The following is a 101173-nucleotide window of genomic DNA, read 5'->3' on the forward strand; positions in this document are numbered from 1 at the left end:
GTCGGGATGCGATGGCGCAGCAACACCTCGTCGCCGTCCAGCACCACACACTCGCACTTGGTCCCGCCAAGGTCGATGCCCCAATCCCACGCACTCTTGCCCATCCTGCCTCCTGCCCTGTTCAGCGACGCCATCATCCGGTGGGCAGGCGCGCTCGCCCAGCCCGTCCGTGACGGTGTTCCATGGTGGTGCAGTGTAACCCGAGCGATGGCCGGGATGCAGCCCCGCCAGCAACGAAACGGGGCCCGAAGGCCCCGTTCATTGCACTGTTAGCCGCGCTCAGCGACCGTGATACTGCACCGACAGCTCGTGCACCGCATTGACGAAGACGCCGGCGTGCTCCGGGTTCACATCCTGATGGATGCCGTGACCCAGGTTGAAGACGTGACCGTTGCCATGACCGAACCCGGCCAGGATGGAGGCGACCTCCTCCCGGATACGCTCGGGGGCGGCGTAGAGCATGGAAGGATCCATGTTGCCCTGCAGCGCCACCTTGTCGCCGACCCGGCGCTTGGCGTCCGCGATGTCGGTGGTCCAGTCCAGACCCAGGGCGTCGCAGCCGGTGGCGGCGATCTGTTCGAGCCACTGGCCGCCGTTCTTGGTGAACAGGGTGACCGGCACGCGGCGACCGTCATGCTCGCGGATGAGTCCGTCGACGATCTTGTGCATGTACTGCAGGGAGAAGTCGCGGTAGTCACGCGGGGTGAGCACGCCGCCCCAGGTGTCGAACACCATGACGGCCTGGGCACCCGCCTTGATCTGGGCGTTGAGATAGGCGATGACGCTGTCCGCCAGCTTGTCGAGCAGCAGGTGCAGGGTCATGGGCTCGGCGTACATCATCTGCTTGATCTTGGTGAACGCCTTGGAGCTGCCCCCCTCCACCATGTAGGTGGCCAGGGTCCAGGGACTGCCTGAGAAACCGATGAGCGGCACTTCCCCCTTGAGCTCGCGGCGGATGGTGCGCACCGCGTTCATCACGTAGCCGAGCTCGTCTTCCGGATCCGGCACAGGCAGGGCCTGCACGTCGGCCATGGACTGGATGGGGCGCTCGAAGCGCGGGCCTTCCCCGTGCTCGAAGTAGAGGCCCAGGCCCATGGCATCGGGCACGGTGAGGATGTCGGAGAAGAGAATGGCGGCATCGAGCGGGTAGCGGCGCAGGGGCTGCAGGGTGACTTCACAGGCCAGCTCGGCGTTGCGGCACAGGGACATGAAGTCCCCCGCGACGGCACGGGTCGCCTTGTATTCCGGCAGGTAGCGGCCAGCCTGACGCATCATCCACACCGGGGTCATGTCCACATCCTGGCGCAGCAGGGCGCGCAGGTATCGATCGTTCTTCAGCTCTTTCATCCCAGTTCCTGACTCATCTCACGCATAAAATGGCGGACATGATACCACTTTGTGCAAGGCTGAGGGCGGCCCAAACGCACCGTGGGGCTGTCTGAGTGCAAAGATGTGAGGGGGCGCAAACAAGCGCCCCGCTTTTCCTGCAGGACCAGGGGCCGTCAGCCCACGTCAGCGAGACACTGCTCGATAAGCCGGCGCGCTATGGTGCCGTGGGGGGGCAACCGCGGCAGCGCATCGGCCTCGAAGAAGCCTGCGGCCACCAGCTCCTCGTCCTGCACGCGGATCTCGCCGCTCTCGTAGTCGGCGGTGAAGCCCATCATCAGGCTGTGGGGGAAGGGCCAGGGCTGGCTCGCCACGTAACGCACGTTGTGCACCCGGATGCCGCTCTCCTCGAACACCTCCCGCACCACGCACTGCTCCAGGTTTTCCCCCGCCTCCACGAAGCCGGCCAGCACGGTATACATGGGATCCTCGGCCTGATAGTGACGGCGATGGGCGGCCAGCAGGATGGCCGGCCCCTTGCGCACCGCGACTATGATGCAGGGGGAGATGCGCGGATAGACCAGGTGGCCATGGCGGCACCCTTGCGCCCACTCCCCCGCCTTCGGGGTCATGGGGGCCCCGCACTCGCCGCAGAAGCGATGGGTGCGACGGAAGGTGGCGAGCTGCCAGGCGCGGCCGGCGAGGCGAAAGCCCTCTTCATCCCCCGCCACCATCAGCTGGCGCAGGGGCGACGTGGCCACGGTGTCGGCGCCCTCCCCCAGATCCAGCAGGTAGCAGGGCAGATCGCCCCACTGGTCGAAATGTTCGAATGCAGTGGCGTGAAGCTGGGCTGGCAGGCAGGCCTTGGGGCCCTGTGGAATGCGCCCCTGTTCATCCAGCAGGACGAGGTGATCGCCCCCCAGCACGAACCAGCAGGCCTGTTCGGTCGATGACATAAGATGAGAGCTCTTGTTGAGAAGACGTGCCAGGCACGGACAAGTGAGCCCATCTTACACCGATGAGGCGCCATGGCGACCCCCGACATGGTCGAGCCGGGTTCATGAAAAAAGGCCGCCATTGGCGACCCTTTTCGTTGTGACCGCCGGGGCGATCAGTTCATCCAGCGCTCGCTGCTCTTGCGGCGACGGGGCAGCATCGGCAACAGGATACCGAGCAGGATGCCGCCACCCACCATGGCACCACCACGGATGAACCAGTCCATCTGCATGTCGTGCTCCCGGTTGTCGTAGCTCTGGGTCAGGGCGTCGTTCTGCTCTTTCAGGTTGCCCATCTCCTCGCTCTGGCTGGCCAGCTGAGCCTTCAGGTTGGTAATCTCCTGGCTCTGTTCGGCGATCTTGCCATCCTTCTCGGCGAAACGGCGCTCGTTGTCACCGTTGAGGTTCAGCAACCTGGCCTTGGCCTCCTCCAGCTCCTTCTCGATCTGGGGCAGGCGCTCGCGCAGGCTGATATCCCCCTGCAGCTCGCTGTTCTTGATCCAGCCTTCACGGCCACGACCGTCCACCACCTGGGTGAAGCCGGCCTCCTGGTTCACCGCCTTGACCTCCAGCGGCTCGCCGGCCTTGACGCTGCCGAGGATCCGGTACTGGGTGCCAGGACCGTTGTGGATATAGGTAAAGATGTTGTCTGAGACATAACGGGTATCGGCCAGTGCCTGTTGGGCACACAGACAGATGAGGATCCCGAGAAGGGCGCGCATGGTCGGTCGATTCTCTTCGTTGGATGAGGTTGCAGGCCGAATGTTAAGCCGCCAGCGGGTCAAAGGACAAGCAAAGAAAAACGCCATCCCCCCGAGTGAGAGCCCGCTCGCAGCATCGCCCGTCAGCCACGCGACCATTCCAGACGCCGCAGGCTACTTCTGTTGCAGCGCCTTCACCTCGGCCCGCAGGGCCTTCAGCTCCGCCAGCAGCTGGGCCTGCTGTTCGCTCTGCTGGCGTCGCCACATGGCGGTGTCGTCGTTGGTCTTGCCGGGATGCACGAACAGGCTGGCCATGAAACCGCTGAGGGCGCCGAACAACCCCACCCCGAACAGGATCAGCAGGCTGGCCACGAAGCGCCCCTCCTCGGTCTTGGGGACCAGGTCCCCGTAACCCACGGTGGAGAGGGTCACGAGTGTCCACCAGAACGCATCGTAGGGGGTCTGGATCTGGCTGCCGGGCTGGCCGGTCTCGAGCCAGTACATGACACCCGAACCCACCCCCAGCAACAGGAAGAACAGGAAGAGGATGCCGGAGAGGGTCGTCTCGTTGCGTTCCCGACGGAACATGCCGAGCAGATCCGGCCGATCCCGCAGCAGCTGGTAGACCCGCCACAGCTGGATGAGCCGCGCCCATCGCAGGGGCTCCACCATGGGCAGGCTGCCCGGCAGATAAAACCAGTTCGATTTGAGGAAGGCCATCTTGTTGGTGGCCCGCACCCAGCCGTAGGCGAAATGGGCCAGGAAGAAGTAGCAGATCAGACTGTCGACGTCATAGAAGAGTTGCAGGGTCTGCGGGCTCAGCTCACCGTGCCCCAGCCAGCGGGCTGCCACCAGGCCGACGGAGATGACCGACAGGAAGGCCATCAGCAGATCCATGGTACGCAAATGCGTTAAGTGATGTCGCATACATTTTCCAACTTTGAACACGGTTCCAATTAATAAAAGGGAAGATAATGCCGATAGCCATGACGACAAAGGAAAAATGGACGTTGAAAGGAGAGAGATTATGCAGTTGAACTCGCTGGAACGGCATATGAGCAACATCCGGCTGGTGCCCAAGGTGGTGCTGCTCATGGTGTTCAGCACCCTGCTGTTGCTGGCCAAACTCTGGTTCGATGCGAGCAATCTGGAGGCCACCCTGCTCAGCGAGGGCATAGACGCCACCATGGCCAACGCCATCGCCGATCGCCTGCTCTGGACCGGCCTGATGGAGACGGCCCTGATGGGGGTCATCTTCGTGGTGCTGCTGCTCACCGGCTCCCGTCTCATGGTCAAGCAGGTGCACTACCTGGTGGGGCTGCTTGAGCGCTTCGCCCGCAAGGATCTCAGCCACAGCGTGCTGCTCAAGTCCCGGGACGAATTCGGCGACATCGCCAAGGCGGTCGCCCACTCCCAGGAGAACCTCAAGGAGGTGTTCGGCACCCAGCGCGTCGCCTGCAAGGAGCTCAACGACATCGCCTCTCAGGTGACCCTCTGCATGGAGGAGGCGAACGAGGCGATCAACGAGGAGTTCACCCAGATTGAACAGCTCGCCAGCGCCATGAGCCAGATGGTGGGCGCCATTCGCGAGGTAGCCGCCCACGCGGAGCAGGCCTCCCACGCCACCGCCGACGCCAGCGCCCTGGCCGAGGAGGGGAGCCGCTGCGTCGCCGCCACCGTCAACACCATCGATACCCTCTCCGGCAACATCCAGCGCTCCTCCACCGTGGTCAACGAGGTGGAGCACGGGGTCGATCGCATCGGCTCCGTGGTGGACACCATCCGCAGCATCTCCGAGCAGACCAACCTGCTGGCCCTGAACGCCGCCATCGAGGCCGCCCGCGCCGGCGAGGCGGGCCGCGGCTTCGCCGTGGTGGCCTCCGAGGTGCGCGAACTCGCGAACCGCGCCCAGGCCGCCACCGTCGAGATCCAGAAGATGATCGAGCAGCTGCAGGGCAACGCCCGCCAGGCCGTCGGCCTGATGGCCGAAAGTGTGCAGCAGGCGGACAAGGGGGTGGAGCAGGTGACCCAGGCCGGGGATCAGCTCGCCACCATAGTCCAGCGCGTCCAGGGGGTGGCCGACATGAACCGCCAGATCGCCGCCGCCTCCGAGCAGCAGAGCTCGGTCGCCGAGGAGATGAACGCCAACCTGGAGCAGGTCAAGCAGGTGGTGGAAGGCTCAGTGGTGGTGCTGCGCGAGCTCAAGGATGCTTCCGAACTGGTGGAGCGCCACAGCCAGACCCTGGACGAGCATATCCAGGCTTTCAAGCTGGCCTGACTTTCACCTGGCAATCCGATTAGACTGGAAGGCCCCGCAAGGGGCCTTTCTCATTTTCATGCCACGGCAAGGAGCCAGGATGCAGCGCACAGAACCCGGGCTGGACATCAGCGACGACAAGGGACGCCTCGACGTCCCCCTCATTCACAATTTCCTCAGCAAAGAGGCTTACTGGTGCCTCGGCATCCCCCTCTCTACGGTGCAGAGGGCCATCAACCATTCCCTCTGCTTCGGCGGCTACCTCGACGGCCAGCAGGTGGCCTTCGCCCGGGTCATCACCGACAAGGCCACTTTCGGCTATCTCGCCGACGTCTTCGTGCTGCCCGAACATCGCGGCCAGGGATACAGCAAGGCCCTGGTGGCGGCCATCCTGGCCCATCCCGAGCTGCAGGGGCTGCGCCGCCTCTCCCTCGCCACCTCGGATGCCCATGGCCTCTATGCCGGCTTAGGCTTCGTGCCGCCCCGCAGCCCCGCCAGCCTGATGGAGATCTACGACCCCGAGATCTACCTGCGCCCCTGATCCCGACCCGGATCTCGAATCCGGATCACCTCCCGGACACCCGTGCTGTGACGCCGGTGCCCGGGAGTGCTAGATTGGCAACCGGCTTTTTATTCACTCTGCAGACCGTCAACCACAAGGATGGCAATCGTGGCCCAGCACTCTCCCTCTTTCTCCGCCCTTTCCCCCTTGCTGCAGGAGCAGGCCCAACGTCACTGGCAGCGACTGCTCGACCTGGCCCCCGACTATGGGGAGCTGCCGGAGGCGACCAGACAGACCCTGATGACCCTGCTCGCCCTCTCCGACTTCGTTGCCGATTCCCTTATCAAGCAGCCCGAGTTGCTGGGACCGTTGCTCGCCTCCGGCGATCTGGATCAACCCGAGCGCTGGCCCGCCTACGAGCCGGATCTGGCAGCCCTGCTCGCCGGGGTGGCGGATGAAGAGGCGCTCAAGCGCCACCTGCGCCAGTTCAGGCGCAGTCGCATGCTGGTGATCGCCTGGCGCGAGCTGCTGGGTCATGCGGACGTGGAAGAGAGCTTTATCCATCTCACCAGGCTGGCAGATGCCCTGATCTGCGGTGCCCGCGACTGGCTCTACGCCAGACAGTGCAACGAGCTCGGCACCCCGGTGGATGGCGACGGCAACCCCCAGCCTCTGCTCATCCTCGGCATGGGCAAGCTCGGCGGCGGCGAGCTCAACTTCTCATCGGACATCGACCTCATCTTCACCTTCCCCGAGAACGGCTACACGGTCGGGGGGCGGCGGGAGCTTGCGAACCAGCAGTTCTTCATCAAGCTGGGGCAGCGCCTCATCAACGCCCTGCACCAGAGCACGGTCGACGGCCAGGTGTTCCGGGTCGACATGCGGCTGCGCCCCTTCGGCGACGCCGGGCCGCTCGCCATCTCCTTCGCCGCCATGGAGGATTACTACCAGCACCACGGCCGCAACTGGGAGCGCTACGCCATGGTCAAGGCCCGGGTGCTGGGGCCCCAGTGCGAGCATGCCCAGGCCCTCACCGAACTGCTGCGCCCCTTCGTATTTCGCCGCTACATCGACTTCGGGGTCATCGACGGTCTGCGCCAGATGAAGGCGATGATCGCCGCCGAGGTACGGCGCAAGGGGCTGGAGGGCAACATCAAGCTGGGGGCGGGCGGCATTCGCGAGGTGGAGTTCATCGCCCAGGCGCTGCAGCTCATCCGCGGCGGCCGCGAGCCCGCCCTGCGGGTGCGCCACCTGCCCGAGGCACTCGGCGCCATCACCCAGAGCGGCGACCTCGACACCGAGCGCAGTGCCCGCCTGCTGGCGGCCTACCGTTTCCTGCGCCGGGTCGAGAATATCCTGCAGGAGATAGGCGATCAGCAGACCCAGACCCTGCCCACCGAGGAGCGGGATCGTCAGCGGCTGATCGCGTCCCTCGGCTTCGATGACTGGGCCGCCTTCATGGCCCACCTGGACGAGGAGATGGCCGCCGTCCACCGGGAGTTTGTCGCCGTGGTGGGGGAGGAAAAAGAGGCCCCCGCCCATCTGGAGCAGCTCTGGCTCGATCTCTGGCGCACCGAGCTCGACGCCGCCGAACTGGCGCAACTGCTGACCGCGCAGGGGGTGGCCGAGCCCGTTCCGCTCTGCGGTGCCCTGCTGCGCTTCAAGGAGGAGTACAAGCGCCGTCAGGTGGGCCCCCAGGGGCGGATCGCCCTGGACTGGCTGATGCCGGAACTGCTGCGCCTGGTGGTGGCGAGCCGCGAGCCCGCCCGTCTGTTCGAGCGGGTCTGCACCCTGCTGACCCGCATCTTCACCCGCAGCGCCTACCTGCAACTGCTGGCGGAAAACCCCGCCGCCCTGCGCCAGCTGGTGCTATTGTGTGACGAGAGCAACCTGGTGAGTGAGCAGCTCGCCCGCTACCCCATCTTGCTGGACGAGCTGCTGGATCCCCAGCACCTCTACCACCCCACCCCGCTGGATCAGTACAAGCCCCAGTTGCGCCAGTTCCTGCTGCGCATCCCCGAGGAGGATGTGGAGCAGCAGATGGAGGCGCTGCGCCAGTTCAAGCAGGTGCAGCTCTTGCGCATCGTCGCCGCCGACATCGCCGGCGCCCTGCCGCTGATGAAGGTGAGCGACCACCTCACCTGGCTGGCGGAGGCGATCACCGAAGAGGTGGTCAACCAGGCCTGGGCCCAGATGAGCGAGCGCTACGGCGTTCCCCCCGAGGTGGCAACGAGCGGCCAGCGCGGCTTTGCGGTGGTGGCCTATGGCAAGCTCGGCGGCATCGAGCTCGGCTACGGCTCGGATCTCGACCTCGTCTTCCTGCACGGCGGCGATCCCAACGGGGTCACCGATGGGCGCAAGCCCATCGACAGCCGCCAGTTCTACCTGCGCCTGGCCCAGCGGATCCTGCACCTGTTCAGCACCCGCACCCCGTCCGGGATCCTCTACGAAATCGACATGCGGCTGCGCCCCTCCGGCGATTCGGGGCTCCTGGTCTCGTCCCTGTCGGCCTACGAGCAGTACCAGCAAAACGAGGCCTGGACCTGGGAGCATCAGGCCCTGGTGCGGGCGCGCCCCATCTACGGGGACGAGGCGGTCATCGCCGACTTTGCCCGCATCCGCCGCGACGTGCTGGCCAAGGAGCGGGATCTGCCGACCCTGGCCCGGGAGGTGCGCGAGATGCGCCAGAAGATGCGGGATCACCTGCTCAAAGCTGGCGAAGGGGAGTTCGATCTCAAGCAGTCCCCCGGCGGCATGGTGGACATCGAGTTCATCGCCCAGTACCTGGTGCTGGCCCATGCCTGCGGCGAGCCGGATGCCCTCACCCGCTGGTCCGATAACGTGCGCATCTTCGACGAGTGCGTGCTGGCGGGGGTGCTGACCCTGGAGCAGGCGGAGGGGCTCAAGCACGCCTATCTGGAGATCCGCAACCTCGGCCATCGCCTCAACCTCTCGGAGGTCTCCCGCAAGGTGGGAGACGACCAGCTGCCGCGCGAGCGGGGCCATGTGCAGGCAGTCTGGCAGCAGTTGCTGGGGGAATAAACGAAAGGGGCGCCATGGCGCCCCTTGTCATTGAAAGGAAAGGGAACTGTTTCTCTAGCGCCCGCCGGCCACGTCGATAAAGGTGCCGGTGACGTAAGAAGCCTCGTCAGACAGCAGCCAGGCGATAGCCGCCGCCACCTCATAGGGTTCTCCGCCCCGTTGCAACGGGATCTGCCCCTTCACCCGGTCAACCCGGCCGGGCTCGCCGCCATCGGCGTGCATCTCGGTGTAGATAAAACCGGGGCGCACCCCGTTGACCCGGATCCCCTGGGCCGCCACTTCCAGCGACAGTCCCCTGGTCAGCACGTCGACGGCCCCCTTGGCGGCGGCGTAGTCCACGTACTCCCCGGGGGAGCCCAGGCGCGCCGCAGCGGAAGAGACGTTGACGATGGCCCCGCCGTCCGTCATGCGCCGTACCGCCTCCCGGCAGCAGAGAAAACAGCCGGTGACATTGGTGATCAGGGTTTTGTTGATGCGCTCGGCGCCCATCTCCAGCACCCGCATCTGCGGCTGCAGCCTGCCGGCGTTGTTCACCAGGTGGGTGACGGGCCCGAGCCGGGCGTCCATCTCCTCGAACAGGCGCACCACCTCGGCCTCCTCGCCGACATCCGCCTGCACCGCGATACACTCGACCGGATACCCCGCCCGGATCTCGGCCACCAGCGCCTCGGCCGCCGCCCTGTCCTGACGATAGTTGAGACAGAGATGGTACCCCTGCGCCGCCAGATGGCGGGCGGTGGCGGCCCCTATGCCCCGGCTGCCACCGGTGATCAGCACCCGTTTGTTCGTGAACCCTCCTGGTTCCCGCTTATGATGACTGCCCCGGATAGTATCCCATGTGCCTGGGCAAACCTGACGCCATGGCGCCATGTTCCACAACAAAGAGCCCGCACTGGGCGGGCTCTTGTGGCAATACAGAGGAGGCAGACTACTTGAACAGCCCCTTGAGCAGCTGATCCGCCGCCCCCTTGATCCCCTCGTCATCGGCCTTGTCGCCCAGCAATTTCTTGAGGCCGCGCTCGGCCTCCTTGCGGGCCTTCTCCTCCAGCACCTTGTTGTTGCTGAGCAGCGCCTTCACGTCGAGGCGGTAGCTCGGTGCCTGCCAGTGACCGCCGATGCGCACCGGTATGGTGATGTCCTTGAGCTCGTCCACCGTCTTGCCCCCCTGCCCCTTGCTGCTCTCCACCACGGAGGTGAGGAACAGGAAGTCCAGGGTCTCCGGCACCAGGGCGGTCTGGCCCTGCCCCTTAACCCGCAGGGCGGGGGCGAACAGCTGGATGTCGTCGCTTCGGGCCACGCCGTCGGCGACCTGGAAGCTGGCGGTGAGGGCGCTGAAGTCGGTCTTGCGCACCTCCTTCACCTGGTCCGCCCCCTTGCCGGTCAGGGTGGCCCGCGCCTCGCGGATCATCTCCGCCAGGTTGATGCCGTGCAGGGCGCCGTCATGCACGGCCAGGCTGATCTTGCCCTGCATCCGGCTGAGCAGGGCCTGCTCGGAGAGACCGGTACCCTGCACCTGCACCTCCAGATCCCCCTTGCCCTCCAGCAGATCGGTCTGGGCCAGGGTCTGCAGCAGCGGCCGCACATCCACCCCCTGCACCCGCTTGTGGACCTGATAGCGAGCCGGCTGCTGGCGGGCATCGAGCACGCCGTTTGCCGTCACCTTGCCCCCTAGCACCCCGGCGCTGAACTGCTTGAGGGTGAGCTGGCCATCCGCCAGCGCCAGTTGCAGATCGACGGCGCGAAGATCCATCCCCTTCGCCTTCAGGTTGCCCAGTTGCAGCCGGCCGGCCAGATCCATCCGTTTGAGGGCGGCCAGATCCGGCTCGACCGTGGAGGGTGCCTGGGTGGCGGGAACTTGGGCCTTGGTTCCGGCCGGTGCAGCAGCCCCCGAGGCCGCAGCAGCCGGGGCGTCCTTGGCCGGTTGACCAAGCCAGGCATCGAGATCCAGCGCCTCCCCCTTGAGGTCGAACTCCACCCTGGGCACAGCCCCCAGCCGCACCGTCCCGTTGCCGCTCAGCAGGGCGTCGTCAGCCCCCATCACCAGATTGCTCAGGGTGACGGTCTGCTTGTCCAGCTCGGCGCGGGCAAAGCCAGCGAGCTTGAGCTGCATCTGCGGGCGCGGCAGGGCATCACCGCTGAGCTTGGCGGCCAGCACGGCGTCAGACACCTCCAGCAGCTGTTGCTCCCGATCGAAACGCGCCTTGAGGGTCCCCTCCAGGGTACCGGCCAGGGTCGGCTTGGCCGCCGCCCCCTGCGCCCCCTGCAGACTCAGGGTCAGGCTGCTCCACTCCCCGAGCGCCAGCCGATCGGCCTTGAGGGAGAAGGCGTCGAGCCGCTGGGCCGGATCACTCAGACTGCCGCTGAGGCCGAGATCCTTGAGCTCGCTCTTGATGGCCTCCCGGGCCAGCTTGAGCTGGGCATGACCCTTGAGATCAAAGGCCAGATCCCCCTGGGCCCCCTTGGCGGCCAGGGTCACGGGCACCCACTCCCCCGGGGTCAGCTGCCCCAGATCGAGGTCCAACCGGTCGAGCCGGGAGACGGCACCGCTGCGGTCATCCCGCACCAGGGCGCTGGCTTCCACCAGCGCAATGCCTTGCAGGCTGATCTGCCAGGGCTTTTCGTCACGGGCGGTTGTGGCTGGCTGGCCCTCGCCGGAGGGCTGGGCATCAGCACCCTTGGGCTCGGCAGAGGCGGTGAGCAGGTCGCTCAGGTTGGAGCTGCCATCGGCTCTGGTCTGGACAAACAGGTGGGCGCCGTTCAGGGTCACCTTGCCTATCTCAAGCCGGTGGGAGAGCAGCGGCAGCAGGCCCACCGAGGCCTCACCCTGCTCGAAGCGCACCAGATCGGGTTCGGCAAAACCGGCGGGGTTGCGTAGCGCCACCTTCTCGAGGGAGAGACCGAGGCTTGGCCAGAAGCGCCAGCCGATCGCCCCCTCCATCACCAGCTCGCGGCCGGTGCTCTTGCGCACCTGTTCCGCCAGCTGGGGTTTGAACTGATTGGGATCGATGAGGGATACCAGGGCGGCGATGGCCACCACGGCGGCCAGCGCCAACCCCAGCAGGATATAGATGATCTTCTTCACGACGGACTCCTTGAATGCGGATCTTGTGGCTGACTATACCACCGGGGGGATAACAGATGGGGCCCTTCTCCCAAAACAGGCATCCGGCGAGACAGGGATGGTCGCGGTCGGCCATGAAAAAGGGCCCCGAAGGGCCCTGATGTCACTGGACGGTCGGCAGTTGCCGATAGCCCATCTCGTACAGGGTGAAGGCATAGATGTCCGCACTCTGCTCGATCAGCTTGGCCACCGGCGTACCCGCACCGTGCCCGGCATTGGTCTCGATGCGGATGAGCTGGGGGTGGGGGCCGGCATCGTCGGCCTGCAGGGTGGCGGCGAACTTGAAGGAGTGGGCCGGCACCACCCGATCGTCGTGATCCGCCGTGGTCACCATAGTCGAAGGGTAGCTGACCCCGGGCCGGACGTTGTGCAGGGGGGAATAGCCCTTCAGGTAGTCGAACATGGCCTCGCTGTCGGCGCTGGTGCCGTAGTCATAGGCCCAGCCCGCCCCGGCGGTGAAAGTGTGGTAGCGCAGCATGTCGAGCACCCCCACCGCCGGCAGGGCGACCCGCATCAGGTCCGGACGCTGGGTCATCACGGCCCCCACCAGCAGACCGCCGTTGGAGCCACCGCGGATCGCCAGCCGGTCGGTGCGGGTGTAGCCCTCGGCCTTGAGGTACTCGGCCGCCGCGATGAAGTCGTCGAACACGTTCTGCTTGTTCTGCTGGGTACCCGCCAGGTGCCAGGCCTGGCCGTACTCGCCGCCCCCGCGCAGGTTGGCCACCGCATAGACGCCCCCCAGATCCAGCCAGTTGGCCACCGACACGCTGAAGCTCGGGGTCAGGCTCACGTCGAAACCGCCGTAGCCGTAGAGGATGGTCGGGTTGCTGCCATCGCGTTTCAGCCCCTTGCGGTAGCTGATGATGAGCGGCACCCGGGTGCCGTCCTTGCTCTGGTAGAAGCGCTTCTCGGAGACGTAATCCTCAGGCTTGAACGGCGCCGCCGAGGCGCGATAGAGGCTGATGGCGCCGCTCTTTGGCTCGAACCGGTAGAGAGTGGGCGGCTGGGCATAGTTCTCGAAACCGAAGTAGAGGGCGGGATCGTCGTGCTTGCCGTTGAAGCCGCTGACGCTGCCAAGGCCGGGCAGCGTCACCTCGCGCACCCGCTTGCCCTCGTAGTCGAACTGCTCGACCCGGGCGGTGGCATCCACCATGTACTCGGCGAACAGATAGCCGCTGCCGCTGTGCACCGTCAGCACCTGCTGACGCTCGGGGATAAGGTCGCGCCAGTGGCTCGGCCCCGGGTTGGCGGCATCCACCGTCACCAGCCGGCGGTTGGGGGCGTCCCGGTTGGTCAGCAGGTAAAGGGTGCTGCCCTTGTTGTCCACCAGGCTCACGTCCGCATCCAGATCCCCCTGCACCGTCAACAGCGGCGCGTTCTCCTGGCTCAGATCCTTCACATAGAGGCGGTTGCCGGAGGTGGAGTTCGCCGCCGAGATAAGCAGGAAGCGGTCATCCTCGGTGACGGTCGCCCCCACGTAGCGATGGTGCTGGGCAGGGATGGCGCCAAACACCAGCCGGTCATCCTCCTGCGCCGTGCCGAGCCGGTGGAAATAGACCTTGTGCTGATCGGTCCTGGCCGACAGCTCGCTGCCATCGGGCTTGTCGTAGCTCGAGTAGAAGAAGCCCTCGTTGCCAAGCCAGCTGATGCCGCTGAATTTCACGTCCTTGAGGGGCGCCTCCAGCGGCTGCTTGCTCTGTACGTCCATCAGGTGGATCTCGCGCCAGTCGCTACCCGCCAGCGACAAGGAGTAGGCCAGGATGCGGCCATCGCGGGAGAAGCTCAGCTGATCCAGCGCCGTGGTGCCGTCGGGGCTGAGGGTATTGGGATCGAGGAACACCTCGGCCGGCTTGCCCTCCTGCTGGCGCCACAGCACGTTCTGGTTCTGCAGGCCGTCGTTCTTGAAGAAGTAGTGGTAGCGCCCCTCGCGAAACGGCGCTCCCTCCTTGGCGTAGTTCCAGGAAGCGGCCAGCTTCTCCTTGATGGCGGCGCGATACGGGATCTGCGCCAGATAACCCTGAGTCACCCGGTTCTGGGCCTTGACCCAGGCCTCCGTCTCGGGGCTGCGATCATCCTCCAGCCAGCGATAGGGGTCGGCCACGGCCTGACCGAAGTAGTGATCCACCTGCTCACCCTGGCGGGTGACGGGGTAGTGAAGGCGCGTATTCCCTGACATGGCATCCTCTTGAGTTGACTGGCCACTGCACGCACAGAGCAGTGACAGGGCCAGCAGGCTGACAATGGCTCGCATCGAGGCGGCTCCCTGCGGTTTCGGTGAAGCGGGCAGGGTAACAAAGAGTGCCGTATGGCCCAACCCCCCGACCGGTGGCAGAGGGCAGTGCCACGCCGGAGCAGATGGGGATTCATATGAATTTTTTCGCTTAAGTTTGCCGCTTTATTTTGTTTGTTATCCGGCCCTTGGGTCACAGGATGGAATAAGACACCAGCCAACGTGAGCCATTCAGGATAACGCATGCCGTACAGCTATCTATCACATCTGCGTTGCAGCAAGACCGGCGAGGTTGTGGATGCCGACCAGCCCCAGCAGCTGAGCCCGGTCGGCGCCCCCTTGCTGGCCAGCTACGACCTCGAGGCCTTGAAGAAGGCCTGGCATCCGGCCGCCCTGCTGGGCCGCCCCGCCAGCCTGTGGCGCTACCACGAGCTGCTGCCGGTGCGCGACCCCGCCCAGGTGGTCACCCTGGGGGAAGGCTTCAGCCCGCTGTTGCCGCTGCCACGCCTCGGCAAGCAAATAGGCATTCCGGATCTCTGGATGAAGGATGAGAGCGTCATCCCCACCGGCTCCTTCAAGGCCCGCGGTGCCGCGGTTGGCGTCTCCCGCGCCCGGGAGCTCGGCATTTCCCACTTCGCCATGCCCACCAACGGCAACGCCGGGGCAGCCTGGGCACTCTACGGCGCCCGCGCCGGCATGCGCAGCACCATAGTCATGCCCCAGGCGGCCCCCGCCATCACGAGGCTGGAGACCTCGCTGGCCGGCGCCCGCCTCTATCTGGTGGACGGTCTCATCAGCGACGCCGGTCGTCAGGTGGCCGAGGCGGTGGCCGAGCAGGGGCTGTTCGATGCCTCCACTCTCAAGGAGCCCTATCGCATCGAGGGCAAGAAGACCATGGGGCTGGAGATCGCCGAGCAGCTCGGCTGGACCCTGCCGGACGTGATCCTCTACCCCACCGGCGGCGGAGTCGGCCTCATCGGCATCTACAAGGCGCTGCGGGAATTGCAGGAGCTGGGCTGGGTCCAGGGCCCGCTGCCGCGACTGGTGGCGGTGCAGGCGAGCGGCTGCGCGCCCATCGTCCAGGCCTGGCAGCAGGGGGAGCGCGAGTCGCGCTTCTGGCCCGACTCCCAGACCCTGGCCTTCGGCATCAACGTGCCCAAGGCGCTGGGGGACTTTCTGGTGCTGGACGCCCTCTATCGCACCGAGGGCTGCGCCGTTGCGGTGGACGATAGCGCCATCCAGCGCGAGATCCGCCAGCTCGCCTCCCTGGAGGGCTGCTTCGTCTGTCCCGAAGGGGCGGCCGCCTTCGCCGCTGCCCGTCAGCTGCGGGAAGCGGGCTGGATCCAGGGAGGCGAGCGGGTGGTGGTGCTCAACACCGGCGCCGGCATCAAGTACCCGGATGCCATCACGGTCGTACCCCAGCGGCTGCGCCGCGACGGGAGGATCCCGGCATGAGCTTCGACTGGTCTTTTGTTCTCAGCACCCTGCCGGCGTTCGGCCAATCGGTCTGGGTCACCTTGCAGCTCGGCGCCATCGTGATCCTCACCTCGCTCGTCGTGGCGCTGCTCAATGTGACCCTGCAAAGCCTGCACACGCCCTGGCTGAACGGAGTGATCCGCGCCTATGTGGAGCTGGCCCGTAACACGCCGCTCTTGATCCAGCTGTTCTTTCTCTACTTCGGGCTGCCGGCACTCGGCCTGTCGCTCTCCGGTTTTGCCACGGCGGTGATCGCCATGACCTTCCTCGGCGGCGGCTACCTGACCGAGGCGCTGCGAGCGGGCATTCAGGCTGTCCCCAACAGCCAGCTGGAAGCGGGCCGGGCCATCGGCCTCTCCCGCTGGCAGTTGCTGCGCCACGTCCAGCTGCCCCAGGCCTGGCTCGCCAGCCTGCCGGCGCTGTTTGCCAACTTCATCTTTCTGCTCAAAGAGACCACGGTGGCCTCGGCGGTGGCGGTGCCCGAGCTGCTCTACACCACCAAGAACTACATCGCCCTCTACTACAAGACCTACGAGATGCTGGCGGTGCTGACCTTGATGTGCGTGCTGATCTTTCTGCCGCTGTCCCTTGCCCTGCGCGTCATTGAAAGGAGGCTGCAACATGGTCAGTTCGGTCACTGAATCGCTGATGCAGGCGAGGATCTCGATATGGGCACTTATCTTACTGTTGCCACCAATCGCCACCCATGCAGAAGACAGGAGGGATCAATATGGTCAGTTCGGTCACTGAATCGCTGATGCAGGCGAGGATCCCGATGTGGGCACTTATCTTCCTGCTGCCACCGTCACTCGCCAGCTATGCAGAAGAAGGAGGGGTCGCTATGGCCAGTCTGGTCACTGAGCAGCTGACACAGGCGCTGCCGCTGCTGGCGGTGGGCGCGGGTCAGACCCTCGCCATCTCGCTGCTCGCCATCCTATTCGCCACCCTGGGCGGGGTCGGTTACGGCGTGCTGGCCCAGCAGGGGGGAAAACTGACCCGGGGAGTGCTGCGGGTATATCTGGAGCTGTTTCGGGTGGTACCCGTGCTGGTCTGGCTCTACCTCTTCTTCTTCGGGCTGCCGATCTTCTTTGGCGTAGACATCCCGGCCTTCTGGTGCGCCGTGCTGGTGCTGGCCCTGTGGGGTGCCAGCGAGGTGGGGGAAGTGGTACGCGGCGGGCTCACATCCCTCGCTCGCGGCCAACAGGAGGCCGGCCTGGCGCTCGGGCTCTCCCGCTGGCAGCTCTATCGCCACGTGCTGCTGCCCCAGGCGCTGCAACGGCTGACGCCGCCGACCATCAACATCTACACCCGCATCATCAAGACCAGCTCGCTGGCGGTGCTGATCGGGGTGGTGGAGGTGATCAAGGTGGGCCAGCAGATCATCGAGCGCACCTATGGCTCGCTGCTTATCTACGGCCTGCTGTTCCTGTTCTTTTTTCTGGTCTGTTATCCGCTCTCGCTCGCCTCGCGCCGGCTGGAGCAACAATGGGGTAATGCGGTATGACACCTCTGCTTGAGCTCAATGCTGTCAGCAAACAATTCGGCCAACACCGGGTACTGGACGAGGTCAGCCTCACGGTGAACGCCGGGGAAGTGATCGTCATCCTGGGGCCGAGCGGCTGCGGCAAGAGCACATTGCTGCGCACCCTCAACGGGCTCGAACCCATTCAGGGGGGCGACATTCGCTTCGATGGGGAGCCGCTGGATGCCAGCACCGACTGGCAGCGGCTGCGCCAGCGCATCGGCATGGTATTCCAGAGCTATCACCTCTTCCCCAACCTGACGGTGCTGGAGAACGTGCTGCTCGGCCCTTTGCAAGTCCAGAAGCGGGAGCGGGCCGAGGCCCTGCTGCAGGCGGAACAGCTGCTGACCCGCATCGGCCTGTGGGAGCGGCGCCACGACTATCCGCGCCAGCTCTCCGGCGGCCAGCAGCAGCGCATCGCCATCGTGCGGGCCCTGTGCATGAACCCCCAGGTAATGCTGTTTGACGAGGTGACCGCAGCCCTCGACCCCGAGATGGTGCAGGAGGTGCTGGAGGTGATCCGCGATCTCGCTGGCAGCGGCATGACCCTGCTCATCGTCACCCACGAGCTGGCCTTCGCCCAGGCGGTGGCCGATCGCATCGTCTTCATGGAGGGCGGCCACATCCTGGAGCAGGCCGCGCCCCGGCCATTTTTCGAGCACCCGCGCAGCCAGCGTGCCCGCCAGTTCCTCGCCAAGTTTTCTTATACAACTGTCATCAAACGAAAGGAGTCAGCATGAAAAAAATCACCTCGGTTCTGTTTAGCGCCCTGATCGGCCTGGGCCTCGCCAGCGGCGCCGCCCAGGCGGCGGACGGTTCCCTCGCCAAGATCAAGGAACGTGACAAGCTCATCGTCGGCGTCTTCACCGACAAGCCCCCCTTCGGCTATGTGGACGAGAAGGGCAACTACGTCGGTTTTGACACCGACCTCGGTCGCCGTTTCGCCAAGGATCTGCTGGGGGACGAGAACAAGGTCGAGTTCGTGGCGGTCGAGCCCGCCAGCCGCATCCCCTTCCTGCAGAGCGACAAGGTGGATCTCATCCTCGCCAACATGACGGTGACGCCGGAGCGGCGCCAGGTGGTGGACTTCACCAACCCCAACCTCAAGGTCGCGGTGCAGGTGCTGGTGCCGGAGAAGAGCGCCGCCAAGGGGCTGGACGATCTCGCGGACAAGACCCTGATCGTCACTACCGGCACCACGGCCGACATCTGGCTGACCCGCAACCACCCGGACTGGAAGGTACTCAAGTTCGAGAAGAACTCCGAATCCCTGCAGGCCCTGGCCCAGGGCCGTGGCGATGCCTATGCCCAGGACAACCTGGTCCTGTTCAGTTGGGCCAAGGAGAATCCGGGCTACCGGGTGCTGCCCGAGAAGCTGGGCTCGGAAGACCCCATCGCGCCGGCGGTGAAGAAAGGCAATATCGAGCTGCGTGACTGGGTCAACGACCGTCTCGCCAAGCTGGGGGAAGAGCAGTACCTGCTGAAACTCTACGACCAATATGTGCGCGATCGCTTAAGCGCCGACACAAATCCCAACGACGTGATAGTGGAAGGAGGCAAGTGGCAGGGTTGATCCCTGCCGTCCCGAAGAAGTGCTGAGTGTGAGTGATCTTTGGTTCCGTTGGTCCGTAAACCGCAAAGTTTGACCTTTCAGGCGTCCCCTCCGGGTGGCGCCTTTTTTTGTTTGCCAGACGAGGGGCCGACGGGTCGCCCGCTCTGTGAGCCAGCTCCCCCTGCCCAGGGTCTGTCTGTGCCATCCTCACAGAAACGGCAATGGGAGGAGAAACCCATGTGGATAGAGGCGGAGCCCGTCTACGGCGCCCTGGTGTCCCTGGCCATCGGTCTCATCATCGGGCTGGAGCGGGGCTGGCAGGTGCGCCAGCTGGGGGACAACCAGCGCATCGCCGGGATGCGGACCTACGGTCTTATCGGCCTGCTCGGCGGGGTCTGCGCCCTGCTGCTCCCGACCCTGGGCTCCTGGCTGCCTCTGCTTGGCCTGCTGGCGGTGGTGGCAGGCTGCGGCCTCTCGGTCTGGCTGGCCCAGCGCTGGCAGGGGGAGTTCGGCCTCACCAGCTCGGTGGCCATGGTGCTCACCTATTTGCTGGGGTTGATGTCGGTGTTGCAGAGCCCGAGCGAGGCAGTGGCCTGCGCCGTGCTGGCGGCGCTCTTGATGGGGCTCAAGGGCAAGATCCAGCAGGGCATGCTGTTTCTGAGCGAGACGGAATTTCACGCCACCCTGCGTTTTCTGCTCATCTCCCTGGTGCTGCTCCCCGTGCTGCCCGATGCGGAGATGGGCCCCCTCGACGCCTTCAACCCCTTCAAGATCTGGCTCATGGTGGTGATCATCGCGGGGATCTCGTTCTGTGGCCACTTCGCGGTGAGGCTGCTCGGCACCCGTGCCGGACTGGTGCTCACCAGCATGCTGGCGGGGCTCGCCTCCTCCACCGCTCTCACCCTGCAGTTTGCCCGCCTCAACAAGGAGCAGGGCGGGCTGGAGCGGCTGCTCGCCACCGGCATCCTGCTGGCGGGAGCCACCATGTGGCTGCGGCTGCTGATGCTGGTGCTGCTGATCCATAGCGAGCTGGCGATGCGCCTAGCCGTCCCCCTGCTGCTGCTGGCGGCCATCGTCTATGGCTTCGCCTTCTGGTTCTGGCGCCAGCGGGAAGAGCTCGCCGACAACCCGGTGCAGCCAGAAACCCGCAACCCGCTCGATCTCGCCACCGCCATCAAGTTCGGCCTGCTGCTGGCCCTCATCGGCTTCATGGCTACCCTGCTGCAGAGCAAGGTGGGCAACTCCGGGGTCTATCTGCTGGCACTGGTCTCCGGCATCACGGACGTGGACGCCATCACCCTCTCCCTCTCCCAGCTCGCCCAGAAGGAGCTGGCTCTGGAGGTGGCGGCCAGGGGCATACTGCTCGCCGGCCTGGTCAACTCCCTGGTCAAGGGGATGCTGGCACTGGTGATCGGTGGACGCAGGCTGGGGCTGCGGGTGCTGCTGCCCTACCTCCTCTCCGTCCTGCTGATCCTGCCCCTGGTCTGGCCAACGGGATGACGAGGATCACCTCCCCGGGATGGCGGACTGACGCCCCTCCCCCTTGTCACGTATACTGCCTCCTCTTGCAGCATGAGGAGGTAGCAATGGCAAGCGATTGGGACAAGATTCTGGCGGGTGGCCCCCTCACCCAGACCGAGGAGATCGCGAACGACAGGATCCGCGGCCAGGCGCTGCTGGCCGAGCTCAATGCCTCCCCGTCCGGCGATCACCCCCTGCGCCAGCGCCTCTGCGCCGAGCTGTTCGGCCACTGCCCGGACTCGTGCTGGATCAGCACCCCCTTCACCTGCGAATTTGGCCGCAACATCCACCTCGGCGAGAAGACCTTCTTCAACTTCAACGTCACCATTCTCGACGTGGGCGAAGTGCACATCGGCAGCCATGTGCTGCTGGCCCCCAACGTGCAGATCTACACCGCCACCCACAGCCTGGATCACCGGGAGCGCCGCAACTGGACCGCCTACAACAAGCCGGTACGCATCTGCGATGACTGCTGGATCGGCGGCGGCGCCATCATCTGCCCCGGCGTCACCATAGGGCCGCGCACCATCATAGGCGCCGGGGCCGTGGTGACCCGCGACATACCGGCAGACTCCGTCGCTGTCGGCAACCCGGCTCGCGTGATCCGCACGTTAAATTCGGACGAGCCCCGGGATCCGGAGTGGCTGTCATGATGGTGCTGGCCCTGCTGCCCCTGGGGTGGGCCGGCTGGCTCGGAGTGCACGATGCGAACTGGTGGCCGCTGGCCCTGATCCTGCTGATGAGCCTGCTGACCCTGGCCGCCTACTCCTGGGACAAGCGCCAGGCCATCCGTGGCGGCTGGCGCGTGCCCGAGGCGCGTCTGCACCTGCTGGAGCTGTGCGGCGGCTGGCCCGGCGCCCTGGTGGCCCGTCAGTGGCTGCGCCACAAGACCCAGAAAGGGAGCTACCGCCTGCGGTTCTGGGCCATCGTCTGGGGGCAATTACTGCTGCTCGGGCTCTGGCTCGGCCGCCCGCTCTGGCAGGGGTTCTGAACCACCAAGGCGGGCATTGCCGCCCATGGCCGGGTATGAGACAACGGAAGTTAGGGAGCTGATCTCTCCCGTTCAGGCACAGACAAGGAGTCACCCATGACCATGTGGACAGGTATCGTCCTGATCGTCTTTATCAGCGTGTTTTTCGGCTATCTCGGCAAGCGTGCCCGCTACCAGATGGGGGATGCCCGCATCACGGACCGTCTCGGCAAGCAGGATATGATCATCAAGGAGTTGCAGGAGCGGGTCACCAATCTGGAGGCCATCATGATCGAGGAAGAGAAGCGCAAACCCTTCCGGGATCTGTGAGACAGAGCCCGGCGGTGCGGCAAACGAGACGGCAACCCGGGTTGCCGTTTCTGTTGGGCTGCCCCTGCGCCGCTCCCGGGATTCATGTCGTCGGAGGCAGCCCGGCTCCCGCCATGGCGCTCGCCAGCGCCTCCCCACCCCGCCCACGCACCCCGTCGATGGCCCCCTGCCGGTCGGCCTCCTCCTTGTTCTGGCTCAGCTTGAACTTGCCCACCAGACGGTCGATCTCGATTTCGATGCCCACCACGGCCGCCACCATGGCCTCCAGATAGTCTCGCGGCGCGTCCGCCATCTTCCAGGGTGTCGGCTCGGCAGCCTCCTGGGTGCGGGTCAGGGTGGCGAGCAGGCGGCGCACGAAGCGTGCATCGTCCCGCACCCGGATACGGCCGTGGGCGTGCACCACCGCATAGTTCCAGGTCGGCACCTGCTTGTGGTGCGCCTGCTTGCTCGGGTACCAGTTCGGTGAGACATAGCCGTCGGCGGCCCTGAAGATCACCAGCACCTCGTCGCCGTCTTTCACCTCCTGCCAGAGCGGGTTGTTGCGGGCCACGTGGGCGCGCAGAACCCCGTGGGCCCCCTCCCCGGCATCGAACTCAAATGGCAGATGGTTGGCATCGAGCCCCGACTTGCCATGGGTGATCAGGGCCCCCAGGGGATGGGCCCGGATCAGCTGATGCTGCGCCTCGGGGTCGGTGACGGCGAAATGGGGTGGCAGGTACATGCGAACTCCTTGTCCTGAGGACGACGTGAGGGGGCGTCCAGGCGCCCCGTGATAGGCCCATTTTCACCCGTTACGGGGAGACTGACGAGCAGACAACACAAAATAAAAGAGAGGGCCTGGGCCCTCTCTTGTCATCCATGCCGACCTCAGCCGCGCTTGGCCAGCCAGGCCTCGGCGGCGGTGAGGGCTGCCTCTATCTGCTCGCGGGCGACGCCGCCCTTGGCGACCCGCTTGGCCAGGGTCGCTTCCAGCTCCAGATTCGGGTAGACATCCTCCCCCACCACGGGGCTGAAGCGCTGGAACTCGGGGAGGGAGAGCTCCTCCAGGGGTTTCTTCACGCCGATCGCGTAGACCACGGTCTCGCCGACGATGTGGTGCGCCTCGCGGAACGGAATGCCCTTGGCCACCAGGTAGTCCGCCAGCTCGGTGGCGTTGGCATAGCCGCCCTGGGCGGCGGTCTTGGTGCGCTCGCCATTGACCTTCAGATCGATCAGCACCAGGGCCGCCATGTCGAGACAATCGTGCCAGGTATCCAGGGCGTCAAACAGCCCCTCCTTGTCTTCCTGCATGTCCTTGTTGTAGGCCAGGGGCAGCGCCTTGAGGCTCATCAGCATGCCCATCTGGGCGCCGACCACCCGGCCGGTCTTGCCGCGAATGAGCTCCAGCGCGTCCGGGTTTTTCTTCTGGGGCATCAGGGAGGAACCTGAGGTCACCGCGTCGGAGAGCTCCACAAAGCCCGCCTCCCCGGTGTTGTAGAAGATAAGATCTTCGGCAAACCGCGACAGGTGCGCCATGGACAGCGACGCCACGTGCATCAGCTCCACCACGTGATCCCGATCGGAGACCGAATCCAGGCTGTTGCGGGTGGCGCCGGCAAAGCCCATGTCCAGCGCCAAGGCTTCGCGGTCGATGGCGTAGGCGGTGCCCGCCAGGGCGCCGCAGCCGAGCGGGCTGGTGTCGAGGCGCTTGAGGGCATCCTGCAGCCGGGAGTGATCCCGCTCCAGCATCTCCACATAGGCCAGCGCCCAGTGGGCGTAGGTGACCGGCTGGGCCCGCTGCAAATGGGTGTAGCCCGGCAGTACCGCGGCCTGATTGGCGCGGGCGGAGGCGACCAGCCCCTGTTGCAGGGCGGTGATGGAGGTGGCCAGCAGCTCACCCTGGGCCTTGCACCAGAGTTTGAGGTCGGTGGCGACCTGATCGTTGCGCGAACGGCCGGTGTGCAGCTTCTTGCCGAGCGCGCCGACGGCGTCGATAAGCTTCCCTTCGACCCAGGAGTGGATGTCTTCGGCGTCCGAGCTCAGGATCTGCTGGGGATCCTGCTGCACGGAGGCGAGCAGCACCTCCATCGCCTGTTGCAGCTGCGCCTGTTCGCCGGCGGTCAACACACCCACCTTGACCAGGGCGCGGGCCCAGGCCATGGAGCCCTGTATATCCTGCTCCGCCAGACGGTAATCGAACCGCAGGGAATCGTTGAACTGCTTGAACCGGCTATCGGCTCCCTGACTGAAGCGTCCACCCCAAAGTGCCATACTGCTCTCCTTGAATGCGTTGTCGGCGGCGTCTTGCGCCGTCGAGCTTGAAATCTTGCCTTGTTTTCCTGCGAGCCTGTTATCTCACAGAAGCGGCCGAGGCGCAGCCGCTCTTGTCACACCCGATGAGGATGGCAGAGGGGCTCTCTGCCTGTAAAAGAGGGGGCCATGCCCCCTCGAATCAACGGGTGATCGCGCTTGCTTAACCGTGGGTATGATCGCCACCGATGGCCTGGTGCTGCTCCTTCATGGCGCGGATCCGGCTGGCCAGGGTGTAGAGACGGATGAAGCCTTCAGCGTGGCTCTGGTCGTACACCTCGTCGGCGCCGAAGGTGGCGAAGTCTTCGGAATAGAGGCTGTTCGGCGACTTCTTCTGCACCGCGGTGACCTGACCCTTGTACATCTTCAGGATCACTTCGCCGTCCAGGTCCTCGGCAATGGCGTTGGCGGAGGCGACGATGGCCTTGCACAGCGGGGTAAACCAGCGACCGTCATAGACCAGGTGGGAGAACTCGGCACCCAGCTTCTCGCGCCAGGCGCGGGTCGGTCTGTCCAGCACCAGCTCTTCCACGGCGCGCAGTGCGGCGACCATCACGGTACCACCCGGGGTCTCGTAGCAGCCACGGGACTTCATGCCCACCATCCGGTTCTCGGTGATGTCGACCCGACCCACGCCGTGCTTGCCGGCACGCTCGTTCAGGGTGGTCAGGATCTGGTGCGGGCTGAGCGGCTGGTCATCCACGGCGACCACTTCGCCCTGGGCCACGGTCAGCTTAACGTATTCCGGCTCGTTCGGTGCCTGCTCCGCGGAAACGGTCCACTGCCACACGGCTTCGGACGGTTCGTTCCAGGTGCTCTCCAGCTCGCCACCCTCGGTGGAAATGTGCCAGGCGTTGGCGTCGCGGCTGTAGATCTTCTTCAGGGTCGCCTTGCAGGGGATGTTGCGGGCTTCCAGATAGGCCAGCAGATCTTCCCGGGAACGCATGTCCCAGATCCGCCAGGGAGCGATGACTTTCAGCTGGGGAGCCAGGGCGGCCACCGCGCCTTCGAACCGCACCTGGTCGTTGCCCTTGCCGGTGCAACCGTGGGAGATGGCATCAGCCCCTTCCGCCAGCGCCGCCTCGACCATCGCCTTGGCGATCACCGGACGGGCCATGGAGGTCCCCAGCAGGTAGGTGCCTTCATAGACGGCGCCGGTCTTCAGGGTCGGGTAGACGTACTCCTTGACGAACTCTTCCCGCAGATCCTTGACGATGCACTTGACCGCGCCGGAGGCGATGGCCTTCTGCTCGATCCCTTCCAGATCGTCACGCTCCTGGCCCACATCGGCGACGAAGGCGATGATCTCTGCGTCATAGTGCTCCTTCAGCCAGGGAATGATGGCCGAGGTATCCAGTCCGCCCGAGTAAGCCAGTACGATCTTGTTGATTCCGCTCATTTACTTCTCTCCGTGATGATTCGATAAAAGGTTGTGATTCTGGGTCGGTTGCCGCGTTACTTGTGCCCGAGCAGGGTCAGCAGCACGGCATTCTGGATATGCATCCGGTTTTCTGCCTCATCCATGATGAGGGAGGCTGGGCCGTCCATGACCTCCGAGGTGATCTCCAGTTCCCGGTGCGCCGGCTGGCAATGCAGCACGTGCTGGATGCCGGTGCGGTCGAGCAGGGCCTGGTTGATCTGGTAAGGCATAAAGATATCTTTTACCTGCTCCATTGGTGTGTTGTCACCCATGGAAACCCAGGTATCGGTATACACCACGTCAAACCCTTCGATGTCCGCCACGTCGTCGCTGATGTGGATGGTGGCGCCGGATTGAGCCGCCAGCGCCTGGGCCTGCAGGAAGATCTGGGTGTCCGGGCCGTGGCCTTTCGGGCAGATCAGAGTCACGTCTGTGCCAAGCGTCGCCCCCAAGAGCAGCAATGAGTGGCTGACGTTGTTGCCATCACCCAGATACGCCAGCTTCACCTTGGACAGATCCGCGTAGTGCTCGCTGATGGTCATGAAGTCCGCCAGCCCCTGGCAGGGGTGGTAGAGGTTGCACAGGCTGTTCACCACCGGCACGGTGCCGTGTTCGGCCAGCTCGACCAGGGTCTGGTGGTCGAACACCCGGGCGACGATGGCGTCGCACCAGCGGGACAGGTTGCTGGCGAAGTCCTTCACCGATTCCCGCTTGCCGAGCGCCCCGTTCTGCTGATCCAGATAGACGCTGTGGCCGCCCAGTTTGGCGATGCCGATGTCGAAGGTGACCCGGGTGCGCAGGGAGGGTTTCTCGAACAGGGTGACCACACTCTTGCCCGCCAGGGCCTGGCTGTATTTCTTCGGATCGGCCTTGACCGATTTGCCCAGGGCGATCAGCGCCTCGATCTGGGCCTTGCTCAAGTCGCTGTCTTTCAGAAGATGTTGCATCGGATGTTCCTTGTTCCGGTGGAGATCAGAGAGAGACCTGGGTGCCAACCGCACCGCCGGCCAGCAGTTTGAGCAGCTGATCCGGGTAGCGCCAGCTGGCGACACACACCGGCTTGCCCAGGGTCTCGGCGGCATGCAGGGCCGCCTTCACCTTGACCGCCATGCCATCGCTAATCACACCCTTCTCCATCAGATCCAGGGCGGTCTGCTTGTCCAGCTGCGGTACCAGCTTGCCCTTGCCATCCAGGATGCCGCTCACATCGGACAGCATCACCAGATCCGCGCCCAGCGCCTCGGCGATGGCGGTGGCCGCCTGATCCGCGTTGACGTTCATCAGCTGACCTTCGGCAGTGATACCGATGGAGCTCACCACAGGCAGCAGGCCCTGGCCCAGGATGCCGGCCACCAGCGCCGGGTTGCCCGGCTTGCAGTCACCGACCGCGCCGAGCTCCGGATCGAGCTGGGTCACCTGACACAGACCGCCGTCGGCGAGGCAGAGCCCCACCGCCGGAATGCCGGTGGCGATGGCCTTGGCCATCATCATCTTGTTCGCGGTCCCCGCCAGGGCACCGGCAATCACGGGGATCTGCTCGAACGGGGTCACCCGCAGGCCGTGCTTCTTGGTGGAGGTCATCCCCAGCCCCTTGAGCAGGTCATCCACCAGGCAGCCACCGCCGTGCACCAGCACCAGGGGACGGTGTTGTTCGTCCAGGAAGGTTTTCAGGGTGGCGAACAGGGCGGTCAGGGCCTCGTCGTTCTCGATCAGGGCACCACCCAACTTGATTACCAGCGTCTGCTTGTCCATCTTCTCGATCCTTTCCTAAAGCGTTAAATCAGGCCGGTGGCCGGTTCAAAACCAAATTTGATATTTATGCACTGCATCGCCTGGGAGGCCGCGCCCTTGAGCAGGTTGTCGATGGCGGAGACCACCACCAGCATGTTGCCCTGCTGCTGCCAGGCAAGGTCGCAGTAAGGGGTGTTCGCCACGCCGCGGATGGAGGGCATCTGGCCGGTGAGGCGCACCAGGGGCTTGCCTTCGTAGGCCTTGAGATAGGCCTGGTCTACCTGGGTCTGCGTCACGCCGTCCGCCAGCTGCACATAGATGGTGGCCAGGATGCCCCGCACATAGTTGCCAAGGTGGGGCTGGAACAGCACCTGCTTGCCGAGGTGGTGGCTGATCTCCGGCTGGTGTCTGTGATTGAAGGTGCCGTAGGGGTTCAGGCTCACCTCGCAGAAGCTGGTATTGATGGCCGCCTTGCGGCCGGCCCCGGAGACGCCGGAGACCGCGTTGATGATGGGCTGCCACCCTTCGGCAATCAGGCCTGCCTGCTGCAGCGGCTTGAGGGCGCACAGGGAGGCGGTCGGGTAGCATCCCGGCACCGCGATCAGCTGGGCGGCCTGGATGGCCTCGGCGTTCCATTCGGCCAGGCCGTAGGCGGCCTGCTCCAGCCACTGCTCGCTGTCGTGGGTGAAGCCGTAGAAGGAGGAGTAGAACCCTTGATCCTTGACCCGGAAGGCTCCGGAGAGATCGAACACCGGCAACCCCTTGGCCAGGAACTTGGGTGCGAGCTCGGCACTCACCTCGTGGGCGGTGGCCAGCAGCACTAGATCGGCCTGGGTCAGGATCCGGGTCATGCCGTCTTCGTCCAGGGGCAGCAGCGGCTGATCCAGCTCACCAACCCACTGGGGATGCAGGGAAGAGAAACGCTTGTGGGCGTCCTGGCTGCCGGCGGAGACATAGAGGCCGAACAGCTTGAGTTGTGGATGGTTCTGGACCAGTGCGGCCAGTTCGGCCCCCGCGTAGCCACTGGCACCGACGATAACGGTATTGAGCATGTTTGAGTATTCCAAGTCTGGGTTCGAAATTCGCAGCATGGTGCCGCGGTGCAAGGGGTCGGCTATCGCCCCTTCGATGCAACGAGTGCGGAGGGGCAATTCAGGCGGATATGCGTCGTCGGTTACAGATCAGGTGACAGAACATTAACTTTCCCTTACAACTAGAGGCCTTGTCGATGAGCACCTGAACAGAATATTCATGCACTCACTTTGCATTTGTATTTTCTAACAGAAAGATTCCGGGGACGCAAGGAGGAGCTGATGGCCAATCTGGATTTTTTTTCACTTTATAAGAATATTATTGCGATTCCCTCGATCAGCAGCACGGATCCCCGCTGGGATCAGAGCAACGAGGCGGTGATCCGGCTGCTGGCTGACTGGTTCGGCCAGCTGGGCTTCCACTGCGAGGTGACGGCGCTGCCGGATCTGCCGGGCAAGTTCAACCTGGTGGCGACCTATGGTCAGGGCGAGGGGGGGCTGCTGCTGGCGGGCCACACCGATACGGTGCCATTCGATGAGGGCGCCTGGAACAAGGATCCCTTCAAGGTGACCGAGGAGGGGGATCGCCTCTACGGCCTCGGCACCATCGACATGAAGGGCTTCTTCGCCTTCATCGTGGAGGCGCTCAAGGAGATAGACCTCAAGACCCTCCACAAGCCGCTGCGCATCCTGGCGACCGCCGACGAGGAGACCACCATGGCCGGGGCCCGCGCCATCGCGGCTGCCGCCGAGCTCAAGCCCGACTACGCGGTGATCGGCGAGCCCACCGGGCTGGTGCCCGTGGTGGCCCACAAGGGGCACATGTCGGAGGCCATCCGCATCACGGGCCGAAGCGGCCACAGCTCGGATCCCGCCAACGGCGTCAACGCCATGGAGATCATGCACAAGGCCATGGGTCAGGTGCTCAGGCTCCAGCAGGATCTGAAGGAGAAGTACGCGGATCACCGCTTCGCGGTGCCCCAGCCCACCCTGAACCTCGGCTACATCCAGGGGGGTGACAGCCCGAACCGCATCTGCGGCTGCTGCGAGCTGCACATCGACATGAGACCCACCCCGCAAGTCGGCCCCGACGAGCTGATGGGCATGCTCAAAGAAGCGCTCTCCCCCATCGAGATCCACCAGCCCGGCTGCCTGCACCTGCAGCACCTGCACGAGCCCATCCCGGCCTATGCCTGTGCGGACGACTCGGATCTGGTGCGCGAGGCCGAGCAGGCGAGCGGCCAGGCCGCACAATCCGTGAACTATTGCACCGAGGCCCCCTTTATCCAGCAGTTGGGATGCCAGACAATAGTGCTGGGCCCTGGCCACATCGCCCAGGCCCACCAGCCCGATGAATACCTGGATCTGTCGTTTGTCAAACCGACCACGGCGGTGCTGCAGCACCTGATCCGGCGCTTCTGCCTCTGACCAGGGGGAATGTAAGTAAGTTACATAACAAGCCGTCCCCGGAGAGGTGAGGGAAATACATGTTCTGAATCGGCTTGTTATTTGACCTTGCGCAGACAATCTGGGTAGATTGTCCCCCTAAGATGACGGAGCATATGTTGTAATCGCACAACAATAAGTGAGGTCGCCTCCCGTCCCCGGAAGGTCAGGAGGCACCAACAAAATAAGGATGTGGAATGAACGAAAAGTACGCCGCACTACGGGCCAACGTAGGCATGTTGGGCCAACTGCTGGGTAAATCCATCAAGGACCATCAGGGGCAACCCTTCCTCGACAAGATTGAGACCATTCGTCAACTGGCCAAGTCCTCCCGCAAGGGGAACGAGGCGGACAGAGAGCGCCTGCTCGAGACCCTGCGCACCCTCTCCGACGACGAGTTGCTGCCCGTGGCCCGCGCCTTCAGCCAGTTCCTCAACCTTGCCAACGTGGCGGAGCAGTTCCACACCATCTCCCGCCGCTGCGAAGAGCAGGTCTGCACCCCGGATCCGCTGGAGCAGATGTTCGCCAAGCTGAAGTCTTCGAACCTCTCCCAGGAAGCCATCATCCAGGCCGTGCGCGAGCTGGACATCGATCTGGTGCTGACCGCCCACCCCACCGAGGTGACCCGTCGCACCCTGATCCACAAACACGTTCAGCTCAACGACTGCCTCGAGGCGCTGGAACTCTCCGATCTTCTGCCTCGCGAGCGGGACAAGATCCTCAATCGCATCGAGCAACTGGTCAACCAGGCCTGGCACACCAACGAGATCCGCGAACAGCGCCCGACCCCGGTGGACGAGGCCAAGTGGGGCTTCGCCGTGGTGGAAAACAGCCTGTGGCCGGCCATCCCCGAATTCATGCGCAACCTGGACGAGCGTCTGCAACACCACCTGGGTGTGCGTCTGCCCCTGGACGCCGCGCCGGTCAAGTTCACCTCCTGGATGGGCGGTGACCGCGACGGCAACCCCTTCGTCACCGCCAAGGTGACCGCCGAGGTGCTGGAGCTGGGCCGCTGGATGGCGGTGAGCCTGTTCTACAAGGACATCAAGGAGCTCACCTCCGAGCTCTCCATGGCCGACTGTACCGAGGCCGTGCGCGCCCGTGTCGGCGACAATCCCGAGCCCTACCGTGCCCTGGTGCGCGAGCTGCGCGAACAGCTGCGCGAGACCCAGGAATTCCTGACTGCCAAGGTGCAGGGCCAGGCGAGCGAGAGCCGGGATCTGGTCAAGAGCACCGCCCAGCTGCGCGAGCCGCTGGAGCTCTGCTACCACTCCCTGCACGCCTGCGGCATGGGCAACATCGCCGACGGCATGCTGCTGGACGTGCTGCGCAAGCTGGCCTGCTTCGGCATCCACCTGGTCAAGCTGGACATCCGTCAGGATGGCGAGCGCCACGGCCAGGTCTTCTCCGAGCTGACCCGCTACCTCGGCGTGGGCGACTACGCCGAGTGGAGCGAGGAGGACAAGCAGGCCTTCCTGCTGCGCGAGCTGAACTCCCGCCGCCCGCTGATCCCGACCGACTGGGAGCCAAGCGACGAGACCCGCGAGACCATCGACACCTGCCGGGTGATCGCCGGTCACGACCCGGATGCGTTCGGCATCTACATCATCTCCATGGCCGGCGCGCCGTCCGACGTGCTGGCGGTACAGCTGTTGCTGAAGGAAGCCGGCTGCAAGTTCCGCATGCCGGTCGCCCCGCTGTTCGAGACCCAGGAAGACCTGATGGCGGGCACCGCCGTGATGGAGCGCCTGCTGTCGGTGGACTGGTATCGCGGCTACATCCAGGGCCGTCAGTACGTGATGATCGGCTACTCCGACTCCGCCAAGGATGCGGGCATGATGGCCGCCGGCTGGGCCCAGTATGCCGCCATGGAGTCTCTGGTGGCGCTGGCTGAGGCCAATAATATCCGCCTCACCCTGTTCCATGGCCGTGGCGGTACCGTGGGTCGTGGTGGCGCCCCTGCCCATCAGGCGATCCTGTCCCAACCGCCGGGATCCCTGCGCGGCGGTCTGCGGGTCACCGAACAAGGGGAGATGATCCGCTTCAAGTTCGGCCTGCCGAAAGTGGCCATCCAGAGCCTGAACCTCTACACCAGCGCCGTGCTGGAGGGGAACCTGCTGCCGCCACCCAAGCCGAAGGAGAGCTGGCGCGCCGTGATGGAGCAGCTGGCCGCCGTCTCCTGCGATCACTATCGCAGCATAGTGCGCGGTCACCCGGACTTCGTGCCCTACTTCCGCGCCGCCACCCCGGAGATGGAGCTGGGCAAGCTGCCGCTCGGCTCCCGTCCCGCCAAGCGCAAGCCCAACGGCGGCGTCGAGAGCCTGCGCGCCATCCCGTGGATCTTCGCCTGGACCCAGAACCGGCTGATGCTGCCGGCCTGGCTCGGCGCCCACAAGGGGCTGCAGCAGGCCATCGATGACGGCCAGAAGGCGGTGCTGGACGAGATGAGCCGCCAGTGGCCCTTCTTCCGCACCCGTCTGGAGATGCTGGAGATGGTGTTCCTCAAGGCCGACCTCTGGCTCGCCGAGTACTACGACACCCGTCTGGTACCGGAAGAGCTGTGGGGCCTGGGCAAGCAGCTGCGTCAGGAGCTTTCCGACTCCATCCAGGTGGTGCTGAAACTGCGCCCTCAGGGCGACCTGCTGGACGATCAGCCTTGGATCAAGGAGTCCATCAAGCTGCGCAACCCCTACACAGACCCGCTCAACGTGCTGCAGGCCGAGCTGCTCAACCGCTCGCGCAACCACCCGGAGACCCTGCACCCCGAGCTGGATCAGGCCCTGATGGTCACCATCGCAGGCATCGCGGCAGGCATGCGCAACACCGGCTGACAGGCTGGCTATCCAGCCTCCTTCCAGCCAAAGGGCGCCAGCAAGGCGCCCTTTTTATATCTGCCATGCTGTGCCCCTGCCCGCCTGGGGCGCGACCAGGGTGCGATACATTCCCCCTCATATCCCCCGAGGGAGTAACCACCAGGGCGTAAAAAGAACTCAATTGAAAACCAAAATAATATCGCCATGTCACAGTGATATTCAGTCTCGAATTAAGCCTTGTCAGCCTTCTTCGGGCTGGGATACTCTCGTCACTTGGCAGGGGCGATGATGAGAACTTTGCATGTTGAAGTCTGTTGCTGGCAATCAACGCATTTATTTGGGCAGTTTTATTTCATTGCTTTTATTTTTGCTTGCCGGCCATTATTCCACCATGGCGTTTCAGAAAAACAAGCAACTCGCTTTCTCAAAAAGCATATTAATAAAATCGGATGAGGTCACGTTACAACTTGCAACCTCATTGCGTGACGTCAACCAGGCCGGCCTCATTGAATGCGACAAACCCTCCATAGATAAAATCAGAATCATCGCCTCCAATTATCCTTACGTTGATGATATCGGCCTCGCTGAGGGTGACAAGCTGATATGTACTGCCAACTGGGGGATCCTGGAGAAACAATCTCGGCTTCCCCGCCATGACTTCATCACGGCCTCCGGATTCGAAGTTTATCTCAAGCCTCGCGATCTCTTCCCCTCCCGGCTCATCAGAAATATGACTCGCCTCGGCAACGTCGTGGCGTTTTCTTCCCGTCTGAGAGCGGAGCAGATATACAAGGACACCACTGACTTTTCATATGAGCTCGTCACCAGGAACGGGGAGCACAAGTTCATCTCGTCGGCAGGCTCCCCCACTGCAAGCACTCCTCTTTCAACCTTGTCGACCCGGCTGTGCAGCGACGCCTTCGACTACTGCATCGTGACCTACAATGACAGGGCAGGCATCCTCGCCTATCACCCGCTGCTGATCACCTTGTATTGCATCATCGCAATCTGTTTCGGCGGCCTCATCGCCTTCTCGGTTACCAGCTATCAAGAGGAGAAGCGATCTCTCGAGTTTCGTTTGATACGTGCGATAAAAAGAGAAGAGCTCTACCTTGAATATCAACCCGTGGTGCATGCCGTGCAGCATCATATTGTCGGAGTGGAAGCGCTGCTGCGCTGGAAGGATGAGTTATATGGACAGGTCTCCCCCGAGCTTTTCATTCCCATCGCCACCAAACTCGCACTATATAAAAACATCTCCTTCTTTATTGCACATCGTGCCCTGGATGATTTGCAGCACCTGCTCAAGCAAGATAACAGCCTGATGATTTCATTGAATGTCAGCAACTATGAAATCAACAAACCGGAATATCTAGACTACCTGCACAAGCAAGTCATCCTGCACGATATAAAGCCTCATCAGATCAAGCTTGAAATAACAGAGAGGATCAACGAGTACCATCAAAAAATATCGGCGTTCGCCGCCGACGCACGCAAGAAGGGATTCAAGGTATCACTGGATGACTTTGGTACGGGCGCATCCAACATTGTCTGGCTGACATCCATCGATTTCGACGAGATAAAACTGGACAAGATATTTATCCATGGCCTGCATGAAGAGCTGAAGAGGGATCTCTTCATCTCCATGCTCAACGGCATCGCCAAGCTGAACAAGCAGCTCGTCTTCGAGGGGGTGGAGAGCCCGCACGAACTGAGATTGATCGAGTCGTTCGACAAGCACGCCTTCATCCAGGGCTGGTTGTTCTACAAGGCCCTGCCGGCCGCGAGGCTGACCCACATCATCACAGAGAAAAGAGCGTCCTCCCCGACCGCCCTTGCTGCCACATCGGATAGCACGCACCACGGGGCTGCAACAGGTTAGGGCTCGAGCTCATCGAGCTAGCCGCCCCTCAAACCAAGGGCGCCTTGATGGCGCCCTTCTTGTATCCAGTGTCCCAACCGCCTAGGCAACCCGGTTGCGCCCCCGGCGCTTGGCCTCGTAGAGGCGCTGATCCACGCACTGCAGCCAGTCATCCATGCGACGATAGCCCATCTGATAGGAGGTGAGTCCCACGCTGATGGTGACGGTGATCGCCTGCTGCTGATAGACGAAGTGGTGACGCTCCACCAGCTGGCGGGTGCGTTCCATGATGGCATGGGCCTCCTCCAGACCCACCCCCCGCAGCAACATGATGAACTCCTCCCCACCAAAGCGTGCCACCAGATCCTTGCTGCGCACCGCCTGCATCAGCAGGCTGGCCAGCTCTTCCAGCACCGCATCCCCGGCGAGGTGACCATGCTCGTCGTTGATCTGCTTGAAGAAGTCGATGTCTATCAGCGCCAGACAGCAGGCCTCTCCCCCGGCAGGATGGCGCTGGATGTGCTCCAGCACCACGTTGGCCTGGCTGAAGAAGCTGCTGCGGTTGGGCAGCTTGGTAAGAAAGTCGTGCTCGGCGTTGAAGCGCAGTACCCGCTCCATGCGACTGCGTTCATCCTCCAGGTTGCGGGCATGGATCAGGGTCCCCAGTGCCGTGGTCAGCGGCTCGAGCAGGGCCACCAGCGCATCGTCGAAGCCACCGGGGCGGTTGGCCAGGGCTATCATGCCGATGGCCTCCCCCTTGTGGCGGATGGGAATGCCGAGGAAGCTGTCCAGATGGGGATGACCGCGAGGGGAGACACCGCGGCTCGCCGGGTGGCTCGGCAGATCGTTGCAGCACACCAGGATATTGTGGGTGACCACGTGACCGAACAGGTTGTCGAGCTTGCTGAAGATGAGGCCGCCCCGGTTCTGGCGCTGCTGTTCGTACCAGGCATGGGTCTGCTCGTCCCAGGAGACGTTGGAGATGGAGGGAACGTAGAGGCTGGGGTTCCCCTCCTCGTACTGAAGGATGCCGATGAAGCCATAGGTGCTCTGGCTGACGCTCAGCAGCCGCTCAAAGACGGTGTCGCAGGCGGATGCGAGGTTGCGGTCGAGCAGAAAGCTCTGGTGGGCGGCCACGACGATGTCGAACAGCCGGCTCTGCAACTCGACCCGCTGCTTGGCCAGTACCCCGGAGGTGATGTCGTGAGCCAGCTTGATCACCCCGAGCAGGGTTCCCTTCTCGTCAGTGATGGGCATATAGGTCGCATGGATCCAGAGCGTGCCACCCTCTCGCGTGATCCGGCGAAATTCCCCCGAGTGGATTTCACCGTTCAGCACCCTCTGCCAGAAGAGGGCATGCTCGACGTGCTGCTCCCGTGGCAACAACAGCAGGTGGGATTGACCAACCAGCGCCTCGGGTTCGTACCCGAGCATATTGCAGAAGAGTGGATTGACCGACACGATATGCGCATCGAGATCGAACTCGACCATACCGTAGGCCCGCTCCAGCGCCGTCTGCCTGGCCAGGGATTCATAACGATCGAACGCCTCGATGTTTCGAGGATGAATTGCTGGGGTATTCATGGCTACGATTCCTTTCGCTCGCCGACGCCCCCCGCTGAAATGCGGGAACAAGAGTTCAGAGCATAGGCTCCAGCCTCCGGTTACGCGAACACAGGACCCGTTAGATACTGTCCGGGGCTTGCCACATCCGGCGCCCGGGCGCAGACTGTCTGGCCTTGCCCTGGCTCGAGGAGACCCCATGACACCCGCCATCAACCTGCTGAAGAAGCTGAAGATCCCCCACAAGCTCTATCCCTACGAATGCGAGGCCCACGACGATTTCGGCAAGCATGCCGCGACCCAGCTCGGCCTGCCCGAGGAACGCGTGTTCAAGACGCTGCTCGCCCATCACGACAAGCAGGCGGTGGTCGCCATAGTCCCCTCATCGGGCATGTGCAGCCTCAAACAACTCGCCAAGGCGACCGGGCTCAAGAAGGTGGAGATGATGAAGCCCCTCGACGCCGAGAAGCTGACCGGCTACAAGGTGGGCGGCATCAGTCCCCTGGCCCAGAAGAAGCCGTTGCCCACCGTGCTGGACGACTCCGCCATGGCCTTCGACGAGATCCTGGTCAGCGGCGGCAAGCGCGGCCTCTCGGTCGGGGTGGCGCCGGCAGACATGGTGCGCCTGATGAACTGGATTGCCGCCCCCATCGGCGATCACCACGACTGATCAGAACGAAGGGGCTCCGACATCGGAGCCCCTTCGCGGGTGACCAGAACACGGCGGGCGATAGAGTCCGCCTTCCCCTTCCCTATGACTCTGCCAGACGGCAGGCTGCGGTCAGCTCGGAGAGGCGCAGCCGCTGGCGCCCTGCCGCATCGAAGTTGCCTTCGTCCAGCCAGCGCGCGAAGCACGCCTTCAGGGCGGGCCACTCGCCGTCGATGACGGAGAACCAGGCCGTGTCCCGACTGTGCCCCTTGTCCACCCTGGCCTGACGGAAGGTCCCCTCATAATGGAAGCCGAGGCGCAGCGCCGCCTGCCAGGAGGGGCGGTTCAGCGCGTTGCATTTCCACTCGTAGCGGCGATAACCCAGGGCAAAGGCATTGTCCATCATCAGTGCCATGGCCGCCGTCGCCAACCGCGACTGCTGCAAGGCTGGCGAGAAGTGCAGCCAGCCCACTTCAATGCTGCCTGCCCGGGGGTCGATGCGCAGGTAGCTGGCAAGTCCCAGCGCCTTGCCGCTCGCCTCGTCTACGATGGCGTAGAACTGGGGATCTGCATTCAGGCTGATCCCACGCAGCCACTCCCCCATGGCCGCCTCGTCCGCGAAGGGGCCGCTGGTGAGATAGGTCCACATGGCCCCGTTGTCGGCGTCGAAGGCCTGCCACAGATCGGTACTGTGGCGCTCGGGATCGAGCGGCGCCAGGAGGCAGCCCCAGCCGCTCAGCTCCCGGTGAGGGGGAAATTCGGCGCCGCGCCACTCGGGCAGCGCCTGGCCCAGAGGCTGACCAAAGCGGTTGGTGAAGGGGGCCTCTTGCTTTGTCTGGCTATCAGCAGGCACAGGTGATCCCCCCTTCCAGCAGCACACCGGGTTCGATGCCGGTGGCGACCGCAAAACCGTCCTGGCGCCACCAGTGCAGGCCTCCTATCAGCTCCTTGACCTCGAAACCGAGCGCCGCCAGCTTGTAGGCACCCTGGGTCGAGCCGTTGCAGCCGATGCCGTCGCAATAACAGACATAGACCTTGTCCCGGGCCAGCCGCGCCGTTGTCTCCGGATTCATGGTGCGATGGGGGAAGGAGACGGCACCCGGAATGTGCCCCTCGGCGTAATGCTCGGGGGAGCGGGTGTCGATGATCACTATGCCCGCCTCCCCGGCCAGCAGATCCGCAGCCAGATCCGCCGGATCGGTACGAAACTTCAGCTGGGCTTCGAAGAAGGCGCTGGCTTCCACGGGGCTCGCCACCCCGGTACGCAATACATGACTCATCCTGAACACTCCTTGTGATTAGACGACTATTTCTGTGGTGACGACGGTGTTGACCGAATTGGCGATGAAGCACTCCTCGTGGGCCTGGTGGTGCAGTTGCGCCAGCGCGTCATAGGTTGGCTCGCGCTCGCCCCCGAAGACGACCCTGGGGCGCAGGGTGACTGCGGTCATGGCGAGGCGCCCCAGCCCGTTCTTCGCCATGATGCCGACGGCCTCGTCCCGGTAGCGTTCCACCAGATAGCCCGCCTTCGCCGCCAGCCAGAGGAAGGTGAGCATGTGGCAACTGGAGAGGGCTGCCACGAAGGCTTCCTCCGGATCCACATTCTCGGCCACCGAATAAGGCAGCGGCACCACATGGGGTGAGGAGGAGGCCGGCACCCTGACCCCGCCATCGAACGCCCACTCGTGGGCCCGGCTGTAGCGCTGATCGACGAAGGGCTCGTGGGCCCCCCGCTGCCAACTGATGGTGGCGTTGTATTCCGACATGCAGACTCCTTCTGTTGCCAATCGTGACGCCAATGGGCTGGCGTCACTGCCTGTCCAACAATGTAGCGATAAAATGGCCTTGCCACGCCGACCAATTTTGCCAATATGAGCAGACCACTTTCCCCAGAGAGAGCCAGCCATGACGGTCCTGCCCACACTCTTCGCCAGCCAGGCGCAGCACGATCTGCCGCTCCATGAGCAGCTGGTACGCACTCTCAGGGAGGTGATGTCCGAAGGGGGTCACCGTCTCCTGCTAAACCGGAGACAACCATGACGGTCCTGCCCACACTCTTTGCCAGCCAGGCGCAACACGATCTGCCGCTCCATGAACAGCTGGTGCGCACTCTTAGGGAGGCGATTCTGGCGGGTCACCTGCCCCTGCACAGTCGCCTGCCCGCCAGTCGCCCCCTGGCACGGGATCTCGGCGTTTCCCGCAGCACGGTGGAGCTGGCCTATGGCCGGCTCGAAGCGGAGGGATACCTGGTGCGCAAGATGGGGGCCGGCAGCTTCGTCGCCCTGGCGGCGGTACGCCCGGCGCCGCGCCCACCCCAGTCGGCGGCGGGCCTCTCCCGCCGTGGTCAGGAGATGGCCCTGAGCGGCGCCTGCCACGACGTGCCCGAAGTGGGGGCCTCTTTTGCCTCCAGCCAGCCGGATCCCCGCCTCTTCCCCCAGGCGCTTTGGGGGCGACTGATGCAGCAGCAGTGGCGCCAGCGCGCCGGCGACTGGATGAACTACGGGGATCCCCAGGGGCTGGGGGAGTTGCGGGCCGCCATCAGCAGCTATCTGGTGCAGTCCCGTGGCGTGGTGTGCGAGCCGGATCAGATCCTGATCCTCACCAGCTCCCAGCAGGGCATACTGCTCGCGACCCAGCTGCTCATCGATGCCGGGGACACAGTCTGGGTGGAGGATCCCGGCTATCCGGGGGCCCGCACCGCCATGGAGAGTGCTGGGGCCCGCGTGCACCCGGTGCCGGTGGACGAGGAGGGTCTCCAGCCGGCGGGGGCGTACCCCAGGCCCAGGCTCATCTACTGCACACCGGCCCACCAGTATCCCCTCGGCGTGCCCATGAGCCTGAGTCGGCGAATGGCGCTGCTGGCCGAAGCCGAGCGGCACGGCGCCTGGATCCTGGAGGATGACTACGACGGGGAGTACCAGTACGACCAGCGCCCGCTGCCCGCCCTGCAGGGGCTGGACGGCCAGGGGCGCGTCCTCTACGTGGGCACCTTCAGCAAAGTGCTGTTCGGCTCGCTGCGTCTCGCCTATCTGGTGCTGCCACGGCCGCTGATGACCGCCTTCAGCCGGGCCCGGGCCGCGGTCGATGGCCACAGCAACCAGTTCCAGCAGGCGGTGACGGCGGACTTCATTCGGGGCGGCCACTTCGCCACCCACCTGCGCCAGAGTCGCCTGGTCTATCAGAGCCGGCGGGATCTGCTGCTGGCGGAGCTGGCCGAGCACTGCCCCGCCCTCTCCCCCATCCACAGCGGTGCCGGTCTGCAGTGCGCCGTGCAGCTGCCCCCCGGCGGGGAGGCGCGCTGGACAGCGATCGCCAACGCCCGGGGGCTGGGGCTGCGTCCCCTGCACCAGTTCCACCTCGCCGTCCCCGAGCGGGAGGGCTGGCTGCTCGGCTTTGCCAGCCTCGACAACCAGACCCTGCGCCAGCTCTGCCGCCGCCTGGGGCAATTGATGCGCACCGTCTGACCGGCACGCCGACAGGTCAGAGGTGCCAGAGCCTGATAGCGCTGGGTCCAAGGGGGAAGGGCGCACTATACTGGGCGCAACGACGCAGCAGAACAGGGCCCAGATGCACCGACTCCTCTTTCTCCTCCTCGCGCTCATCCTCCCGTCCTCCCCGATGGCGGCCACCCGATTCACGCTGATCGGCCCGGAAAGCAGTGAAGACGCCCGCATGGACTACTACCGTGCGGCGATGCAGCTGGCGCTGGAGAAGACCCGCCCCGAATACGGTGACTACGAGCTGCTGGATGCGGTCAGGATGAACAAGGCCAGGATGCGGATCGAGGTGCAGAAGCCGGGCAAGAGCGCCCTCTTCATCATCGACAGCTGGCCCCAGGAGCGGCCTCATCCCGAGGTCAGCCTGCTCCCCTTCCCCATCGATCTCGGCATTCTCAGCTACCGGGTCTGCTTCGTCGGGCAGGACAGCGCGCAGGCGCTGGCCAGCGTCAACTCTCTTGCCCAGTTGCAGGGTTTCAGCCAGGGGGTGGGCAAGGGGTGGCGTGATGCGGAGATCCTGCGCTACAACGGCTTCAGGGTACATGAGGTGAGCAACTACGAGTCGCTGTTTCGCCTGGTGGCCCGTGGCCGGGTCGACCTCTTCTGCCGCGGGGCCAACGAGATACTGACGGAGTGGGAGCGCCACCACCCCGATCTGCCCGAGCTGGCGGTCGATAACCATCTGGTCCTCTTCTACCCGCTGCTCCACGCCTTCTACAGCCATGCGAACTACGGCAAGGAGCGCGAGCGCCTGCGGCTCGGTCTGCAACTGGCCTGGGAGGACGGTTCCCTCAAGCGGCTCTGGCGCCAGCACTTCCAGCCCTCCCTGGCCTTCACCCGGCTGGCGTCACGGCAGATGTTCAGCCTGGCCAATCCCCTGCTGCCCGGCTCCGGGGCCGACTACAAGGCCTACCTCTATGATCCTGCCCGGGACGACTTTGGCATTGATCGCCAGGGCAGCCAGAAGCACTGACCCCTAACCCTGTTCGCGGCAGAGGGCGAGCCAGGCCTCAGCGGTGCGGGAGAGGTAGCGATCCCTTGGCCAGATCACCCCGAGCCGCCAGCTCAGCTCCGGCACCAGGGGGCGCAGCACCAGGCCATCCGGCGTCAGTCGCCGGCAGATGGGCTCGGGCAGGAAGGCAACCCCCATGCCGCTGCGCACCATGGCGGTGAGAAAGTCCCACTGGCTGCTGCGCGCCGCCACCTGGGGCACGAAGCCCGCCTCCGCACACCCCTGCTCCAGCCGCTCGCTCAGGGTGAAGGCCTGGGTGTAGAGCAGAAAAGGTTCCTCTTTCAAGTCCTCCAGTCGGATCTCCCGGCTCTCCCGCCAGAGCGGCTGATCCGGCAGCACCACCCGGATGGGGTACTGGTCCAGCACCAGGGTGCAGATGGCACCCTCCTCCCGGGTCGGCAGCATGGTGATGGCGAGATCCAGCTCTCCCTCCAGCACCGCCTGCTCGATGCGCCGGCCACCGTACTCGACCAGGGAGAGCTCCACCTTCGGATAGCGGCTGCGATAGGCGCGGATCAGGTCCGCATAGACGTGGCCCACCATGGGGGGAATGCCGAGGGCCAGCCGGCCGAAGCGCAGGCTCTGCAGATCCGCCAGCTCCGCCTCCAGCTGCTGCATCTCCGCCAATATGGTCTGGGCCCGATTGAACAGCACCTGGCCGCTGTCGGTCAGGGTGAAGCGGCGCCCCGCGCGGTTCAGCAGGGGCTGGCCCAGCTCCTCCTCCATGTTGCGGATCATCTTGCTGATGGTGGGCTGGGTGACGAACAACTTCTCGGAGGCACGGGTGAAGCTCTGCTCCCGCACCAGCTCGACGAAGTAACGCAGGGCTCGGATATCCATGGCGATCTCCTGGCTGGCAAAGAGCCTTAATCATGCCTCTTTGGCATGAATTTGATAATTTAAATTCATTTTTTGCAGGTTTTGGCCATCTTTATACTGTGAGCAGGTTCACAGAAAGATGCCCGCCATGAAAACCCTCTGCCTTCGCTGGTTGCAAACCCCCTTCCAAATCGCCCTGCTGGCGGCCATCTGGCTGCTGGCCGACACAGCGGTACGCACCTTCCACTTGCCGCTGCCCGCCAACCTGACCGGCATGTTGCTGCTGCTCGTCTGCATCCTGCTCGGCGTGGTGAAAGCCCGGTGGTTCAGCGCCGGCGCCCGCTGGCTGCTGGCGGAGATGCTGCTCTTCTTCGTGCCCGCCGTGGTGGCCGTGGTCAACTATCAGGATCTGCTGTTGCAGGAGGGGTGGCGCATCATGGTGGTGCTGGTCGTCAGCACTGTGCTGGTGTTCGGCACCACGGCGCTGGTGGTGGACAGGGTCTATCGCCTCGAGCTGAAGCTGGCCCGCCGGAGTCGCCGCCATGTCTGACTCCCTGCTCGGCCTGCTCTGCTTCGCCCTCACCCTGCTCTTCTACTACGCCAGCAAGTGGCTCTATGGCAAGAAGCGCATCCTGCCCCTGATGCCCCTGCTGCTGGCCCCCACCCTGCTGGTGGCGGTGGTGATGCTGTTCCACATCCCCTATCAGGACTACATGGCGGAATCCCGCTGGCTGCTCTGGCTGCTGGGGCCCGCTACCGTCGCCTTCGCGGTGCCCGTCTACGAGAACCGTCAGCTGATGCGCCGCCACTGGCTCTCCCTGTCGGTGGGGGTGGTGGCGTCCGTGGTGATGGCGGTGGGCAGCACTGTGCTGCTGGCCCGCTGGCTGAACCTCTCCGAGCTGCTGCAGCGCAGCATGGCCATGCGCTCCATCACCACCCCCTTTGCGGTGGAGGCGACCCGCTCCGTGGGGGGCAACGCCGACCTCACCGCCCTGTTCGTGGTGCTGACCGGCGTCATCGGCATGGCGGTGGGGGAGAGCGTGCTGACCGTGCTCGCCATCCGCAGCCGCCTCGGCAAGGGGGCGGGGTTCGGCGCCTCGGCCCACGGGGCCGGGACAGCACGGGCCTATCAGATGGGCAACGAGGAGGGGGTGGTCTCCAGCATGGTGATGATGATCGCCGGCATGGCCACCGTGCTGCTCGCCCCCCTGCTGGGTCGGCTGTTCTGGTAACGCCCTCCCGCCAATCATCCAACAAAAAAGAGGCGCCCCAGGGCGCCTCTTCTCATTGCGTGGTGTCATGCAGCCTCAGAGGCTGGCGCAGATCTGCCACAGATCGTACTGGATGGCGGCCGCCGTCACCTCGCGACCCGCCCCCGGCCCCTGGATAACCAGAGGGTTGGTGCGATAGCTGTCGCTCTCGATGGCGAACACGTTGTCGCAGGGCAAGAGGTTCGCAAACGGGTGGTGGGGCTCCAGCGCCTCCAGCCCGACCCGCGCCTTGCCGTCGTGCTCGAAGCGGGCGACGTAGCGCAGTACCTTGCCGACCCGGCGCGCCCCCTCGAACGCGGTCAGGATGGGATCGTCCAGATCCTTGAGCCGGTCCATGAACTGATCCGTGCTCACCTTGCGCAGGGCCGGGGGCACCAGGTTCTCCAGCTCGATATCGGCGGAGTCGAGCTCGAAGCCCGCCTCCCGCGCCAGAATGAGCAGCTTGCGGCGCACGTCCTGGCCGGAGAGATCCTCCCGGGGATCCGGCTCCGTCAGGCCGTGCTGCCACGCCTCGTCCACCAGCTCGGAGAAGGGACGGGTGCCGTCATACTGCTGGAACAGCCAGGAGAGGGTGCCGGAGAAGATGCCGGAGACTCCCTGGATGCGGTCACCGCTCTGGCGCAGCATCTGGATGCTGGACTGGATGGGCAGCCCGGCCCCCACGGTGGCGTTGTAGCGCCACTGCACCTGATGGTCGCGGCAGGTCTGCTTGATGCGCTGGTAGAACTCGCTGTCGGCGGCACCGGCAAACTTGTTGGCGGCGATGATGTGGACGCCGAGCTGGGCGAAGTCCGGGTAATAACGGCTCACCGTCTCGCTCGCGGTCAGGTCCAGGGCGATGAGGGCGTCAAAGCCGTGCTGCTCCAGCTGGGAGAGCAGCTCGGGCCAGATGAGCGGCCTGGGATTGAAGCTGTCGCGCACCTTGAGCGGGTCCAGCCCCTCCTCGTCCAGCAACCCCCCTTCCGAGCTGAACACCCCGTAGAGGGTGAGTGCCAGATTGAGCTCGTGCTCGAGGCGCGCCTTCTCCCGGGCGTAGAGCCCCAGCCAGTGGCCGCCGATGTTGCCCTTGCCGAACACCACCAGGCCGACCCGGGTCGGGCGGCTGAACAGGGCGCTGTGCAGGGCGATGAGCAACGGCTCCAGCACCACCTGGCGCAGCACGGCCACCAGGCTCAGGCCGTCTTTGGCCACCTGGACGAACTCCAGGGGCTGATCCGCCAGCAACTGGTAGAAGCGGTGGCACTGCTCGGCGTTGTCGGTGACGCCGGCGCCCACCAGGGCGACCAGGCTGAACCCCTCCTTCTGGATGAGGCCGGTGAAGTTGCCCTGCAGCTGGAAGTCCCGCAGTACCTCGAAGGCCCCTTGTGCCACCTCCAGGGTGTAGGCAAGGCGCAGCACCCGGCGATCCGGCTGGCGCTGCAGGGTGAGCGGGTGGAGGCGATGACGGGCCAGGTGGGCCTCGATGGCTGCCACCGTCTGCTCAAAGTGGGTCTGCGGCAGCACCTTCAACTCGATGAGGGCTATCTGATCCACCGAGGAGACGATGCGGGCACCGCCGGAGCGCGGGGCGCGGCGCAGAATGTGGGTGCACCCCTCGTCCGGGTTGTAGCTGCAACGCAGGGTCAGGCGCTGGCGGCTGTCCGCCACCGGCTGCAGGGTGCGCGAATGGAGCACGGAGGATCCGAGACGGGCCAGTTCGTTGGCCTCGGCGAGGCTCAGACGCTCCAGCAGGCGCGCCTCCTTCACCCGACGCGGGTCGGCACTGTAGACCCCGGCCACGTCGCTCCAGATGGTGGTGGACTCGCCGTCCGCCAGGGCTGCCAGCAGGCTGGCGCTGTAGTCGGAACCGTTGCGCCCCAGCAGCAGGGAACGCCCTTCCATGTCGGCGGCGATGAAGCCGGTCACCACGATGCGGCCGGGATGCTCCGCCAGGCGGGCCTTGAGCAGTTCGCTGGAAAGGGCGGTATCCACCTTGACCAGGGCGCCATCCTCGGCGCGCAGGAAGCTGCGGGCATCGAGCCAGGCGGCAGGTTCGCCACGACTGGTGAGCAGGGCGGCCAGGAGGCGCGCCGACCACACTTCGCCAAAGGCGAGCAGGCCGTTGCGCTCGAAGCGGTCAAACTGTCCCTCCAGGGTCTTGGCGATGAGCTGCATGTCGTCCGCCAGTTGCTGGCTCAGGGAGAGCAACAGCTCCCCTTCCAGCAGGCCGTCGATCAGGCTCTGCTGGTAGGCGTGCAGGGCCGTGATGGCTTCCCCGGCGGCTTCGTCCCCCGCCTCGGCCAGCTCCACCAGCTGGATCAGCCGGTTGGTGGTCTTGCCAGCGGCGGAGACCACCACCAGTTCATGACCACCCGCCTGCTGCTCTATGATGGCGGCGACCCGGCGATAGCAGACCGGATCCGCCAGACTGCTGCCGCCGAACTTGTGCACATGGCGCCGCTTGAAGACTGCCTCTGTCACCACCACACACTCTCCTTGCTGTTGCTGTTCCATTACTTCACCTGTTCTGCCTGTTGTGCCAACTGCGCCTGTTCAAAACCTCTAGCCAGATCGGCCACCAGATCTTCACCGTGTTCGATGCCGACCGAGAGGCGCAGCAACTGGGCGCTGATGCCCGCCGCCTGCTGGGCCGCCGGTGTCATGGCCCTGTGGGTCATGCTGGCCGGGTGGGCCACCAGGCTCTCCACCCCGCCGAGGGACTCGGCCACCGAGAAGAAGGTAAGGCCCGCGAGGAAGGCGCGAATGCCCGACTCGTTGCAATCGAGCTCAAAACTTAGCATGGCGCCGAAGCCGGACTGTTGACGGCGCGCAATGTCGTGGCCCGGATGGCTCGGCAGGCTGGGGTGATAGATGCGCTTGACCAGCGGCTGGGTCTGCAGGAAGGCGAGGATGCGATCCGTGTTCTCCTGGTGGGCGCGCAGCCGTGGGGCCAGGGTGCGCAGGCCCCGCAGGGTGAGGTAGGAATCGAACGCACCTGAGGTCAGCCCCAGGCAGTTGGCCCACCACACCAGGGACTCGGCCAGCGCGGCCTCCTTGGCGATCGCGACCCCGCCCACCACGTCGGAGTGGCCGTTGATGTACTTGGTGGTGGAGTGGACCACCACGTCCGCCCCGAGCGCCAGCGGCTGCTGCAACAGGGGGGAGAGGAAGGTGTTGTCCACCACCACCCGGGCGCCCGCCGCGTGAGATGCCTCGGCGATGGCCGCGATGTCCACCACCCGCAGCAGCGGGTTGGAGGGGGTCTCTACCCACACCAGCGCCGGTTTTTGCGAGAGTGCCTCGGCCAGCGCCGCCTCGTCCCCCTGATCGACGAACTGCACCTGGTAGTGGCCCTTGGCCGCCAGGTACTCGAACAGGCGCCAGGTGCCGCCGTAGCAGTCGTGGGGAGCGATCAGCAGATCTCCCGCCTTGAGCAGGGCCGTGGTCACCAGGTGGACGGCCCCCATGCCGGTGCCTGTCACGACGGCACCGGCGCCCCCTTCCAGGGCTGCCAGAGCGTCCGCCAGGTTGGTGCGGGTCGGGTTGCCGGAGCGGGCATAGTCGTATTGACGGGGCTCGCCAAAGTCGGCGAAGGTGTAGTTGCTGGAGAGGTAGATGGGCGGCACCACGGCACCGTGCTGTGTGTCTGTCTCAATCCCGGTGCGTACCGCCAGGGTGGCCTTGTGGGTCATGTCACTCTCCTTGATGTCTCTTCGAACGCCGGTTCGCTGTTGCTGCCACGCGTCATCCCGCCATTGCAGGCTCATGGTGCACCACACTACGCCAGCTTAAAAAAGCCGTCAACACTTCCAGACGTCTAAATGGCTTTGCTGTTGGATTGCCATTGAAATCCTTAAGGGTTAAAATCCGCGCTCACGGCCAAACGAGAACAGGTGGAACATGGGTACAGAGTGGAACGGCGACTACGTCAGCCCCTATGCGGAGCACGGCAAGAAGAGCGAGCAGGTCAAGAAGATTACCGTCTCGATCCCGCTCAAGGTGCTCAAGGTGTTGACCGATGAGCGCACCCGTCGCCAGGTGAACAACCTGCGTCATGCGACCAACAGCGAGCTGCTCTGTGAGGCCTTCCTGCACGCATTTACCGGTCAGCCGCTGCCTTGCGACGACGATCTGCGCAAGGATCATCCGGACAGCGTGCCCGCCGAGGCGCGTGCCATCATGGAAGCGCTGGGCAAGGAAATCGAAGACTTCGACGCCGAGTGATCCGGCTGCCCATGGCAAACGACGCTTTCCCTTCGATGACGCGGCCCGGTGCCGCGTCATCGCTATCCGCCTCCCCCTTCAGCCTGCGCCGCTACCAGCACGACACACACAGTCACAGCCATGACCATGCCCAGCTGGTGATCCCCCTGGATGGCCCCCTCGAAATCGAGGTGCAGGGCCAGGGGCGCCGCCTCGCCCCGGGGTCGGTCTGCGTCATCCCGCCTGGCCTTCGCCACGACTACGCCGCCGATCCGGCGTTCTCGTTTCTGGTGCAGGAGAGCGACTGGCTGCCCCACTCCCTCGGTGAACGTCCCTTCCTCGAGCTGGACGACACTCAACGGCATTATCTCGCCTTTCTGCACCGCATGGTGGCAGAGGGGCGCCATCTGGCCGGCATGGATCAGGTATGGCTCGGGCTGCTGGCCGAGGGGCGCGGCATGCCCGCCATCGCCCCTCGTATCGCCAGGGTACAGCGCCATATCGAGGCCCACCTCGCCCAGCACCTCACCAACGAGCGACTCGCCGCCATCGCCTGCCTCGGCCAGAGCCAATTCAAGCATGCCTTTCGCCAGCAGGTGGGCATGAGCGTCTCCCGCTACATCCTGGCGCGGCGCCTGACGCTGGCCCGCACCCTGCTGGCCCGGACCGCCCTGCCCATCGGCGAGGTGGCCAGTCGCTGCGGCTACCAGAATCAAGGGGCCTTCGCCGAGCGCTTCCTGGCCGAGACCGGCCTCACCCCCACTCTCTGGCGCCGACAAAACGGCTCCCTGCCGTAACCGAACGGCCCCTCACCGAAGACAGCGCCCTCCTTTCACGGCATGCTGGAGCCCATGCAAGCCATGGCAGAGGAGGAGCCAAGATGCAGACCATAAGCTGGCAGGATTTCGAGATGGTGGAGCTCAGGGTCGGCACTCTGGTGCGGGTCGAGCCCTTCCCCGAGGCGCGCAAGCCCGCCTACAAGGTGTGGGCGGATTTTGGCCCCGAGCTCGGGGTGCGCAAGAGCAGCGCCCAGATCACCGACCTCTATCGACCGGAGGATCTGGTGGGCCGCCAGATCGTCGCCGTGGTCAACTTCCCCCCCAAGCAGATAGGGCCCATCCAGTCGGAGTTCCTGCTGACCGGCTTCTACCGCCCGGATGGCGCCGTGGTGATCGCCATCCCTGAGCAGGCGGTGGAGAACGGTGCCAGGCTGGGTTGACGCAGCAGGCCCCATGAAAAGAGAGAGGCGACCCCGGGGTCGCCTCTCTCTTTTTGCTGTTTGCGAAACGCGGTCACTTCATCAGGCTGAAGAGCAAGGCCGAGACAGCCAGGGCACCGGTCACCAGAATGAAGCCGTTCACCCAGCCGTGACGGAAGCGGGCCAGCGCCTCCACCTTGTAGATGGCCACCACCGGCATGATGAAGAGGATCATGGCGATGACAGGGCCTGAGAGGGTCTCCATCAGTCCCAGGATACCCGGGTTCATGACGGCCGCCCCCCAGATGGCGAAGAACATCAGGGCGATGCCGAGCTTGTCCGCCTTCGCCAGCGACAGGCCGGTGGGCTTGGCGAGCAGGCTTTTGAGGCTTTCGCGGGCACCCAGGAAGTGGCCGAGGAAGGAGGAGCTGATGGCGATGAAGGCGATGAGCGGCCCCAGGGTCACGATCACCGGGTTGTCGGTGATGTTGGCGAGATAGGAGAGCACGGAAACGTTCTGGGCCTTGGCCTCGGCCAGCTGGGCCGGGGAGAGGCTCAGCACGCAGGAGAAGACGAAGAAGAGCACGAAGCCCACCAGCATGACGGTGGTGTTGCGCAGGATCAGGCCGCTCTTGGCCTCCGCCTGCTCGCCGTATTCCCGACGCTGCACGTTGGCAAAGCCCGAGATGGCGGCGGCGTGGCTGAAGGCGAACACGGTGACCGGCAACGCCAGCCAGACGGTGTTGAGGAAGCTGACGCTTTCAAAGGCGGTCACTTCCGGCCACTGCCACTGGGGAATGAGGTAGCAGGAGAGCGCCAGCAGGATCGCCGCCAGCGGGTAAACCATGACGGCGAAGGCGCGCAGCATCGCCTTCTCCCCGGCCAGCATCACAGCGATCATGGCGAACACCAGCACACCGGAGAGCATCACCCGATCCGGCATGGCGGTGCCCAGCTGATTGACCATGAAGCTCTCCACCGTGTTGGTCAGCCCGACGCCATAGATGAGCAGGATCGGGAAGATGGAGAGGAAGTAGAGGGCCGAGATGAGGCGACCGGCCATCTTGCCGAAGTGTTCCTCGGCCACCTCGGTGAAGTCGGCGTGGGGACGGGAAGAGGAGAGCACGAAACGCGCCAGCCCGCGGTGGGCCAGGAAGGTCATGGGACCGGCCAGTACGGCGACCACCATGAGGGGCCAGATCCCCCCCAGCCCCAGGTTGATGGGCAGGAACAGGATGCCGGCACCGACAGCGGTGCCAAACAGGCTGATGACCCAATGGGTGTCGTGACGGCGCCAGCTGCTGGCAGTCGGGGTGGATTGGGAGGCGGACAGCTCCCGGGAGGCCTCTGCAGATAAACTCATCGGTAAACCACTTTTACATAGTATTAAAATCTAAAAACATTGTGCTACTTTAGAATTTAATTCTCAAAAATGGACAGTGGCAGATCTCACTGGCTGAACCGAGGTTTACCAGTGAGATTGGGCGAGTATTGGCAGGTGCGCTATTTATTTAATCCCAAAAAAATAAATAACACAAAATATAAAACCAAATTAGCATTCAGGTTTGATTTTTTATTTTGGTGAAATGAACCTTTTCAGAATTACATGAAAAGATGCACCAGTTAATCCTGCATGATTGAGACGATCCACTACCACAAGCTGATTAACCAGCGAATGAAACTGAATACTCCGTAAATAGACAGCAGAACGCACCAAGCAATCAGGCGACCCTGAAGCCGCCTGATGGTTGCATATGGTACTCACGCCAGGGCTCAGTGGGCCAGGATCCTGCCCCAGGCGAGCTCAGGATCCCCCATCACGATGAAGTCCGGGTTCTCCAGCGACTCCGTCTCGTTGTAGCGCAGCGGCTGCAGCGCCAGGCTGAGGATGCGGCCACCCGCCGCCTCGACGATGCACTGGGCGGCGGCGGTGTCCCACTCGCCGGTGGGGCCGAGCCGCACGTAGCAGTCGGCGACCCCCTCCGCCACCAGGCAGGACTTGAGGGAGCTGGAACCCAGCGGGATCAACTCGTAATGGATGGCAGGGTTGAGGCGACGGGTCAGGTTCTCCAGTTTCTGGCGACGGCTGATGGCCACCACCAGGGAGTCGGGCTGATCGTGCTCATGGTGAATGGCGCTGATGGGATGCACCTCGCCATTCGCCTCCTTGAAGGCGCCGTGACCGCGCACCGCCCAGTAGAGCAGGTCCGACTCGGGGGCATAGATGACCCCGAGCACCGGCACATTGTCCCGCACCAGGGCGATCAGGGTGGCGAAGTCACCGCTGCCGGCGATGAACTCGCCGGTGCCGTCAAGCGGGTCCACCAGCCAGTACTGGCGCCAGTTGGCACGCTGGCTGAAGGGGATGTCGGCCGCCTCTTCCGTCAGTACGGGCACATGGGGAGTGAGCGCCGACAGCGCCCGCTTGAGGTAGGCGTCGGCAGCAAGATCGGCACTGGTGACCGGGGTCGCATCCTCCTTCAACTGGCGCTCGAACTGACCGCCGCGATAGATCTCGTGAAGGATCCGCCCCGCTTCGCGGGCGATCTCCTTGACCTCCGGTATCCAGGCCAACAACTCCTGCATAGTCCTGCCCTCTGTCTCTGATTACCAAACAGCCCCGAACGGGCTAATCCTCCTGCTCCGCCAGCCACTTCTGGGCCAGCAGCAGGGCGCTGATGCTGCGCGACTCGGTGAAGTCGGGGCGCGCCAGCAAGTCATCGATGCGGTTGAGGGGCCAGGGGATCACCTCGAGGGGTTCGGGCTCGTCGCCGACCCGCTGCTCGGGGTAGAGATCCCGCGCCAGCAAGATGTCCATCCGGCTGGAGAAGTACCCCGGTGCCAGAGACACCTGCTTGAGCAGGGTCAGGCTGGCGGCCCCGAAGCCCGCCTCCTCCATCAGCTCCCGGTTGCCTGCCTCGAGGGCGCTCTCGCCCGGGTCGATCAGCCCCTTGGGAAAGCCCAGCTCGTAGGAGTGGGTACCCGCCGCGTACTCGCGCACCAACAGCAGGGTATGGGCATCGAACAGGGGCACCACCATGACGGCGCCCCGGTTGCCGCCACGCATCCGCTCGTAGACCCGCTCCTCGCCGTTGGAGAATTTCAGGTGCAGGGACTCCACCTTGAACAAGCGACTCTCGGCCACTATCTCGGCCTTGAGGATCTCTGGCTTGCTCTTGTCGTGGGCCATGGTCTCGGCACTGAGGTGCACGGGGTTGCGCTTGCGGGGATCGCTCATCGGGGCTGACTGCTCGTTAAAAAATCGTGTTTCAAGAGTAAACGACTACCAGGGCGAACACCACGGGGCAAGGGCGGTAAAGATGCCCGAAAAATCCGTTATAATGCGCCCCGTTTTCCCCACTCCCCATAGACATCGAGAGACCCCATGCCGACTCCCCTGCCCTGGCACCAGATAGATACCGTTTTGCTCGACATGGATGGCACCCTGATCGATCTCCATTTTGACAACCACCTGTGGCAGACCCTGGTGCCGGCGCGCTACGCCGAGCGACTCGGCCTGCCGCTCGCCGAGGCGAAGGCGCAGATAGATGCCCATTATCACGCCGTCAGCGGCACCCTCCACTGGTACTGCGTGGATTACTGGAGCCAGACTCTGGGGCTCGACATCCGCGCCCTCAAGCAGGAGATCCTCGAGAAGATCCAGTGGCGCCCCCACGTCCTCCCCTTCCTGGCCGCCCTGCGGGCGGCGGGCAAGCAGCTGGTGCTCTTCACCAATGCCCACCCCGCCAGCCTCTCGGTCAAGGATGCACACCTCGGCCTCGCCGAGCACCTCGATCTCATGGTTAGCACCCACGAGCTGGGCTGGTCGAAGGAGAGCCAGCACTGCTGGCAGGCGCTGGCCGGGCGGCTGGCGTTCGACCCGGCCCGCACCCTGTTCGTGGATGACAGCGAGCGGATCCTGCGCGCCGCCGCCGATTACGGCATCGGCTACCAGCTCGCCATCCAGAACCCGGACAGCCGGCAGCCCGAGCAGCGCATCACCGCATTCCCGGCGATCCGCGATTACGCCGAACTCCTGCCCCTCGGCGCCTGACACCCTCAAGGCCCTCCTCGCGAGGGCCTTGTCACATCAGGTCAGCAGCCAGTAGCCGGCGACCCCCATCATCAGCAGGGAAGAGACTCGCCCCAGCAGATCCCCGCGCCCCTGCCCCTGTAACAGCCGATTCGCCCGCTGCCCGCCGTAGGCGTAGAGCAGCAGGTTGACGTACTCGATCAGGATGACTAGGGCGACAAACAGCAGGGTCTGCAGCTCAGTCGAGAGAGTCGGGCTGATGAAGGGCGGCAGCAGGGTCATCATGAAGAGCCAGGATTTGGGATTGGAGATGGCGACGGTAAAGCCGCGCAGCACCAGTCCAAGGCGTCCGCTGTCCTCCTGGCGGGTCGCCCCCGGCTGCCCGCCGCCGCGCCAGCTTGCCACCCCCATCCACAACAGATAGAGGGCGCCGAGGTATTTGAACCCCTGCATCAGGGCCGGCTGCTCGGCCAGTACCCGGGTGTAGCCGAGCAAGGCGGTGAGGGCGATCAGCCCCACCCCGGCCAGCTCGCCGCCGATGACCCACAAGGTGCGACGTACTCCCAGGCTGGCGCCAAAGCTCATGGCCAGCATCATGCAAAGGCCGGGGGAGACCGAGATGAGAAAGAAGGTCGGGATAAACATCAGCAGCAGGGTCCACTCGCTCATGATGACCTCCTCACGCCGCATCACGGGGAGCCAGTACCCCCATGCCGGCCAGGTAGTCAAGGGCACTCGGGGTGAAGCCGATCTCCGCGAGGTGCGCCGCCGTGAAGGGGGCGCGGTGCAGGGGCAAGCCGCGGCTCACCCGTTCCATCCAGTCCGGATTGCCGATGGCCGCCGTGCCCACCGCCACCAGATCGGCGCCGCCCGCCAGGGCCAGCTCGGCCGAATCTGCGTCGTGGATCTTGCCCGCCACCATGAGCGGCACCCGCCCAGCCAACCCGACCCGCACCGCCTCCAGCAGGGCGCCGCCGTCGGGATCCCCCGCCACCGCCTTGAAGCTGTCCCCCATGGAGAAGTGCAGGTAGTCGATCCCCTCGTCCGCCAGCAGGTGCGCCACCGCCAGCTGGTGGGGCAGCTCTATGCCCTGGATATGGGCATAGCTCTCGGGGGAGAGGCGCACCCCGACCAGAAAGTCCCGGGGCAGGCGGGCGCGGATGCCACGCACTATCTCCACCAGGATCCGCGCCCGGTTGGCGATGCTGCCACCCCAGCGGTCGGTGCGCTGGTTGTGCAGGGGGTTGAGGAAATTGCAGAGCAGGAAGTTGTGGGCCCCGTGCAGCTCGACCCCGTGCAGGCCGGCGCCATGGGCCCGCTCGGCGGCGCCCACGAAGGCGTCGATGAGCGTCAGAATCTCCTCCTCGCTCAGCCCCTTGACCCCGAGGGGGTAGCGCCCGCCCGGCGCCAGCTCGCACGGGCCCACCGGCGCCCCGTCGTTTAGTTCGGGCAGGGCCCGCATCCCGCCGTGGTGCAGCTGCACCACCGCCAGCGCCCCGGCCTGCCGCGCACTGTCGGCCAGGGCCGTGAAGGCCTGCTGCTGGGTGTCGGTCATCAGGGCCGGCTGCCCCGCCCAGCAGCGTCCGCCGGGCTGCACCTGGGTTGCGGCGGCGATGAGCAGGCCGAAGCCGCCCCGGGCGCAGCGCGCCAGCCAGTCGAGCTCGGCCTGAGCGGGATCGCCGCCTGCGCCGCTCATGTTGTGGGTCAAAGGGGCCAGCACGGCCCGGTTCTTGAGCCGCAATCCGGCCCGCTCGAAGTGGAAGCTGTCGCCAAGTGCCTTGTTCATCGCCCTCTCCCGGGATCGCAATGGAATGCCGCCACTATAAACCCGGGCACTGAGGATATAATCAGGCACACAAGCAAGGTATTCATTCCCAACAAGATACAATAGGCCACCCATCATGCGTCACCACAAGTTCGACACCCTCTACCTGATGCGCCTACTGGTCGCCATCGTCCGCTGCGGATCCTTCGCCGCGGCCGCGGCCCAGCTTGGCATCACCCCGAGCAAGGCGTCAAAAGATCTGCGCCACCTGGAGCAGAGCCTCGGCAACACGCTCCTGAGCCGCACCACCCGCCGGGTACAGCTGACCGACGCGGGGGAGCTCGCCTACCGTCAGGCCGACCAGATGATCGCCCTGCACGAGCAGCTGCTGGACGGCCTGCAGCGCCGCCGCTCGGCCCTGTGCGGGGAGCTGCGCATCACGGCGCCGGATCTGTGGGGCGAGGTGGTGCTGACCCCGGTGCTACTGCGCTTTCGCGCCGACCACCCCGAGGTGCGGATCATCGCCGATTTCAGCAATACCCCGGCCGACCTGCTGCGCGACAACCTGCACGTGGCGTTTCGCAGCACCGAGCTTGGCACCCAGCCCTATCTGGCGCGCCCCATCGCGGTGGACGATCTGGTGCTCTGCGCCAGCGCCGGCTACCTGGACCGCCACCCGCCCTTGAGCGAGCCGCAGGATCTGCAGCAGCACCCCCTCATCACCCGCTGCCAGGAGTACAGCCGCCACGAGCGCTGGACCCTGCTTGCCCAGGGGCGCGAGATCCCGCTGGAAGTGGCGGGCGAGCTGGCCTTCAGCAGCAAGAAAGCAATCCACCAGGCGATGCGCCAGGGGCTGGGAATCGCCCGCTTGCCGCGCTACCTGGTGGCGGCCGAGCTGGCCGAGGGGGTGGTGCGCGAGGTGCTGCCCAACTACCGTCCCAAGGGGGCCGGCTTCTATGCCCTCTACACCCAGCGCCGGGCCGAGTCGGCCCTGGTCGGCCACTTCCTCGACTACGTCATCGAGGCGCTCACCCCCTCATGAGCGGATCACCAGGTGGTACTGCTTCTTGCCCCGGCGCAGCAGCAGGTAGCAGCCGAACAGCCAGTCGCCATCGGTCACTGGCTCATCCTGGCGGATCGCGCCGTTGAGGCTGATTGCCCCCGCCGCCAGCAGCTCGCGAGCGATGCGCCTGGAGTTCGCCAGGCTGCACTGCACCAGCAGAGTCACGAGATCCGTTTCCCCCTCGATACAGCTGCTCGGCAGGCCATCCTGGGCCAGCTGGGCCAGATCGCTCTCGCCAAGGCGAGTCACGTCACCGCTGAACAACTGCTCGCTGATGCGCCGCGCCGCCGCCAGCGCCCCCTTGCCGTGCACCAGCTCGGTCAGCTCGTCCGCCAGCACCTGCTGAGCCAGCTTGCGCCCCTGCCGCTTGGCGTCCTCCGCCTCCAGCGCCTCAATCTCGGCCAGCGGCATAAAGCTGTAGTAGCGCAGGAAGCGGTAGACATCCTCGTCCGCGGTGCCGAGCCAGAACTGGTAGAAGGCGTAGGGCGAGGTGAGCGCCGGATCGAGCCAGATTGCGCCCCCTTCCGTCTTGCCGAACTTGGTGCCGTCCGCCTTGGTGATGAGCGGCAGCGTCATGCCATAGACCTGGGCATGATGCAGCCGCCGGGTGAGATCCATGCCGCTGGTGATGTTGCCCCACTGGTCGTTGCCACCGATCTGCAGGGTGCAGCCGAGACGCTGGTTGAGCACCGCAAAGTCCTGGGATTGCAGCAGGGCGTAGGAGAACTCGGTGAACGAGATGCCCTGATCCGGGCGGGCGAGGCGCTGGCGCACCGATTCGCGGGCCAGCATGGCGTTGACCGAGAAGTGCTTGCCGATGTCCCGCAGAAAATCGAGGGCCGACATCTGCCCCATCCAGTCGGCGTTGTTGACCAGCAGCGGCGCCGCCAGCCCGTCGCTGGCTGGCAGCAGCGCACTTATCTGGGCCGACAGACTGGCCACCCAGCCCTGCACCGTCTCGGCACTGTTGAGGCTGCGCTCGGTCGCCTTGAAGCTGGGATCGCCGATAAGTCCGGTGGCACCGCCCACCAGCGCCACCGGGGTGTGACCCGCCAGCTGGAAGCGGCGCAGCATCAGCAGCGGCACCAGATGGCCGATGTGCAGGCTGCCGGCGGTGGGATCGAAGCCGCAGTAGACGGTGCGAGGGGTAGCAAGATGGTCGGCCAGCGCCGCCGGGTCGGAATTCTGGGCCACCAGGCCGCGCTCAGTCAGATCGAAGAGCAGATGGGGGTTGATCATGGGTTCTCCAACAGCAGGGGAAAAGCCCACATCCTCGCCGCTCCGGCCCGCACCGGATATGTCCCCCAGGGGACAGTTTTGCCATTCCCGTGCTAGCATCCTGTCATAGTGGGTAGCCAGCCCAGCCACCCGGAACTTATCGCCATGACCCAACGCCCATGATCCAGCCCCTTGCCACGGATGCCCTGACCCGCTGCATGACCGAGGTAATCGATGCCCTGCACGGCAGCGCCTTTGCGGCGGCCCTGGTACGCCTCATCCAGCAGCAGGTGGCGTTCGACTGCGCCCTGCTGCTCGGGGTGGGGCAGCGCCCCGTCTACCTCTACGACAACCTGCATCACCAACGGGCCCTGCTGTTCGACCGCTACCTCACCCGCCACTTCAGTCAGGATCCCTTCATGCAGGCGCTGGATCAGGGGATGGGTGCCGGGGTCTGGACCCTGGCGCAGGTGTCGCGGGGGCGACTCGACCCCGAGTATCGCCACCACTTCTATCAGGCCACCGGCTGGCAGGAGGAGGTGGGGCTGATCCTGCCGGTACGCGGCGGCCTCACCCTGATGCTGTTTCTGGGTCGGCTCGACAAGCGCAGCAGCCTCAGCCGTGACGAGCTGGCCCGGCTGGAGGCACTGTTTCCGCTGGTGCATTCGCTGTGCCGCCAGCACTGGCGGGAGGGAGCCGCGCTGCTGGCCCAGAGCCCGGCGCTGCCGGGGGGAGCCGATCTCAAGGCGACCGTGGAGCAGGCCATCGCCAGCGTGGGGGGCGCAAGCCTCACCCGACGCGAACGCCAGGTGGCGGGATTGCTGCTGCAAGGGCTGGATACCGAGGCCATTGCCGAAGCGCTTGGCATCGGCAGCGGCACGGTGAAGAATCATCGCAAGCACCTCTACGCCAAGCTGCACCTGCGCTCCAGGGCCGAGCTGTTCAACTTCTTTCTCAATCATCTCATCACGGCGCCGGTCGGCACGCCCCCATAACGACACCACCCCGCCGGGGCGGGGTGGTGTCGATGATTGCCAGCTCAGACAGCAAGGCCGTCAGATGCGGCCCTGGTAGCGCAGCGGGAAGCGCCCCTGGCCGTCGGGCTGGCCGAGGAAGGGCAGCCCCTGCTTCATCTGATCCGGCAGTTCGGGCCCGGGTTTCAGGGTCCCCTGGAACAGATACTGGCGATTGGCCTGCAGCTCCAGCTTGCCCAGCACCTGCACCGCCTCCGAGCCCTGCTTGATCTCGGCCACCAGCCGGGAGTCGAGGCAGGTCAGCTTGATTTCAGGATCCCCCAGCGCCAGCTTGCCCGCCGGGGTATCCGCCTCGGCGTCATACCAGTGAAGATCGCCATAGAGGTTGTCACACCAGGGATTGCCCTGGGCAAACTGGTCGATCTTGAGCTGCAGCTGGCCCGCTGCCATCAGGGGGAAGGGAGGTCTCATCGGCACCCGCTCCAGCACCCAGGGGGCAGGCGCATTCAGGGTGATGTCGCGACCGAAGGCCGCGCCGTTCCAGCCGACCACCCCCTGGCCGTTGAGGCCGCCGCGCTCGCCAAAGCGCAGAGACACCTCGGGCGCCAGGCGCAGCAGGGACCAGCCGTTGAGCTCCCAGCGCAGCTGGGTCAGCGACTCGCTGGCGTATTGCAGGCGGGCCACCTGGCCGCTCCAGAGGGTACCGCTCACACCCTCCATCCTCACCAGGTTGGGGGGCAGCGGCAGGTGGCGCACCACCAGGCTGGCCGGCAGCTGGGCCAGCAGGAAAACCAGATAGGCCGCCAGAAACAGCACGGCAATCAGCACTCTTTGCTTCATAGAAAACGACTCGACTGCAAACGCCCGATCAGGTGCGAGGCGAAGGCCGGATGACCGGCGGCCAAGGCCCTGATCGGGGCGGGTTGTTTCATTGGGGGCGACTCAGCTGCAAACGTCTGACCTTGACCAGGCCGGGCGCCAGCCCCTCGCGGGCCACCTCGATGATCTGCACCTGCACCCCGTACTGATCGGAGAGGGTCGCAAGCCAGATCAAGAGGTCATCGAACGGCACAGTGTCTATCCAGACCTGCAGCTCCTGGCCCTGGGGCTGCAGCCGGGCAATCTTGATCTTCTGGTTGAAGGCGGTGCGGTTCACCACCCCGTCCAGGGTGCCGCTGGTATCGATCTGGCGACCCTGACCACCCTGCATCGCCAGCACCTCCTGCCCCTTCTCCTTGAGCCAGGCCAGGGTCTGCTGCTGATTGACCACCTGGCGCTCGCGCTCGGCGATGCGATTGCTGATGGGTTGCCAGATGGCCCAGTAACAGATCCCGATCAGCAGGACGCTGCCCCCGACCGCGACCAGACGCTGCTCGCGAGCACTGATGCTCCGCCACCAGCCTTGCAGTTTGTCCATCATGACGACCTCCCCTTGAGCACCAGCGCCCCTTCGACCTTGCCTTCGGTGCTTCGCACCTCACCCTGCTGCACCTCGAAGCGCTTGCCCGCCAGCTCGCGGAAACGCTCTATCTCGGTGAACCCGGGGGCGGTCACCTGCAACCTGAGCTCGCCCCGGGCCGCGTCGAACCGCATCACCTCGGGCTTGAGGCCGGGCACTTCGGCAAACACGGGGGCCAGCTCGGTCAGCAACAGCAGGACGCCGTCCTGCGGGGCCTGCCCCAGGTTCTTGAGGTGCTGGGTCATCTGGCTGCGCACGTTGACGATGCGCGTCTCCCCCGGGAAGATCCGGGTGTAGACCTGCCGGATCTCCGCCTTGAGGGCCTTGTCCTGTTCTGCCAGCTGGTGCAGATGCACGCCGCGCTGGACCAGGGTCACCAGCAGCAGAATGCCCGCCAGCACGGCCACCTTGCGCCACTGCAACCAGTAGCGGGCGTATTCCGTCTGGGGACGATAGGGTCCCTGCAGCAGGTTGGCCTGGCTGGTGAGCGCGCCCTTGGCGAGAAGCAGCATGGGGAGCTCGGGATCCGCCCCCCGCCAGTTGCCCGCCGCCATGGCGGGGATGGGAGTATGGCTGTTGAGGATGACGGGCTCGGGCTGGGCCGCCAGCAGCATGGCCAGCAGGGACTCCTCCGCCACTATGCCCTGATGGGGCCCCTGGCGGACCAGCCACTCCTCCCCCAGTTGCAGGGCGGACCAGCCCTCGGCAGCCAGCGGCAGCGCCAGCACGTCCGGGAGCAGTTGCAGGGTCTTGAGCCCCGCCTGCTGCAACCAGCCGAGCCAGGTCTGCATCTTCTCCTTGTCCACCGCCATCAGATCCACGTCACGCCCCTGATGAGCGAGCACCACCAGGTGCAGCTCGTCCACGTCGGAGGCGATCTGCTCCTCCAGCAGATAGGGCAGCGCGGCCGCACTCTGGCGGCTGTATTTGCCCGGCAGGCTCACCCGCCGGAAGATCAGATCGCTGCCCGGCACCAGGGTCACCACGGGGCGACCGCCTGCACGTGCCTGCAGCTCGCAGAGGGCATCGGCCGAGGCCAGGATGCCGGAGGCGATGATCTCCTGCTCCTGCGCCGACCACACCAGCCAGTGCACCGGCTGCTGGGCATGGGTCCCCAGACGGATGACCAGACTCTCGCTCACAAATAATTCTCCTGCCATGCCCGCCAGCATATCGTCGATGGGCGGGGTCGCAGCCCTCGGCTGCAATCCGGATGAGGAGCGGGGCGGGCTGAACCCGGCCCCCGCCTTCTCCCTGTCATTCGGCACCGCCATTGAGGCGGCGCAACATCACCAGCTTGTTGTCCTTGCCACGCTGGAAGAAGGTCTCCAGTCTGGCCCGGGTATCCCCTACCTCCGCCAGCAGATGGGCCTCGAAGAAGCTGCTCTTGATATCCAGCGCGCCGTCGAGCCCGCTGACGGCTCCCGGCTGGACCGGCATCTGCTCCGTCATCTCCTGTTTGTTCTTCCACCCCTTGCTGGGTCGACTGGTCAGCACCTGCCTGGCGTCGTCCAGCCCTATCTTGCCCAGGTAGAGGCCGACCAGCAGGGCCGCCTGCTCCGGCTTGATGGTGTTGATGTTCACCACCAGCTTGTCGTTGGGCAGGGCGCACACATAGGGGGCGAGCCGGGCGTAGAGCTCGCCGCTCATCCCGCGCACCGCCCTGAGCTCGTCCGTGCCCAGCAGCCACTGGTTGCCCACCAGGTAGGGGGGTGTGAGCCCCTCGTAGTAGGCATCCTCCGCGCCGTTGCTGGAGACCAGCTGGGTATCCTTGTCGGTCCAGTCACGGATGGCGTCGGTGAGCTGCACCGCCTCGTAGTCGTCCACCTCGAGCTCGGCGAGCAGAGCCCGGAACACCTTGAACTGGTAGGGCTGGGCCTCGAGATCGTCGCCGCTCTCCCCCTCCTTGAGCGCCACGCTCAGGCTGTTGAGGTTGAAACAGGACTGCAGATCCCGCACCCGGCCGGACAGGGTGCCATCCTCCACCGGGAAGACGCCATCCTCCCGCGCCCAGTTCTGCCCCAGACTCACCCGGTCGGGATCATCCTTGAAGTCCTGATTCAGCACCTTGATCACCAGGGCCTCCGCTGACATGGCGTACCACCAGGCCTGTTTGCCCAGGGTGAGGTTGGCGGTGCGCCGCAATTCCAGTTGCAACCTGCCGCTCATGTTGCTGGCGATGATCACCATGACCGACAGGATGAGCAGCACCACCAGCAGGGCCATGCCGCCCTGACGGCCCGATCCGGTGAGAGGCCGGCTCCGGCTGCGCTTAATTGCCATTTGCCGCCCTCTGGCCACCGGCTCCAATCAGGAACTGGCGACGTATGGTCCCGTAATCCTCCAGATCCAGCTCCACCGCCAGCCCGCTCGGCAACAGGTCGCGCTGGGTCCACTCTTCCTTCCACTGCTTGTCGTAGAAGTAGAGCCGCAGGGCCGTCACTCCGGTCAGCACCGGCTGAATGCGCGGCTCGGTGCCGATCGCGGGATCCGGGTAGAGATAGCTCAACCGCTCCAGAGTCTGCCCCTTGAGCCGCCACCCCACCCGCTGCAAGCCGGAGCGCGGCAGCATGCCGTCCGGGTTGAGCCAGCCGCCACGCATGAAGGCCATGCCCCAGTCGTCGCTCTGCTGGCCAAAGCGGGACGCCGCCAGCAGCACCTTGTTGTTTTCGCCGTCGATGCGGCCGCTGCGCGGCACCATCTGGGTGACATCCCGCTCCAGCAGGCTGAAGGCGAGCTGCAGTTCGGAGAGGCGTGCCTCCTTCTTCTTGGCCACCTCGTCGCTGTTGAGCACCCCCTGAAGCACCTGATAGGCCCCCAGGCTGAGCGTGGCGAAGATGGCGATGGCCACCAGCATCTCCAGCAGGGTAAACCCCGCCTGACGCTGGCTGCGGTGCCTGGGCAAAAGCGGATTCAGCGTCCTCGGCTGATGCCGGCTCCGGATCATGGAGACTCGTGGATGCAGGTTCATCGGCTGAGATAGGTCCGGATCATGGCCACCGGGCTCTCGGCCTTGGGGGCGGTGCGCACCTCCATGTCCAGCGCCCTGAAGTTGCTGTCGGCGGTGGCGACACCGCGATAGCGCCAGTACCAGGTCTGCCCGGCCATCTCTTCATCCCCTTCCACCCAGCTGTCTCCCGGCCACTTGGCCTCGAGCTTCTGCTGCACCAGCTGGTTTTCCACCACCCAGGTCGCCAGCGTCTTCTGCTCCAGATAGTTGAGGCCGGAGAGGTGCTCGCTGGCGGTCTTCATCACCGCCAGGCCCGCGATGGTGAACACCGCCAGGGCCACCATGACCTCCAGCAGCGTCATGCCCCGCGCCTTGGCAGACCCGCCGGCCAAGCGGGCGACACTCCCCCGCCCGGCCCCTGATCCCCTGGTGCCCGTCACTCTTCTTCCTCTTCGTCTTCTTGCAGGGATAGGCGACCGAATTCATCCCCCCTGACGGTACGCAGGTACTGCTGATCCTCGTCCTGCTGACGCAGGGTCAACACGAAGGGGGACTGCTCGCCCCCCGGGAAGATGAGGATCTGGGGCGTGCGCTCCTCCTCGTCCCGGGTCTGCTCACGCCGCTCGTCCGACTCCATATTCCAGCCAAAGCCCTCCAGCTCCACGGCCAGAGTCATGGCCTCCGGCAAGGTCACCGGCCCCAGCAACTTGTCGCCGGTCAGGGCCTGCCATTTTCTGTCCTTGGCCGAGCGGGACATAAACTGCCAGCCGTTGTCCTCGATCCTGAGCCCCAGCAGCCGGCCATCCATCACCGAATACTCCTGGGCCTGTTGCAGGGTCGCCATGAAGCGGCGCGCCTGCTTGTCGAGTTCCCTGTCTCCCCTGGCCCCCCCCATGCTGAGGGTGACGGCGGTGGCCACCAGCCCCATCAGCATGGCGACCAGCAACACCTCCAGCAGGGTAAAACCCGACTGGCGACAACGGCTCACAGCTCGGGCCCCATCGGCACGGCGGCGATCAACAGCGCCGCCCTCATGCAGGCAGCATCCTCGGGGCGAGACGGCCAGAGATCACTTATTGAAAGTCCTTCAGGTTCCAGTTGCCGATGTCGTCATCGGTCCCGGCTTCCCCGTCCATCCCCGAGCTGAAGATGTCGATCTTGCCAAACTGGCCCGGACTCAGCAGCTGGTAGGGGTTGCCCCAGGGATCCTGCGGCAGACGCTTGATGTAGCCCCCTTCACGGTAGCTGCGCGGCTCCGGGGATGCGGTCGGCTTGTTGACCAGGGCGTCCAGACCCTGCTCCGTGGTCGGATAGCGGTTGTTGTCCAGCTTGTACATGTCCAGGGCATTTTCCAGCGCCACTATGTCGGAGACGGCCTTCTGCTGATCCGCTTTCTCCTTGTTGCCCATCAGGTTGGGCACCACCAGACTGGCCAGGATCCCGAGGATCACGATGACCACCATGACTTCCAGCAGGGTGAAACCGGCTTGACGACGCTTCTGCATTACTATGACTCCCTAACGAAATGAGATGGCGCAGGCCATCAGAAAGTGATCTGTGGGTCGACGGGCCGCCGGGCGGCACCATCGAACACCGGAAACTTACAAATTCACCATGTTGTTGAGCTCCAGGATCGGCTGCAGGATCGACATCACGATAAACAGCACGACCCCGGCCATGGAGACCACCAGCATGGGTTCAAACACCCCGAGGGCGATGTTGACCTGGGTCTCGAACTCCCTGTCCTGGTTGTCTGCCGCCCGCTCCAGCATGCTGTCGAGCTCGCCGCTCTGCTCGCCGGAGGCGATCATGTGCAGCATCATGGGCGGGAAAATTTTGGTTTCGTCCAGCGCCTTGCGCAGACTGGTTCCCTCGCGCACCCGCTCGGTGGCCTCGCCGATGCGCAGGCGGGCGAAGTCGTTGGAGAGCACCTCCCCCGAGATCCGCATCCCCTCCAGCAGGGGCACGGCGCTGGCGTTGAGGATGCTCAGGGTACGGGCGAAGCGGGCGGTGTTGAGCCCCCGGCTGACCCGGCCGATGACCGGCAGACGCAAGATGACCTGATGCCAGTGACGGCGACGCTTGTCGTCGGTCAGCCACCAGCGCCACGCCAGGCCACCGATGGCGAGCAGCAGCAGGAACCAGAGGCCGTAGTGCTGCAGCAGCTCGCTCGTCCCGATGAGGAAGCGGGTGGTCCCCGGCAGCTGCTGGCCCATGTGTTCGAACTGGGCCACCACCTTGGGCACCACGGCAGTCAGCAGTATGGAGATGACGCCGACGGCCACCAGGGTGAGGACGATGGGATAGATCATCGCCTGCAGCAACTTGGTGCGCATGTGCTGGCGCTGTTCGGTGTAGTCGGCCAGGCGGTTCAGCACCTTCTCCAGGTGGCCCGACTTCTCGCCGGCCGCCACCATGGAGCGGAACAGCTGGTCGAACACGTGGGGGAAGGCCCCGAGCGAATCGGCCAATGAATAGCCCTCCACCACCTTGCTGCGCACCGTGGCCACTAGGCTGCGCAGGTGAGCCTTCTCGCACTGCTCGGCGACGGCCTTGAGCGCCTCTTCGATGGTGAGACCGGCCCCCACCAGGGTCGCCAGCTGACGGGTGATGAGGGCCAGCTCCGCCGTGCTGGCGCCGCGACGAAACAGCACGAAGCGGTTCGCCTCCCGCTTCGCCTTCTCGGTGGTCTCGTTCACCTCGAGAGGAGTGAGCCCCTGCTCGCGCAGCAGCTGGCGTACCTGGCGGGCGGAATCGCCCTCCATCACCCCGGATTTCTGTCTGCCCCTGGGATCGAGCGCCTTGTATTCGAACGCCGCCATCTCAATCTTCCCGGGTCACGCGCAGCACCTCTTCGAGGCTGGTCTGCCCCTGGAGGACCTTGTCGATGCCGTCACGGCGGATGCTGGGGGTATGGCCCCGGATCAACCGCTCGATGGCCAGCTCGCCGCTGGCACTGTGGATCGCCTCGCGCACCGCCTCGTCCACCACCACCAGTTCGTGGATGCCGGTCCGGCCGCGGTAGCCGGTGTAGTTGCATTGCTCGCATCCCACCGGACGCCAGATCTGCTGATCCGGCGCGAGTTCGATGCCCATGGCGAGGCGCTCCTGCTCGGTGACGGGGTGCGAGGTGCGGCAATCCGGACAGAGGGTGCGCACCAGACGCTGTGCCAGCACCGCCAGGAGCGACGAGGAGAGCAGGAAGGGCTCGATACCCATGTCCCGCATCCGGGTGATGGCGCCGATGGCGGTGTTGGTGTGCAGGGTCGACATCACCAGGTGACCGGTGAGGGACGCCTGCACCGCGATCTGGGCGGTCTCGAGGTCGCGGATCTCCCCCACCATCACCACGTCCGGATCCTGACGCAGGATGGCGCGCAGGCCGCGGGCAAAGGTCATGTCCACCTTGCTGTTGACCTGGGTCTGGCCCACCCCTTCGAGGTCATACTCGATGGGGTCTTCAACGGTCAGGATGTTGCGATCCCGCGAATTGATCTCGGACAGTGCCGCATAGAGGGTAGTGGACTTGCCCGAACCGGTCGGGCCCGTCACCAGAATGATGCCATGGGGCTTGCGGATGAGATCGCTGATGATGTTGCGGTTGGCGAGCGTCATGCCGAGCTGCTTGAGCTCGAGGCGCACGTTGTTCTTGTCCAAGAGACGCAGCACCACCCGCTCGCCGTAGCTGGACGGCATGGTGGAGACGCGCACGTCGACGGCGCGGCCGCCGATGCGCAATGAGATGCGGCCATCCTGGGGCACCCGCTTCTCGGCGATGTCCATGCGCGACATCACCTTGATGCGCGACACCAGGAGCGACGCCAGCTTGCGATGGGGGCGCAGGATCTCCCGCAGCACCCCATCGATGCGAAAACGAATGACCAGGGCCCGCTCGAAGGTCTCGATGTGGATGTCGGACGCCTCCTCCTTGATCGCCTCGCTCAGCATGGCGTTGATGAGGCGGATGATGGGGGCGTCGTCGTCGGCGTCCAGCAGATCCTCGCTCTGGGGCAGCTCCTCGGCCAGGGCGAAGAAGTCCATCTCGTTGCCAAGATCCTCCATCAGCTGGCGCGCCTCGGAGGAGTCGCGCTGGTAGTGGGCCATCAGCAGTGTCTCGAACTCGTCGTTGCCAAACTGTTCCACCGCGAAGGCGCAGCCCGCCACCCGCCGCACTTCCAGCAGGGTCTGCGGGGTCACCCCCTGGCGACAGAGCAGCACGGGGGCCCCCTGGCGTTCGGTCAGGATGGCCCCGAAGTTGCGGGCGAAGGCGAACGGCAGTTCCGGCAAAGCGGCCGGCAGCTCGCTGCCATCGAGCTGATACGCGGCCATCAGGGCTTGCTCTGCACGAAGGGTTGCTGCACCTGGGTGCGAACACCGGTGGCGGTGGCCTGCTGCTGGGCCTTCATCCGCTCGATCTGCTGCTGTACCTCGGGGGACATCATCACGTCCTGGCCGTAGGCGGGCAGCACCTGGCGGGGGGGCGAGGTGGCATAGCCCTCATCCGCGGCCCGGTTCAGCTGCTCGGCCCTGAACAGGGTGTACTTGTTGCTGGAGACCCCGGTGTAGACGTTGGCGTCACGCAGTATGGTCGGCCGGATGAACACCATGAGGTTGCGCTTGGAAGTGGTGTTGGACGTCGAGCGGAACAGATAGCCCAGTACAGGGATGTCGCCGAGCAAGGGAACCTTGGAGACCTGCTCCTTGGTCTGCTCGTCCATCAGACCGCCCAGCACCACGGTCTCGCCGCTCTTCACCAGCACGGCGTTCTTCACGGTGCGGGTGTCGAAGGTCGGGCCCAGGTTCGCGGTCCCGGTCGCCTGGGTCTGCGCCACGCTGGAGACCTCCTGCTCGATGTTGAGCAGCACCGAGTCTCCCTCGTTGATCTGGGGCGTCACCACCAGCTTGGTCCCCACCGTCTTGCGCTCTATGGTGTTGAACACCTGATCGCTGGTGGTGGAACTCTGGGAGCCGCTCTGCACCGGCACTTCCTGGCCGACGTTGAAGGAGGCTTCCTTGTTGTCCATGGTGACGATGCTCGGGGTCGAGAGGATGTCGTTCTTGGTGTTGGTGGAGAGCGCCGTCACCAGAGCGGCCCAGTCTCCCTTGTAGAAGCCCGCCGCCATGCCGCTGAAATCGCTGAGCAGGCTCTCCAGCCCGTCGGTGTTGCCGTTGTCGTCGTAATCCTTGCCCGCGATGATGGCGGGACCGATGGGCAGGCCGGTGTTGGTGAACTGGGTGCCACCGCCGTTGGCGTTGGCCCACTGCACCCCGAGGTTCAGGCCGTCACCATCCGACACCTCGACGATGATCGCCTCCACCAGTACCTGGGCACGGCGAATGTCGAGCTTGGCGATGACCTGCTCCAGTTCGGCCATGACGTCCGGCTGGGCGGTGATCACCAGGGCATTGGTGGTCTCGTCCGCAGAGATGGCGAGCTGGCCACCGCCTATGCTGGCACCACCGCCAGCGGCTGCGCCCCCTCCCTTCTTGTCCGCTTCTATGCTGGAGCTGACCCCCTTGAGCACGTCCACCAGATCCTTGGCCTTGCCGTATTTCAGGTAGAAGACCCGGGTGTTACCCTGACTCTGCAGATCCCGGTCGAGCTGGCGCACCATCTGGATGATGCGGGCACGGGCCTTGGGCTCACCGCTGATCACCACGGAGTTGGTGCGCTCGTCCGCCACCACCTTGGGGGAGAGCAGCAGGGAGGCATTGGCCCCCTGGTTGCTGCCATCCTTGTTGAGGTTGGTCACCAGCCGCACCATCTCGCCTGCGGAGGCGTACTTCAGCTTGATGACGTCCATATCCTGATCGCCCGCCTTGTCCACCCGGCGCACCACCTCCACCAGGCGATTCACCACGGCGGCACGGCCAGTGATCAGCAGCACGTTGGAAGGCTCGTAATGGACCACGTTGCCGCCACCGGCGTTGTCGTTGAGCTGGCGCAGCAAAGGGGCCAGCTCGCGCACCGAGACGTTGCGCACCGGGACCACCCGGGTCACCATCTCGTCCCCCACGCCGGGGTTGCGATCGTCCACCACGGGGATGGCCGAGGTCTTGGCATCCTTGGAACGCACCACCTTGAGCACGCCGTTGTTCATGGGCACCACGGCGAAGCCGTAGACGTCGAGCACGCTCAGGAAGAACTGGTAGTACTGCTCCTCATTGAGCAGGTCGTAGCTGCGCACGTTGATCTTGCCGCGCACAGAGGGCTCGATGATGATGGTCTTGTTGAGGTTCTTGCCGACCGTGTTGATGAACTCCTCGATGTCGGCATTCTTGAAACTCGCGGAATACTCGGTGGCCCAGGCAGAACCTGCCATCATCAAGGCCGTGGCCATGGTGGCAAGACCCCAGCTCTTCCCTTTATTTATCATTCTTGGTGTTACTCCGATTCATTATTCTGACAAGCCGACATACACGTCGTAGAGCTGTCCTTGCCGCTCGACGGTGACGGTCATTTCCGTGGCGCCCGCTACCTGCTGCATCGCCTGCATGGCCTGTGCGTTATCCCGCAGATCCAGGCCATTGATGCTGACCGCCAGATCGTTGGCGACCAGTCCGAGTTGATTGAACAGTTCCGGATTGCGGCCCGGGTTGAGTCGATAGCCGACCATGCGGCCATCCACCCGGACCGGGGAAATATTGAGATAATCGGTGATCTTGCCAGGATTGCTCAGCAGCTCGCTGCGCACCGCGGTGAGCCCCTCCCCCTGGCGGGCCGCCTTGGGCAGGGGTTTGCCGTACTCTTCCCCGTCCAGCATCAGGGTCTCGTCACGGCCGTCGCGGGCGATGATGACCCGGTCGGCGAACACCTGGCGGATCTTCGCCTGGGTGCCGTCGATGTAATCCCCGATGCCGTAAGAATTCTGTACCCCGTTATGGGCGATGATGGCGATGGATTTGGCCGGATCTGAGCTGGCCAGCACGCCGTTGAGCTGGGCGTTGAGCTGGGTCTTGGGGGCATCGGCTGCGACAGCCTCCGCCATTTTGTCGGCCTGAGGCTGCTGCGCCTTGCCAAACAGCGAGAGGCGGCTGAGGTTGGCAAGATCGAGGCGATCGCCGCCGCGACCCTGAGCCGAGGTGACGGATGGCTGCCAGGGTGCGCTGCCGGATGGCTGGGCCAGTTCAAACAGGCGCCAGGTGAGCACGGCGCACTGCTGCGCCAGCAACAAGAGCAGCAGCCAGAACAGGGGTTGGCTGAAACGGGAGAGTGGCACTGCCTTGCAGCGAGCCAGAAGGGAGTTCAACAAATCATCCCTGAACGGTAGCGTCATCTTTATCAAAATTGTCTGGCATCCTAGTCGGTTAGCTATTGTGTACGGCAATGGACCCAGAGACAACCGACCGGATGGGACCAAGGGGAGAAAATTCAGATTCCGTCACACCCGCCCCCAGTTTCTATCCCGGGGGTTGCCTCTGGTATAATCATGCACCCTTTCAGTCATCCCGGAGCCGAACCATGCCAAATACAGCACAGAGCAGCCCTCAGGTCCGTCTCGACAAGTGGCTGTGGGCCGCCCGCTTCTACAAGACCCGCAGTCTGGCACGGGATCAGATCGATGGCGGCAAGGTGCATTACAACGGCCAGCGCAGCAAACCTGGCAAGACCGTCGAGGTCGGCGCCCTCGTCCGTTTCTGGCAGGGCCAGGACGAGCGGGAGGTGCGGGTGCTCGAGGTGAGCGAACAGCGCAAGTCCGCCCCCCTGGCCCAGCAGCTCTATGAAGAGACCGAGGCCAGCCTGAAGAGGCGGGCAGAAAACAGCGAGGCCAGACGCTTCAACAGCCAGTTTGCCCCGAGCCCCGAACGCCGCCCCGACAAGCAGGAGCGACGCCAGCTGATCAAGGTCAAGCAATCCTAATCTGCCTGCGTGACCCCTTTATGACGGCAGGTGGAGGAAATAGTTCCTAACCACCTGTTTAACAATGTAATTATTCCCCCAAGCACATCCTAGGAAAACATGATGAGTAACCAAGACCTCCTGTATCGCTATCTGTTCGAAGAGTACGAAGTGCGGGGTGAGCTGGTCCAGCTGGATCATACCTATCGCCACATCATCGACGCCCAGAACTACCCGGTACAGGTGCAGCAACTGCTGGGTGAGCTGCTGGTCGCCACCAGCCTGCTGACCGCCACCCTCAAGTTCGAAGGCTCCATCACGGTGCAGCTGCAGGGGGACGGCCCGGTGCGCCTGGCGGTGATCAACGGCGACAACAACCAGCAACTGCGCGGCGTGGCCCGCTTCGAAGGGGAGCTGCCGAGCGATGGCAAGCTGCAGAGCCTGATCGGCAACGGCCAGCTGGTGATCACCATCACCCCGGAGCAGGGCGAGCGCTATCAGGGCATCATCGCCCTGGAAGCCGACACCCTGGCGGCTTGCCTGGAGCAGTATTTCGCCCAGTCCGAGCAGCTCGCCACCCGCCTCTGGATCCGCACCGGCCATCACGAAGGCCAGCCCCGCGCCGCCGGCATCCTGCTGCAGGAGCTGCCGGCCCAGAGCGAGGATCACAGCGAGGACTTCGATCACCTGGTCCAGCTCACTACCACCATCAAGGATGAGGAGCTGTTCGGTCTGGAAGCGGAAGAGATCCTCTACCGCCTCTACCACCAGGACAAGGTGCGAGTGTTCGATCCCCAGGCCATCGAGTTCCGCTGCACCTGTTCCCGCGCCCGCTGCGAAGGGGCTCTGCTGCAGATAGAGAAGCAGGAGGCGGTGGCCATGGTGCAGGAGCTCGGCAAGATCGACATGCACTGCGATTACTGCGGCGCCCACTACGAATTTGATGGGATCGACATCGAAACCCTGTTCAGCAGGGCTCCCGGTAATGATGCAAACAAGTTACACTAATCAAAGGCGGGCAAAACCCGCCTTTAACTTAAATAACAAAAAAATACCCTATTTTATAAAGTTTGATGGCGATCGCTAAAAACTACCACCTAGGTGGTAGCATGAACGTCAGATAGAACCCTACACACCTCTGAACCCAGGAGAATACAATGACAATCGTGGTAGAACCCACCCTGGCCCAACAACTGAAGCTGGACCAGTACGGTATCAAAAATAGCCAGGAAATCGTTCGCAACCCCTCCTATGAGCAGCTTTTCGCAGAAGAGACTCGCCCTGACCTGGAAGGTTTCGAACGGGGCGTCGTCACCGAGCTCGGCGCCGTCAATGTCAACACCGGCATCTTCACCGGCCGCTCCCCGAAAGATAAATATATCGTCAAAGATGCCACCACCCAGGATACCGTGTGGTGGTCTGACCAGGGCAAGAACGATAACAAGGCGATCACACCCGAAGTGTGGTCACATCTGAAATCCCTGGTGACCAAACAGCTCTCCGGCAAGCGCCTGTTCGTGGTGGACGGCTTCTGCGGCGCCAACCCGGACACCCGCCTGGCCGTACGCATCATCACCGAGGTGGCCTGGCAGGCGCACTTCGTGAAGAACATGTTCATCCGCCCGAGCGAGGAAGAGCTCAAGACCTTCACACCGGACTTCGTGGTGATGAACGGCGCCAAGTGCACCAACCCGGACTGGAAGGAGCAGGGTCTCAACTCCGAGAACTTCGTCGCCTTCAACATGACCGAGAAGATGCAGCTCATCGGTGGCACCTGGTACGGTGGCGAGATGAAGAAGGGCATGTTCTCCATGATGAACTACTTCCTGCCCCTGCGTGGCATCGCCTCCATGCACTGCTCCGCCAACGTGGGCAAGGATGGCGACGTGGCCGTCTTCTTCGGCCTCTCCGGCACCGGCAAGACCACCCTCTCCACCGATCCAAAGCGCCAGCTGATCGGTGACGACGAACACGGCTGGGACGACCACGGCGTGTTCAACTTCGAAGGGGGCTGCTACGCCAAGACCATCAAGCTCTCCGAAGAGGCCGAGCCGGACATCTACCACGCCATCCGTCGCGATGCGCTGCTGGAGAACGTGACCGTGGCCGCCGACGGTACAATCGACTTCGACGACGGTTCCCGCACCGAGAACACCCGGGTCTCCTACCCCATCTACCACATCGACAACATCGTCAAGCCGGTCTCCAAGGCGGGTCACGCCACCAAGGTGATCTTCCTGACTGCCGATGCCTTCGGTGTGCTGCCCCCGGTCGCTAAGCTGACCAAGGAGCAGACCAAGTACCACTTCCTGTCCGGCTTCACCGCCAAGCTGGCCGGTACCGAGCGCGGCATCACCGAGCCGACCCCGACCTTTTCCTCCTGCTTCGGCGCGGCCTTCCTCAGCCTGCATCCGACCAAGTACGGCCAGGAGCTGGTGAAACGGATGGAAGCGGCAGGGGCGGAAGCCTATCTGGTCAACACCGGCTGGAACGGCACCGGCAAACGCATCTCCATCAAGGATACCCGCGCCATCATCGACGCCATTCTGGATGGTTCCATCGAGCAGGCGCCGACCAAGGTACTGCCGGTGTTCAACCTGGAAGTGCCGACCGAGCTGCCGGGCGTCAATCCCGCCATCCTCGATCCGCGTGACACCTACGCCGACAAGGCCGAGTGGGATGCCAAGGCGGCCGACCTGGCCGGGCGCTTCATCAAGAACTTCGAGCGCTTCACCGACAACGACGAGGGCAAACGCCTGGTCGCGGCGGGTCCGCAGCTGTAATCACGGCCCCAACCAGCTTCAATCCCATACCGGTCAGCCCTGCTGGCCGGTATTTTTTTGGCCGATACGCGGCATATGACTCCCGCCAAGCCTTGCCTTGCGCGCCCTCGCGCGTTAGATTCAGCCAAACTTTATACAATATACAATTTTGCAACCTGCCCGTGACGCCAGCATGACCCCACCCTACAAGACCCGCACCCAGATGGTGATGGAGAACCTCCGTGGCCGGATACTGCGCGGGGAATTTCCCGCCGGGGCCCCCCTGCGCCAGGACGCCATCGCCAAGGAGCTGGCGGTGAGCCGCATCCCGGTGCGCGAGGCCCTGATGCAGCTGGAAGCCCAGGGGCTGGTGAAGTTCGAGGCCCATCGCGGCGCCGTCGTCACCATGCTGGACGCCTCCGCCGTCGAAGAGCTCTTTTATTTGCGGGCGCTGCTGGAAGCCGATACCCTGTTTCACGCCGTCGACAAGATGACGGAAGCCACCTTCGCCGAGGCGGAGGCCATCCTCGCCCAGTTTGATCTGGCGCTGGAGTCCGGCACCCAGATCGAACACTGGGCCGAATTGAACCACCGTTTTCACGCCACCCTCTATCAGGTTGCCAATCGCCCCCAGGCACTGGAGCTGATCGCCCAGATCAATCTGAGCTGCGACCGCTATGTGCGTTTCGAACTGCTGTTTGCCCAGGGCGGCGTAGACAAGGCCGAGCGCGAGCACGCCCGGCTGCTGGAGCTGTGCCGCGCCCGGCGCAAGCACGAGGCCGTGGTACTGCTCAAGCAACACATCGAGGCGGCAGGCCAGTCGGTCAGGCAGATCCTGGCGAACAGCCACCACCCATGAACACTCACATCATCACAATCTGGCAATAACGACATGAATCATTTCGAGATTATTGAAACCCGCGTCGCCCAGGTCAGGACCACTCTGGCCACGCTGGAACTGGACGCCTTCATCGTTCCCCACGACGACGAGCACCTGGGGGAATACATTCCCGCCTACGCAGAGCGGCTGGACTGGATCACGGGTTTCAACGGCTCCGCCGGCCTTGCCATCATACTGGCGCAGCGGGCGGCCCTGTTCATCGACGGTCGTTATACGGTGCAGGCCCGCATGCAGGCACCGGCCGAGCTCTTCGAGTTCCTTCATCTGGTGGAAAATCCCCACGTGCAGTGGCTGGCCGAACAGCTGCCGTCCGGTTCCCGGGTCGGCTTTGACCCCCGCCTCCACAGCCTGGCCTGGTACCAGAACGCCAGGGCCGTGCTGGCCGATCGCGGTATCGAGCTGATCCGGGTCGACGACAACCCCATCGATCTGCACTGGGTCGATCGCCCCGCCCCGACCAAGAGCCCTGTCATCCTCTACAGCGAGGAGCTGGCGGGCCAGTCCAGCCAGGCCAAGCGCGAGCTGCTGGCCAGCGATCTGCGCAAGCTCGGGCTGGATGCGGTGCTGCTGACCCAGGCCGAGCCCATCAACTGGCTGCTGAACCTGCGCGGTCGCGACGTGGAGCGTCTGCCCGTGGTGCTGGGCTTCGCGGTGCTGTACGCCAACACCACGGTGGACTTCTTCGTCGACACCGACAAGATCGACTGCTTCGCCTTCAGCCAGCACGTGGGTCAGGATGTCTCCGTCTACCCCATCGACAAGCTGGGTGACGTGCTCAAGCGCATCGGCGAGGATCACCAGAAGGTGCTGGCCGACCCCAACACCGCCAACGCCTGGACCCAGCTGGTCATGGAAGAGGCGGGCGCCATCCTGGTGGCAGGTCAGGACCCGACCATGCTGCCCAAGGCGTGCAAGAACGCCGTGGAGCTGGCCGGCATGCAGCGCGCACACCTGCGCGATGGCGTCGCCGTCACCCGCTTCCTCGCCTGGCTGGATCGCCTGATCGCCAGCGGCGAATTCGACGGTGTGGATGAAGGCACCCTGGCCGATCGGCTCGAGGCCTTCCGCCGCGAGCAGGATCACTATGTGGAGCCGAGCTTCGACACCATCTCCGCACTCGGTCCCAACGCCGCCATGTGCCACTACCGTCACACCAATGGCACCCCGCGCGCCTTCGGCCAGGACAGCATCTATCTGGTGGACTCCGGTGCCCAGTATCTGGACGGCACCACCGACATCACCCGAACCGTCAAGGTGGGTGAGGTGACCGACGAGCACAAGGCGATGTTCACCCGGGTGCTGCAGGGCCACATCGCCCTGGATCAGGCCCGCTTCCCGCGCGGCACCGCCGGCATCCAGCTCGACGTGCTGGCCCGCATGCCTCTGTGGCAGGCCGGCTACAACTACGACCACGGCACCGGCCACGGCGTTGGCCACTTCCTCAGCGTGCATGAAGGCCCGCAGCGCATCGCCCCCAAGGGCAGCCTGGTGGCCCTGCAGCCGGGCATGGTGCTCTCCAACGAGCCGGGCTACTACCGGGAGGATGGGTTCGGTATCCGCTGTGAAAACCTGGTGGTGGTGACCGAGCAGGAAGCCCGCGGCGAACTCGCCATGCTGGGCTTCGAACGGCTGACCTATGTACCGTTCGACACCCGCCTCATCGATCGCAGCCTGCTGAGCCCGGCCGAGTTCCGCTGGATCAACGAATACCACGCCGAAGTCTATCGCCGCCTGAGCCCGCTGCTGGCTGGCGAGGATCTCGCATGGCTGGAGCAGGCGACCAGCCTCCTCTGATGACACAGGGCCTGCGGGCCCTGTTTTTTTGCCTTCGGATCTCTCCTGCCTGCCCGGGCAGAAGAGACCCGCTTGCATCGCTTCGCCCGGCCTTCTACCCTGTGCCTCTTTTTTCGCTGCCCGCCGGCAGCAGAGACCCGTGACAGGAGCCCGGATGCACCCGCCCCCCGTTTTACGCATTGCCACCCACGCCGACATGCACGCCATAGGGCGGCTCGACGCCGACATCTTCGGTGAGGATGTCTATCCTCCCTTCTTCTTCCGTCAGGCCATGGATTTGTGGCCCGATATGCTGATCGTGGCGGAGCGGGAAGGCAGGCTGCTGGGCTATGCCCTGGGAGGGCTCGGTCAGGATCGGTCGCAGGGCTGGCTGCTTTCCCTGGCGGTGCGCCCCGAGGCGCGCGGCTTCGGCCTGGCCGAACGCATGATGCTGCAAGTGGAGCAGGGCCTGACGGCACTGCAGGTTGCAAGGGTCAGACTGACCGTGGATCCGGCCAATCCCGCCCGGCGCCTCTACCTGCGCCTCGGCTATGCCTTGCTGTCCGAAGAGGCGGGCTATTTCGGTGCGGGTGAGGATCGCCTGTTGCTGGAAAAGTCCCTGATCTGACGGTCATCAGGGGCGCCGGACGGCGTCCACACACATACCTGGTTACATTTTGCAGGTTTCATGAGCAACCTGGTTGGCGTAAAGTTGAATCCATCACCAGATTAATCCGATGCCCGCCCAGGAGGCACATCATGTTGAAACGTATTGCCCTCGTCACCCTGCTGGCCGCCACCACCGCCATCACGGGCTGTGCCAACAGCGACGTCTACTCCGGCGATGTCTACACCAAGGATCGCGCCAAGCAGGTGCAGACCGTCAGTTACGGCACCATCATCTCCACCCGCCCGGTCAAGATCCAGGCAGACGAAAACTCCCTGATCGGCACCATAGGCGGCGCCGTGGTGGGTGGCCTGCTCGGCAGCACCATAGGGGGCGGTCGCGGCAGTGACATCGCCGCCGCCGGGGGTGCCATCGCCGGTGCTGCCGCCGGCAAGGCCGCCGGTGACAAGCTCAATCAGGTGGATGGCGTGGAGCTCGAGATCAAGAAGGAGAGCGGTGAATCCATCGTGGTGGTGCAAAAAGCCAGCCCGACCTTCGTGCCGGGTGCCCGGGTCCGCATGACACAGGGCAACGGCACCATCAACGTGGCCGTGGTGAACTGATCCCGCCTGAGTGCCTGAAACAACGAGTGTCCAATAAAAAAGGTGAGCCCAGGCTCACCTTTTTGTTGTCTGTCGGGTTTGCTAGCCTGGCCCCCTGCTCGCCTCAGGCATTCAGATGCAGCCAGGCGGCGATGGCCAACTGCAGGCCGACCAGGTTGGCATCGTGGAGCCGGGCCTGGAGTGATGCCGCCTCCCCGGTCGCCTCGGCCAGCAGGCGCTGCTGCACCAGAAGCTCGGGCAGCCAGGCCGGCGCAGGGCTCAGGGCCGCTGCGGCACCGGCCACCAGGGCGCAGCCCTGCAGCATGCCTTGCAACGCCGGTGCCCGCACGGCATCGTCCCCCTCCAGCCAGAGCTGCTCGTGGTGTTGCCAATGCTGCAGGCCGGCCGTGATCCCAGCCTTGCCCTCCGACACCTCGGGCAAGGGCTGCACGGCCAGGGGCTTGCCGAGCCCGGCCAGCCGGTAGCCACGCTGCGCCTTGGACTGGGCCCCCAGCCGCAATCCTCCCAGCGCCGCCAGCTGCTCCGCCAGCCCGAACAGGGCGGCGGGCTCGCCAGATTTGATCTCCAGCTCCAGCTCGTCAATCTCGGTGCGCCCCAGGGCACCGACAATCTCCCCCCGATCCCAGGCCAGCTCGATCAGGGCGCCGTCGAAGGCAACCAGCCAGTGCCGACGCAGGAAGTCGGTGCTGAACTGCGCCACCAGACGGGACTGGATCTCGTCGCGCACCACCGGGCTCGGCCAGATCTCCGCCGGAAAGGCCGACAGGGTGGGCAGGGAACCGTCGATGGGAGCGTTGTATTCGGGTCTGGCATGCAGCCCCCCCACCACCTGACCCCGGCACTTGATGGTCTGTTCAGAAAAATGATCGCTGCGGCGGATGCGCAAGCCCATGTCGAGCCGGCGCAGATCCAGGGCGGGCGTGTCGAAGTAGACATTGCCGAGCCTCGCCTGATCGGAGGAGATAATCTCGAGTGAATTCAGAAAGTTGGATAGGGAATCTTGAATATCGCTGGTGACGAAAAACTTTATCTCGATCTCAGTTTGCATAGTCATTCCGGGCGGGCAGGCAACTTTGGGGGGCATGATCCGGGTCGCGAGGATATAATGCCAGCGACAGCTCAGGATTAATTCACGGTTTTATTGATGGCACAGTTCGGTTACCATGCGCCCCTCATAAAATCGTATCGAGTGTTTTTTCACCGACACAGGTTTGGCCATGCCAGTAAATACTATTTTGGGTCTTTTTGCCAAGTCCCCCATCAAGCCGCTGCAGAAGCATATCGTCAAGGTTCACGTGTGCTGCGAGCAGCTCATTCCCTTCTTTGATGCCGTTGCCGAAGACCGCTGGGAAGATGCCGAGAAAATCCGGCAACAGATCGCCCAACTGGAAAAAGAAGCGGACATCCTCAAACGCGAAATTCGCCTGAAACTCCCCCGCGGCCTGTTCCTGCCGGTCGCCCGTACCGATCTGCTGGAGCTCTTGACCCAGCAGGACAAGATAGCCAACCGTGCCAAGGATATTTCCGGCCGCATGCTTGGCCGCAAGATGGAATTCCCCACCGAGATGCGTGCCGATTTCATGGCCTATCTCAAACGCTGTATCGATGCGACCGCCCAGGCCGAAAAAGCCATCGAAGAACTCGATGAGCTGCTCGAAACCGGCTTTAAAGGACGTGAAGTTGAAATGGTTGCCGAGATGATCCACCAGCTGGATCTCATCGAGGACGATACTGACACCATGCAGATCGGGCTGCGCCAACAGCTGCAAGCCGTTGAGCACAAATACAATCCGATTGACGTTATGTTCCTCTACAAGATCCTCGAATGGGTAGGTGACCTGGCTGATCAGGCAGAGCGCGTTGGCGCCCGTCTGGAATTGATGCTGGCTCGTTCGTAATCGACTGACTGGGTAAACACTACTAATGGACATTATCGCAAATTACGGCACCACCCTGGTGCTCGTGGCGGCCTTGTTCGGCTTTTTGATGGCCTGGGGCATTGGTGCGAATGACGTCGCCAACGCCATGGGGACATCGGTCGGCACCAAATCCCTGACCATCCGTCAGGCGATCATCATCGCCATGATCTTCGAGTTCGCCGGTGCCTATCTGGCCGGTGGCGAGGTGACGGCCACCATTCGCAGCGGCATCATCGACAGCAACGCCTTCGCCGACACGCCGGATCTGCTGGTGCTCGGCATGATCGCCTCCCTGCTGGCGGCGGGTCTGTGGCTGATCCTGGCCTCCTATTTCGGCTGGCCCGTCTCCACCACCCACTCCATCATCGGCGCCATCGTCGGCTTTGCCGTGGTGAGCGTGGGCCCGGAAGCGGTGCAGTGGAGCAAGTTTGGCGGCATCGTCGGCTCCTGGGTGGTCACACCGGCCATCTCGGGCATCATCGCCTACTTCATGTTCATCAGCGTGCAGAAGCTCATCTTCAACACGGACAACCCCCTGGACAACGCCAAGCGTTATGTCCCCTTCTACATGTTCCTGACCGCGCTGGTCATCTGCCTGGTCACCATCAAGAAGGGGTTGACCCACGTCGGTCTGCACCTGAGCAATGGCGAAGGCGTCCTGCTCTCCGTTGCCCTCTCCATCGCAGTGGCCTTCGCGGGCTGGCTCTATATCCGCGGCCAGAAGTACAACCCGAAAGATGACAGCAAGATGCACTTCGCCAACGTGGAGAAGGTGTTCGGCATCCTGATGATCATCACCGCCTGTGCCATGGCCTTCGCCCACGGCTCCAATGACGTGGCCAACGCCATTGGCCCGCTCTCCGCAGTCGCCTCCATCGTGGCGGCCGGCGGCGAGATCGGCGGCAGCTCCCACATCGCCTGGTGGATCCTGCCCCTCGGCGGCATCGGTATCGTCATCGGTCTGGCCACCATGGGCGAGAAGGTGATGGCGACCGTCGGCACCGGCATCACCCATCTGACCCCGAGCCGTGGCTTCGCCGCCCAGCTGGCGACCGCCGCCACCGTGGTGATCGCCTCCGGTACCGGCCTGCCCATCTCCACCACCCAGACCCTGGTGGGTGCGGTCATGGGCGTGGGTCTGGCGCGGGGCATCGCGGCGCTCAATCTGGGTGTGCTGCGCAACATCGTGGTCTCCTGGGTCATCACTCTGCCCGCAGGCGCCATCCTGGCCATCGCCATCTTCTATGTGCTGCAGGCCTGCTTCTCTTAAGCAGTCCTGGCCGCACAACAAAAAGCCCGGGTCACAGACCCGGGCTTTTTTATGCTTCTCTGTTGTCTCAAACGGTCGATAGCGCATCGCCAATCGACCCTGCAGAGGCGCTTACTCCTCGATAAAGGTCCACTCGTCACGCACCCGGCTGATGGCATCGAGCCGGCGCTTGGCGAGTTGCTCGCGGATCGCCTCCCCCTTGAAGCCCGCCGCCACTATCTCCTTGACCGGCACCGCCAGGGCCGCGTCCAGGGCCTGGGCGACGTAGTCCGGCTGGCTGTAGACCTTCTCTTCGAAGCCGGTGCGACCGTGGAAATCGGCGCGGCAGGCATCCAGCAACTGAGCAAAACGCTCCGGCTTGCGCCAGGCATCCGCCTTGTCGAACACCTTCAACAAGGTCGCCGGCTTGAGCTCAAAGGCGATGTGAATGTGGGTATGCAGATCGCTCACCAGCAGCGCGAGATCGCGACACTCGTTCGGTACCCGGAAACGCTCGCAGAAGTCGCGAATGAGGGGCAGCCCCTTCTGGCCATGGCCGTGGTGACTGGGCCAGAACGCCGGCGGCGTCACCCCCTTGCCAAAGTCGTGGCACAGGGCGGCAAAACGCACCGCCAGTTCGGGGGAGAGGCGGCACGCCTGCCCCAGCACCATCATGGTGTGGATGCCGGTGTCGATCTCCGGGTGCCACCTGGCAGGGGCCGGCACGCCGAACAGGGCATCCAGTTCGGGGAAGAGCGCCTTGAGGGCGCCACATTCCCGCAGCACCTCGAAAAAGACCTGGGGAGTCGGACCAAGCAGCACCTTCTCGAGCTCCTTCCAGACCCGCTCCGGGGTCAGGTGGGCAAGCTCCCCAGCCTCCGTCATCTCGCGCATCAGCCCCAGCGTCTCGGGGGCCACCACGAAGCCCTGTGCATGGAAGCGAGCGGCGAAGCGGGCCACCCGCAGGATACGCAGGGGATCTTCTGCAAACGCCGGGGAGACGTGGCGCAGCACCCGCCGTTCCAGATCCTGGATGCCGCCGTAGGGGTCGTGCAGCTGTCCCTCTTCATCTTCGGCGATGGCATTGATGGTGAGATCCCGGCGCAGCAGGTCCTGCTCCAGCGTCACCTCGGGGGCAGCATGGCAGACGAAGCCGGTATAGCCCTGCCCCTGCTTGCGCTCGGTGCGGGCCAGGGCGTACTCCTGCTGGGTCTTGGGGTGCAGAAACACGGGGAAGTCGCGGCCGACCTGGGTAAAGCCCAGCGCCAGCATCTGTGCCACAGTGGCACCGACCACCAGGTGATCCCTGTCACCCTGCGGCAACCCCAACAGGCGATCCCGAACCGCCCCTCCGACCAGATAAATCTGCACGCACACTCTCCCTCGATAAACCTGTCGCCATGATACCGCTTTTGGCTGCCAGAGACGATGAAAGGCCGCCACGGCGTCGCCCGCCAACCCTGTACCATTGTTCTATGCTCCGGGTGCCATCCACCCGGAATTCGAGCCGGCCCCTCTTATGGTCCCCGGGTCTTTGACATCCCTCTGGGGAGGCTTTAACCTCCCGCCCATAACAATGGAATGGATCCTTATGTACACACAGTTCTTCGGTCTGTCGGAGCCCCCGTTCTCCATCTCGCCCAACCCCAAATACCTCTACATGAGCGAGCGTCACGGGGAGGCCCTCGCCCACCTCAGCTACGGGTTGCAGGACGGTGGCGGCTTCGTGCTGCTGACCGGGGAAGTGGGTACGGGCAAAACCACCGTCTCCCGCTGCCTGCTCCAGCAGCTGCCCCCCGAGACCGAGATCGCCTACATCCTCAATCCTTCCCTGACCGAGCGGGATCTGCTGGCCGCCATCTGCGACGAGTACCAGCTGCCCTACGCCGACGAGGCCAGCCTCAAGCAGCTGTTCGACCTCATTCGCGATCACCTGCTGGCCAACCTGGCGGCGGGCAAACGCAGCGTGGTCCTGGTGGATGAAGCACAGCACCTGCTGCCCGGCGTGCTGGAGCAGTTGCGCCTGCTCACCAACCTGGAAACCGACGACAAGAAGCTGCTGCAGGTGGTGCTCATCGGCCAGCCCGAGCTGCAACAGATGCTGCGCCAGCCCCTGCTGCGCCAGCTGGCCCAGCGCATCACGGCCCGCTACCACCTGCTGCCGCTCTCCCGCCAGGACGTGGATGCCTACGTGCGCTTCCGGCTGCAGGTGGCAGGTTGCATCCAGCCCCTCTTCACCCCGAGGGCCATCCAGACCCTGCACCGTCTCTCCGGCGGCATCCCGCGCCTCATCAACCTCATCTGCGATCGCGCCCTGATCGCCGCCTTCGCCCGCGGCAGTCACAAGATAGTGCACGGCGACATCAGCCAGTCCGCGTATGAGGTAAGCGGCATTCGTGACGAAGGAAGCTGGCAGTCCGGCCTTGCCGTCACCCTGGGCGGAGCCCTGCTGGTGGCCGCCGGTTGGTGGGGCTGGCAATTCTTTGGCATCTTCCCGGAGCGCCCCCTGATCAAGGTGGAAGTGCCGGTGAAGATAGACGACACCCTGGAGCAGCAGGAACAGCTGACCCGCGCCATCAATCAGGCGCTGGAGCCGGACGTCGCCATGCAGAATCTCTACAAGGTGTGGGGCTACCAGACCGAACTGGAAGAGGCGTCCTGTGACAATGCCCCCCGTGCAGGGCTGCGCTGTCAGGAAGGAGAAGCGACCCTGGCCCAGTTGCAGGCCCTGCAGTACCCGGCCCTCATCAGCCTCACCGACGAGACCGGCGGCATCTATTACGCCACCCTGGTGAGCCTGGGGGCGGACAAGGCCAGCCTGCTCATCGGCAACCAGAGCTGGCAGGTGGACAGACAATGGCTCTCCGATGCCTGGGGCGGCAGCTATACCCTGCTCTGGCGCATGCCCAAGGGCAACGTGACCCTGATCGGCAACAACGCCGGCGCCACCCAGGTGCAGTGGCTGGACAACGCGCTCAACCGCGCGATGCAGCAACCGGATCGCAAGGTGAGCCGCTTCGACGCAACCCTCAGAAACAAGCTGCTGCAGTTCCAGCGTGATCAGGGGCTGACCCCGGACGGCATTGCCGGCAGCAACACCCTGCTGCGCCTGAACGCGCTGTCGGGTGAACCCATGCCCAGGCTGGAGGATGAATCCCTGCGTGCCAGCACCCCGGTCGATCTCGACACCGTGGCGGATGACGCCATGGATCCCCAGGTAGAGGAGGCCTCCTGATGTCCACCTTGCTCAAGGCCCTGCGCCGGGCCGATCAACCCCAGTACACCGCCCACACGCCACTCATGGGCCTGCCCGTGACCCAGGAGGAAGAAGCCAACCGCAGCTGGATCTGGTGGGCCCTGGCCCCCCTGGCGCTGGCGATGGGTGCCGCCGCCAACTATGGCTGGCACCTCTATCACCTCAAACCCATCGAGCAGCAGGTCGAGATCAAGGAGGTGGTGACGCCACCCTTCGTGCGGGTCGAGCCCAGGCCGATGATCACCCGTCCGCTGCCACCGCCCCTGCCCGAACCCGTGGCCGCCCCCAGGCCCGCTGCCGCGCCGGCCACGGCCACCGCCAGCCAGGGCGAGAGCCTGGCCGAGCGCCTCATGGCCGCCCTCAACAACACCCCGCTGGTGGAAGAGACGGCGCCGCAAACCCAGGTTAGCGCCATGCCCCTCAGCGCCCTGACCCCCGCCCTGAAGCAGCAGATTCCCCCGCTGGCCTACGGTGCCCACAACTACTCCTCCGATCCGGCCAAGCGGGCCGTGGTGCTCAACGGGCGGGAGTGGCACGAGGGAAGCGAGATAGCCCCGGGCGTGCTGCTGGCGGCCATCGCTCAGGACTACATCATCCTGCAGGTCGGCGGCCAGCATGCCAGCCTCAAGGCGCTGCAGGACTGGCGCGGCTGACCCCTGGGCCGAGGGGCCGGCCAGACCGCCATCCATTCAGAGGGAGCCTAAGAGCTCCCCTTTTTAATCAATAACATGAGTGCAACGTGAGCAATTCGAACGACACCACCTTCGCCACCCGCATCCTGGACTGGTACCAGATCCACGGGCGCAAGACCCTGCCCTGGCAGCAGGACAAGACCCCCTACCGGGTCTGGATCTCCGAGATCATGCTGCAACAGACCCAGGTCGCCACCGTCATCCCCTACTACGAGCGGTTCATGGCCCGCTTCCCCGACGTGCTGGCACTGGCGAATGCCCCCATCGACGAGGTGCTTCACCACTGGACCGGGCTCGGCTACTACGCCCGTGCCCGCAACCTGCACAAGGCTGCCCAGCAGGTGCGCGATCTGCACGGCGGCCTCTTCCCGGAACGGCTGGAGGAGGTGATGGCCCTGCCCGGCATCGGCCGCTCCACCGCCGGCGCCGTGCTCTCCCTCTCCCTGGGCCAGCCCCACGCCATCCTGGATGGCAACGTGAAGCGGGTACTCACCCGCTGGCTGGCGCTACCCGGCTGGCCCGGCCAGAAACAGGTGGAGAACGATCTCTGGGAGCTGGCAACCCGCCTCACCCCGAGAGTCGGCGTCGCCCAGTACAACCAGGCCATGATGGACATGGGGGCCACCGTCTGCACCCGCAGCAAGCCCGCCTGCGAGCGCTGCCCGGTGCGGGACGATTGCCAGGGGCTGTCGCAGGGCAAGCCCACCGACTACCCCCACGGCAAACCGAAGAAGAGCATCCCGGCCCGCAGCGGCATCATGCTCATCATCCGCCAGGGGGAGCAACTGCTGTTGGAGAAACGCCCGCCGCAGGGGATCTGGGGCGGGCTCTACTGCTTCCCGCAGGTGGAGTCCCTCGCCGAGGTGGCAGGCCGCCTGCAAGATCTGGGGCTGGATGGCTCCGAGTATCGGGAACTCGCTGGATTCCGCCACACTTTCAGTCACTTCCACCTCGACATTCGTCCCTTGCTGATCGAAATGGCTGCGCCGCCGCCCCCCATGCTCATGGAAGCGGATACCCGACTCTGGTATAACTTACGCCATCCTGCCGAGGTGGGGTTGGCGGCCGCGACAGCCCGCCTGCTCGCCTATCCGGACTTACAACCCTGACTTGCAACCACAGAGGTCAACATGAGCCGTACCGTATTTTGCCAGCGTCTGAAGAAAGAGGCGCCGGGTCTCGATTTCCAACTCTACCCCGGTGAACTCGGCAAGCGGATCTTCGACAACATCAGCAAGGAAGCCTGGGCCGATTGGCAAAAGAAGCAGGTGATGCTGATCAACGAGAAGAAGCTGAACATGATGAACCTCGAGCACCGCCAGTTGCTGGAAAAAGAGATGATCAGCTATCTGTTTGATGCGGGTGAAGTCCAGATCGACGGTTATACCCCTCCCAGCCAGTGAATGGAGAGGGTGCCAGACGATGGCACCTCTCCTGGTTAAAGCCAATCAGTGACGGGTGGCCCGGCCGCCCGGTTTGAGGATCCCTATGGGCCGACTTTTCTGGCTGCTGTGCGCCTTGCTGTTTCTCTCTGCCTGCTCATCCTCTCCCCAGCCCAGCGGGAGCGACGATGATGACCTGGTCAACGGCAAGGACGTGCGCGGCTTCGAGCACATGATCAGTGCACTCTCCCACAACGTGAACGAGATCTGGGGGCGCGAGGCGCTGTTCGCAGGCAAGTTTGACTACGTCAAATACACGGATCAGTACAAGAGCCGTGCCCACATCGACTTCTCCAGTGGCCACATCATGGTGGAGACGGTCTCCGGCATCGAGCCCCGTGCCCACCTGCGCCGCGCCATCATCGAAACCCTGCTGACCCCGGACGATCCGGCGGAAGTGGATCTCTATTCGGACAGGGAGATCATGACAGGTGGCGAACCCTTCCTCTATGGCCAGGTGCTGGACAACCAGGGGCAACCCATCCGTTCCGGCTGGCGCGCGGAGCGCTATGCCGACTATCTGCTCGACACGGCGATGAAGAAGCGCACCCTGGGGATCCGCAACATCTTCTTCATCGACATCCCCATGGTGGCAAACCACGAGGACAGGCGGGGCTACAAGTACGCCAGCATCATCCGCGACGCCTCCCGCAAGTACGGGGTCGCCGAGAGCCTGATCTATGCGGTGATCAAGACGGAGAGCAGCTTCAACCCCTATGCGGTCAGCCATGCCAACGCCTATGGCCTGATGCAGGTGATCCCGGCCACCGCCGGGCGGGATGTCTATGTGCGGGTCAAGGGCAAGAATGGCCAGCCCACCCGCGAGGATCTGTTCAACCCGGCCTACAACATCGACGTGGGGACCGCCTATCTGCACCTGCTGCAGACCGTCTATCTGGCGGATATCCAGGATCCCCAGTCCCGTCGCTATGCGGTCATCTCCGCCTACAACGGTGGCGCCGGCGGGGTGCTCAACACCTTCTCCAGCAACCGCAAGGTGGCCCCCGACATGATCAACCGCCTCTCCCCCGAGGCGGTCTATCAGGTGCTGACCGAGCAGCACCCCAAGGCGGAGGCGCGCCGCTACCTCTACAAGGTCAATCAGGCCGAGAAGGGGTTCAAGCGTACCGTCGCCAGCCGGGCCGGCTGACGGCCTCCAAAGAAAGAGGGGCGCTGATAGCGCCCCTCTTTCTGCTGACTCTCTCACTTGGCGATAAAGCCGCCCTTGCTCCGGGGTGCCTCTCCCACCTTCTCCAGGTGCTCCACCTCGACTTCTGTCTTGTTCCAGCTGTGATCCACCTCGCCACGCACGCGGATCAGATCGTCCGGACCCACTTCGGTGCCGCGCCACACATCCTCGTCAACTTCCACTTCCACCTCTCCGCTGCCATCGCGGAAGAGATAGTTTTCACCGCCGAGATGCTTGACCAGCTTGCCTTCCAGGGTCACCCACTGGTCATCGGCCACGTCTTTCAACTGGGCGACAGACACCTTGTTCTGCTCCTTGGGGCCTGTGTAGGCCGCCATGGTGAAGGAAGAGACGGACATCAGTGCCACCAGGGCGATTGCCTTTGCTTTGTTCATTTCATGCTCCTGTCATTGGGGAATGCAGGCATCTTGCCCGGCTGTGCGTGAAACAAACGTGAAGCCTCCCCATCCAGGGGGGCTGATGTGACCGCAATCGCTTTAATGGTCCGGAACGGCTGCAAACATGTATCCGGGTGGATACCTTCCTGCCTGGTCAAGCGGGTTCCCAGCCCGCTGCCATCGAGGAACCGCCCGCAGGCCTCGCCTGCCTTCAACCCATGAGAACACCCAGATGAAAAAATGGCTTCTGTGTTTATTGGGGCTCGTCGCGCTGACGGCCCAGGCCACCGAGACGCGCCCCCCCTTCTCCCGCATCGTGATGTTTGGCGACAGCCTCTCCGACACCGGCAAGATGTACGGCAAGATGCGGGGTTATCTCCCCTCCAGCCCCCCCTACTACCAGGGGCGTTTCTCCAACGGCCCGGTCTGGCTGGAGCAACTGGCCCAGCAGTTTCCGGGGCTGATCATCGCCAACGAGGCGGAGGGGGGAGCCACCGCCGTGGCCTACAACAAGATCTCCTGGAATCCCAAGTATCAGGTCATCAACAACCTGGATTACGAAGTAACCCAGTTTCTGGAGAAGGGCAGCTTCAAACCGGATGATCTCGTGATCCTCTGGGTTGGGGCCAATGACTATCTGGCCTATGGCTGGAACACCGAACTGGATGCCAGGCGAGTGCGCGATGCCATCAGTGACGCGGCGAACCGCATGGTGATGCACGGGGCCAAGCAAATCCTGCTGTTCAACCTGCCTGATCTCGGCCAGAACCCCTCGGCCCGCAGCCAGCAGGTGGTGGAGGCAGCCAGCCATGTCTCCGCCTACCACAACCAGCTGCTGCTGAACCTGGCTCGCCAGCTCGCGCCCACCGGCATGGTGAAGCTGTTCGAGATCGACAAGCAGTTTGCCGAGATGCTGCGCGAGCCGCAAAATTTCGGCCTGAGCGACACAGAAAACGCCTGTTACGGCGGCGGCTACGTGTGGAAGCCATTCTCTTCCCGCAGCACCACCGACAGTCAGCTCGCCCCCTTCAATCCGCAGGAGCGCCTCGCTATCGCCGGCAACCCCTTGCTGGCCCAGGCCGTCGCCACGCCGCTGGCCCGCCGCAGCGCCGCAACCCTCGATTGCGAAGGCAAGATGTTCTGGGATCAAGTCCATCCGACCTCGGTCGTGCACGCCGCCCTGAGCGAGCGGGCCGGCGCCTTCATCGAAAAGGAGTACGAATTCCTCCCCCGGTGAGGCACAGCCCGGTGCGACAGGCCGACCCAACGTCGGCCTTTCCACCCGGAGCAGATAACAACATTCATATGACCCCCATCACAGATTTGTGCCACGCTCCCCCAGCCATGCCCCCGATTCCACCATGATGCAAATGGATACCACAATATGTTTTATATCAGTTGCTTGTGGATGCAGAAAAACGAGCTACGTTTAAACATGTTGTGGCCGAACACAAGGCCCAACCCATGAGGCGAGGCGACCCGGATTCGCGCTCCCTACAAACAAAATTGCAGAGGCATCTATGAACAAAACACTGATTACCTTGCTGGTTTCAGGCCTGCTTGCGGCCAACGCCCAGGCAGCCGGACAAGACAACACCTGGTATGGCGGTGCCAAACTGGGTTGGTCCAACTTCTACGGTGTCGATGAAAGCAACTCCATCACCATCGATGACAAAGACGACGATGAATTCGGTGCCGGTGCCTTCGCCGGCTACCAGATCAACCAGAATCTGGGGATCGAGCTCGGCTACGACTATCTGGGCAAGCTCAAGTACAGCGGCACCCACAACGGGGGCGCCTTCAATGATTCCGTCGAGGCCCAACTCGCACAGCTGACCCTGAAACTCGGCTTCCCGGTCGCGGACAACCTGGACCTCTATGGTCGCCTCGGTGGCGGCTACGGCTGGACAGACAGCGACAACATGGGCAGCGACGACCGCGCTGTCTTCGTCGGTGCGCTGGGCGCCGAGTACGCCTTCAATCTGGACTGGGCAGCCCGCCTCGAGTACCAATACAGCACCCCTTATGGCAGCAGGGATGACACCGGCCTGCGCATGGACAACGGCCTGCTCTCCCTGGCCGCCGTCTATCGCTTCGGCCAGGTCGCGCCCGTCGTAGCGGCCCCCGCACCAGCCCCGGCCCCCGAACCCGTGATGGTCGACAAACAGTTCACCCTGAGTTCGGATGTGCTGTTTGACTTCAACAAGGCCACCCTCAAGCCGGAAGCCGGGCAGGCTCTGGATACCCTCTACAGCCAGATCGAAGAGGCCAGACCCAAGGATGGCTCTGCCACTGTCATCGGCTATACCGACCGCCTCGGCTCCGAAGCCTATAACCAGAAGCTGTCCGAGCAACGTGCCCAGACTGTTGCAGACTATCTGATCGGCAAGGGGCTGCCTGCTGGCAAGGTCAATGTGGAAGGACAGGGTGAAAACTCCCCCGCCACGGGCGACAGCTGCACCAGCAAGTCCAAGCGTGAGCTGATCGTCTGCCTGGCCCCGGATCGCCGAGTCGAGGTCAGGGTACAGGGTGTGTCGGAAGTGCAGCAATAAGTTGCTGGCACCGTAAACCTCATAAAAAAACGGGAGGCCAATGCCTCCCGTTTTTTATTGTTCCTGCCACTCAACCTCGCGTGCGCACGTCCGCCGCGATCTGATCCAGCAACAGCTGCCAGCCCTGGCCCAGCTCGTCCACCAGGGTACCGTAGCCATCCGCCGGCAGGACACGCTCCTGCTGGAAGGGCACATCCCGCAATACGACCCCCTCCTCCGTCAGCAGACGCCAGCGACCGCTCAACAGGGCCCGGCCATCTTGGCGCCCCTGGAAGCGCTCGACAGTGATGCTCAGGACGGGCCCCTTGCGGGCACCGTCCTGGCGCACCACCCAGCCCGGCAGTCTGCTGGAGAGACCATTGAGGGTCAGCTGGTTCAGCTGGGCATCGAGTGAGCCCGCCCAGCGATGGTACTCGGCAAAGTGCAACTCATTGCCTTCCAGCTGATACACCAGGCTCATCCGGTCCAGCTGGCCGGAGAGCACAACGGGCCTCAACACCAGCTGGTGCTGAGGCTGCGCCATGACGCCCTGGGGATGCAGGCTCTGTGCATCAAGGGAGTAGTAGTGCAGCGTCTCAGGGGCGGCGCTGCAACCCGCCAGCAGGCCCAGCAAGGCCAGGGTCACCATCCGTTTTTTCATTGTGTTCCTCGCTTTGGCTCAAGATCCCGGGAAAATGGATGCGATCGAAGACCTGTGAGCTCGGCCTCTCGATCAAGGGTTGGCAACGTCAGGGACATCATCATTTTCCTCGCTTTGGCTCAGGATCCCGGGGGCGGGAGCGATCGAAGATCAGCGAACTCGGCTGTTCGTTCAACGAATGCACCAGGGGCTGCAACTCGCTCATCAGCTGGTTGAGGGACTGCACCGACTGGCGCAACTCCTGATTGGTCTGGGAGCTGGCATCATAGGCCTGCAGCGTCTCCTGCAACTGCTTGAGACTCTGGTTGAGGGAAGCCGGCAGCTGCTGGGTCGCCTCCTTGCTGGTCAACTTGTCCAGATTGGCGCTGACCGCGCTGATGTTCTTCAGAGTCCCATCCAGAGTGGAAAGGGAGGTGTTGACCTTGCCCAGGGTGGTCGCCATGTCCATGTCGACAAACTTGTCGAGGATGAGGTTCACCTTGCGTTCGATCTGATCCAGCCCCGCCTGCACGGTCGGGAATACCTGATAACCGGACAGTTTGGCCTGCTCGAAGCGGGGCGCATCCGGGTAGAAGTTGAGATCGATGAGCTTGCCACCGGTCAGCAGGCTGGAAGTCTTGAGACTGGCTCTGAGCCCCTCCTTGAACTGCTTGCTGAACAGGGCCCGCCACTGCTCCTTCTCCGCCTTGGCATAGCGGTGGGAGAGGCGCTGCACTTCGATGCGGGCCAGGACCGGGATCTGGCGATCCTGGAACAGGCGCACTCCCTTCTCTTCGATGAGATAGGGAGCCGAGATGACGGTACCGACACGGATGCCACGGTACTGCACTGCCGCCCCCGGATGCAGGCCGGCCACGTTGTCATCGAACAGGAAGACATAGTCGATGAACTGATCCAGGCTACCGGCCAGTACGCTCGCCTCATCCTGGAACAGGGTGAACTCGTCGCGCTGCTTGACCTGCTCGCCAGGGGACCAGCCAGGCGGCAGCCCCATGGTGATGCCGCCGTCTATCAAACTCTCGAGCGAGTCCATTTTGACCTTCATCCCCTCGCTGTTGACGGACAGCTCGAAGCCCGGGGTCAGCCAGAAGCGTGAGTTGCTGCTCACCAGGATGTCATAGGGGGCGTTGATGAAGATCTGGTACTGCATCTCGCTCTTTTCGGGCAGGAAGGTGGCTTCCTCCACCTGGCCTATGGTGAAGCCCTGGTAGTTGATGGGGGAGCCTTCCCCCAGCGCCCGCGTGTCGTGGCTCGAGAGGAACAGCCGCAACCCCTTGGCGTTCTGTGAAGCGAGCGGCGGCTTGTCGAGCATGGCGTACTCGTCACGCGCCTTGCCCTTCTTGCCGGGCATGAGTTCGATGTAGGCACCTGAGAGCAGGGTACCGAGGCCGGAGACTCCCTCCCGCCCGACCCTGGGCTTGACGACCCAGAACTGGCTGTCTCCCTTGAGCATGCCGGAGGCGGCATTGGTGAGACGGCCACGCAGCACGGCATGGCTGTAGTCATCGCTCAGCTCGACCGCCTCGATACGGCCGACATCGACCTCCCGGGAGCGGATCACCGTCTTGCCTGCCACTATGCCTTCGGCGGTAGCGACCGTCAGGGTGAAGCCGGGGCCTTGTGAATACCAGTGCTGGAACAGCATCCAGGCGCCGATGAACAGCGCCAGCAGCGGCACCATCCAGATAGCGGCAGCCGAACTCATGAAATCAGAGCCCGGTTTCCACCTTGTCTTACGCTCACTCACGTTCGCGTTCTCCTTGTTGTAAATCCCAGATCAGGCGGGAATCGAAACTCATGGCGGCCACCATGGTGATCAGCACGACCCCGGCAAAGGCAATGGCCGCGGGGCCGGGGTAGATGCTCATCAGATTGTCCAAGCGGATGAGGCCGGCCAGGATGGCCACCACGAAGACGTCGATCATCGACCAGCGCCCCACAAATTCGGTCATGCGATAGAGCTTGAGCTTGCGCAGCGGCGAGGCCGACTGGCCACTTTGCACCGCAAAGCAGAGCCACAACAGCGCCAGGATCTTCACCAGGGGCACCACCACGCTGGCGAAGAAGATGACGGCGGCGATGGGGTAGGACCCCATGGCCCACAGCAGTACCACCCCCCCCATGATGGTCGAGGGACTGTCATCCCCCAGAAAGACGGTATCCATGATGGGGTAAAGGTTGGCGGGAATATAGAGGATGATCGAGGTGACGAGCAGAGCCCAGGTGCGGTTCAGGCCACCCGGTTTGCGCTGGTGCAGGTGATCGCCGCAACGCACGCAGGTATGGGCATCCCCCTCATTCAGGGCGCCGCAGATGTGGCACCCCACCAGCCCGGACGCCAGGGCGCTGGCCTCGGGATCCACCTCTCGGACGGCGGTCGGTCCGAACAGCCGCTGCCACAGCCACATCCTGTCCAGGGACGAGATCATCTTGATGAGCAACAGGGTATAGCCGACGAAGGCCCAGAACGACAGCCCCATCTTGATGTCGGCCATGCCCATCAGCTTGACCAAAGAGATGAGCACCCCGATGAGGAAGACATCGACCATCAGCCAGGGCTTGATCCGGCACAGCAGGCGGCCGAGGGATCTCAGGGCATGGCTGTGCAGATCCTTGTCGAGGCGCCACAGCACCAGCATGATGGAACCGATGTAGACCAGCGGCAGGCCGATCAGGGTCAGGCTCAGCACCACTCCCAGGAACAGGTAGCCCTGATCCACCAGGGTGGTGATGCACTGCAGGAAGGTCATCTCCTGCCCCACCCCCTTGGCCGAGAACGACATGAAGGTGAAGGCGTTGGAGAGCACGAACATGATAAGGGCGGCAAAGCCGTAGGCCAGCGGCCTGCGCTCCTGCTCCGGCAGATGGCGGCTCAGGGTATGGCCGCAGCGTGGGCAGCCGCTCGACTCTCCCACGGCCAACGTCGTGGCCGGCACCAGCAGATCACACTCTTCGCACGCCGTTGCGTCATGGGTATAGGTGGTTGGATGTTGGTGTGAAACCGGATGCAAATTGAGACCCCAGCGTGAGGCCCGCCACGGGGCCAGAACCGCCAATTATTGCAGCTGTTGCCCACGCCCACCAGCCCTGTCGTTTTACCATCCGCGGCGGGGGTGAGAATGACTTTGACAAGGGAGTGACCATTTAGCACAATCAAACGCCACTTTTTTTCCGCGGGACAATAATTTATGACAACCGAATCCCCAAGCTACTCCACCATTGAGCAGGCCTTCTCCCTCGGGAACGGGCAAGATTCCGCCCTCAACTGGTTGCGCAAGAACCGCAGCCAGGTCGCCATCTTCCTGGTAAGCGGCATCAAGCTGGAGGGGACCATCAGCGGCTTCGATCAGTACAGCGTGCTGCTGACAGATGCACACGGCAACCAGCAACTGGTCTACAAGGCCAAGATTTCCACCATCGCCATGCACTCCGGCCGCCCTGCGGTCAGCATCCAGCGCGCCCGCAAACCGCGCGTCTCCATGGCGCCGCGCCCCCACGGTGCACCGAGCCGCTATGACGACAATCAGGGTGGCAGCAGCGAGCAGTAATGCTCGTCTTACTCCCCCACCGGGCGTGTCGCTGCGTCAGCCAGTGACCTCCCCAAGATCCCCACTCTCATGTTTTGCCTGTCCCGTATGAGAGTGGGTCTTCTCCTCCGCTTCGGCGCTCATGGCCGTCACGCCATGATCAGTAGGTCAGCCCGACCGGCAATCCCTCTCTGACCATGCAGACCTGCATGCCTGCGGCCTCACCGGCCTGCGCACCTATGCCCGTATCCTCGAACACCAGACATTGACCCGGCCCCACACCCAGGCGGCGTGCAACCAGCAGGAAAGTATCCGGGTGGGGTTTGTGCAGATCCACGTCGTCGGCGGTGACCACCACGGGGAAATAGCGATCGAGCCCGGTATTGCGCAGCACTGCCTCGGCATTGATGCGGGGGGAGCCGGTCCCGATCCCCATGGGAATGCGACCGTGATAGCGCTCGACCAGATCCAGCATGGCCGGGAAAGGGGTCGCCTTGTGCAGGTTGGCCACGTAGTGCTCCGTCTTGCAGCGGGTCACCACCAGCGGATCCAGCGCCACTTGCTGCACCTCGGCCACCAGCAGGGCTATCTTGCGGCTGGGCATGCCCCCCAGTTCATAGAACCAGTCGGCATCGAACTGAAAACCAAACTCGCGGGCGGTGTGCTCCCAGGCGGCCAGGTGCAACGGCATGGAATCCACCAGGGTACCGTCGAGGTCGAAAACCAGGCCTTGAAATCCGGATAGGGTCATGGTGCAGGATCTGTCTGTCGAAAATGGGCCTTCATTCTAGCCAGAGCCGGGGGGCATCGCCATGTGCCAGATGGCGATAAACGCTTGCTACCGCATTAATCTCGTCCCCCAGAGGGAGGGCCTTCGACATCGGGTCAGCCCGACAGATAGGCAAGGGTACGGGCCCGCCCCTGGGACTTGGCATGATAGAGCGCCTGATCCGCCTGCTCGGTGAGGGTCTGCCACCCCTTGTCCGATGACGGGACCAGATAGCTGAAGCCGATGCTGACCGTGAGCTGAGGTGCCACCCTGGAGGCGGGGTGCGGGATCTGCAGCGCAGACAAGCCCCGATGGATTTGCTCCGCCAGCCGCTCCGCCTCCCCCGGTTGCGGGGTACACAGCAGGATCACGAACTCCTCCCCGCCATAGCGGGCCACCAGGTTGGTGCGCCGCCGCTCCGTCTCCTGCAGCAGAGCAGCAACCCGTTGCAGGCACTGGTCCCCCTTGCTGTGGCCGAAGTGATCGTTGTACGACTTGAACTCGTCCACGTCGATCATCAGCACCGCCAAGACCCCCTGGTGGCGACGTGCCCGCTCCCACTCCCGCTCCATGGTAATGTCCCACTGGCGGCGGTTGGCGATCCCGGTCAGGGGATCTTCCAGAGACAACAGGGAGAGGCGCCGGTTGGCCTCTTCCAGCGCCCGGTTCGTGTCGGCCAGCTGCCGGGTCCGCTCCTGCACCCGCAACTCCAGATCCCGGTTGAAGCGCTCCAGCTTGGCCTGGGTACGCTGGCGGATCAGCAGCTGTGAAAGCACGGCGGCATACTGCTTGAAGATCTCGCTCTGGTACGTTTTGAGGGGACGCCGCCAGAGCAGGTTGTCGGCGGCGATCCAGCCGATGGGGGTACTCCCGTCCCAGAGCGACACCATGGCGTTCCAGCCGCGACCCACCTCCTGTTTCTCGTAATAGAGAGGCGTGTCCTCCAGCACCAGGACATAGTCTTTGCGTCGCAGCGCCTCCTGCACCGTGGGGTGATCCGGAATGGGGCTGATGAAATGGCGCTCGTCGATGAGCTCACCCGCCTCGTTGGTGCCCCAGGTGCCGTGCATGGTCTTGAATTCGCTGTCCGTCAGGAAGATGGCGATGCGGTCAAACTGCAACTCCTGGCGAGCCAGTGCCACTGCATCGTGCAGCAGACGATCCTCGCTCTCGCAGCGAGAGAGCTTGACCCCCACCTGATGCAGCGCCTGCAGCATGCTGAGGAAAGAGTCCTGCAGGGCCTGGCTGCGCACGAGGTCGGCCTGGGTGTGGAGCCGCTGATCCCGCTCCTGATCGACCTGCCCCGCGAGTCGCCGGCTCTCCAGCTCGGCGGCAAGATAGTGCATCAGCAACTGGATGCTCTGCTGCTGGCGCCGAGGCAGGCGATCGAGACGGCGCCGGGTCTCCAGATAGACCACGGCCTCCAATCCCTTGTGGCGTTTGAGGGGGAAACAGGCCCGCAGGCGCGGGAACTCCGGCTCCACGCTATCCCAGATGGCATGAGTCGGCGCGAGCGGCTCCACCAGCAGCTGGCCGAGTTCGAGGGACTGTTCGATAAAGAGGATGGGCAGTTCGAGGGAGGCCAGGTTGTCGGCGCTCAGGCAGAGCAACCCCTGTTCCGGGCGATAGTGATAGAGCTGGGCCGTCGGAGCCCGCAGCCACAGATAGATCTGTTCGGCCTCGGTCTTTTCTCTGACCGCAGACAGCGTCACTTCACAGAGATGTTCAAAACTGGTGAAGTGCTCCGGATCCCATTCTTTCATGCCAAATCATCCTTGGTTGTATCCAAGCGAGTATATCGGCAAAGCCCGGCCATTAATTGACCGGACAATCAAAAGCGAGATCCAGAGCTCAGTTTTTACAGCAGATTCAAGGCCTGCATGGCGCTGCGGATCCGCTCGCGGGTGGCATCCGACAGCGGCATCACCGGCAGGCGGCACTCCTCGCTACACAGCCCCAGCAGGGAGACCGCATACTTGGCACCCGCCGGGCTCGGCTCGGCAAACATGGCCTGGTGCAGCGGAATGAGCTTGTCCTGCAATTCGCGGGCGGCCTGCCACTCGCCGGCCAGGGCCAGGTTCTGGACTTCGGCCACCAGCTTGGGGGCCACGTTGGCAGTGACCGAGATACAACCCTGACCACCGCCGATGTTGTAGGCCACGGCGGTGGCATCTTCACCGGAGAGCCAGGCAAAGGGCTTCTTGATGAGCTGACGCTCCACCCAGGGGCGGGCCAGATCGCCGGTGGCGTCCTTCACGCCGGCGATGCGCGGCAGCTCGGCCAGACGGGCCAGGGTTGCCGGTTGCACGTCGACGATGGCACGGGGCGGAATGTTGTAGACGATGATGGGCTTGGTGGTGGCGTCATGCACCGCCTTGAAGTGGTGATAGAGCCCCTCCTGGTTGGGACGGTTGTAGTACCCCGCCACATGCAGGGTCGCATCCGCGCCCGCCTGTTCGGCGTAACGGGTATATTCAATGGCTTCGACCGGGTTGTTGGACCCGGCACCGGCGATGACGGGAATGCGCCCCGCCACCTGCTTGACCACCAGCTCGACCACGCGGCAATGCTCGTCGTGGGTCAGGGTCGGGCTCTCCCCCGTCGTGCCGACCGGCACTATGCCATGGGTCCCCTGCTCTATGTGCCACTCCACCAGGCGAGTCAGTGCGGCCTCGTCCAGCTGGCCCTGTCGAAATGGGGTGATCAGGGCGACTATCGAACCTTGAAACATGGGATTTCCTTCTCCTAAACAAATGAATTGGCCAATAAAAAGCCCCGGTACGGGGGTCGCTACCGGGGCTTGAATCGTCTCAGGGATGAGAGGTTACGCGCGCACGCCAGCAGGCCCGAATGTCAGGCTGTGTTTATGCTTTCGTTTCGATACGCATGACCGCATTGCATCATCTCTGGGTAAATAAGGTGTCTTGGCATATTTCGGGAACACGGCATAAATGTCAAGGCGAAAGCGGCCATGTATAATGGCCGCCCAAAAAAGCGTGGAGAGTCCCAATGAGCCGTCCTGTCAGTGCCGTCAGCCAGATGCTGGAACGTAACCAAGCCCTCTTTGTCGGCAAGCGGCTATTGGTCTGCGGCGCCCTGGAGGATGACTACCCCCGTCAACTGGCCGAACTGGCCGATTCCCTGACCGTCTTCACCACAGACTACTGCTACTACCGAAGCCAGCATAGCGTGCTGGGAGAGGCCATCCAGTTTGGTCACCAGATCGGCGGCGCCCCTCGCTTCGACGCCCTGCTGCTGCTGGTGCCCAAGGCCAAGGCCGAGGCGCAGTATCTGCTCGCCATGATGACGCCGCTGCTGGAGAGCGGTGCCGACCTGTTCCTGGCTGGCGAAAACCGGGGCGGCATCAACGGCGCCGACAAGCTGCTGGCCCCCTACGGGGAAAAACCGGTCAAGCGAGACTCGGCACGCCGCTGCTCCCTTTTCCACGGCGTGCTCGACAAGCCGGTCGCCCCGTTCGAGCTGGACGACTGGTTCAGCCGCTACGAGTGCCAGGCGGGCGACACCGCCCTGACCGTCATGGCCCTGCCAGGTGTCTTCAGCGCCGACGGCCTGGATCTCGGTACCCAGATGCTGCTGGCGAGCCTGCCCCCCATGGCGGGCAAGCTGCTCGACTTTGGCTGCGGCGCTGGCGTCATCGGCTCGGTCCTGGCCAGGCGCAATCCTGACCTGGCCATCAGCATGGTGGATATCAACGCCCTGGCGCTGGAGTCCAGCCGCCGCACCCTGGCGGTCAACGGCCTGACCGGGCGCGTCCATGCTTCCGACGTGTACTCCGATATTGACGAAAGATTCCAACACATCGTCTCGAATCCCCCCTTCCATGCCGGACTCAAGACCTTCTATGCCGCCACCGAAACCTTCCTGGCCAAGGCCCCCGACTATCTGACCCGCGACGGTGCACTGACCATAGTCGCCAACGCCTTCCTGAGATACCAGCCTATACTGGAAGCGCATTTCAGACAGACCGGGGTGATCGCGGGCGATGCCAAATTCAAGGTGTATCTGAGCAAAGCTTAAATAAGTGCAACGGTTGTAATAAAACAAGTAGAGAGTGCCAGAAGGGATCTGTTAAGGTACCAGGAAAACGTTTACCACCCCTTTAGGGGTGTTTTTTTCGCAGCAACATGAAAACCTTTTCAAGGCATGAATTCAGGGAGAGAAAGACGATGGCAGGCATACTCACCATGATACTGGCTGGCGGTGAAGGCACCCGGCTGCAGCCACTGACCACCACCCGCAGCAAACCCTCGGTCCCCTTCGGCGGCAGTTACCGCCTGATCGACTTCGTCCTCAACAACTTCGTCAACGCCGACTTCCTGCGCATCTACGTGCTGACCCAGTTCAAGTCCCAGTCTCTCTACCTGCATATGAAGAAAGGCTGGAACATCGTCGGCATCACCGACCGCTTCATCGACCCCATTCCGGCCCAGATGCGGATGGGCAAGCGCTGGTATGACGGCACCGCGGACGCCATCTACCAGAACCTGCGCTTCATCGAGATCTCCGATCCCGAGCACGTCTGCATCTTCGGCTCCGATCATATCTACAAGATGGACGTGAGCCAGATGGTGAGCTTCCACAAGCAGAAGGCCGCCGCCCTGACCGTCGCGGCACTGCGCATGCCCATCGAGGAAGCGAGCGCCTTCGGGGTGATCGAGGTGGATCAGGAAGGGCGCATGATCGGCTTCGAGGAGAAGCCGAAGCACCCGAAACACATCCCCGGCGATCCCACCCAGGCGCTGGTATCGATGGGCAACTACATCTTCGAGACCGAGGCTCTCTATCGCGAGCTCAAGCGGGATGCCGCCGAGGAGCACTCCAGCCACGATTTCGGCAAGGACATCATCCCCAGCCTGTTCCCCCGTGCCCCTGTCTATGTCTACGACTACAGCACCAACGTGATCCCGGGGGAGAAGCCCAACGTCTACTGGCGCGATGTGGGGACGCTCGACTCCTATTGGCAGGCGCACATGGACCTGGTGGCAGACGATGCCCCCTTCTCCCTCTACAACCGCAAATGGCCGCTGCACACCCACTATCCGCCTCTGCCCCCCGCCACCTTCATCGACACCGATGACTGCAAGGTCAAGATCGCCAACTCCCTGATCTCTGGCGGCTGTTTCATTCAGGGCAGCCAGATCCAGCGATCCATTCTGGGATTTCGCTGCAATATAGGCCCCTGCAGCCACATCAGCGAATCCGTGCTGCTCGGGGATGTGAAAATCGGTGAGGGCTGCTCAATTCGGCGCGCTATCATCGACAAAAACGTTGAAATTGCACCCGGCACCGTGATCGGTGAGAATCTGGACCATGACAGAGAGAGGTTTACCGTGTCCGAAGGCGGTATCGTCGTGGTACCTAAGGGAGCAAGAGTTGGCTATTAACCCACTGAAAATCCTGTTTGTGGCCTCGGAGGTCGAGGGGCTGGTGAAGACCGGGGGCCTGGCGGATGTCGCCAAGGCCCTACCTCTGCATCTCGCCCGGGAGGGCCACGATGTGCGCATCATTCTACCCTTCTACAAGACCATCAAACGCCGGGACGAAGCCACCCTGCTCGCCTCGCGATGGCTGCCCACTCCGCAGGACAGCAGCGACATCGATTATCGTATCCATCAGCTGGATCTGGACGGAATCTGTGTCTATCTGATCGATTGCCCGCAGTATTTCGACCGCCCTCAGCTCTACGCCGAGAACAATCAGGCCTATCCCGATAACGGCGAGCGTTTTGCCTTCCTGGCTGCAGCGGCCCTCCATGCCTGTGAACAGCTGGGTTTTGCTCCCGACATCGTCCACTGCAACGACTGGCATACCGGCCTACTGCCGCTGTTGCTCAAGACACGCCATGCCCACAACCCCTTCTTCCAGCGCACCCGATCGGTCATCAGCATCCACAACGCCGCCTTTCAGGGAGTGTTCGACCGCCAGCAATTCTGGGCCGTGCCGGAGATCAGCGACTACGAGCGGCGGATCAACTACGACTACGGTCACATCAACCTGCTCAAGTGCGGGGTGCTCTATGCGGACAAGATCAATGCGGTGAGCCCAAACTACGCCAGCGAGCTGCTGACCCACCTGGGGGCCCACGGCATGGCCAGCGTCTTCCAGCAGCGCGCAGCCGACCTGAGAGGCATCCTCAACGGGTGTGACTATCACGACTGGGATCCCTCAAGCGATCCCTTGCTGCCCGCTACCTATGACGCCGACAACCTGGCCGGAAAACACGTTTGCAAGCGCGTCTTGCAACAGGAGACGGGGCTGCCCGTCGACGACCTGCCCATCTACGGCATGGTATGCCGGCTGACCGAACAGAAGGGGGTTCACCTGCTGATCCCGACCCTGGACAAGTTCCTGCAACACCGGGTCCAGGTGGTGATAGTAGGCTCTGGCGATCCCTCTCTCGCCGCCCAGTTGCAGGCCATTGCCCAGCAGCATCCAGACAAGTTTGCCTTTATCAACGCCTATGACGACCGCCTGGCCCACCTGGTGGAGGCTGGCGCCGACTTCTTCCTGATGCCCTCGCTGTTCGAGCCGTGCGGACTCAACCAGATGTACAGTCTGGCCTATGGCACCCTGCCGCTGGTGCGGGCCGTCGGCGGTTTGAAAGACACTGTGGTGGACTGGGATGCCAACCCCGAACACGCGACCGGGTTCTGCTTCAACGATCCCACCGCCAGCACCCTGCTCGATGCCATGCGGCGCAGCCTGCTCCACTACCTGCAAGAGCCCGAGCATTTCGCCAGGATCCAGCACAACGCCATGAACACCCGCTTCGACTGGGCGGACTCCGTTCCCCTGTACGAGCAGATGTATCGCGATGCACTGGCCACGAACTGACCCCTATTGCTGAAGTTTTGTGCCCTTGATGCAGCTTTATCCGTCAACAGCGAAAAAAGTCCCTTTTGGCTGTTGACGCCCCCCCAAAACTCTATAGAATCCCCCACCGCAGTGATGCGAAGGTGGCGGAATTGGTAGACGCGCTAGCTTCAGGTGTTAGTGTCCCACGGATGTGAGGGTTCGAGTCCCTCTCTTCGCACCATACTGCAATATGCTTTTATCAGACGGCATATAAATCCAGACTGATAACCGGATGTGCGAAGGTGGCGGAATTGGTAGACGCGCTAGCTTCAGGTGTTAGTGCCCCCCGGGTGTGAGGGTTCGAGTCCCTCTCTTCGCACCATGCTTTTATCAGACAGCATGTAAATCCAGACTGATAACCCGATGTGC

95 protein-coding genes and 2 tRNA genes (1 of these 97 running past the window's edge) are annotated in these 101173 nt (G+C 64.0%); 49 read left to right on the plus strand and 48 right to left on the minus strand.

Annotated elements, in window-relative coordinates; genetic code table 11:
• The 5 genes from J9885_RS01560 to J9885_RS01580 form a co-directional block, all read right to left on the minus strand.
• On the minus strand, nt 1-104 hold the 5' end (the start) of the coding sequence (locus J9885_RS01560) for an ROK family protein (protein ID WP_210547872.1). Its footprint begins 826 nt before the window's first position; 104 of the gene's 930 nt are visible here — the first part of the coding sequence; its start codon is at nt 102-104; its stop codon lies off the left edge, out of view.
• A gap of 175 nt (nt 105-279) precedes the next feature.
• Complete coding sequence (hemE, locus tag J9885_RS01565; RefSeq protein ID WP_210547873.1) at nt 280-1347, minus strand: uroporphyrinogen decarboxylase; 1068 nt, start codon at nt 1345-1347, stop codon at nt 280-282.
• A gap of 155 nt (nt 1348-1502) precedes the next feature.
• On the minus strand, nt 1503-2282 hold the full coding sequence (gene nudC, locus J9885_RS01570; protein ID WP_210547874.1) for an NAD(+) diphosphatase: 780 nt from the start codon (nt 2280-2282) through the stop codon (nt 1503-1505).
• Between the two features lie 155 nt (nt 2283-2437).
• Nucleotides 2438-3043 (minus strand): TIGR04211 family SH3 domain-containing protein, encoded by a 606-nt coding sequence (locus J9885_RS01575; RefSeq protein ID WP_043763221.1) that lies wholly within the window; start codon nt 3041-3043, stop codon nt 2438-2440.
• Between the two features lie 153 nt (nt 3044-3196).
• Nucleotides 3197-4018, minus strand: coding sequence for a potassium channel family protein (locus tag J9885_RS01580; protein WP_210547875.1), 822 nt, complete (start codon nt 4016-4018; stop codon nt 3197-3199).
• Between the two features lie 31 nt (nt 4019-4049).
• On the opposite strand from J9885_RS01580, the gene J9885_RS01585 reads away from it, so the two are divergent.
• The 3 genes from J9885_RS01585 to glnE all read left to right on the plus strand — a co-directional run bounded on the left by J9885_RS01585 (nt 4050) and on the right by glnE (nt 8823).
• Complete coding sequence (locus J9885_RS01585) at nt 4050-5300, plus strand: methyl-accepting chemotaxis protein (protein WP_134694624.1); 1251 nt, start codon at nt 4050-4052, stop codon at nt 5298-5300.
• Nucleotides 5301-5379: 79 nt separating this feature from the next.
• The gene (locus J9885_RS01590) at nt 5380-5820 is read left to right on the plus strand and encodes a GNAT family N-acetyltransferase (protein ID WP_210547876.1); all 441 of its coding nucleotides are present in this window, start codon (nt 5380-5382) and stop codon (nt 5818-5820) included.
• A 120-nt stretch (nt 5821-5940) separates the two neighbouring features.
• Nucleotides 5941-8823 carry a bifunctional [glutamate--ammonia ligase]-adenylyl-L-tyrosine phosphorylase/[glutamate--ammonia-ligase] adenylyltransferase gene (gene glnE, locus J9885_RS01595; protein ID WP_210547877.1) on the plus strand — a complete coding sequence of 961 codons (2883 nt, stop codon included), beginning with the start codon at nt 5941-5943 and terminating at the stop codon, nt 8821-8823.
• Between the two features lie 54 nt (nt 8824-8877).
• On the opposite strand, the gene J9885_RS01600 is transcribed toward glnE, so the two are convergent.
• From J9885_RS01600 to J9885_RS01610, 3 genes are all read right to left on the minus strand, one after another.
• The gene (locus J9885_RS01600) at nt 8878-9651 is read right to left on the minus strand and encodes an SDR family oxidoreductase (protein WP_210547937.1); all 774 of its coding nucleotides are present in this window, start codon (nt 9649-9651) and stop codon (nt 8878-8880) included.
• Between the two features lie 100 nt (nt 9652-9751).
• Entirely contained in the window at nt 9752-11905 is a 2154-nt protein-coding gene (locus tag J9885_RS01605) for an AsmA family protein (protein ID WP_210547878.1), read from the minus strand.
• 142 nt (nt 11906-12047) lie between these two features.
• Entirely contained in the window at nt 12048-14195 is a 2148-nt protein-coding gene (locus tag J9885_RS01610) for a prolyl oligopeptidase family serine peptidase (protein WP_210547879.1), read from the minus strand.
• A 222-nt stretch (nt 14196-14417) separates the two neighbouring features.
• Between J9885_RS01610 and J9885_RS01615 the strand changes: the two genes are divergently transcribed.
• From J9885_RS01615 to J9885_RS01655, 9 genes are all read left to right on the plus strand, one after another.
• Nucleotides 14418-15629, plus strand: a complete 1212-nt coding sequence (locus J9885_RS01615) for a threonine synthase (protein WP_210547880.1) — start codon at nt 14418-14420, stop codon at nt 15627-15629.
• Nucleotides 15626-16291, plus strand: coding sequence for an amino acid ABC transporter permease (locus J9885_RS01620; protein WP_210547881.1), 666 nt, complete (start codon nt 15626-15628; stop codon nt 16289-16291). Before J9885_RS01615 ends, J9885_RS01620 begins: the two co-directional genes overlap by 4 nt.
• 200 nt (nt 16292-16491) lie before the next feature.
• Nucleotides 16492-17154, plus strand: a complete 663-nt coding sequence (locus J9885_RS01625) for an amino acid ABC transporter permease (RefSeq protein ID WP_210547882.1) — start codon at nt 16492-16494, stop codon at nt 17152-17154.
• Nucleotides 17151-17912: an amino acid ABC transporter ATP-binding protein gene (locus J9885_RS01630; RefSeq protein ID WP_246876768.1), complete on the plus strand. Its 762-nt coding sequence runs from the start codon at nt 17151-17153 to the stop codon at nt 17910-17912. Before J9885_RS01625 ends, J9885_RS01630 begins: the two co-directional genes overlap by 4 nt.
• Nucleotides 17909-18745: a transporter substrate-binding domain-containing protein gene (locus J9885_RS01635; RefSeq protein WP_210547883.1), complete on the plus strand. Its 837-nt coding sequence runs from the start codon at nt 17909-17911 to the stop codon at nt 18743-18745. Before J9885_RS01630 ends, J9885_RS01635 begins: the two co-directional genes overlap by 4 nt.
• Before the next feature lie 216 nt (nt 18746-18961).
• Nucleotides 18962-20224, plus strand: a complete 1263-nt coding sequence (locus tag J9885_RS01640) for an MgtC/SapB family protein (RefSeq protein ID WP_210547884.1) — start codon at nt 18962-18964, stop codon at nt 20222-20224.
• A gap of 86 nt (nt 20225-20310) precedes the next feature.
• On the plus strand, nt 20311-20898 hold the full coding sequence (locus J9885_RS01645) for a sugar O-acetyltransferase (RefSeq protein WP_210547885.1): 588 nt from the start codon (nt 20311-20313) through the stop codon (nt 20896-20898).
• Nucleotides 20895-21236: a DUF1294 domain-containing protein gene (locus tag J9885_RS01650; protein ID WP_210547939.1), complete on the plus strand. Its 342-nt coding sequence runs from the start codon at nt 20895-20897 to the stop codon at nt 21234-21236. The genes J9885_RS01645 and J9885_RS01650 overlap by 4 nt, the downstream gene beginning before the upstream one ends.
• Before the next feature lie 96 nt (nt 21237-21332).
• On the plus strand, nt 21333-21545 hold the full coding sequence (locus J9885_RS01655) for a hypothetical protein (RefSeq protein ID WP_210547886.1): 213 nt from the start codon (nt 21333-21335) through the stop codon (nt 21543-21545).
• A gap of 82 nt (nt 21546-21627) precedes the next feature.
• On the opposite strand, the gene J9885_RS01660 is transcribed toward J9885_RS01655, so the two are convergent.
• The 6 genes from J9885_RS01660 to argC all read right to left on the minus strand — a co-directional run bounded on the left by J9885_RS01660 (nt 21628) and on the right by argC (nt 28037).
• The gene (locus J9885_RS01660; protein ID WP_210547887.1) at nt 21628-22266 is read right to left on the minus strand and encodes an FMN-binding negative transcriptional regulator; all 639 of its coding nucleotides are present in this window, start codon (nt 22264-22266) and stop codon (nt 21628-21630) included.
• Nucleotides 22267-22412: 146 nt separating this feature from the next.
• Nucleotides 22413-23795, minus strand: a complete 1383-nt coding sequence (argH, locus tag J9885_RS01665) for an argininosuccinate lyase (protein ID WP_210547888.1) — start codon at nt 23793-23795, stop codon at nt 22413-22415.
• A gap of 202 nt (nt 23796-23997) precedes the next feature.
• Nucleotides 23998-25233 carry an argininosuccinate synthase gene (locus J9885_RS01670; protein ID WP_210547889.1) on the minus strand — a complete coding sequence of 412 codons (1236 nt, stop codon included), beginning with the start codon at nt 25231-25233 and terminating at the stop codon, nt 23998-24000.
• 56 nt (nt 25234-25289) lie between these two features.
• The gene (locus J9885_RS01675; RefSeq protein WP_043763129.1) at nt 25290-26201 is read right to left on the minus strand and encodes an ornithine carbamoyltransferase; all 912 of its coding nucleotides are present in this window, start codon (nt 26199-26201) and stop codon (nt 25290-25292) included.
• A 25-nt stretch (nt 26202-26226) separates the two neighbouring features.
• Nucleotides 26227-27006 carry an acetylglutamate kinase gene (gene argB, locus J9885_RS01680; protein WP_210547890.1) on the minus strand — a complete coding sequence of 260 codons (780 nt, stop codon included), beginning with the start codon at nt 27004-27006 and terminating at the stop codon, nt 26227-26229.
• A gap of 23 nt (nt 27007-27029) precedes the next feature.
• A complete protein-coding gene (argC, locus tag J9885_RS01685; protein ID WP_134694593.1) occupies nt 27030-28037 on the minus strand; it encodes an N-acetyl-gamma-glutamyl-phosphate reductase in 1008 nt (335 codons plus the stop codon).
• A 261-nt stretch (nt 28038-28298) separates the two neighbouring features.
• Here argC and argE point away from each other — a divergent pair, with 261 nt between their 5' ends.
• The 3 genes from argE (at nt 28299) to J9885_RS01700 (ending at nt 34157) form a co-directional block, all read left to right on the plus strand.
• Entirely contained in the window at nt 28299-29444 is a 1146-nt protein-coding gene (gene argE, locus J9885_RS01690; RefSeq protein WP_210547891.1) for an acetylornithine deacetylase, read from the plus strand.
• Nucleotides 29445-29659: 215 nt separating this feature from the next.
• Nucleotides 29660-32293 (plus strand): phosphoenolpyruvate carboxylase, encoded by a 2634-nt coding sequence (gene ppc, locus J9885_RS01695; RefSeq protein WP_210547892.1) that lies wholly within the window; start codon nt 29660-29662, stop codon nt 32291-32293.
• Nucleotides 32294-32576: 283 nt separating this feature from the next.
• Complete coding sequence (locus J9885_RS01700; RefSeq protein ID WP_210547893.1) at nt 32577-34157, plus strand: EAL domain-containing protein; 1581 nt, start codon at nt 32577-32579, stop codon at nt 34155-34157.
• Nucleotides 34158-34238: 81 nt separating this feature from the next.
• Here the strand turns inward: J9885_RS01700 and J9885_RS01705 are convergent, their stop codons facing one another.
• Nucleotides 34239-35720 carry a diguanylate cyclase gene (locus J9885_RS01705; protein WP_210547894.1) on the minus strand — a complete coding sequence of 494 codons (1482 nt, stop codon included), beginning with the start codon at nt 35718-35720 and terminating at the stop codon, nt 34239-34241.
• A 178-nt stretch (nt 35721-35898) separates the two neighbouring features.
• On the opposite strand from J9885_RS01705, the gene ybaK reads away from it, so the two are divergent.
• On the plus strand, nt 35899-36369 hold the full coding sequence (gene ybaK / locus J9885_RS01710) for a Cys-tRNA(Pro) deacylase (RefSeq protein ID WP_043763115.1): 471 nt from the start codon (nt 35899-35901) through the stop codon (nt 36367-36369).
• 82 nt (nt 36370-36451) lie between these two features.
• Here ybaK and J9885_RS01715 read toward each other — a convergent pair whose 3' ends face one another.
• Genes J9885_RS01715 through J9885_RS01725 form a run of 3 tightly spaced genes read right to left on the minus strand, consistent with a single transcriptional unit; the run spans nt 36452 to nt 38114 of the window.
• Nucleotides 36452-37201 (minus strand): GNAT family protein, encoded by a 750-nt coding sequence (locus J9885_RS01715; RefSeq protein ID WP_210547895.1) that lies wholly within the window; start codon nt 37199-37201, stop codon nt 36452-36454.
• Nucleotides 37191-37628: a rhodanese-like domain-containing protein gene (locus tag J9885_RS01720; RefSeq protein WP_210547896.1), complete on the minus strand. Its 438-nt coding sequence runs from the start codon at nt 37626-37628 to the stop codon at nt 37191-37193. The genes J9885_RS01715 and J9885_RS01720 overlap by 11 nt, the downstream gene beginning before the upstream one ends.
• A gap of 18 nt (nt 37629-37646) precedes the next feature.
• A complete protein-coding gene (locus tag J9885_RS01725) occupies nt 37647-38114 on the minus strand; it encodes an OsmC family protein (RefSeq protein WP_210547897.1) in 468 nt (155 codons plus the stop codon).
• 139 nt (nt 38115-38253) lie between these two features.
• Between J9885_RS01725 and J9885_RS20060 the strand changes: the two genes are divergently transcribed.
• From J9885_RS20060 to J9885_RS01735, 3 genes are all read left to right on the plus strand, one after another.
• Nucleotides 38254-38388 (plus strand): hypothetical protein, encoded by a 135-nt coding sequence (locus J9885_RS20060; RefSeq protein ID WP_282598273.1) that lies wholly within the window; start codon nt 38254-38256, stop codon nt 38386-38388.
• Nucleotides 38385-39812 (plus strand): PLP-dependent aminotransferase family protein, encoded by a 1428-nt coding sequence (locus J9885_RS01730; RefSeq protein ID WP_210547898.1) that lies wholly within the window; start codon nt 38385-38387, stop codon nt 39810-39812. Before J9885_RS20060 ends, J9885_RS01730 begins: the two co-directional genes overlap by 4 nt.
• Nucleotides 39813-39966: 154 nt before the next feature.
• Complete coding sequence (locus tag J9885_RS01735) at nt 39967-40818, plus strand: hypothetical protein (protein ID WP_210547899.1); 852 nt, start codon at nt 39967-39969, stop codon at nt 40816-40818.
• 3 nt (nt 40819-40821) lie between these two features.
• On the opposite strand, the gene J9885_RS01740 is transcribed toward J9885_RS01735, so the two are convergent.
• A complete protein-coding gene (locus tag J9885_RS01740) occupies nt 40822-41697 on the minus strand; it encodes a LysR family transcriptional regulator (protein WP_210547900.1) in 876 nt (291 codons plus the stop codon).
• Nucleotides 41698-41824: 127 nt separating this feature from the next.
• Here J9885_RS01740 and J9885_RS01745 point away from each other — a divergent pair, with 127 nt between their 5' ends.
• Nucleotides 41825-42226 carry a CidA/LrgA family protein gene (locus J9885_RS01745; RefSeq protein WP_210547901.1) on the plus strand — a complete coding sequence of 134 codons (402 nt, stop codon included), beginning with the start codon at nt 41825-41827 and terminating at the stop codon, nt 42224-42226.
• Nucleotides 42219-42908 carry an LrgB family protein gene (locus J9885_RS01750; protein WP_043763091.1) on the plus strand — a complete coding sequence of 230 codons (690 nt, stop codon included), beginning with the start codon at nt 42219-42221 and terminating at the stop codon, nt 42906-42908. Before J9885_RS01745 ends, J9885_RS01750 begins: the two co-directional genes overlap by 8 nt.
• Before the next feature lie 75 nt (nt 42909-42983).
• On the opposite strand, the gene J9885_RS01755 is transcribed toward J9885_RS01750, so the two are convergent.
• Nucleotides 42984-45440: a bifunctional aspartate kinase/homoserine dehydrogenase II gene (locus tag J9885_RS01755; RefSeq protein WP_210547902.1), complete on the minus strand. Its 2457-nt coding sequence runs from the start codon at nt 45438-45440 to the stop codon at nt 42984-42986.
• Nucleotides 45440-46618, minus strand: a complete 1179-nt coding sequence (gene metB, locus J9885_RS01760; RefSeq protein WP_210547903.1) for a cystathionine gamma-synthase — start codon at nt 46616-46618, stop codon at nt 45440-45442. Before metB ends, J9885_RS01755 begins: the two co-directional genes overlap by 1 nt.
• Nucleotides 46619-46826: 208 nt before the next feature.
• Here metB and metJ point away from each other — a divergent pair, with 208 nt between their 5' ends.
• From metJ to J9885_RS01775, 3 genes are all read left to right on the plus strand, one after another.
• Entirely contained in the window at nt 46827-47150 is a 324-nt protein-coding gene (gene metJ, locus J9885_RS01765; protein ID WP_005327165.1) for a met regulon transcriptional regulator MetJ, read from the plus strand.
• A 35-nt stretch (nt 47151-47185) separates the two neighbouring features.
• Nucleotides 47186-47926, plus strand: a complete 741-nt coding sequence (locus J9885_RS01770; protein ID WP_210547904.1) for an AraC family transcriptional regulator — start codon at nt 47186-47188, stop codon at nt 47924-47926.
• An 83-nt stretch (nt 47927-48009) separates the two neighbouring features.
• On the plus strand, nt 48010-48348 hold the full coding sequence (locus tag J9885_RS01775; protein ID WP_134694569.1) for a tRNA-binding protein: 339 nt from the start codon (nt 48010-48012) through the stop codon (nt 48346-48348).
• Between the two features lie 73 nt (nt 48349-48421).
• On the opposite strand, the gene J9885_RS01780 is transcribed toward J9885_RS01775, so the two are convergent.
• The 3 genes from J9885_RS01780 to nudE form a co-directional block, all read right to left on the minus strand.
• Nucleotides 48422-49690 carry an aromatic amino acid transport family protein gene (locus J9885_RS01780; RefSeq protein ID WP_043763078.1) on the minus strand — a complete coding sequence of 423 codons (1269 nt, stop codon included), beginning with the start codon at nt 49688-49690 and terminating at the stop codon, nt 48422-48424.
• A gap of 410 nt (nt 49691-50100) precedes the next feature.
• A complete protein-coding gene (gene cysQ / locus J9885_RS01785; protein WP_206219379.1) occupies nt 50101-50913 on the minus strand; it encodes a 3'(2'),5'-bisphosphate nucleotidase CysQ in 813 nt (270 codons plus the stop codon).
• A 43-nt stretch (nt 50914-50956) separates the two neighbouring features.
• Nucleotides 50957-51565, minus strand: coding sequence for an ADP compounds hydrolase NudE (nudE, locus tag J9885_RS01790; protein WP_043763069.1), 609 nt, complete (start codon nt 51563-51565; stop codon nt 50957-50959).
• Between the two features lie 147 nt (nt 51566-51712).
• Between nudE and yrfG the strand changes: the two genes are divergently transcribed.
• Entirely contained in the window at nt 51713-52381 is a 669-nt protein-coding gene (yrfG, locus tag J9885_RS01795; RefSeq protein ID WP_210547905.1) for a GMP/IMP nucleotidase, read from the plus strand.
• 36 nt (nt 52382-52417) lie between these two features.
• Here the strand turns inward: yrfG and J9885_RS01800 are convergent, their stop codons facing one another.
• Nucleotides 52418-53029 (minus strand): LysE family translocator, encoded by a 612-nt coding sequence (locus tag J9885_RS01800; protein ID WP_210547906.1) that lies wholly within the window; start codon nt 53027-53029, stop codon nt 52418-52420.
• A 10-nt stretch (nt 53030-53039) separates the two neighbouring features.
• Nucleotides 53040-54146: an NADH:flavin oxidoreductase gene (locus tag J9885_RS01805; protein ID WP_210547907.1), complete on the minus strand. Its 1107-nt coding sequence runs from the start codon at nt 54144-54146 to the stop codon at nt 53040-53042.
• 115 nt (nt 54147-54261) lie between these two features.
• Between J9885_RS01805 and J9885_RS01810 the strand changes: the two genes are divergently transcribed.
• Entirely contained in the window at nt 54262-55167 is a 906-nt protein-coding gene (locus tag J9885_RS01810; RefSeq protein WP_210547908.1) for a LysR family transcriptional regulator, read from the plus strand.
• Here J9885_RS01810 and tyrS read toward each other — a convergent pair.
• A complete protein-coding gene (tyrS, locus tag J9885_RS01815; protein WP_210547909.1) occupies nt 55162-56427 on the minus strand; it encodes a tyrosine--tRNA ligase in 1266 nt (421 codons plus the stop codon). The two genes, J9885_RS01810 and tyrS, sit on opposite strands and share 6 nt — an antisense overlap.
• 158 nt (nt 56428-56585) lie before the next feature.
• On the opposite strand from tyrS, the gene J9885_RS01820 reads away from it, so the two are divergent.
• Nucleotides 56586-57401: a helix-turn-helix transcriptional regulator gene (locus tag J9885_RS01820; protein ID WP_210547910.1), complete on the plus strand. Its 816-nt coding sequence runs from the start codon at nt 56586-56588 to the stop codon at nt 57399-57401.
• A 60-nt stretch (nt 57402-57461) separates the two neighbouring features.
• Here the strand turns inward: J9885_RS01820 and exeN are convergent, their stop codons facing one another.
• From exeN to exeC, 12 genes are all read right to left on the minus strand, one after another.
• Entirely contained in the window at nt 57462-58220 is a 759-nt protein-coding gene (gene exeN / locus J9885_RS01825; protein WP_210547911.1) for a GspN family type II secretion system protein ExeN, read from the minus strand.
• An 88-nt stretch (nt 58221-58308) separates the two neighbouring features.
• Nucleotides 58309-58800 carry a GspM family type II secretion system protein ExeM gene (exeM, locus tag J9885_RS01830; RefSeq protein ID WP_043763051.1) on the minus strand — a complete coding sequence of 164 codons (492 nt, stop codon included), beginning with the start codon at nt 58798-58800 and terminating at the stop codon, nt 58309-58311.
• Entirely contained in the window at nt 58797-59981 is a 1185-nt protein-coding gene (exeL, locus tag J9885_RS01835; protein ID WP_210547912.1) for a GspL family type II secretion system protein ExeL, read from the minus strand. The genes exeM and exeL overlap by 4 nt, the downstream gene beginning before the upstream one ends.
• A gap of 115 nt (nt 59982-60096) precedes the next feature.
• Nucleotides 60097-61122 carry a GspK family T2SS minor pseudopilin variant ExeK gene (exeK, locus tag J9885_RS01840; protein ID WP_210547913.1) on the minus strand — a complete coding sequence of 342 codons (1026 nt, stop codon included), beginning with the start codon at nt 61120-61122 and terminating at the stop codon, nt 60097-60099.
• Nucleotides 61112-61786, minus strand: coding sequence for a GspJ family T2SS minor pseudopilin variant ExeJ (gene exeJ / locus J9885_RS01845; RefSeq protein ID WP_210547914.1), 675 nt, complete (start codon nt 61784-61786; stop codon nt 61112-61114). Before exeJ ends, exeK begins: the two co-directional genes overlap by 11 nt.
• Before the next feature lie 20 nt (nt 61787-61806).
• Nucleotides 61807-62181 carry a GspI family T2SS minor pseudopilin variant ExeI gene (gene exeI, locus J9885_RS01850; RefSeq protein WP_349237371.1) on the minus strand — a complete coding sequence of 125 codons (375 nt, stop codon included), beginning with the start codon at nt 62179-62181 and terminating at the stop codon, nt 61807-61809.
• Nucleotides 62182-62225: 44 nt separating this feature from the next.
• Nucleotides 62226-62777: a GspH family T2SS minor pseudopilin variant ExeH gene (gene exeH, locus J9885_RS01855; protein WP_043763045.1), complete on the minus strand. Its 552-nt coding sequence runs from the start codon at nt 62775-62777 to the stop codon at nt 62226-62228.
• 85 nt (nt 62778-62862) lie between these two features.
• The gene (exeG, locus tag J9885_RS01860; RefSeq protein ID WP_043763043.1) at nt 62863-63294 is read right to left on the minus strand and encodes a GspG family T2SS major pseudopilin variant ExeG; all 432 of its coding nucleotides are present in this window, start codon (nt 63292-63294) and stop codon (nt 62863-62865) included.
• A gap of 96 nt (nt 63295-63390) precedes the next feature.
• On the minus strand, nt 63391-64611 hold the full coding sequence (gene exeF, locus J9885_RS01865) for a GspF family T2SS innner membrane protein variant ExeF (RefSeq protein WP_210547916.1): 1221 nt from the start codon (nt 64609-64611) through the stop codon (nt 63391-63393).
• A gap of 1 nt (nt 64612) precedes the next feature.
• On the minus strand, nt 64613-66118 hold the full coding sequence (gene exeE, locus J9885_RS01870; protein WP_043763038.1) for a GspE family T2SS ATPase variant ExeE: 1506 nt from the start codon (nt 66116-66118) through the stop codon (nt 64613-64615).
• Nucleotides 66118-68166, minus strand: coding sequence for a GspD family T2SS secretin variant ExeD (exeD, locus tag J9885_RS01875; protein ID WP_210547917.1), 2049 nt, complete (start codon nt 68164-68166; stop codon nt 66118-66120). The genes exeE and exeD overlap by 1 nt, the downstream gene beginning before the upstream one ends.
• 21 nt (nt 68167-68187) lie before the next feature.
• Nucleotides 68188-69042 (minus strand): GspC family type II secretion system variant ExeC, encoded by an 855-nt coding sequence (gene exeC, locus J9885_RS01880; RefSeq protein ID WP_282598274.1) that lies wholly within the window; start codon nt 69040-69042, stop codon nt 68188-68190.
• A 209-nt stretch (nt 69043-69251) separates the two neighbouring features.
• On the opposite strand from exeC, the gene hslR reads away from it, so the two are divergent.
• From hslR to J9885_RS01915, 7 genes are all read left to right on the plus strand, one after another.
• A complete protein-coding gene (gene hslR / locus J9885_RS01885; protein ID WP_043763034.1) occupies nt 69252-69650 on the plus strand; it encodes a ribosome-associated heat shock protein Hsp15 in 399 nt (132 codons plus the stop codon).
• A gap of 102 nt (nt 69651-69752) precedes the next feature.
• On the plus strand, nt 69753-70637 hold the full coding sequence (gene hslO, locus J9885_RS01890; RefSeq protein WP_043763031.1) for an Hsp33 family molecular chaperone HslO: 885 nt from the start codon (nt 69753-69755) through the stop codon (nt 70635-70637).
• A gap of 149 nt (nt 70638-70786) precedes the next feature.
• Nucleotides 70787-72412: a phosphoenolpyruvate carboxykinase (ATP) gene (pckA, locus tag J9885_RS01895; protein ID WP_134694547.1), complete on the plus strand. Its 1626-nt coding sequence runs from the start codon at nt 70787-70789 to the stop codon at nt 72410-72412.
• A 172-nt stretch (nt 72413-72584) separates the two neighbouring features.
• On the plus strand, nt 72585-73250 hold the full coding sequence (locus tag J9885_RS01900; RefSeq protein ID WP_043763026.1) for a GntR family transcriptional regulator: 666 nt from the start codon (nt 72585-72587) through the stop codon (nt 73248-73250).
• A gap of 33 nt (nt 73251-73283) precedes the next feature.
• Nucleotides 73284-75086, plus strand: a complete 1803-nt coding sequence (locus J9885_RS01905; RefSeq protein WP_210547919.1) for an aminopeptidase P family protein — start codon at nt 73284-73286, stop codon at nt 75084-75086.
• A 154-nt stretch (nt 75087-75240) separates the two neighbouring features.
• Nucleotides 75241-75693 carry a GNAT family N-acetyltransferase gene (locus J9885_RS01910; RefSeq protein ID WP_210547920.1) on the plus strand — a complete coding sequence of 151 codons (453 nt, stop codon included), beginning with the start codon at nt 75241-75243 and terminating at the stop codon, nt 75691-75693.
• A gap of 131 nt (nt 75694-75824) precedes the next feature.
• Nucleotides 75825-76295, plus strand: coding sequence for a glycine zipper 2TM domain-containing protein (locus tag J9885_RS01915; protein ID WP_043807879.1), 471 nt, complete (start codon nt 75825-75827; stop codon nt 76293-76295).
• 103 nt (nt 76296-76398) lie between these two features.
• On the opposite strand, the gene J9885_RS01920 is transcribed toward J9885_RS01915, so the two are convergent.
• The gene (locus J9885_RS01920) at nt 76399-77343 is read right to left on the minus strand and encodes a CYTH domain-containing protein (RefSeq protein ID WP_210547921.1); all 945 of its coding nucleotides are present in this window, start codon (nt 77341-77343) and stop codon (nt 76399-76401) included.
• Between the two features lie 169 nt (nt 77344-77512).
• Here J9885_RS01920 and J9885_RS01925 point away from each other — a divergent pair, with 169 nt between their 5' ends.
• Both J9885_RS01925 and J9885_RS01930 read left to right on the plus strand, forming a co-directional pair.
• Nucleotides 77513-78193 carry a TIGR00153 family protein gene (locus tag J9885_RS01925; protein WP_043763013.1) on the plus strand — a complete coding sequence of 227 codons (681 nt, stop codon included), beginning with the start codon at nt 77513-77515 and terminating at the stop codon, nt 78191-78193.
• 25 nt (nt 78194-78218) lie between these two features.
• The gene (locus tag J9885_RS01930; RefSeq protein WP_043763010.1) at nt 78219-79484 is read left to right on the plus strand and encodes an inorganic phosphate transporter; all 1266 of its coding nucleotides are present in this window, start codon (nt 78219-78221) and stop codon (nt 79482-79484) included.
• Nucleotides 79485-79595: 111 nt separating this feature from the next.
• On the opposite strand, the gene J9885_RS01935 is transcribed toward J9885_RS01930, so the two are convergent.
• Complete coding sequence (locus J9885_RS01935; RefSeq protein WP_210547922.1) at nt 79596-80834, minus strand: multifunctional CCA addition/repair protein; 1239 nt, start codon at nt 80832-80834, stop codon at nt 79596-79598.
• 220 nt (nt 80835-81054) lie between these two features.
• Here J9885_RS01935 and J9885_RS01940 point away from each other — a divergent pair, with 220 nt between their 5' ends.
• From J9885_RS01940 to mltC, 5 genes are all read left to right on the plus strand, one after another.
• Nucleotides 81055-82698 (plus strand): ExeA family protein, encoded by a 1644-nt coding sequence (locus J9885_RS01940; RefSeq protein WP_210547923.1) that lies wholly within the window; start codon nt 81055-81057, stop codon nt 82696-82698.
• Nucleotides 82698-83372: a GspB family T2SS assembly factor variant ExeB gene (exeB, locus tag J9885_RS01945; protein ID WP_210547924.1), complete on the plus strand. Its 675-nt coding sequence runs from the start codon at nt 82698-82700 to the stop codon at nt 83370-83372. Before J9885_RS01940 ends, exeB begins: the two co-directional genes overlap by 1 nt.
• Before the next feature lie 86 nt (nt 83373-83458).
• Complete coding sequence (gene mutY / locus J9885_RS01950) at nt 83459-84520, plus strand: A/G-specific adenine glycosylase (RefSeq protein ID WP_210547925.1); 1062 nt, start codon at nt 83459-83461, stop codon at nt 84518-84520.
• Nucleotides 84521-84541: 21 nt separating this feature from the next.
• Nucleotides 84542-84814 carry an oxidative damage protection protein gene (locus J9885_RS01955; RefSeq protein WP_043762993.1) on the plus strand — a complete coding sequence of 91 codons (273 nt, stop codon included), beginning with the start codon at nt 84542-84544 and terminating at the stop codon, nt 84812-84814.
• 85 nt (nt 84815-84899) lie between these two features.
• A complete protein-coding gene (gene mltC, locus J9885_RS01960; RefSeq protein ID WP_043762990.1) occupies nt 84900-86003 on the plus strand; it encodes a membrane-bound lytic murein transglycosylase MltC in 1104 nt (367 codons plus the stop codon).
• 53 nt (nt 86004-86056) lie between these two features.
• Here the strand turns inward: mltC and J9885_RS01965 are convergent, their stop codons facing one another.
• On the minus strand, nt 86057-86437 hold the full coding sequence (locus J9885_RS01965; RefSeq protein ID WP_210547926.1) for a NirD/YgiW/YdeI family stress tolerance protein: 381 nt from the start codon (nt 86435-86437) through the stop codon (nt 86057-86059).
• 235 nt (nt 86438-86672) lie between these two features.
• On the opposite strand from J9885_RS01965, the gene J9885_RS01970 reads away from it, so the two are divergent.
• Together J9885_RS01970 and ompA are read left to right on the plus strand one after the other, a co-directional pair.
• Nucleotides 86673-87677, plus strand: coding sequence for an SGNH/GDSL hydrolase family protein (locus tag J9885_RS01970; RefSeq protein WP_210547927.1), 1005 nt, complete (start codon nt 86673-86675; stop codon nt 87675-87677).
• A gap of 283 nt (nt 87678-87960) precedes the next feature.
• The gene (gene ompA, locus J9885_RS01975) at nt 87961-88992 is read left to right on the plus strand and encodes a porin OmpA (protein WP_210547928.1); all 1032 of its coding nucleotides are present in this window, start codon (nt 87961-87963) and stop codon (nt 88990-88992) included.
• 70 nt (nt 88993-89062) lie between these two features.
• Here the strand turns inward: ompA and J9885_RS01980 are convergent, their stop codons facing one another.
• The 3 genes from J9885_RS01980 to J9885_RS01990 form a co-directional block, all read right to left on the minus strand.
• Complete coding sequence (locus tag J9885_RS01980; RefSeq protein WP_210547929.1) at nt 89063-89632, minus strand: PqiC family protein; 570 nt, start codon at nt 89630-89632, stop codon at nt 89063-89065.
• A gap of 100 nt (nt 89633-89732) precedes the next feature.
• A complete protein-coding gene (gene pqiB / locus J9885_RS01985) occupies nt 89733-91379 on the minus strand; it encodes an intermembrane transport protein PqiB (RefSeq protein WP_210547930.1) in 1647 nt (548 codons plus the stop codon).
• Nucleotides 91372-92643, minus strand: a complete 1272-nt coding sequence (locus J9885_RS01990; RefSeq protein WP_210547931.1) for a paraquat-inducible protein A — start codon at nt 92641-92643, stop codon at nt 91372-91374. The genes pqiB and J9885_RS01990 overlap by 8 nt, the downstream gene beginning before the upstream one ends.
• A gap of 177 nt (nt 92644-92820) precedes the next feature.
• On the opposite strand from J9885_RS01990, the gene hfq reads away from it, so the two are divergent.
• Nucleotides 92821-93180, plus strand: coding sequence for an RNA chaperone Hfq (gene hfq, locus J9885_RS01995; RefSeq protein WP_010675750.1), 360 nt, complete (start codon nt 92821-92823; stop codon nt 93178-93180).
• 139 nt (nt 93181-93319) lie between these two features.
• Here the strand turns inward: hfq and J9885_RS02000 are convergent, their stop codons facing one another.
• The 3 genes from J9885_RS02000 to dapA all read right to left on the minus strand — a co-directional run bounded on the left by J9885_RS02000 (nt 93320) and on the right by dapA (nt 96659).
• Nucleotides 93320-93910 carry a beta-phosphoglucomutase family hydrolase gene (locus J9885_RS02000; RefSeq protein ID WP_210547932.1) on the minus strand — a complete coding sequence of 197 codons (591 nt, stop codon included), beginning with the start codon at nt 93908-93910 and terminating at the stop codon, nt 93320-93322.
• A 134-nt stretch (nt 93911-94044) separates the two neighbouring features.
• Nucleotides 94045-95691 carry a diguanylate cyclase gene (locus J9885_RS02005; RefSeq protein ID WP_210547933.1) on the minus strand — a complete coding sequence of 549 codons (1647 nt, stop codon included), beginning with the start codon at nt 95689-95691 and terminating at the stop codon, nt 94045-94047.
• A gap of 95 nt (nt 95692-95786) precedes the next feature.
• Nucleotides 95787-96659, minus strand: a complete 873-nt coding sequence (dapA, locus tag J9885_RS02010) for a 4-hydroxy-tetrahydrodipicolinate synthase (RefSeq protein ID WP_043762966.1) — start codon at nt 96657-96659, stop codon at nt 95787-95789.
• A gap of 278 nt (nt 96660-96937) precedes the next feature.
• Here dapA and rsmC point away from each other — a divergent pair, with 278 nt between their 5' ends.
• The 5 genes from rsmC to J9885_RS02035 all read left to right on the plus strand — a co-directional run bounded on the left by rsmC (nt 96938) and on the right by J9885_RS02035 (nt 101126).
• On the plus strand, nt 96938-97966 hold the full coding sequence (gene rsmC, locus J9885_RS02015) for a 16S rRNA (guanine(1207)-N(2))-methyltransferase RsmC (protein WP_210547934.1): 1029 nt from the start codon (nt 96938-96940) through the stop codon (nt 97964-97966).
• Nucleotides 97967-98073: 107 nt separating this feature from the next.
• Complete coding sequence (gene glgC / locus J9885_RS02020) at nt 98074-99333, plus strand: glucose-1-phosphate adenylyltransferase (RefSeq protein WP_081843862.1); 1260 nt, start codon at nt 98074-98076, stop codon at nt 99331-99333.
• Nucleotides 99323-100783 (plus strand): glycogen synthase GlgA, encoded by a 1461-nt coding sequence (gene glgA, locus J9885_RS02025; RefSeq protein WP_043762956.1) that lies wholly within the window; start codon nt 99323-99325, stop codon nt 100781-100783. Before glgC ends, glgA begins: the two co-directional genes overlap by 11 nt.
• A gap of 116 nt (nt 100784-100899) precedes the next feature.
• Nucleotides 100900-100985 (plus strand) — tRNA-Leu (locus tag J9885_RS02030).
• A gap of 55 nt (nt 100986-101040) precedes the next feature.
• A tRNA-Leu gene (locus J9885_RS02035) sits at nt 101041-101126 on the plus strand.
• Nucleotides 101127-101173: the final 47 nt, after the last annotated feature.

The sequence above is a fragment of the Aeromonas sp. SrichE-2G genome, from assembly GCF_017939565.1.
Classification (GTDB): Bacteria; Pseudomonadota; Gammaproteobacteria; order Enterobacterales; family Aeromonadaceae; genus Aeromonas; species Aeromonas taiwanensis.

Coding starts and splice junctions, on each gene's coding strand:
- J9885_RS01655 (WP_210547886.1), top strand. CDS start 21,333: ATGACCATGTGGACAGGTATCGTCCTGATCGTCTTTATCAGCGTGTTT.
- argH (WP_210547888.1), bottom strand. CDS start 23,795: ATGGCACTTTGGGGTGGACGCTTCAGTCAGGGAGCCGATAGCCGGTTC.
- nudC (WP_210547874.1), bottom strand. CDS start 2,282: ATGTCATCGACCGAACAGGCCTGCTGGTTCGTGCTGGGGGGCGATCAC.
- J9885_RS01585 (WP_134694624.1), top strand. CDS start 4,050: ATGCAGTTGAACTCGCTGGAACGGCATATGAGCAACATCCGGCTGGTG.
- J9885_RS02000 (WP_210547932.1), bottom strand. CDS start 93,910: ATGACCCTATCCGGATTTCAAGGCCTGGTTTTCGACCTCGACGGTACC.
- J9885_RS01820 (WP_210547910.1), top strand. CDS start 56,586: ATGATCCAGCCCCTTGCCACGGATGCCCTGACCCGCTGCATGACCGAG.
- J9885_RS01640 (WP_210547884.1), top strand. CDS start 18,962: ATGTGGATAGAGGCGGAGCCCGTCTACGGCGCCCTGGTGTCCCTGGCC.
- J9885_RS01770 (WP_210547904.1), top strand. CDS start 47,186: ATGACGCGGCCCGGTGCCGCGTCATCGCTATCCGCCTCCCCCTTCAGC.
- dapA (WP_043762966.1), bottom strand. CDS start 96,659: ATGTTTCAAGGTTCGATAGTCGCCCTGATCACCCCATTTCGACAGGGC.
- J9885_RS01670 (WP_210547889.1), bottom strand. CDS start 25,233: ATGAGCGGAATCAACAAGATCGTACTGGCTTACTCGGGCGGACTGGAT.
- hslR (WP_043763034.1), top strand. CDS start 69,252: ATGCCAAATACAGCACAGAGCAGCCCTCAGGTCCGTCTCGACAAGTGG.
- J9885_RS01700 (WP_210547893.1), top strand. CDS start 32,577: ATGTTGAAGTCTGTTGCTGGCAATCAACGCATTTATTTGGGCAGTTTT.
- J9885_RS01775 (WP_134694569.1), top strand. CDS start 48,010: ATGCAGACCATAAGCTGGCAGGATTTCGAGATGGTGGAGCTCAGGGTC.
- exeE (WP_043763038.1), bottom strand. CDS start 66,118: ATGGCCGCGTATCAGCTCGATGGCAGCGAGCTGCCGGCCGCTTTGCCG.
- glnE (WP_210547877.1), top strand. CDS start 5,941: ATGGCAATCGTGGCCCAGCACTCTCCCTCTTTCTCCGCCCTTTCCCCC.
- ybaK (WP_043763115.1), top strand. CDS start 35,899: ATGACACCCGCCATCAACCTGCTGAAGAAGCTGAAGATCCCCCACAAG.
- J9885_RS01650 (WP_210547939.1), top strand. CDS start 20,895: ATGATGGTGCTGGCCCTGCTGCCCCTGGGGTGGGCCGGCTGGCTCGGA.
- J9885_RS01925 (WP_043763013.1), top strand. CDS start 77,513: ATGCCAGTAAATACTATTTTGGGTCTTTTTGCCAAGTCCCCCATCAAG.
- J9885_RS01635 (WP_210547883.1), top strand. CDS start 17,909: ATGAAAAAAATCACCTCGGTTCTGTTTAGCGCCCTGATCGGCCTGGGC.
- mltC (WP_043762990.1), top strand. CDS start 84,900: ATGGGCCGACTTTTCTGGCTGCTGTGCGCCTTGCTGTTTCTCTCTGCC.
- J9885_RS01780 (WP_043763078.1), bottom strand. CDS start 49,690: ATGAGTTTATCTGCAGAGGCCTCCCGGGAGCTGTCCGCCTCCCAATCC.
- J9885_RS01730 (WP_210547898.1), top strand. CDS start 38,385: ATGACGGTCCTGCCCACACTCTTTGCCAGCCAGGCGCAACACGATCTG.
- exeJ (WP_210547914.1), bottom strand. CDS start 61,786: ATGATCCGGAGCCGGCATCAGCCGAGGACGCTGAATCCGCTTTTGCCC.
- argC (WP_134694593.1), bottom strand. CDS start 28,037: ATGCTCAATACCGTTATCGTCGGTGCCAGTGGCTACGCGGGGGCCGAA.
- exeF (WP_210547916.1), bottom strand. CDS start 64,611: ATGGCGGCGTTCGAATACAAGGCGCTCGATCCCAGGGGCAGACAGAAA.
- exeK (WP_210547913.1), bottom strand. CDS start 61,122: ATGGCAATTAAGCGCAGCCGGAGCCGGCCTCTCACCGGATCGGGCCGT.
- J9885_RS01740 (WP_210547900.1), bottom strand. CDS start 41,697: ATGGATATCCGAGCCCTGCGTTACTTCGTCGAGCTGGTGCGGGAGCAG.
- nudE (WP_043763069.1), bottom strand. CDS start 51,565: ATGAGCGATCCCCGCAAGCGCAACCCCGTGCACCTCAGTGCCGAGACC.
- J9885_RS01615 (WP_210547880.1), top strand. CDS start 14,418: ATGCCGTACAGCTATCTATCACATCTGCGTTGCAGCAAGACCGGCGAG.
- J9885_RS01800 (WP_210547906.1), bottom strand. CDS start 53,029: ATGAGCGAGTGGACCCTGCTGCTGATGTTTATCCCGACCTTCTTTCTC.
- J9885_RS01575 (WP_043763221.1), bottom strand. CDS start 3,043: ATGCGCGCCCTTCTCGGGATCCTCATCTGTCTGTGTGCCCAACAGGCA.
- J9885_RS20060 (WP_282598273.1), top strand. CDS start 38,254: ATGACGGTCCTGCCCACACTCTTCGCCAGCCAGGCGCAGCACGATCTG.
- pckA (WP_134694547.1), top strand. CDS start 70,787: ATGACAATCGTGGTAGAACCCACCCTGGCCCAACAACTGAAGCTGGAC.
- glgC (WP_081843862.1), top strand. CDS start 98,074: ATGAAAACCTTTTCAAGGCATGAATTCAGGGAGAGAAAGACGATGGCA.
- yrfG (WP_210547905.1), top strand. CDS start 51,713: ATGCCGACTCCCCTGCCCTGGCACCAGATAGATACCGTTTTGCTCGAC.
- metJ (WP_005327165.1), top strand. CDS start 46,827: ATGGGTACAGAGTGGAACGGCGACTACGTCAGCCCCTATGCGGAGCAC.
- exeN (WP_210547911.1), bottom strand. CDS start 58,220: ATGAAGCAAAGAGTGCTGATTGCCGTGCTGTTTCTGGCGGCCTATCTG.
- metB (WP_210547903.1), bottom strand. CDS start 46,618: ATGACCCACAAGGCCACCCTGGCGGTACGCACCGGGATTGAGACAGAC.
- tyrS (WP_210547909.1), bottom strand. CDS start 56,427: ATGATCAACCCCCATCTGCTCTTCGATCTGACTGAGCGCGGCCTGGTG.
- hemE (WP_210547873.1), bottom strand. CDS start 1,347: ATGAAAGAGCTGAAGAACGATCGATACCTGCGCGCCCTGCTGCGCCAG.
- J9885_RS02005 (WP_210547933.1), bottom strand. CDS start 95,691: ATGAAAGAATGGGATCCGGAGCACTTCACCAGTTTTGAACATCTCTGT.
- J9885_RS01955 (WP_043762993.1), top strand. CDS start 84,542: ATGAGCCGTACCGTATTTTGCCAGCGTCTGAAGAAAGAGGCGCCGGGT.
- J9885_RS01980 (WP_210547929.1), bottom strand. CDS start 89,632: ATGAAAAAACGGATGGTGACCCTGGCCTTGCTGGGCCTGCTGGCGGGT.
- argB (WP_210547890.1), bottom strand. CDS start 27,006: ATGGACAAGCAGACGCTGGTAATCAAGTTGGGTGGTGCCCTGATCGAG.
- J9885_RS01900 (WP_043763026.1), top strand. CDS start 72,585: ATGACCCCACCCTACAAGACCCGCACCCAGATGGTGATGGAGAACCTC.
- J9885_RS01805 (WP_210547907.1), bottom strand. CDS start 54,146: ATGAACAAGGCACTTGGCGACAGCTTCCACTTCGAGCGGGCCGGATTG.
- ppc (WP_210547892.1), top strand. CDS start 29,660: ATGAACGAAAAGTACGCCGCACTACGGGCCAACGTAGGCATGTTGGGC.
- J9885_RS01645 (WP_210547885.1), top strand. CDS start 20,311: ATGGCAAGCGATTGGGACAAGATTCTGGCGGGTGGCCCCCTCACCCAG.
- J9885_RS01905 (WP_210547919.1), top strand. CDS start 73,284: ATGAATCATTTCGAGATTATTGAAACCCGCGTCGCCCAGGTCAGGACC.
- J9885_RS01745 (WP_210547901.1), top strand. CDS start 41,825: ATGAAAACCCTCTGCCTTCGCTGGTTGCAAACCCCCTTCCAAATCGCC.
- J9885_RS01750 (WP_043763091.1), top strand. CDS start 42,219: ATGTCTGACTCCCTGCTCGGCCTGCTCTGCTTCGCCCTCACCCTGCTC.
- argE (WP_210547891.1), top strand. CDS start 28,299: ATGGCCAATCTGGATTTTTTTTCACTTTATAAGAATATTATTGCGATT.
- exeD (WP_210547917.1), bottom strand. CDS start 68,166: ATGATAAATAAAGGGAAGAGCTGGGGTCTTGCCACCATGGCCACGGCC.
- J9885_RS01810 (WP_210547908.1), top strand. CDS start 54,262: ATGCGTCACCACAAGTTCGACACCCTCTACCTGATGCGCCTACTGGTC.
- J9885_RS01930 (WP_043763010.1), top strand. CDS start 78,219: ATGGACATTATCGCAAATTACGGCACCACCCTGGTGCTCGTGGCGGCC.
- exeM (WP_043763051.1), bottom strand. CDS start 58,800: ATGATGGACAAACTGCAAGGCTGGTGGCGGAGCATCAGTGCTCGCGAG.
- J9885_RS01705 (WP_210547894.1), bottom strand. CDS start 35,720: ATGAATACCCCAGCAATTCATCCTCGAAACATCGAGGCGTTCGATCGT.
- J9885_RS01610 (WP_210547879.1), bottom strand. CDS start 14,195: ATGCGAGCCATTGTCAGCCTGCTGGCCCTGTCACTGCTCTGTGCGTGC.
- ompA (WP_210547928.1), top strand. CDS start 87,961: ATGAACAAAACACTGATTACCTTGCTGGTTTCAGGCCTGCTTGCGGCC.
- J9885_RS01920 (WP_210547921.1), bottom strand. CDS start 77,343: ATGCAAACTGAGATCGAGATAAAGTTTTTCGTCACCAGCGATATTCAA.
- exeB (WP_210547924.1), top strand. CDS start 82,698: ATGTCCACCTTGCTCAAGGCCCTGCGCCGGGCCGATCAACCCCAGTAC.
- J9885_RS01630 (WP_246876768.1), top strand. CDS start 17,151: ATGACACCTCTGCTTGAGCTCAATGCTGTCAGCAAACAATTCGGCCAA.
- hfq (WP_010675750.1), top strand. CDS start 92,821: ATGACAACCGAATCCCCAAGCTACTCCACCATTGAGCAGGCCTTCTCC.
- J9885_RS01590 (WP_210547876.1), top strand. CDS start 5,380: ATGCAGCGCACAGAACCCGGGCTGGACATCAGCGACGACAAGGGACGC.
- J9885_RS01915 (WP_043807879.1), top strand. CDS start 75,825: ATGTTGAAACGTATTGCCCTCGTCACCCTGCTGGCCGCCACCACCGCC.
- J9885_RS01620 (WP_210547881.1), top strand. CDS start 15,626: ATGAGCTTCGACTGGTCTTTTGTTCTCAGCACCCTGCCGGCGTTCGGC.
- J9885_RS01940 (WP_210547923.1), top strand. CDS start 81,055: ATGTACACACAGTTCTTCGGTCTGTCGGAGCCCCCGTTCTCCATCTCG.
- rsmC (WP_210547934.1), top strand. CDS start 96,938: ATGAGCCGTCCTGTCAGTGCCGTCAGCCAGATGCTGGAACGTAACCAA.
- hslO (WP_043763031.1), top strand. CDS start 69,753: ATGAGTAACCAAGACCTCCTGTATCGCTATCTGTTCGAAGAGTACGAA.
- J9885_RS01725 (WP_210547897.1), bottom strand. CDS start 38,114: ATGTCGGAATACAACGCCACCATCAGTTGGCAGCGGGGGGCCCACGAG.
- J9885_RS01965 (WP_210547926.1), bottom strand. CDS start 86,437: ATGAACAAAGCAAAGGCAATCGCCCTGGTGGCACTGATGTCCGTCTCT.
- J9885_RS01735 (WP_210547899.1), top strand. CDS start 39,967: ATGGCGGCCACCCGATTCACGCTGATCGGCCCGGAAAGCAGTGAAGAC.
- J9885_RS01755 (WP_210547902.1), bottom strand. CDS start 45,440: ATGGAACAGCAACAGCAAGGAGAGTGTGTGGTGGTGACAGAGGCAGTC.
- cysQ (WP_206219379.1), bottom strand. CDS start 50,913: ATGCAGGAGTTGTTGGCCTGGATACCGGAGGTCAAGGAGATCGCCCGC.
- J9885_RS01970 (WP_210547927.1), top strand. CDS start 86,673: ATGAAAAAATGGCTTCTGTGTTTATTGGGGCTCGTCGCGCTGACGGCC.
- J9885_RS01660 (WP_210547887.1), bottom strand. CDS start 22,266: ATGTACCTGCCACCCCATTTCGCCGTCACCGACCCCGAGGCGCAGCAT.
- J9885_RS01625 (WP_210547882.1), top strand. CDS start 16,492: ATGGCCAGTCTGGTCACTGAGCAGCTGACACAGGCGCTGCCGCTGCTG.
- J9885_RS01675 (WP_043763129.1), bottom strand. CDS start 26,201: ATGCAACATCTTCTGAAAGACAGCGACTTGAGCAAGGCCCAGATCGAG.
- J9885_RS01720 (WP_210547896.1), bottom strand. CDS start 37,628: ATGAGTCATGTATTGCGTACCGGGGTGGCGAGCCCCGTGGAAGCCAGC.
- exeG (WP_043763043.1), bottom strand. CDS start 63,294: ATGCAGAAGCGTCGTCAAGCCGGTTTCACCCTGCTGGAAGTCATGGTG.
- J9885_RS01910 (WP_210547920.1), top strand. CDS start 75,241: ATGCACCCGCCCCCCGTTTTACGCATTGCCACCCACGCCGACATGCAC.